Annotated in this window: 100 protein-coding genes and 1 tRNA gene (1 of these 101 running past the window's edge); 58 read left to right on the top strand and 43 right to left on the bottom strand. The window is 70.3% G+C overall.

Going from position 1 to position 115,343, the window contains the following annotated elements; translation table 11 throughout:
* The 3 genes from ABTZ59_RS25460 to ABTZ59_RS25450 all read right to left on the bottom strand — a co-directional run.
* Positions 1-530 carry the start of an alpha/beta fold hydrolase gene (locus ABTZ59_RS25460; protein ID WP_351415963.1) on the bottom strand. Its footprint begins 1,351 nt before the window's first position, so 530 of the gene's 1,881 nt are visible here — the first part of the coding sequence; the start codon lies at positions 528-530; its stop codon lies beyond the left edge, outside the window.
* Between the two features lie 264 nt (positions 531-794).
* Positions 795-941 (bottom strand): hypothetical protein, encoded by a 147-nt coding sequence (locus tag ABTZ59_RS25455; protein ID WP_351415958.1) that lies wholly within the window; start codon positions 939-941, stop codon positions 795-797.
* 23 nt (positions 942-964) lie between these two features.
* Positions 965-1,114 (bottom strand): hypothetical protein, encoded by a 150-nt coding sequence (locus ABTZ59_RS25450; RefSeq protein ID WP_351415954.1) that lies wholly within the window; start codon positions 1,112-1,114, stop codon positions 965-967.
* Positions 1,115-1,494: 380 nt separating this feature from the next.
* Here ABTZ59_RS25450 and ABTZ59_RS25445 point away from each other — a divergent pair, with 380 nt between their 5' ends.
* The 8 genes from ABTZ59_RS25445 to ABTZ59_RS25410 all read left to right on the top strand — a co-directional run bounded on the left by ABTZ59_RS25445 (position 1,495) and on the right by ABTZ59_RS25410 (position 10,871).
* Entirely contained in the window at positions 1,495-2,373 is an 879-nt protein-coding gene (locus tag ABTZ59_RS25445; RefSeq protein ID WP_503003620.1) for an ABC transporter ATP-binding protein, read from the top strand.
* Positions 2,370-3,170, top strand: coding sequence for an ABC transporter permease (locus tag ABTZ59_RS25440; RefSeq protein WP_351415946.1), 801 nt, complete (start codon positions 2,370-2,372; stop codon positions 3,168-3,170). Before ABTZ59_RS25445 ends, ABTZ59_RS25440 begins: the two co-directional genes overlap by 4 nt.
* Positions 3,167-4,300, top strand: coding sequence for a sensor histidine kinase (locus ABTZ59_RS25435; protein WP_351415942.1), 1,134 nt, complete (start codon positions 3,167-3,169; stop codon positions 4,298-4,300). The genes ABTZ59_RS25440 and ABTZ59_RS25435 overlap by 4 nt, the downstream gene beginning before the upstream one ends.
* Before the next feature lie 3 nt (positions 4,301-4,303).
* Positions 4,304-4,912: a response regulator gene (locus ABTZ59_RS25430; RefSeq protein ID WP_351415935.1), complete on the top strand. Its 609-nt coding sequence runs from the start codon at positions 4,304-4,306 to the stop codon at positions 4,910-4,912.
* Between the two features lie 170 nt (positions 4,913-5,082).
* Entirely contained in the window at positions 5,083-5,904 is an 822-nt protein-coding gene (locus ABTZ59_RS25425; RefSeq protein WP_351415931.1) for a trypsin-like serine peptidase, read from the top strand.
* Positions 5,905-6,303: 399 nt separating this feature from the next.
* A complete protein-coding gene (locus tag ABTZ59_RS25420; RefSeq protein WP_249952601.1) occupies positions 6,304-7,689 on the top strand; it encodes an NAD(P)/FAD-dependent oxidoreductase in 1,386 nt (461 codons plus the stop codon).
* 259 nt (positions 7,690-7,948) lie between these two features.
* Positions 7,949-9,259, top strand: a complete 1,311-nt coding sequence (locus ABTZ59_RS25415; RefSeq protein WP_351415926.1) for a class I SAM-dependent methyltransferase — start codon at positions 7,949-7,951, stop codon at positions 9,257-9,259.
* Between the two features lie 214 nt (positions 9,260-9,473).
* A complete protein-coding gene (locus tag ABTZ59_RS25410) occupies positions 9,474-10,871 on the top strand; it encodes a phospholipase D-like domain-containing protein (RefSeq protein WP_351415919.1) in 1,398 nt (465 codons plus the stop codon).
* 104 nt (positions 10,872-10,975) lie between these two features.
* On the opposite strand, the gene ABTZ59_RS25405 is transcribed toward ABTZ59_RS25410, so the two are convergent.
* Positions 10,976-13,519 carry an ABC transporter permease gene (locus ABTZ59_RS25405; RefSeq protein ID WP_351415916.1) on the bottom strand — a complete coding sequence of 848 codons (2,544 nt, stop codon included), beginning with the start codon at positions 13,517-13,519 and terminating at the stop codon, positions 10,976-10,978.
* Between the two features lie 308 nt (positions 13,520-13,827).
* Positions 13,828-14,598 (bottom strand): ABC transporter ATP-binding protein, encoded by a 771-nt coding sequence (locus tag ABTZ59_RS25400; protein WP_351415911.1) that lies wholly within the window; start codon positions 14,596-14,598, stop codon positions 13,828-13,830.
* Positions 14,599-15,030: 432 nt separating this feature from the next.
* Between ABTZ59_RS25400 and ABTZ59_RS25395 the strand changes: the two genes are divergently transcribed.
* Positions 15,031-15,113 (top strand) — tRNA-Leu (locus ABTZ59_RS25395).
* A 229-nt stretch (positions 15,114-15,342) separates the two neighbouring features.
* On the top strand, positions 15,343-16,221 hold the full coding sequence (locus ABTZ59_RS25390; RefSeq protein WP_351415905.1) for a Bax inhibitor-1/YccA family protein: 879 nt from the start codon (positions 15,343-15,345) through the stop codon (positions 16,219-16,221).
* Positions 16,222-16,331: 110 nt separating this feature from the next.
* Here the strand turns inward: ABTZ59_RS25390 and ABTZ59_RS25385 are convergent, their stop codons facing one another.
* Positions 16,332-16,562, bottom strand: a complete 231-nt coding sequence (locus ABTZ59_RS25385; protein WP_249952595.1) for a DUF4287 domain-containing protein — start codon at positions 16,560-16,562, stop codon at positions 16,332-16,334.
* A 111-nt stretch (positions 16,563-16,673) separates the two neighbouring features.
* Here ABTZ59_RS25385 and ABTZ59_RS25380 point away from each other — a divergent pair, with 111 nt between their 5' ends.
* On the top strand, positions 16,674-16,994 hold the full coding sequence (locus tag ABTZ59_RS25380; protein ID WP_351415900.1) for a hypothetical protein: 321 nt from the start codon (positions 16,674-16,676) through the stop codon (positions 16,992-16,994).
* A 24-nt stretch (positions 16,995-17,018) separates the two neighbouring features.
* On the opposite strand, the gene ABTZ59_RS25375 is transcribed toward ABTZ59_RS25380, so the two are convergent.
* The 3 genes from ABTZ59_RS25375 to ABTZ59_RS25365 all read right to left on the bottom strand — a co-directional run bounded on the left by ABTZ59_RS25375 (position 17,019) and on the right by ABTZ59_RS25365 (position 20,661).
* A complete protein-coding gene (locus ABTZ59_RS25375) occupies positions 17,019-17,876 on the bottom strand; it encodes a hypothetical protein (RefSeq protein WP_351416015.1) in 858 nt (285 codons plus the stop codon).
* Positions 17,877-18,155: 279 nt separating this feature from the next.
* A complete protein-coding gene (locus ABTZ59_RS25370) occupies positions 18,156-19,376 on the bottom strand; it encodes an acetyl-CoA C-acetyltransferase (RefSeq protein WP_351415897.1) in 1,221 nt (406 codons plus the stop codon).
* A 208-nt stretch (positions 19,377-19,584) separates the two neighbouring features.
* Complete coding sequence (locus tag ABTZ59_RS25365) at positions 19,585-20,661, bottom strand: SGNH/GDSL hydrolase family protein (RefSeq protein ID WP_351416011.1); 1,077 nt, start codon at positions 20,659-20,661, stop codon at positions 19,585-19,587.
* A gap of 156 nt (positions 20,662-20,817) precedes the next feature.
* Between ABTZ59_RS25365 and ABTZ59_RS25360 the strand changes: the two genes are divergently transcribed.
* A complete protein-coding gene (locus tag ABTZ59_RS25360) occupies positions 20,818-22,212 on the top strand; it encodes a cystathionine beta-synthase (protein ID WP_351415892.1) in 1,395 nt (464 codons plus the stop codon).
* Positions 22,213-22,637: 425 nt separating this feature from the next.
* Here ABTZ59_RS25360 and ABTZ59_RS25355 read toward each other — a convergent pair whose 3' ends face one another.
* From ABTZ59_RS25355 to ABTZ59_RS25335, 5 genes are all read right to left on the bottom strand, one after another.
* Complete coding sequence (locus ABTZ59_RS25355; protein ID WP_351415887.1) at positions 22,638-23,060, bottom strand: hypothetical protein; 423 nt, start codon at positions 23,058-23,060, stop codon at positions 22,638-22,640.
* A gap of 42 nt (positions 23,061-23,102) precedes the next feature.
* Positions 23,103-24,056: an ABC transporter substrate-binding protein gene (locus ABTZ59_RS25350; RefSeq protein WP_351415883.1), complete on the bottom strand. Its 954-nt coding sequence runs from the start codon at positions 24,054-24,056 to the stop codon at positions 23,103-23,105.
* A 163-nt stretch (positions 24,057-24,219) separates the two neighbouring features.
* The gene (locus ABTZ59_RS25345) at positions 24,220-24,885 is read right to left on the bottom strand and encodes an ABC transporter permease (RefSeq protein WP_351415879.1); all 666 of its coding nucleotides are present in this window, start codon (positions 24,883-24,885) and stop codon (positions 24,220-24,222) included.
* 6 nt (positions 24,886-24,891) lie between these two features.
* The gene (locus tag ABTZ59_RS25340) at positions 24,892-25,551 is read right to left on the bottom strand and encodes an ABC transporter permease (protein WP_351415874.1); all 660 of its coding nucleotides are present in this window, start codon (positions 25,549-25,551) and stop codon (positions 24,892-24,894) included.
* Entirely contained in the window at positions 25,548-26,753 is a 1,206-nt protein-coding gene (locus tag ABTZ59_RS25335; protein WP_351415867.1) for an ABC transporter ATP-binding protein, read from the bottom strand. The genes ABTZ59_RS25340 and ABTZ59_RS25335 overlap by 4 nt, the downstream gene beginning before the upstream one ends.
* A 154-nt stretch (positions 26,754-26,907) precedes the next feature.
* Between ABTZ59_RS25335 and ABTZ59_RS25330 the strand changes: the two genes are divergently transcribed.
* The gene (locus ABTZ59_RS25330; RefSeq protein WP_351416008.1) at positions 26,908-28,515 is read left to right on the top strand and encodes an aromatic amino acid ammonia-lyase; all 1,608 of its coding nucleotides are present in this window, start codon (positions 26,908-26,910) and stop codon (positions 28,513-28,515) included.
* A 91-nt stretch (positions 28,516-28,606) separates the two neighbouring features.
* A complete protein-coding gene (locus ABTZ59_RS25325; RefSeq protein ID WP_351415860.1) occupies positions 28,607-29,443 on the top strand; it encodes a MurR/RpiR family transcriptional regulator in 837 nt (278 codons plus the stop codon).
* A gap of 104 nt (positions 29,444-29,547) precedes the next feature.
* Here the strand turns inward: ABTZ59_RS25325 and ABTZ59_RS25320 are convergent, their stop codons facing one another.
* On the bottom strand, positions 29,548-30,087 hold the full coding sequence (locus ABTZ59_RS25320; RefSeq protein ID WP_351415853.1) for an NUDIX hydrolase: 540 nt from the start codon (positions 30,085-30,087) through the stop codon (positions 29,548-29,550).
* Positions 30,088-30,089: 2 nt separating this feature from the next.
* Positions 30,090-30,530 carry an ATP-binding protein gene (locus tag ABTZ59_RS25315; RefSeq protein ID WP_351415849.1) on the bottom strand — a complete coding sequence of 147 codons (441 nt, stop codon included), beginning with the start codon at positions 30,528-30,530 and terminating at the stop codon, positions 30,090-30,092.
* A gap of 202 nt (positions 30,531-30,732) precedes the next feature.
* On the opposite strand from ABTZ59_RS25315, the gene ABTZ59_RS25310 reads away from it, so the two are divergent.
* Both ABTZ59_RS25310 and ABTZ59_RS25305 read left to right on the top strand, forming a co-directional pair.
* Complete coding sequence (locus ABTZ59_RS25310) at positions 30,733-31,572, top strand: helix-turn-helix domain-containing protein (protein ID WP_351415844.1); 840 nt, start codon at positions 30,733-30,735, stop codon at positions 31,570-31,572.
* A gap of 11 nt (positions 31,573-31,583) precedes the next feature.
* The gene (locus ABTZ59_RS25305; RefSeq protein WP_351415836.1) at positions 31,584-31,790 is read left to right on the top strand and encodes a DUF397 domain-containing protein; all 207 of its coding nucleotides are present in this window, start codon (positions 31,584-31,586) and stop codon (positions 31,788-31,790) included.
* Positions 31,791-31,814: 24 nt separating this feature from the next.
* Here ABTZ59_RS25305 and ABTZ59_RS25300 read toward each other — a convergent pair whose 3' ends face one another.
* Positions 31,815-32,987, bottom strand: coding sequence for an rRNA adenine N-6-methyltransferase family protein (locus tag ABTZ59_RS25300; protein ID WP_351415822.1), 1,173 nt, complete (start codon positions 32,985-32,987; stop codon positions 31,815-31,817).
* Between the two features lie 367 nt (positions 32,988-33,354).
* On the opposite strand from ABTZ59_RS25300, the gene ABTZ59_RS25295 reads away from it, so the two are divergent.
* Entirely contained in the window at positions 33,355-33,921 is a 567-nt protein-coding gene (locus ABTZ59_RS25295) for a hypothetical protein (RefSeq protein ID WP_351415816.1), read from the top strand.
* Between the two features lie 61 nt (positions 33,922-33,982).
* On the opposite strand, the gene ABTZ59_RS25290 is transcribed toward ABTZ59_RS25295, so the two are convergent.
* From ABTZ59_RS25290 to ABTZ59_RS25270, 5 genes are all read right to left on the bottom strand, one after another.
* Positions 33,983-34,357: a hypothetical protein gene (locus ABTZ59_RS25290; protein WP_351415813.1), complete on the bottom strand. Its 375-nt coding sequence runs from the start codon at positions 34,355-34,357 to the stop codon at positions 33,983-33,985.
* 124 nt (positions 34,358-34,481) lie between these two features.
* Positions 34,482-34,874, bottom strand: coding sequence for a roadblock/LC7 domain-containing protein (locus ABTZ59_RS25285; protein ID WP_453766795.1), 393 nt, complete (start codon positions 34,872-34,874; stop codon positions 34,482-34,484).
* Positions 34,875-34,983: 109 nt separating this feature from the next.
* Complete coding sequence (locus tag ABTZ59_RS25280) at positions 34,984-35,778, bottom strand: transcriptional regulator (RefSeq protein WP_351415803.1); 795 nt, start codon at positions 35,776-35,778, stop codon at positions 34,984-34,986.
* Entirely contained in the window at positions 35,775-36,167 is a 393-nt protein-coding gene (locus ABTZ59_RS25275; protein ID WP_351415798.1) for a hypothetical protein, read from the bottom strand. The genes ABTZ59_RS25280 and ABTZ59_RS25275 overlap by 4 nt, the downstream gene beginning before the upstream one ends.
* Positions 36,168-36,418: 251 nt before the next feature.
* Positions 36,419-37,831: a type III PLP-dependent enzyme domain-containing protein gene (locus ABTZ59_RS25270; protein ID WP_351416003.1), complete on the bottom strand. Its 1,413-nt coding sequence runs from the start codon at positions 37,829-37,831 to the stop codon at positions 36,419-36,421.
* A 277-nt stretch (positions 37,832-38,108) separates the two neighbouring features.
* Between ABTZ59_RS25270 and hutU the strand changes: the two genes are divergently transcribed.
* The 4 genes from hutU (at position 38,109) to hutI (ending at position 43,928) form a co-directional block, all read left to right on the top strand.
* Positions 38,109-39,788 carry a urocanate hydratase gene (gene hutU, locus ABTZ59_RS25265; RefSeq protein WP_351415794.1) on the top strand — a complete coding sequence of 560 codons (1,680 nt, stop codon included), beginning with the start codon at positions 38,109-38,111 and terminating at the stop codon, positions 39,786-39,788.
* 77 nt (positions 39,789-39,865) lie between these two features.
* Positions 39,866-41,074: an allantoate amidohydrolase gene (locus ABTZ59_RS25260; protein ID WP_351415999.1), complete on the top strand. Its 1,209-nt coding sequence runs from the start codon at positions 39,866-39,868 to the stop codon at positions 41,072-41,074.
* The gene (locus ABTZ59_RS25255; RefSeq protein WP_351415790.1) at positions 41,071-42,702 is read left to right on the top strand and encodes a formimidoylglutamate deiminase; all 1,632 of its coding nucleotides are present in this window, start codon (positions 41,071-41,073) and stop codon (positions 42,700-42,702) included. Before ABTZ59_RS25260 ends, ABTZ59_RS25255 begins: the two co-directional genes overlap by 4 nt.
* Before the next feature lie 35 nt (positions 42,703-42,737).
* Positions 42,738-43,928 (top strand): imidazolonepropionase, encoded by a 1,191-nt coding sequence (hutI, locus tag ABTZ59_RS25250; RefSeq protein ID WP_351415785.1) that lies wholly within the window; start codon positions 42,738-42,740, stop codon positions 43,926-43,928.
* Positions 43,929-43,945: 17 nt separating this feature from the next.
* Here hutI and ABTZ59_RS25245 read toward each other — a convergent pair whose 3' ends face one another.
* Positions 43,946-45,364 carry an NsdA family TPR-like regulatory protein gene (locus ABTZ59_RS25245; protein ID WP_351415783.1) on the bottom strand — a complete coding sequence of 473 codons (1,419 nt, stop codon included), beginning with the start codon at positions 45,362-45,364 and terminating at the stop codon, positions 43,946-43,948.
* A 188-nt stretch (positions 45,365-45,552) separates the two neighbouring features.
* Here ABTZ59_RS25245 and ABTZ59_RS25240 point away from each other — a divergent pair, with 188 nt between their 5' ends.
* Entirely contained in the window at positions 45,553-45,885 is a 333-nt protein-coding gene (locus ABTZ59_RS25240; protein ID WP_351415780.1) for a DUF6415 family natural product biosynthesis protein, read from the top strand.
* Between the two features lie 126 nt (positions 45,886-46,011).
* Here the strand turns inward: ABTZ59_RS25240 and ABTZ59_RS25235 are convergent, their stop codons facing one another.
* Positions 46,012-47,310, bottom strand: coding sequence for a cytochrome P450 family protein (locus tag ABTZ59_RS25235; RefSeq protein WP_351415994.1), 1,299 nt, complete (start codon positions 47,308-47,310; stop codon positions 46,012-46,014).
* A 348-nt stretch (positions 47,311-47,658) separates the two neighbouring features.
* Between ABTZ59_RS25235 and ABTZ59_RS25230 the strand changes: the two genes are divergently transcribed.
* From ABTZ59_RS25230 to ABTZ59_RS25205, 6 genes are all read left to right on the top strand, one after another.
* Positions 47,659-48,777, top strand: coding sequence for a GNAT family N-acetyltransferase (locus ABTZ59_RS25230; RefSeq protein ID WP_351415776.1), 1,119 nt, complete (start codon positions 47,659-47,661; stop codon positions 48,775-48,777).
* Positions 48,778-48,859: 82 nt separating this feature from the next.
* Positions 48,860-50,329 (top strand): glycosyltransferase family 2 protein, encoded by a 1,470-nt coding sequence (locus ABTZ59_RS25225; protein ID WP_351415772.1) that lies wholly within the window; start codon positions 48,860-48,862, stop codon positions 50,327-50,329.
* Complete coding sequence (locus ABTZ59_RS25220) at positions 50,326-51,186, top strand: polysaccharide deacetylase family protein (protein WP_351415767.1); 861 nt, start codon at positions 50,326-50,328, stop codon at positions 51,184-51,186. The genes ABTZ59_RS25225 and ABTZ59_RS25220 overlap by 4 nt, the downstream gene beginning before the upstream one ends.
* A 119-nt stretch (positions 51,187-51,305) precedes the next feature.
* Positions 51,306-53,108: a hypothetical protein gene (locus ABTZ59_RS25215; RefSeq protein WP_351415758.1), complete on the top strand. Its 1,803-nt coding sequence runs from the start codon at positions 51,306-51,308 to the stop codon at positions 53,106-53,108.
* Positions 53,105-53,770 carry a hypothetical protein gene (locus tag ABTZ59_RS25210; protein ID WP_351415754.1) on the top strand — a complete coding sequence of 222 codons (666 nt, stop codon included), beginning with the start codon at positions 53,105-53,107 and terminating at the stop codon, positions 53,768-53,770. The genes ABTZ59_RS25215 and ABTZ59_RS25210 overlap by 4 nt, the downstream gene beginning before the upstream one ends.
* A complete protein-coding gene (locus ABTZ59_RS25205) occupies positions 53,767-54,867 on the top strand; it encodes a glycoside hydrolase family 26 protein (protein WP_351415750.1) in 1,101 nt (366 codons plus the stop codon). The genes ABTZ59_RS25210 and ABTZ59_RS25205 overlap by 4 nt, the downstream gene beginning before the upstream one ends.
* Here the strand turns inward: ABTZ59_RS25205 and ABTZ59_RS25200 are convergent.
* The 3 genes from ABTZ59_RS25200 to ABTZ59_RS25190 all read right to left on the bottom strand — a co-directional run bounded on the left by ABTZ59_RS25200 (position 54,846) and on the right by ABTZ59_RS25190 (position 59,327).
* Positions 54,846-56,987, bottom strand: coding sequence for a lipopolysaccharide biosynthesis protein (locus ABTZ59_RS25200; protein WP_351415743.1), 2,142 nt, complete (start codon positions 56,985-56,987; stop codon positions 54,846-54,848). The two genes, ABTZ59_RS25205 and ABTZ59_RS25200, sit on opposite strands and share 22 nt — an antisense overlap.
* Positions 56,980-58,260, bottom strand: coding sequence for a DegT/DnrJ/EryC1/StrS family aminotransferase (locus tag ABTZ59_RS25195; RefSeq protein ID WP_503003602.1), 1,281 nt, complete (start codon positions 58,258-58,260; stop codon positions 56,980-56,982). Before ABTZ59_RS25195 ends, ABTZ59_RS25200 begins: the two co-directional genes overlap by 8 nt.
* 92 nt (positions 58,261-58,352) lie before the next feature.
* Entirely contained in the window at positions 58,353-59,327 is a 975-nt protein-coding gene (locus ABTZ59_RS25190; RefSeq protein WP_351415737.1) for an RNA polymerase sigma factor SigF, read from the bottom strand.
* A gap of 286 nt (positions 59,328-59,613) precedes the next feature.
* On the opposite strand from ABTZ59_RS25190, the gene ABTZ59_RS25185 reads away from it, so the two are divergent.
* Positions 59,614-59,982, top strand: coding sequence for an STAS domain-containing protein (locus tag ABTZ59_RS25185; RefSeq protein WP_249952569.1), 369 nt, complete (start codon positions 59,614-59,616; stop codon positions 59,980-59,982).
* Between the two features lie 220 nt (positions 59,983-60,202).
* Entirely contained in the window at positions 60,203-60,688 is a 486-nt protein-coding gene (locus ABTZ59_RS25180) for an ATP-binding protein (protein ID WP_351415730.1), read from the top strand.
* Between the two features lie 138 nt (positions 60,689-60,826).
* Here ABTZ59_RS25180 and ABTZ59_RS25175 read toward each other — a convergent pair whose 3' ends face one another.
* Positions 60,827-62,350 carry a peptide MFS transporter gene (locus tag ABTZ59_RS25175; RefSeq protein WP_351415726.1) on the bottom strand — a complete coding sequence of 508 codons (1,524 nt, stop codon included), beginning with the start codon at positions 62,348-62,350 and terminating at the stop codon, positions 60,827-60,829.
* Between the two features lie 358 nt (positions 62,351-62,708).
* On the opposite strand from ABTZ59_RS25175, the gene ABTZ59_RS25170 reads away from it, so the two are divergent.
* Together ABTZ59_RS25170 and ABTZ59_RS25165 are read left to right on the top strand one after the other, a co-directional pair.
* Complete coding sequence (locus tag ABTZ59_RS25170; RefSeq protein ID WP_030351003.1) at positions 62,709-63,386, top strand: response regulator transcription factor; 678 nt, start codon at positions 62,709-62,711, stop codon at positions 63,384-63,386.
* A gap of 6 nt (positions 63,387-63,392) precedes the next feature.
* The gene (locus ABTZ59_RS25165) at positions 63,393-64,667 is read left to right on the top strand and encodes a sensor histidine kinase (protein ID WP_351415718.1); all 1,275 of its coding nucleotides are present in this window, start codon (positions 63,393-63,395) and stop codon (positions 64,665-64,667) included.
* A gap of 84 nt (positions 64,668-64,751) precedes the next feature.
* Here the strand turns inward: ABTZ59_RS25165 and ABTZ59_RS25160 are convergent, their stop codons facing one another.
* Positions 64,752-65,267, bottom strand: a complete 516-nt coding sequence (locus tag ABTZ59_RS25160) for a GtrA family protein (protein WP_351415713.1) — start codon at positions 65,265-65,267, stop codon at positions 64,752-64,754.
* 191 nt (positions 65,268-65,458) lie between these two features.
* Here ABTZ59_RS25160 and ABTZ59_RS25155 point away from each other — a divergent pair, with 191 nt between their 5' ends.
* From ABTZ59_RS25155 to ABTZ59_RS25140, 4 genes are all read left to right on the top strand, one after another.
* Positions 65,459-66,610 carry a 5-(carboxyamino)imidazole ribonucleotide synthase gene (locus ABTZ59_RS25155; protein ID WP_351415706.1) on the top strand — a complete coding sequence of 384 codons (1,152 nt, stop codon included), beginning with the start codon at positions 65,459-65,461 and terminating at the stop codon, positions 66,608-66,610.
* The gene (gene purE, locus ABTZ59_RS25150) at positions 66,607-67,182 is read left to right on the top strand and encodes a 5-(carboxyamino)imidazole ribonucleotide mutase (protein ID WP_351415698.1); all 576 of its coding nucleotides are present in this window, start codon (positions 66,607-66,609) and stop codon (positions 67,180-67,182) included. The genes ABTZ59_RS25155 and purE overlap by 4 nt, the downstream gene beginning before the upstream one ends.
* A gap of 11 nt (positions 67,183-67,193) precedes the next feature.
* Positions 67,194-68,405, top strand: a complete 1,212-nt coding sequence (locus tag ABTZ59_RS25145; protein ID WP_351415692.1) for a dipeptidase — start codon at positions 67,194-67,196, stop codon at positions 68,403-68,405.
* Between the two features lie 112 nt (positions 68,406-68,517).
* Entirely contained in the window at positions 68,518-69,612 is a 1,095-nt protein-coding gene (locus ABTZ59_RS25140; protein ID WP_351415686.1) for an aldo/keto reductase, read from the top strand.
* A gap of 103 nt (positions 69,613-69,715) precedes the next feature.
* On the opposite strand, the gene ABTZ59_RS25135 is transcribed toward ABTZ59_RS25140, so the two are convergent.
* Complete coding sequence (locus ABTZ59_RS25135) at positions 69,716-71,062, bottom strand: UDP-glucose dehydrogenase family protein (protein ID WP_351415681.1); 1,347 nt, start codon at positions 71,060-71,062, stop codon at positions 69,716-69,718.
* 183 nt (positions 71,063-71,245) lie between these two features.
* Here ABTZ59_RS25135 and ABTZ59_RS25130 point away from each other — a divergent pair, with 183 nt between their 5' ends.
* From ABTZ59_RS25130 to ABTZ59_RS25115, 4 genes are all read left to right on the top strand, one after another.
* Entirely contained in the window at positions 71,246-72,418 is a 1,173-nt protein-coding gene (locus ABTZ59_RS25130) for an acyl-CoA dehydrogenase (protein WP_351415674.1), read from the top strand.
* A 147-nt stretch (positions 72,419-72,565) separates the two neighbouring features.
* Positions 72,566-72,814, top strand: a complete 249-nt coding sequence (locus ABTZ59_RS25125) for a hypothetical protein (protein WP_249952559.1) — start codon at positions 72,566-72,568, stop codon at positions 72,812-72,814.
* Between the two features lie 335 nt (positions 72,815-73,149).
* Positions 73,150-73,443 carry an ArsR/SmtB family transcription factor gene (locus tag ABTZ59_RS25120; protein WP_503003595.1) on the top strand — a complete coding sequence of 98 codons (294 nt, stop codon included), beginning with the start codon at positions 73,150-73,152 and terminating at the stop codon, positions 73,441-73,443.
* Entirely contained in the window at positions 73,440-73,826 is a 387-nt protein-coding gene (locus ABTZ59_RS25115; protein WP_351415662.1) for a VOC family protein, read from the top strand. The genes ABTZ59_RS25120 and ABTZ59_RS25115 overlap by 4 nt, the downstream gene beginning before the upstream one ends.
* A gap of 68 nt (positions 73,827-73,894) precedes the next feature.
* Here ABTZ59_RS25115 and ABTZ59_RS25110 read toward each other — a convergent pair whose 3' ends face one another.
* The 3 genes from ABTZ59_RS25110 to ABTZ59_RS25100 form a co-directional block, all read right to left on the bottom strand.
* Positions 73,895-74,584 carry a class I SAM-dependent methyltransferase gene (locus tag ABTZ59_RS25110; RefSeq protein ID WP_351415657.1) on the bottom strand — a complete coding sequence of 230 codons (690 nt, stop codon included), beginning with the start codon at positions 74,582-74,584 and terminating at the stop codon, positions 73,895-73,897.
* 211 nt (positions 74,585-74,795) lie between these two features.
* The gene (locus ABTZ59_RS25105; protein ID WP_351415649.1) at positions 74,796-76,391 is read right to left on the bottom strand and encodes a hypothetical protein; all 1,596 of its coding nucleotides are present in this window, start codon (positions 76,389-76,391) and stop codon (positions 74,796-74,798) included.
* A gap of 203 nt (positions 76,392-76,594) precedes the next feature.
* Positions 76,595-77,848, bottom strand: a complete 1,254-nt coding sequence (locus ABTZ59_RS25100; RefSeq protein WP_351415646.1) for an LCP family protein — start codon at positions 77,846-77,848, stop codon at positions 76,595-76,597.
* 171 nt (positions 77,849-78,019) lie between these two features.
* Between ABTZ59_RS25100 and ABTZ59_RS25095 the strand changes: the two genes are divergently transcribed.
* Positions 78,020-78,574 carry an acyl-CoA thioesterase gene (locus ABTZ59_RS25095; RefSeq protein ID WP_351415642.1) on the top strand — a complete coding sequence of 185 codons (555 nt, stop codon included), beginning with the start codon at positions 78,020-78,022 and terminating at the stop codon, positions 78,572-78,574.
* Between the two features lie 50 nt (positions 78,575-78,624).
* Here ABTZ59_RS25095 and ABTZ59_RS25090 read toward each other — a convergent pair whose 3' ends face one another.
* Complete coding sequence (locus ABTZ59_RS25090; RefSeq protein ID WP_503003592.1) at positions 78,625-80,238, bottom strand: LCP family protein; 1,614 nt, start codon at positions 80,236-80,238, stop codon at positions 78,625-78,627.
* 179 nt (positions 80,239-80,417) lie between these two features.
* Between ABTZ59_RS25090 and ABTZ59_RS25085 the strand changes: the two genes are divergently transcribed.
* Entirely contained in the window at positions 80,418-81,452 is a 1,035-nt protein-coding gene (locus tag ABTZ59_RS25085; protein ID WP_351415639.1) for a glycosyltransferase family 2 protein, read from the top strand.
* A gap of 115 nt (positions 81,453-81,567) precedes the next feature.
* Here ABTZ59_RS25085 and ABTZ59_RS25080 read toward each other — a convergent pair whose 3' ends face one another.
* From ABTZ59_RS25080 to ABTZ59_RS25065, 4 genes are all read right to left on the bottom strand, one after another.
* Entirely contained in the window at positions 81,568-83,325 is a 1,758-nt protein-coding gene (locus ABTZ59_RS25080) for an LCP family protein (RefSeq protein ID WP_351415634.1), read from the bottom strand.
* A 45-nt stretch (positions 83,326-83,370) separates the two neighbouring features.
* Positions 83,371-85,215 carry an LCP family protein gene (locus tag ABTZ59_RS25075; RefSeq protein ID WP_351415629.1) on the bottom strand — a complete coding sequence of 615 codons (1,845 nt, stop codon included), beginning with the start codon at positions 85,213-85,215 and terminating at the stop codon, positions 83,371-83,373.
* 222 nt (positions 85,216-85,437) lie between these two features.
* Positions 85,438-86,736: an LCP family protein gene (locus ABTZ59_RS25070; RefSeq protein ID WP_351415622.1), complete on the bottom strand. Its 1,299-nt coding sequence runs from the start codon at positions 86,734-86,736 to the stop codon at positions 85,438-85,440.
* 268 nt (positions 86,737-87,004) lie between these two features.
* A complete protein-coding gene (locus tag ABTZ59_RS25065) occupies positions 87,005-87,757 on the bottom strand; it encodes a TIGR03089 family protein (RefSeq protein ID WP_351415615.1) in 753 nt (250 codons plus the stop codon).
* 127 nt (positions 87,758-87,884) lie between these two features.
* Here ABTZ59_RS25065 and ABTZ59_RS25060 point away from each other — a divergent pair, with 127 nt between their 5' ends.
* The 3 genes from ABTZ59_RS25060 (at position 87,885) to ABTZ59_RS25050 (ending at position 91,541) form a co-directional block, all read left to right on the top strand.
* Complete coding sequence (locus ABTZ59_RS25060) at positions 87,885-89,174, top strand: peptidoglycan recognition protein family protein (protein ID WP_351415608.1); 1,290 nt, start codon at positions 87,885-87,887, stop codon at positions 89,172-89,174.
* Between the two features lie 97 nt (positions 89,175-89,271).
* Positions 89,272-90,354 carry a mannose-1-phosphate guanylyltransferase gene (manB, locus tag ABTZ59_RS25055; RefSeq protein WP_351415603.1) on the top strand — a complete coding sequence of 361 codons (1,083 nt, stop codon included), beginning with the start codon at positions 89,272-89,274 and terminating at the stop codon, positions 90,352-90,354.
* A gap of 194 nt (positions 90,355-90,548) precedes the next feature.
* Complete coding sequence (locus ABTZ59_RS25050; RefSeq protein WP_503003588.1) at positions 90,549-91,541, top strand: DNA-3-methyladenine glycosylase family protein; 993 nt, start codon at positions 90,549-90,551, stop codon at positions 91,539-91,541.
* Positions 91,542-91,606: 65 nt separating this feature from the next.
* On the opposite strand, the gene ABTZ59_RS25045 is transcribed toward ABTZ59_RS25050, so the two are convergent.
* From ABTZ59_RS25045 to ABTZ59_RS25035, 3 genes are all read right to left on the bottom strand, one after another.
* Positions 91,607-92,899 carry a coenzyme F420-0:L-glutamate ligase gene (locus tag ABTZ59_RS25045; RefSeq protein ID WP_351415597.1) on the bottom strand — a complete coding sequence of 431 codons (1,293 nt, stop codon included), beginning with the start codon at positions 92,897-92,899 and terminating at the stop codon, positions 91,607-91,609.
* Positions 92,896-93,852, bottom strand: a complete 957-nt coding sequence (cofD, locus tag ABTZ59_RS25040) for a 2-phospho-L-lactate transferase (protein WP_351415588.1) — start codon at positions 93,850-93,852, stop codon at positions 92,896-92,898. Before cofD ends, ABTZ59_RS25045 begins: the two co-directional genes overlap by 4 nt.
* A gap of 126 nt (positions 93,853-93,978) precedes the next feature.
* The gene (locus ABTZ59_RS25035) at positions 93,979-94,479 is read right to left on the bottom strand and encodes a cysteine dioxygenase (RefSeq protein WP_351415584.1); all 501 of its coding nucleotides are present in this window, start codon (positions 94,477-94,479) and stop codon (positions 93,979-93,981) included.
* A gap of 735 nt (positions 94,480-95,214) precedes the next feature.
* Between ABTZ59_RS25035 and ABTZ59_RS25030 the strand changes: the two genes are divergently transcribed.
* The 3 genes from ABTZ59_RS25030 to ABTZ59_RS25020 all read left to right on the top strand — a co-directional run bounded on the left by ABTZ59_RS25030 (position 95,215) and on the right by ABTZ59_RS25020 (position 101,225).
* On the top strand, positions 95,215-95,478 hold the full coding sequence (locus tag ABTZ59_RS25030; protein ID WP_014046372.1) for a WhiB family transcriptional regulator: 264 nt from the start codon (positions 95,215-95,217) through the stop codon (positions 95,476-95,478).
* 240 nt (positions 95,479-95,718) lie between these two features.
* Entirely contained in the window at positions 95,719-99,669 is a 3,951-nt protein-coding gene (locus tag ABTZ59_RS25025; protein WP_351415576.1) for a glycosyltransferase, read from the top strand.
* Entirely contained in the window at positions 99,666-101,225 is a 1,560-nt protein-coding gene (locus ABTZ59_RS25020; RefSeq protein ID WP_351415571.1) for a DUF5719 family protein, read from the top strand. Before ABTZ59_RS25025 ends, ABTZ59_RS25020 begins: the two co-directional genes overlap by 4 nt.
* A 141-nt stretch (positions 101,226-101,366) precedes the next feature.
* On the opposite strand, the gene ABTZ59_RS25015 is transcribed toward ABTZ59_RS25020, so the two are convergent.
* Complete coding sequence (locus ABTZ59_RS25015) at positions 101,367-101,795, bottom strand: metallopeptidase family protein (RefSeq protein ID WP_249952721.1); 429 nt, start codon at positions 101,793-101,795, stop codon at positions 101,367-101,369.
* Between the two features lie 275 nt (positions 101,796-102,070).
* Between ABTZ59_RS25015 and ABTZ59_RS25010 the strand changes: the two genes are divergently transcribed.
* The 9 genes from ABTZ59_RS25010 (at position 102,071) to ABTZ59_RS24970 (ending at position 112,755) form a co-directional block, all read left to right on the top strand.
* Positions 102,071-102,496: a DUF3499 domain-containing protein gene (locus ABTZ59_RS25010; protein ID WP_351415566.1), complete on the top strand. Its 426-nt coding sequence runs from the start codon at positions 102,071-102,073 to the stop codon at positions 102,494-102,496.
* Positions 102,497-102,775: 279 nt separating this feature from the next.
* The gene (locus tag ABTZ59_RS25005) at positions 102,776-104,392 is read left to right on the top strand and encodes an L-lactate permease (protein ID WP_351415561.1); all 1,617 of its coding nucleotides are present in this window, start codon (positions 102,776-102,778) and stop codon (positions 104,390-104,392) included.
* 194 nt (positions 104,393-104,586) lie between these two features.
* Complete coding sequence (locus ABTZ59_RS25000) at positions 104,587-105,951, top strand: phosphomannomutase/phosphoglucomutase (protein ID WP_503003584.1); 1,365 nt, start codon at positions 104,587-104,589, stop codon at positions 105,949-105,951.
* 290 nt (positions 105,952-106,241) lie between these two features.
* Entirely contained in the window at positions 106,242-106,424 is a 183-nt protein-coding gene (locus tag ABTZ59_RS24995; protein WP_351415551.1) for a Trm112 family protein, read from the top strand.
* Positions 106,425-106,499: 75 nt separating this feature from the next.
* Entirely contained in the window at positions 106,500-107,768 is a 1,269-nt protein-coding gene (locus tag ABTZ59_RS24990; RefSeq protein WP_351415544.1) for an SIS domain-containing protein, read from the top strand.
* Between the two features lie 227 nt (positions 107,769-107,995).
* Complete coding sequence (gene manA, locus ABTZ59_RS24985; protein WP_351415539.1) at positions 107,996-109,165, top strand: mannose-6-phosphate isomerase, class I; 1,170 nt, start codon at positions 107,996-107,998, stop codon at positions 109,163-109,165.
* 88 nt (positions 109,166-109,253) lie between these two features.
* Positions 109,254-110,231, top strand: a complete 978-nt coding sequence (locus ABTZ59_RS24980) for a cation diffusion facilitator family transporter (protein WP_351415535.1) — start codon at positions 109,254-109,256, stop codon at positions 110,229-110,231.
* 294 nt (positions 110,232-110,525) lie between these two features.
* The gene (gene ahcY, locus ABTZ59_RS24975) at positions 110,526-111,983 is read left to right on the top strand and encodes an adenosylhomocysteinase (RefSeq protein ID WP_351415529.1); all 1,458 of its coding nucleotides are present in this window, start codon (positions 110,526-110,528) and stop codon (positions 111,981-111,983) included.
* A 157-nt stretch (positions 111,984-112,140) separates the two neighbouring features.
* Positions 112,141-112,755 (top strand): hypothetical protein, encoded by a 615-nt coding sequence (locus tag ABTZ59_RS24970; RefSeq protein WP_351415522.1) that lies wholly within the window; start codon positions 112,141-112,143, stop codon positions 112,753-112,755.
* A 19-nt stretch (positions 112,756-112,774) separates the two neighbouring features.
* Here the strand turns inward: ABTZ59_RS24970 and ABTZ59_RS24965 are convergent, their stop codons facing one another.
* Positions 112,775-113,779, bottom strand: coding sequence for an RDD family protein (locus ABTZ59_RS24965; protein ID WP_351415517.1), 1,005 nt, complete (start codon positions 113,777-113,779; stop codon positions 112,775-112,777).
* Positions 113,780-113,937: 158 nt separating this feature from the next.
* Between ABTZ59_RS24965 and ABTZ59_RS24960 the strand changes: the two genes are divergently transcribed.
* Positions 113,938-114,945, top strand: coding sequence for a stage II sporulation protein M (locus ABTZ59_RS24960; RefSeq protein WP_351415512.1), 1,008 nt, complete (start codon positions 113,938-113,940; stop codon positions 114,943-114,945).
* Positions 114,946-115,343: the final 398 nt, after the last annotated feature.

Here is a 115,343-nt window from a genome sequence, read left to right as displayed (position 1 = left end):
CCCGAGATGGCGTAGGAAAGGTTGGCCTGCGCCGCGATGTACCAGACCAGGGCGTCCTTGGCGGGCTCCGACGGGACGAGCCGCGCGGCGCCGGTCGCCCCCTGCACGATGACCGACACCTGATCCGAACCGTCGGTGCCGTAGAGGTGCCGGGAATAGACGAGCAGTCCGCTCGCGGCGAGGTAGAGGCTGACGGCGCCACGCCACTTCTGGTTGCCCGGCGCCATCAGGACTGTGGCACCGAGGGCACGGCTGACATGGAGCGCCTTGGTGGTACGACGCCCTGAAACGCTCTCCAGTACCTTCCGCAGCAGCGGGCCGGATTCGCGCTTCAGGTCACGGGTGACATTCCAGTCGCTCAGCCCGCCGGCGTCCGTCTGCTTCGTCTGCGTCAGGTATTCCAGGGACGAGTTGAGGATGGTCAGCGCACCCAGGCGCTCGGAGATGCCCAGGGCCCGGTCGCGGGAGAGGCTTGGGGGGTTCAGTACGGTCTGGGTGAGCCGGCGCAGATGATGCCCGGGTCGTCGCATGGTGCACTTCCCCTGGTGATGATGAAGAAGGCGGATGAGGTGGGGTGACGGGTCCGTGGGGATGTCACACGGACCGTGGGACCGCTTCGCCCGGAGCGAGGGATACCGGCTCGGAGCCAGGAACGGGGATTGATGGCACTCCGCGGCTCATGCGACGGTATTCTCCGGTGGGCAGAGGTCTGCGTGCACTTCCACTGCACGCAGACCTCTGCTTGTCAGACCGTTACCCGCGTTGCCTGTCGGCGAGTTGGGCGCGGTGGGGTGTTACTTGCCGAAGACCTTGGCAACGGTGTAGCCGGCGACGAACGCGGCGGCGACGGGGGTTGCCAGGACCGGGGCCTGCTGCACGTTGATCTGCCCCTTGTCCGTCTCGGAGAGCTTCGGCTCGGTCTTCACAGTGATCTCGCGCATGGCGATTTCTCCTTGGTTGTCGGTCATCCTCTGACAGCGGCAGTCGCCACGACACAGCCGGCCAGGGCCACGACGGCGGCGGGAGTGGCCAGGACCGGTGGCTGGGCCACACACACCTGACCCTTGTCCGTCTCGGACAGCGTCGCTTCGGCCCTCTCGGTGATCTCGCGCATGGCTACTACTCCCTAGTCGCTGCTACTTGTCACGAAGGGAACTGCCGCTCCTCATGTGCACGAGGGGTCTCGTGCACCGAGCGCTTCCGGCGTATCGCCCGTCCCGCCTGACCCGGGAGGCCGGTCACGCATTGCATACAAGCAGCACCCGAGAGGCGTGAATATGACGCAGGTCACATCGGTAACCTGAAGTGATCATTCCAATACTTGACAAATGTCATAGCCCGTCTATGGCATTTGCCAGAACAATCCATGACTCAACCAACGTCTTGACCTGTGAATTCACTGCCAGGCTTGAGAATGTGAACATCACTAAGACGGAAAATGTGATCGAGGCCACAGACCTATGGCGGCGATACGGCACCGGATCCGACGGCTATATGGCGGTGCGCGGCATCGATCTCGCCGTACCCGCCGGCCGGGTCTTCGCCCTCTTGGGCACCAATGGCGCGGGCAAGACGTCGACCCTGGAGCTCCTGGAGGGACTCGCTCCTCCCACCAAGGGCCGCATCCGCCTCTTCGGCGGCGAGGACCCGTACCGGCAACGCCGTACCACCCGCCGCCGGATGGGCATCATGCTTCAACAGGGCGGATTCTCCCGTGATCTGACGATCACCGAGACCCTCCGCATGTGGTCCGCGTGCACCACGAACCCTCGCCCCATCGACGAGGCCCTGTCCATGGTCGGCCTCGGCCATCGCGCCGCCGTCACCGTCAAGAACCTCTCCGGCGGCGAGAGGCGCCGCCTCGACCTCGCGTTGACCACGCTTTCCCGCCCCGAACTGATCTTCCTCGACGAACCCACCACCGGCATGGACCCGGAGGGCCGCCACGACACCTGGAAGATCATCAAGGAGCTCAACCAGCAGGGTGCCACCGTGGTGGTCACGACGCATTATCTGGAGGAGGCCGAGCAACTCGCCGACCGACTCGCGATCATGCACCAGGGGCGGATCGCGACAACCGGAACGGTCGGCAGCATCGTGGCCGCGCACCCCTCCACGCTCAGCTTCCGCCTGCCCCAAGGGGTCCCCGCGCACCAGTTGCCGACCGCGGAGGCGCTCCGGGCGACCGCGGTGGACGACAGCGGTTCCCGGGTGCAGTTACAGACGCAGGACCTACAGGCCACCACCTTCCAGCTGCTCGCCTGGGCGGACGCACAGCGCATCCGGCTCGAAGAGTTCAACGCCCGCTCCGCCTCCCTGGAAGAGGCATTCCTGCACATCGCCCGCGCCTCGGAAACGGAACCCCAGCTGTGACCACTCCCGCTGCCCCCGCGCCCTCCTACGCCGCCGAAGCCGTACAGCAGCTCAAGGGCCTGAGCCGCGCCGAGCTCGCGATGTTCGCCCGCTCGCGGATGAACCTGTTCAACGTCCTGGTCGTCCCCGCGATGATCATCTGCGGAATGCTGGCCACGGTGAGCCAGTTCTCCATCAGCGAGGAGACCGGCCGGAGCCTCGGGCAGATGATGGTCTCCACCTCCCTCGCCGTCGTCCTCATCCTCGTCGTCTACTCGCCCCTGACGGCCGTCTATGTGGTGCGCCGCGAAGAGGCGGTGCTCAAGCGGCTGCGCACGGGTGAGGTCACCGATCCGATCATCCTGATCGGCTGCGCCATCCCTTATCTGGCCGTCGCTGTCGCGCAGTTCGCCATCATCGCGGTCGCGCTCTCGGTCATCTCGACAGGCGCACCCGGGCTGCCGCACCTCGCCGTCCTCGCGCTGTTGCTCTCCCTGCCGATCTGTATCGGACTCGCGGCCTTCTCCAGTGTCGCCTGCCGCACGTCGGAGGCGGCGCAGGGCGTGGCGACGCTCGGACTGCTGGTGCTGCTGCTGACATCCGGGGCGGCCGTGCCGCTCGAACTGTTCCCCGATCCGGTGGCAGCGGTGCTCCGCTTCTTCCCGCTCACCCCCGCCGTCGATCTCGCCAACTCCGCCTGGACCGGGGAAGGTGGTTCCGTCGGATCGGTGCTGGTGAAATGCGCCACCCTGCTGGCGTGGTCAGCGATCACGGCAGCCGCGACACGCCGCGTCTTCCGCTGGGACCCGCGCGAATGAACACCACACGACGCGACGCCGCGAAGGTCGCGAGACAGGCACGCCAGGCATTGGCCGTCTGTCTGGCGGCGCCCCCTCTCGTGTTCCTTCTCATCGCCGAACTGCCCTCGCCTCACCCCGCGTTGGTTCTCGTATCGCTGCTCTACGCCAGTCACCTGGGAGCGCTGATCCGGTCCGTGTGGACCGGTCGTCCCGTCGGGGTGTCGCCTCTCGTCCTCGTGGCACCCACCCTGTTGTGGCTGGCCTGTTTATGGGTGCTTCCCCTGGCAGGGCTGTTCGAGAAGGCACACATCGCACCGCTCGCCGGCGTGGCCGTGGTGCCCGCGGCCGTGGCGGTGGCCGATCTGACACCGCGCGTGCGGCTGCTTACGGGAGTCGCGTGCGTCGCCGCGGCGGCTGTCTTCGCTCTTCCCGGTCCGCTGCCCGCGGCGCTGGCCGCCGCGGTCGTCTTCGCCACCGTCATCCTCGCCATCCATTCGACGCTCTGGCCCGTGTCGGTCATGGCGCGTCTGGAAGCGGCGGCGGAGGTGACGGCACTGCTCGCGGTGGCCGAGGAACGGCTGCGGATGTCCCGCGATCTGCACGACACCCTCGGCCGGAATCTGGCCGTCATCGCCCTCAAGTCGGAACTCGCCACCCGCACGGGCAGGGTGGAGGAACTGGCGGAGGTGGAGGCGCTGGCGCGGAAGGCGCAGAGCGAGATCCGGGCGGTGGTCAACGCCGCTCGTACCCCTTCTCTCCATGACGAACTGGACGGTGCGCGATCACTGCTGCATGCCTCGGGCGTCCAGTGCACCGTGGCCCACGACAACGGCGGTCCGCCGCTGCCTGACGAGGTGCGCGAGGTGCTGGGCTGGGCCGTACGAGAGGCGGCCACGAACGTCATGCGGCACGCGCCCAAGGCGACCGCCTGCACCTTCACCCTCACCCCGTCACGTGCGGGGGAAGTGACCCTTCAAGTGGTCAACGACGGCGTGCACTCCCTGCCCGAGCAGTCCGCGAAACAGGGGACGGGACTGGTCGGCCTGGAACAGCGCGTCACCCCGCTGGGAGGGCGACTGGAGCACGGGCTGCTGACCCGCGGCGTCTATCAGCTCCTCATCACCCTTCCACTCCTGGGAAAGGAATGAGTTGTGACCATTCGAGTCCTATTGGCCGACGACGAGAAGCTGATCCTCGGAGCACTCTCCGCGCTGCTGGCGACGGAGGAGGATCTGGAAGTGGTCGCAGAGGCTGAGAACGGCCTCAAAGCGGCCGCACTCGCCAGAAAGCTGATTCCTGACATCTGCGTACTGGATCTCCAGATGCCGGGAAAGGATGGCATCGCCGTCATACGCGATTTACAGCAGACTCATCCTTCCATCGGTTGCCTGGTGGTCACCTCGCACGCGGCGCCCGGATATCTGAAGCCGGCGCTTCTGGCGGGAGCCCGCGGGTTCGTACCGAAGACGACATCGGCGAGGGAGCTGGCGGACATCATCAGAATGGTCCACCAGGGCATCCGGTACATCGATCCGGAGATGGCGGCCGACGCGATCTCGGCGGGCGAATCGCCGCTGACCAAACGAGAGGCGGACATCCTCTCCCTGGCGGCGGACGGGGCACCTATCGAGGAGGTGGCGCAACGCGCGGTCCTGGCACCCGGGACGACCCGCAACTACCTGTCGAACATCACGGTCAAGCTGAAGGTGGCCAACCGGCACGAGGCCGCCCGTGTCGCGCGGCAGTGCGGGTGGATCTGACTCCACCGCTCGACCGGCCAACGATCGTGCCGGGGGTTCGGGCGGAGGGGCGGTCGGGGTGGGCCGCCCCTGCGTAACCCCTGTGCACCCCCTGCGTATCCCCTGTGCATCCCCTGCGACAGCGCCCCAGTCGCGGGCCCCGTCAGCCGTGCCCAGACTGGGAGTAACGGGTGATCCGGGAAGGAGCGCGCCATGGCCAGCCCGTCCGGTACCGGCCGACGCGCCTGCGCCCGGTCGAGGGCCGACCGGTCCGGCCACTGAACGTGTACCAGCCCGACCGGCGGGTCGAGATGGACAGCCTCGCCTACCCCTTCAGCACGGTCGGCCGGGTCACGGTCCCGGTCGCCCCCGGTTCGGCCGAGGTGAAGGTCGGGACGGGCACGCTGATCGGTCCCCGCCATGTGCTGACCGCCAGTCACGTCATGAACTGGCACTGGCCGGGCCCCAACCTCAGCCCGGTCGCGTTCACCCCGTCGTTCAACCGAGGAGCGGCACCCTTCGGGGTCGCGAACGCCACCCGCACCTACTGGTTCAGGGAGGTGGACAACCCGGACGACGAGATCAGCGTCTCGCTGGACTACATCGTCTTCGTGCTCGACCGGCCGCTCGGCGACCAGCTGGGCTTCATGGGAACGCGGGCGTACAGCAACGACTGGGACGACAAGCCGTTCTGGTTCAACGTGTCGTACCCGCACGACCTCGGGAACGACGAAGTGCCGTTCTTCCAGGACCAGGTGTCGTTCGAGGACGCCGACAACCCGGGAATCGTCGGGCAGGAAGGCGACGGCCTCTACATGGACACCGAGACGGCGAGCGTCGACCATGGTGCCTCGGGCAGTGCGTTCTTCGCGTTCTGGGCCAATGAGGACTTCCCCCGCGTCGTATCGGTGACCAGTGCCGAAGGCACGCTCAACTTCGACGACGACAACTGGGCGGCCGGCGGCCCGCCCCTGAACCGCCTGGTCAACAAGGCCCGTGCCGATTTCCCCTAGGCATCGGCCGCCCCGTCGCCCCGAGGGCTCCCGGAGGCGCTGCGAGCCCTCCCCGAGGCCGCCGCGAGAAAGTTCGTGAACTTCTTCACAAGGAAATCGGCCCCGGGGAGTGGTGGGGCTGTTCCCGATGGCGGTCTGTTAGCCCCAAGGGGCCCCCGCGCCCTTATACCGGGCGGTTCCGGGCACGTTACGCGCGTATGAACAAGGCGGCGCGGTTCACCCCCGTCCGAGCGCTGAGGGCCAGCTCACGAGGGGTGGGCAACGACTAAACCCGCCATCTGGTTCCCCCGCTGGACCATGATGTCGATCACGCGGGCCGCGCAGTGTAGCACTAGGGGGCCTCTACCTTGTGAAGGGGCTCACGAGCACCCCCTCCGAGGGGGGTGGATACTCGATGGCATGAGCACCACGGAGCGTCCCAGGATCCTCGTTGTAGGCGGTGGGTACGTAGGCCTGTACGCAGCTCGTCGCATTCTGAAGAAGATGCGCTACGGGGAGGCGACCGTCACGGTTGTCGACCCTCGCTCGTACATGACGTACCAACCCTTCCTCCCCGAAGCCGCCGCCGGCAGCATTTCGCCTCGGCATGTCGTCGTCCCGCTGCGACGCGTGCTGCCCAAGGCTGAGGTGCTCACCGGCCGGGTCACGACCATCGACCAGGATCGCAAGGTCGCCACGGTCGCGCCGCTCGTCGGCGAGGCCTATGAGCTGCCCTTCGACTACCTCGTCGTCGCGCTCGGCGCCGTCTCCCGTACCTTCCCGATCCCCGGCCTCGCCGAGCAGGGCATCGGCATGAAGGGCATCGAGGAGGCCATCGGGCTGCGCAACCACGTCCTTGAGCAGCTCGACAAGGCCGACTCGACCGCCGACGAGGAGGTCCGCCGCAAGGCGTTGACCTTCGTCTTCGTGGGCGGCGGCTTCGCCGGCGCGGAGACCATCGGTGAGGTCGAGGACCTGGCGCGCGACGCGGCCAAGTACTACACGAACGTGAAGCGCGAGGACATGCGCTTCCTCCTCGTCGACGTCGCCGACAAGATCCTTCCCGAGGTCGGCCCGAAGCTGGGCGCCTGGGGCAAGGAGCACCTGGAGAGCCGTGGTGTCGAGGTCTATCTGAAGACCGGCATGGACTCCTGCGTGGACGGCCACGTCGTGCTCAACAACGGCCTTGAGGTCGACTCCAACACCATCGTCTGGACGGCCGGTGTCAAGCCGAACCCGGCGCTCGCGCGCTACGGTCTGCCGCTCGGCCCCCGGGGCCATGTGGACACCAGCGAGAAGCTTCAGGTGCAGGGCACCGACTACATCTGGGCCGCCGGCGACAACGCCCAGGTCCCGGACGTCATCGGCCGCAAGGCCGGCAACCCGAACGCCTGGTGCCCGCCGAACGCGCAGCACGCGCTGCGGCAGGCGAAGGTCCTCGGCGACAACGTGATCTCCGGTATGCGGGGCTTCCCGCAGAAGGAGTACAGCCACGCCAACAAGGGTGCGGTCGCCGGACTCGGCCTGCACAAGGGCGTCGCGATGGTCGTCATGGGCAAGATGAAGATCAAGCTCAAGGGCCGGCTGGCCTGGTACATGCACCGCAGCTACCACGGCATGGCCATGCCGACCTGGAACCGCAAGATCCGGGTCTTCGCCGACTGGACGCTCGCGATGTTCCTCAAGCGCGAGGTCGTCTCGCTCGGTGCCATGGAGACGCCGCGCGAGGAGTTCTACGAGGCCGCCAAGCCGACCCCGGCGGCAGCCGTGGCGCCGTCCGCGCCGGAGAAGGCGAAGGCTTCCTGACGCCGCCGCGCCGAACCCCGAAAGGGCCGTCCGCCATCCGTGGTGCGGGCGGCCCTTTCGCGTGCCCCGGGCTCGGTGGGCCGCCCAGGGGTGGGCCGCCCAGGGGTGGGGTGCAAAGGGCGCACATCCATCCCAAAGTGCGTGGTAGATGCAGGTATTTTGCCGTCTCATTGCGCGTCGCCGGGACTGCGACCACACCCGACCGGTGTTTACGTGGTGTTGAGCGTTTCCGGTATTCCTCATGACGGAGGTGTACGCAATGGCCGACGCCGCACTGCGGCTGACCACTCTTGCCGAAGAGTTGCTGGGGGCCCCGCTCCCGGTCCGTATCCGTGCCTGGGACGGCAGCGAATCGGGTCCCCCGGACGCTCCGACCCTGATCATCCGTAACCGTCGTGCCCTCCGCCGCCTCCTGTGGAAACCCGGCGAACTGGGGCTCGCGCGCGCCTGGGTGGCCGGGGAGATCGATGTGAAGGGCGATCTCTTCGAGGCCCTGGGGCTGCTCGCCGGGCTCATCTGGGAGCGCGGCGCCGCCACCAAGGACGAGCCGCACCCCGTACTCGACCCCCGTATGCGGGCCGTCGCGCGCGGGCTCGTACAGATCGCGGGACCCTGGCCGCCGCCCGCCCCGCCCGCCGAGGAGATCCGGCGGCGGCACGGATCGCTGCACACCAAGCGCCGCGACAGGGCGGCGATCAGCCACCACTACGACGTGGGCAATGACTTCTACGAGCTGGTGCTCGGCCCCTCGATGGTCTACTCGTGCGCCTACTGGGGCGGCGGCGACGGCCACGGCGACGGCTTCACCCTTGAGGACGCACAGCGCGACAAGCTCGATCTGATCTGCCGCAAGCTCGCCCTCAAGGAGGGCGACCGGCTGCTCGACGTCGGCTGCGGCTGGGGCTCGATGGCCATCCACGCCGCCCGCGAGTACGGCGTTCGCGTCACCGGCGTCACCCTCTCGCGGGAGCAGGCCGCCTACGCGCGCAAGCGCGTCGCCGAGGAGGGCCTCACCGACCGGATCGAGCTGCGGGTCCAGGACTACCGGGACGTCAGGGACGGACCGTACGACGCGATCTCGTCCATCGGGATGGCCGAGCACGTGGGCTCGGTCAAGTACCGCGAATACGCGGACGATCTGTACGCCCTGCTCAAGCCGGGCGGCCGGCTGCTCAACCACCAGATCGCCCGCCGGCCGGAGCAGGACGAGAGCAAGTACCGCATCGACGAGTTCATCGACGCGTACGTCTTCCCGGACGGCGAACTCGCGCCGCTCGGCAGGACGGTCGCCACGCTGGAGGAGGCGGGCTTCGAGGTCCGCGACGTCGAGTCGATCCGGGAGCACTACGCCCTGACCCTGCGCCGCTGGGTGGCCAACCTGGAGGACCACTGGGCAGAGGCCGTACGCAGCACCTCCGCCGGACGCGCCCGCGTCTGGCGCCTCTACATGGCGGCGTCCGCGCTCTCCTTCGAGCGGAACAAGATCGGCGTCAACCAGATCCTGGCCGTGAAGACCCCGGAGAGCGGCGCCTCCGGGATGCCGGCGCGAGCGCGTGTGTGGGGCGGCTGACGCGGGACATCGTGCGGGTGACAAAGAGGTGAGTGGGCCCGGATGAGGGCGGGGGAATTGGTACGTTCTGCCGTCCGGGCCTGGATCACGGAGCCGCTGGGCACACCCCTGCCCGGCGGCTCCGTTTTCTGTGTCCCGGTAGGTGTTTCCGACACGCGCTCCCTCACGCGCCCTCTCACGCGCTCCCTGAGCCGAAACCGAACAGGAGGCAGGTGTGCACCACCACCGCCATCGCCGTCGCCGGCGCGGAATCCAGCTGTTGGGCCTGGCCGTCGCCCTGATGTCCGTCGTGGCCGTTCCCGGCGCCGCGCGGGCCGACGGGGACAACCGGGCGGGCGGGGACAGCGGCGACAACGGGTCCGAGTTCCACGCCCCGTCCGAGGCCGAGCCCGCCGAGGCGCTGTCCAAGGCCGAGCCCGAAGCCTCGTCGCCGTCCCCCTTACCGGCCGGGGCCCCCGCCGCCCCGGTCACCACCGGCGCGATCTTCAACGACCCCGCGGGCACCCCTGCCGAGCGGGACAGGATCAGGAACCATGTCGTCTCGCTGGTCGACGGCGCCGCCGCGGGCAGTTCGATCACCGTATCCCTGTACACCTTCACCGACGACCGCGTCCGCACCGCCCTGATCGCCGCCAAGGAACGAGGCGTCGCCGTCCGGGCGATCCTGGACTACAAATCGCACGAGACGGTCACCGCCGGGGGTGAGTACGAGAACCTCGCGGCGGGCCTCGGTACCGACCGGACCAGGCCGTCCTGGGTGATGTCCTGCCCCTCGACCCGCTCGTGCGTCGGCAACCGTACGATCGGCAGCCGGGCGATCAACCACAACAAGTTCTTCCTCTTCTCCCGCACCGGAGGAGCGGAGAAGGTCGTCGTGCAGACCTCGGCCAATATGACCGGCGTCCAGCGCACGGACCTGTTCAACAACGCCGTGACGATCGCCGATCCCGGTCTCTACGACAACTACGCGGCGTACTTCTCCGACCAGCTGAGGTACGGCGCCTCGGGCGCGGGTCTCGCGACGTACTTCCGGACGCCGTCCAGCGCGACCGATCCCGCGTACAAGACGTACTTCTTCCCGCGCCGGGAGACCTCCGGCACGGACTACCGGAAGGACCCGGCCACCGACACCGTCAAGCTCGTCCTCGACAAGGTCGCCTGCTCGTCGACGCACCGCTCCGAGGTGCGGATGGCGGCGAACCTCTTCTACCGCGACCAGATCGCGAGCAAGCTCGTGGCCATGAAGAACGCGGGCTGTCTGGTGTATCTGGCGGGCGACGGCAATCCGAACGGCGGAGGCGTCGGCGTACCGTCGCTCGGCAGGACCGTCACCTCCATCGTCTCGGGCAAGCTCACCCAGCGCGTGGAGTGCTGGGAGGACCCGCCCACGAGCGGGGCGCCGAAGATCGGGCTGCACTCCAAGTACCTGCTGGTGAACGGTACATACGACGGTGTCGCCAACCAGAAGATCGTCTGGACCGGCAGCCACAACTACTCGTGGCAGGCGCTCCGTTCCAATGACGAGACCCTGCTGAAGATCGACAATGACGCGATTCACGACCAGTACAGGGCCGACCACGATCATCTGATGCGCTACTGCGCCGGCACCTGAGTACGCGGGAGAGGGCGGGCCCCCGCCCTGGGGTCCCGCCCTCTCCCGCCTTCTCCCGCTCCGTCCCGTGAGCGGCGCTGTCCCGTGCGCCGCCCGGTCCCGTGCTACTCGGTCTTGATGGCCGTCAGCATGTTCAGCTTCGCGGCGCTGCGCGCCGGCCACAGCGCGGCCAGGACACCCACCACACCGGCCAGCACCAGGAAGAGCCCGACCCGGTCCCACGGAATGACCAGCGCGTAACCAGGGATCTGGTCCTTGACGGTCTCACCGATCGCCCAGGCGACGAAGGATCCGAGACCCACCCCGATCAACGCGCCGAAGAGCGAGATCACCACGGCCTCCAGCCGGATCATCCGCTTGACCTTGGTCCGGTCGAGGCCGATGGCCCGCAGCATGCCGATCTCCTGCTGACGCTCGAAGACGGACATCGCCAGCGTGTTGACGACCCCCAGGATCGCGATGACCAGGGCCATGGCCAGCAGGCCGTACATGATGTTCAGCGCGGTGTTGATGAGGCCGCCGAACTGGTTCCTGATGTCCTGCTGATCCATGATGGTGATCGCCGGGTTCTTGCCCAGCGAGTCCACCAGCGCCTGCTCGTGCGCGTCGCTCGCGCCGCCCTCCATCTTCACCCACACCTCGGGGATGTACATCCGGGACTCGTGCGCCGCGGCCAGTTCGGTCGACATCAGCACCGGTGAGAGGAATTCGTTCTTCGCGAAGGTGGCGCCGACCTTCAGCTTGCCGGTCTTGCCGTCGCTGTAGGTGACCGACAGGGTGTCACCGACCTTCCAGCCGTTGGACTTGGCGGTGTCCTCGGCCACCGCGATCCCGCCCTGGGCGAGGGTGTCCAGCGAGCCGGAGACCGAGGCGATGTTGATGACCTTCTCGATGTCCCCGGGGGTGACCGCGGAGGCGGAGTGGAAGCGGTCCTTGACCTCCACCGAGGCGACCATCTGAGGGGAGACCGCGCTCACGCCGGGCGCCTTCTCCAGCGCGGTGAGCGTGGACTCGTCCATCCGTCCGCCGCCCGCCATCGTCACCATGTAGTCGGCCTTGATGTTGTCTGTGGTCATCTTGTCCACGGCCTGGCTGACGGTGACCCCGAGCACCGTCAGCCCGGTGACCAGCGTGAGTCCGATGGCCAGCGCGGAGGCGGTGGCGCCGGTACGCCGCGGATTACGGACGGCGTTCAGCCCGGCCAGCTTGCCCGACACCCCGAAGACCCCGAGCAGCAGCGGCCGTACCAGCGCGATGACCGGCCGCGACAGCAGCGGGATCAGCACGATCACACCGACCATCGTCAGGAACGCGCCGGCACCGATGAGCAGCCGGCCGTCGGAACCGGCTCCGGCGCCCGCGACGATCACAGCGGCGCCGAGCAGGGCCAGCGCGCCGCCGATGGAGTTGCGTACGACGAGCGACTTGGTGGTGGCCACGCCGTGCACGCTGCTCATCGCGGCCACCGGCGGGATCTTCGCGGCCCGGCGGGCGGGCAGCCAGGCGGCGAGCAGCGTGATCAGGATCCCGACACCGAAGGCGGCGCCGACGGCGGTCGGCGAGATCACCAGCGGTCCCGCGGGCATCTTCGCGCCCGCCATGTTCATCGCCGAGCGCAGCGCCACGGCGAGCCCGATGCCGAGGACGAATCCGATCGTGGAGGCGATCGCGCCGACCACCGCGGCCTCGGCCAGCACCGAGCGCTTGACCTGGCGGCGGGTGGCGCCGACGGCGCGCAGCAGCGCCAGTTCCTTGGTGCGCTGGGCGACCAGCATGGTGAAGGTGTTGGAGATCAGGAAGACGCCGACGAAGAGCGCGATGGCGGCGAAGGCCAGCAGCATCTGGTTGATGCCGCTCAGGTTCGACTCGATCTGATCGGCCTGGTCGGAGGCGAGCCGCTCACCGGTCTTCGCCGTGGCGTTCTCCGGCAGCAGGGGCTCGACCTGGTCGAGGATCGCGCTCTCGGCGGCGCCGGCCTTGGCGGTGATGGTGAGATCGCTGTAGAAGCCGGGTTCCAGATAGAGCTTCTGCGCCACGGCGGTGTCGAAGAGGACCAGGCTGCCGCCCGCGTTGACCTCTCCGTCGTCCGTGGTGAAGACACCCGTGAGGGTGAACTCCTTCACCGGCCCGTTGGAGGCGACCCGTACCGGCTCGCCGACCGTGTACTTCCCCTCGGTCGCGGTCGCCTTGTCGAGCGCGATCTCAGTGTCCTTGGTGGGCCCCGAGCCTTCGACGAAGGTGTAGGCGGGGTCCTTGCCGTTCTTGCCCGGCGCGAAGTTGGAGCCGTTGTTGGCCCAGCCGTCGCCGATCAGCTTGCCGTCGGGATCGGGGACCCCGGCGAAGCCGTTGACCCGCCCGGTGACGGAGTCGACCCCGTCCAGGGCCCCGATCTTGCCGACGGTCTCCTGGCTGACCCCGGGGTCGGACTTGGCGTCCTCGGGGTTGCCGGTGTCGCGATGGTCGTACGCGGTGACGCCGACGGCGACGTCCTTGTAGCTCTTGGCCGACTGGTTCTGGAAGGCGTTGCCGAGGGTGTCGGTGAAGACCAGGGTGCCGGAGACGAAGGCGACGCCGAGCATGACGGCGAGGACCGTCATCAGCAGCCTGGCCTTGTGCGCGAGCACGGTGCGCAAAGCGGTACGGAACATGGTGGAAGTCCTGGTGAGGTGGGCGGAGAGGGCAGGCCGAACAGACGGGCCGACACGACGGACCGGACCGAGGGGGCGGATGTGGGGGCCGACTGCCGGAGCGTCAGCACGAGCGGGCCACGTACGGGTGAACGGCCGGGTGAACGGTCGCGTCAAGGGGCCGGGTCAAGGGCCACGCACGGGAGAAGCGCCCCGTACGGGTTAACGCTCACGCGGGTTGACGCTCACGCACGGGTCCGTACGGTCGTGCCGGTCGGACGGTGACGGCCCAGGGGCCGGCGTACGGGCGGAACGGAGTTGGCGGAGCGTCAGCTCGTACGGCCCTTGGCGTCGAACGCCTTCATCCGGTCGAGCACCCCGTCGGCGCTCGGGTGCAGCATCTCGTCGACGATCCTGCCGTCGGCGAGGAAGATGACACGGTCCGCGTAGGAGGCGGCCGCCGGGTCGTGCGTCACCATGACGACGGTCTGGCCCAGTTCCCGAACGGAGTTGCGCAGGAAGCCGAGCACCTCGGCGCCGGAGCGCGAGTCCAGGTTCCCGGTCGGCTCGTCACCGAAGATGATCTCGGGCTGGGAGGCCAGCGCGCGGGCGACGGCCACGCGCTGCTGCTGCCCGCCGGAGAGCTGGGTGGGCCGGTGGCCGAGCCGGTCGGCGAGCCCGATCATCGAGATCACCTTGTCCAGCCACGCCTTGTCGGGCTTGCGGCCCGCGATGTCCATCGGGAGCGTGATGTTCTCCAGGGCGGTCAGGGTCGGCAGCAGGTTGAACGCCTGGAAGATGAAGCCGATCTTGTCCCGGCGCAACTGCGTGAGCTGCTTGTCCTTGAGGGTCGACAGCTCGGTCTCACCGATCCGTACGGAACCGCTGCTGAAACTGTCGAGGCCGGCCACGCAGTGCATCAGCGTGGACTTGCCGGAGCCGGACGGGCCCATGATCGCGGTGAACTCTCCCTGCTGGAAGTCCACGGAGACATGGTCGAGGGCGACCACCTGGGTCTCGCCCAGGCCGTAGACCTTCGACAGATCGGAGGCGCGGGCGGCCACGGCGGTGGCGCGGTGGGCGAGCGAGGTGGTGGTCACGGGAGGACTCTCCTGTCGGTGCGCTGTGAGGACTTCTCCATCCTCATGGCGGGCGGGGCGCGAATCGTCCGCCGTGGTAACCGTTCCCGGGGCCGTCTTGGGTCTGACCGCCGAGTCGTGCCCTCCTCCTCGGGGATGACACGACCCCTGACACGGATCCGCCGTAAGTCGCTTCGCGGTCGTGTTCGAGGCAGTCTCCGTGCCGCGCGTCCGCGGCGACGATGCCAAATGCGTGACCGGGCGGCGACTTTTCGTCATTCCTGCACGCCCCGGTCGGGGATGACCACCCGCGCCGGGCATGTGCCGACGACTCGTTACGTGGTCTGACGCACCCTCAGACGTCAATAAAATAAGACAACATCGGGTAGCCGCTCGGCTGTTCGAGTGGTGTGCCCCGATAGGCTCCTGTGCCAACGCGGCGTCGCGCGCCTTGCCCGGATGGTGGAATGCAGACACGGCGAGCTTAAACCTCGCTGCCCCTCGGGGGCGTGCCGGTTCAAGTCCGGCTCCGGGCACATCACCGGCGAAGGCCGGCCGGCCGGCGCCGGTGGACGCGCCGGGCCGGAAGCGCTCCGATGATCCGGGAGCGCCCAGGAGTGGCCGCCGGGATGACAGCCGGTGTGACGAGATGCACCCAGCGGACGTCACGATCCTGGAAAGATCCTCCCCGAGCACTAGGGCGTACGCTTTGCGCTCCCATTACTCTTGTCCCAAGGCCGCGCAGGGCGGCCATGGAGGAGTGAGATGAGGAGCAGTAACCCGGTCTTCTCGCGACGGGGCTTCAGCCGCGACAACGGCCACGCGGGCTTCAACGCGGCGCCGCAGGCCGGGGGCCCCGCTGTAGGAACCAACCCGTACGCGACCAACCCGTACGCCACCAACCCCTATGCCCCGCAGCAGGGCACCCAGCTCGGCGGCCCGCAGGCGCCCGCGCGCCCCGACGTCATGACGATCGACGACGTCGTGAGCCGTACCGGCATGACGCTGGGCACGGTCGTGCTCACCGCCGTCCTGTCGTGGGTCCTGCTGCCGGTGGACCCCGCCAACCTCGGTAAGTCGTACGGCATCGCCATCGGTGCCGCGCTCGTGGCGCTGGTCCTCTCGTTGATCCAGTCCTTCAAGCGCAAGCCGGCTCCCGCGCTGATCCTCGCGTACGCCGCCTTCGAGGGTGTCTTCCTCGGTGTGATCAGCTCCACGGTGAGCACGTACCTCTCGCCCGGCGTGGTTGTCCAGGCGGTCATGGGCACGATGGCGGTCTTCGTCGGCGTCCTGGTCGCCTACAAGATGCGCTGGATCCGGGTCACCCGGCGCTTCTACGGTTTCGTGATGGCCGCCGCCATGGGCTTCGTGCTCCTGATGGTCGCCAACCTGCTCTTCAGCGTCTTCGGTGGCGGTGACGGCCTCGGCTTCCGCAGCGGCGGTCTGGGCATCATCTTCGGCATCGTCGGCATCATCCTCGGCGCCTGCTTCCTCGCGCTCGACTTCAAGCAGGTCGAGGACGGCGTCGCGTACGGCGCTCCGCGCGAGGAGTCCTGGCTCGCGGCCTTCGGTCTCACACTGACCCTGGTGTGGATCTACCTGGAGATGCTGCGGCTGTTCTCCATCCTGCAAGGCAACGACTGACGCCACACGGCCTGAGCGGTAGGCCGAGCAGCGCGAAGGGGTCCGTGGGCACTGTGCCCGCGGACCCCTTCGCGCTGTGCCGTGCGGTGGATGACGTCTCTGGTGTCGGATCAGAGCAGGCGGCGGGCCGCCCGCCGCAGGTCGTACTCGTGGATGATCGCCTTCGCGTGTCCGTACGCGAGATTGTGCTCGCCCCTCAGCCAGCTGACCTTCTCCTCGAAACGGAGGAGGGCCGGACCTTCCTCGACCGTGCGAAGCCAGTCGGAGATCTCTCTGCCGGTGCAATGAGGGATGCGGGAGAGCATGTTGCGATGGGTCTCTTCGGAGAAGACAAGGGACATCGGCGCCTCCGGACGCTTGCGCGTACTGGTCCTTCACGCCACCGTGCCTGAGCGTTCGCCTGTTGGCAACAGTCCTGGAGGGGCCCTTGTCCGTTCGCGTAAGGTCGCGGCGTGCTCGATACGACGACTCTGACGGCCGCAGTGGACCGATTCGCCGACCGGTTGCGGGCCGCCCCGCAGAGCCGGCTCCAGCGCGGAGCCGCCGCCGAGGCGCTGGCTCTGGCCAGGGAACTCTCGGTACGGGCCCAGCGGCTCGACGACCCTGGCGAGGAACCCCGGATCATGCCGGACTCCGGCGTCTTCGTGGTCGCGGACCAGCTCACGGTCGCGGCCGGGGATCTGGCGGAGGCATTGCGAACGGCCCCGTCCGTGGCGGAACTGGACGAGGCCGTGAGATCGGTGGAGCGGGCGGCGGTGCGTGCCGGGCTCTGAGGCCCTTGTCCGAGGCCGAGGCCCTCAGAGGGACGCGATGACGCGGTCCGCGAGGATGTAGACGTGCTCGCCGCCGCAGGAGAAGGTCAGGGCGTACGCGCCGGAGACTCCGGAACCCCCCAGCAGGAACGGGGCCTCGCCCTCCCGCAGCGCCCCGGCGAGCCGCTCGGCGGTCTCGCGGTGGCCCGGGGTCATGCAGAGCGTCGTACCGTCGGCGAAGACATAGACGTCGAGGGTGCCCAGCGGGCCGGGACGTACGTCCGCGAGCGCCGTACCGGTCTCGGCGAGTTCGTCGAGCCGTGACACCGTGCGCTCATGGTCGGTGACGACGGGGGCCTGCACCGGCACGAAGTCGGGGTGCGAGGGGTGCCTGCGGCGGGCGGCGGCCAGCTCGGCGGAGTCCTCCGCGTACTCACCGGCCTCGCCCACCCCGCTCACCTCGCTGACCTCGGTCAGCTCCGGGTAGTCCGCGAAGTCTTCGAGTGCGTCGGCGGCGTCGAGGTCCAGCGCCTCCAGCCCGGTGAAATCCACCTGGCGGGGCACGTAGTACGGGCTCTCCTCGGTGCCGAAGCCGGGCAGCCCGCCCAGCAGCGAGGGGGTGTCGGCGGCGTCCCGGGCCTCCTGGGCGGCCCAGAAGGCGCGCGCCTCGGCGAGCTCGCGCTCGCGCTCCTCGGCGAGAGCCTCGGCGACGGCGGTCCGTATGTCGTCGGCGTGGGTGGCGCTCCTGGCCTGGGGTACGGCGGCGGTGAAGTCGCCCTGGGTCGACGCGGACAGTTCGGCGCGCAGCGCGCTGACCTGCTTGCGCAGCCCGTGGGCGGCGTGCAGGGCGGCGACGCCCACGGCCGTGGCGGTGGCTGTGGTCAGCAGCAGGGCAAAAGACATGGCGCTCACTGACTACTCCCGATTCCGATCGATACCCCCGACTTCCTACCTCAGCTTGTCGTGGGCGAGCGCCGCCCGTCAGTGCATTACGTCACGAATTGGACAGGTCTTTGGGCCTTATGTTTACCGCGGATGAGGCTCTGACCTGGGCGAATGAACCTCCCCCGGGTGCAGGTCACATCCTGGGGGAGATTCAGTCACAACTGGGGATCGTCGGGGTTGAGGTGCGCTTATCCGACTCGCACGACTACTCTCCGCTACGAACCAGCCCGGTCCCGCTCAGCTCAGACGCTCGATGACCATGGCCATGCCCTGGCCGCCGCCCACGCACATCGTCTCCAGACCGAACTGCTTGTCGTGGAACTGAAGGCTGTTGATCAGCGTGCCGGTGATCCGCGCGCCGGTCATGCCGAACGGGTGGCCGACCGCGATGGCGCCGCCGTTGACGTTCAGCTTCTCCAGCGGCACACCCAGATCCCGGTAGGACGGGATGACCTGGGCGGCGAACGCCTCGTTGATCTCGACCAGATCGATGTCGTCGATGCTCAGCCCGGCGCGCGAGAGCGCCTGGCGGGACGCCTCGACCGGGCCGTATCCCATGATCTCGGGCGACAGGCCGGTGACACCGGTGGAGACGATCCGGGCCAGCGGAGTCAGGCCCAGCTCGCGCGCCTTGGTGTCGGACATGATCACGAGTGCCGCCGCGCCGTCGTTGAGCGGGCAGCAGTTGCCGGCCGTCACCAGGCCGTCGGGACGGAAGACGGGCTTGAGGCCCTGGACGCCCTCCATCGTGACGCCCGCGCGCGGGCCGTCGTCCTTCGCCACGACCGTGCCGTCCGGGGTCGTCACGGGCGTGATCTCGCGCTCCCAGAAGCCGTTCTTGATGGCTTCCTCGGCGAGGTTCTGGGACCGTACGCCGAACTCGTCCATGTCCTGGCGGGTGATGCCCTTGAGACGGGCCAGGTTCTCCGCGGTCTGGCCCATCGCGATATAGGCGTCCGGGACCAGACCGTCCTCGCGCGGGTCGTGCCAGCCGGCACCCGTGCTCTGCGCGACCTCGGCGGTGCGGGCCTCGGCGTCCGCGAAGAGCGGGTTGTGGGTACCCGGCATGCCGTCCGAGGAGCCGTTCACCGAGCGCGAGACCATCTCGACCCCGGCCGAGATGAAGACATCGCCCTCGCCCGCCTTGATGGCGTGCAGCGCCATCCGGGAGGTCTGGAGGGACGAGGAGCAGTAGCGGGTGATGGTGCAGCCGGGGAGGTGGTCCATGCCCAGCTGTACGGCGACGATCCGGCCGAGGTTGTGGCCCTGCTCGCCGCCGGGCAGGCCGCAGCCGAGCATCAGGTCGTCGATGTCGCGGGGGTCGAGCTCCGGGACCTTGGCCAGCGCGGCCTCGATGATCGTGGCGGTCAGGTCGTCGGGCCGCAGTTCCTTGAGCGAGCCCTTGAAGGCCCGGCCGATGGGGGAACGGGCGGCAGAGACGATCACGGCTTCGGGCATCACGGCTCCATGGGGCTGGGAGTGGGCACGGGGGAGATGACGGGGGTGAGCGGGCGGGAGTGGGCGGTGGGAGAGGGCGGAGGGGAATGAGCTGGGGGTGAGCCGGCGGAGAGGGAGCGTCCTCCTGGGAAGTTACCCGTACGTAGTGTCGCGGGCACCGGGCGGGACATGTGATGCGGACCTCTTTTCCAAGCGCTTGCTCAGGCGCTTATGCCTCCCGGCCCACGTGCTGGGACTCCTCGGCGTCCGGGGGCACGTCCGGAGGGGTCGCTCCCGGCGGGACGGCTCCCGCCGGTGTCGCTCCTGGCGGGACGGCTCCCGCCGGTGTCGCTTCCGCCGCTGTCGGCAGACGACGACGCCGACGGTGCTTCAGCAGGGCCCACGGGGCACGGGCGCCGGTGACCTCCGTACCCGCCTGGGACGCCGCGGCCGAGGCAGCCTTCGCCACCGGCAGCATGTCCTCGTCGCGGGTCGCGTCGAGCCGGTCCGTCTCCGGCCACAGATTGAGGACCGCGCACAGCGTGGGCAGGACCGCCATCGCGGCCGTCGCGTACCCCTCGGCCGACGGGTGGTAGTTGTCCGGGCCGAACAGCTCCCGCGGATTCGCCGCGAACTCCGGGCCCAGCAGATCCCCCAGCGAGACCGTACGGGCGCCCTGCTCGACCGCCACGATCGTCTGGGCGGCGGCCAGCTGGCGGCTCACCCGGCGGGCCAGCCAGCGCAGCGGCTGGTACACCGGCTCGATCGTGCCGAGATCCGGGCAGGTGCCGACGACCACCTCCGCCCCGGCCGTACGCAGCCGCCGTACCGCCGCCGCCAGACACCGCACCGACTGGGTCGCGGGCAGCCGATGGGTGACGTCATTGGCGCCGATCATGATCACGCAGACATCCGGGACCCGGGCCGTGTCCGACAGCAGCAGGGTCACCTGCCGGTCCAGATCGTCCGACCTGGCCCCGGGCAGCGCCACGTTCCACAGATCCACGGGGCGCTCGGCGACCGCCGCGAGCCCCGAGGCGAGCAGCGCCCCCGGCGTCTGCCCCGCCCGCCGTACGCCCTGTCCCGCGGCCGTGGAGTCGCCGAGCATGCCCATGCGCAGCGGCTCCGTCTGCCCGTAGGCCAGTCCGTACCAGCCGTCGCCGCTGGGCGGTACGGGGGCGCTTCCGCCGCCGACCGACCGCTTCGCCAACTGGACCTCCGCCAGCAGCAGCCCCACGCCCGCCGCTCCCAGCAGACCGATGCCGCCGCCTCCGTAGGCCGCACCCGCGGCGATCCGCCGCGCCACCCTCGCCCTCGACACAGTCCGAGCCACCTCCTCCAAGCCGCCGTACGCACGAGTATGGGTGCGCACACCAGCTAACTGCCCCGTAAGGACTGTCACCCAATCTCACGCGTGTGCGCATACGCTGGCCGCACCATCACGGAGACCCCGGAGACTACGGTGCAATTCCACGACTCGATGATCAGTCTGGTTGGCAATACCCCGCTGCTTAAGCTGACCAGCGTGACCGAAGGCATTCAGGCGACAGTCCTGGCCAAGGTCGAGTACTTCAACCCCGGCGGTTCGGTGAAGGACCGCATCGCCCTGCGCATGATCGAGGCCGCCGAGGAGAGCGGGGAGCTCAAGCCCGGCGGCACGATCGTCGAACCGACGAGCGGCAACACTGGCGTCGGCCTCGCCATCGTGGCCCAGCGCAAGGGCTACAAGTGCGTCTTCGTCTGCCCCGACAAGGTCTCCACGGACAAGATCAATGTGCTCCGGGCCTACGGCGCCGAGGTCGTCGTCTGCCCGACGGCCGTCGATCCCGATCACCCCGACTCCTACTACAACGTCTCCGACCGGCTGGTCCGTGAGACGCCCGGGGCCTGGAAGCCGGACCAGTACAGCAACCCGAACAACCCGCGCTCGCACTACGAGACGACCGGTCCCGAGCTGTGGAAGCAGACGGACGGGAAGATCACCCATTTCGTCGCGGGCGTCGGCACGGGCGGCACCATCAGCGGGACCGGCCGCTTCCTCAAGGAGGCGAGCGACGGGCGCGTACGGATCGTGGGCGCGGACCCCGAGGGGTCGGTCTACTCGGGCGGCTCCGGCCGGCCCTATCTGGTCGAGGGCGTCGGCGAGGACTTCTGGCCGACGGCGTACGACCGTACGGTCACGGACGAGATCGTCGCCGTGTCCGACAAGGACTCCTTCCAGATGACCCGGCGCCTTGCCAAGGAGGAGGGCCTGCTCGTCGGCGGCTCCTGCGGCATGGCGGTCGTGGCCGCGCTCAAGGTCGCCGAGGGGCTCGGCCCGGACGATGTCGTGGTTGTCCTGCTGCCGGACAGCGGCCGGGGCTATCTCAGCAAGATCTTCAACGACGAGTGGATGAACGACTACGGCTTCCTGGAGCAGGGCGGTGACGCGGCGAGCGTCGGTGACGTCCTGCGGCACAAGGAGGGCGCCATCCCGACGCTCGTCCATATGCACCCGGAGGAGACGGTCGGCGAGGCCATCGAGGTGCTGCGGGAGTACGGCGTCTCGCAGATGCCGATCGTGAAGCCGGGCGCCGGCCACCCGGACGTGATGGCCGCGGAGGTCATCGGCTCGGTCGTGGAGCGGGAGCTGCTGGACGCGCTGTTCACCCGGCGCGCCTCGCTCGGTGACCCGCTGGAGAAGCACATGTCCTCCCCGCTGCCGCAGGTGGGTTCCGGCGAGCCGGTGGCCGATCTGATGGCGGCGCTGAGCGGTTCGAATGGGTCCGACGCCGCGATCGTGCTGGTGGAGGGCAAGCCGACAGGCGTCGTGAGCAGGCAGGATCTGCTGGCGTACCTCTCGAAGGACGTGAAGTAAGGGCGTGAAGCGGGGACCCGGGCCGACGCCGGGGGCCGTCCGGCGGGGCGGCGCCGGACGGCGAAGGCGCGGGTTCGCGAAAGTGGTACGAGCGCGACACGTCAGCGCAGCACCGGCTTAACACGGGTCCGGCACAGTGGCTGTTGTCGGCGTCAAGGACTTCCGGAGCGGCTCCCGGACCTCCATGGACGCCCGGACACGAGACCGGCCCTGACCCGGAACGTGTCCCTCGCGGGGACCGCCGTCGTCCCGCCCCCCGGTAACGGGGGTGCGGCGGTCCCCGCGACATACTTCTTTCGCGTGGCTCGGCCCCGGCGGGACCGCCCCCGGCTTTGTCCAGCGGTCGGCGGCGTCCCCCCGGTCATGTCGACCGGCCGGAGGCCTCGTCCCCGGTCATGTCCAACGGCCGGAGGCCTCGCCCCCGGTCATTCCTCCCAGTCGGAGGCTTCGCGCCGCTTCCGGTCCGGCCAGGGCCAGCCCCGGGCGGCGTGCACCGCGTTCACCGCGACGATGCCCAGCCAGCAGACGACCAGCCCCTCGAAGCCCGCGTTCACCACGGCTATGGCGGTCAGTGGAATGGCGAGGACCAGCGAGACCACACCGAACCCGAAGCGCTCGCCGAACCCCGACCCGGAGGCAGCGGGCCGCCGGCCACCGCCGCGGGCGGCCACCATCTGCTGCTCGGCGAGTCGCCGCCGGACATGGCGGTCGGTCATCCCGTCCATGCGCTGCTCCACCTTTTCGAGGAACGATTCGATCAGTGCGGGCTCGTAGTCCGCCCCCAGCTCGTTACGGGCCTGAAGGGTGGCGTCGAGCTCCTTCTTGAGCTCAGGGTCGCGGGCTTCCATGACGGCCACGGTACGGAGCGGGACATCCTCCGCGCATTGGGGTTAGCCCCCGTTTTTCCCTGAGGAGTTCTTCAGGCCGTGGTCCGCCGCCCAGGCGTTCGCGACGTCCTCCGGATCCTTCTTGTCCTTGTCCACCTGGCGGTTGAGCTCCGTCAGGGCCTCGGTCGTCAGGGCGTTGCCCAGCCGCGCCAGCGCCTTGCGCACGGTGGAGTCGGCCTTGCGGTCGGCGATCAGCGGGACGATGTGCTGGCCGGGGACGAGGTTCTTGGGGTCGGTCAGGACCACCCAGCCCTCGGCGGCGATGTCCGTGTCCGTGGTGAAGAGATTGGCGACATCCACATCGCCCTTCTTCAACGCGCCCTTGACGAGCGGTCCCGAGGAGTCCAGCGACTTGAACTCCTTGAACTCGACCCCGTACACGTCCTTGAGCCCGACGACGCCCACGACCCGCTTCTTCACCTCGGGCGCCGCGCCGATGACCAGCTTGCCGTTCTGCTTCTTCAGGTCCGCCAGCGTCCTGAGGCCGTACCTGTCGGCGGTCTCGCGGGTGACGGCGAAGGCGTCGGAGTCCTCGGCCTTCCCGTACGGGAGGATCTGGAGGCCCGTGGGGAGGACGACGGCGAGGGCGTTCTGCATCTCGCCCTCCTCCGTTGCGGTCGCCTCGGGGTCGAGGTAGTGCAGCAGCGCGCCCTGGTACTCGGGGAGCAGATCGATGTCGCCGCCCTTGAGCGCCGGGATGAGGATCTCGCGGGTGCCGAGGTTGGCGCGGACCGTCGTCTTCACCCCGGCGGCGCCGAGCACGGCGGCGTAGAGGTGGCCGAGGATCTGGTTCTCGGTGAAGTTGGCGGTGCCGATGGTGATGCCGTCAGCGCTGGAGCCGCCGCCGCTCCCGCCGCCGCCTTGGCCGTCGAGGGAGGTGATGCCGCTGCTGCACGCGGCGAGCGCGGGGACGGAGGCCGCGGCGAAGAGCCCGCCGAGGACCTTCCGCCGGTTCATGGTGGTCTTCGCAGCCCGTTTCGCAGCCGTGTTCGCAGGCGTGTTGGTAGCCATGTTCGTAGGCGTGTTCGTAGGCGGGTTCGCAGGCGGGTTCGTGCGCCGGTTCGTGCGCCGGTTCGTGTCCGGGTTCACGGGTGGGTTCGAGGTCACTGGAGTGGTCTCCCTAGGCGGCGGTGCGGTGGCGGAAGAGGACGCGCTGAAGCCCGGACAGCGCCAGATCGAGGGCCACGGCGACGAGCGCGACCAGCACGGCTCCGCCCAGGACCTGGACCAGGTCGCGCTGGGCCAGACCGTCGAAGACGTACCGGCCGAGCCCGCCGAAACTGACGTACGCGGCGATGGTCGCCGTCGCCACCACCTGGATCAGCGCGAGCCGCAGCCCGGTCATGATCAGCGGCAGCGCGAGCGGGATCTCGACCTGGAGCAGCACCTGACGGCCGCGCATGCCCTGGCCCTTGGCCGCGTCCTTCACCTCCGGGTCGACCGCGGTCATCCCGGCGTACGTGTTGGTCACGATGGACGGAATGGCGAGGGCCACCAACGCCACGTACACCGGCGTCATGGACAGCCCGCTGGCCAGGAAGACCAGCACGACGAGCCCGACCGTGGGCAGGGCGCGGCCGAACGAGGCGAGGTTGATGGCGAGAAACGCGCCCCGGCCGGTGTGCCCGATGAGCAGCCCGAGGGGCAGCGCGATCAGCGCTGCGATGACCGTCGCGATCAGCGAGTACTGGAGGTGTTCGGCGAGACGGTGCCCGATACCGTCCGGGCCCGTCCACTGCTCGCTCGACACCAGCCAGGAGCCGAGGTCCTTGAAGAGTTCGTACATGTCGGGTCAGGCCTTCCCACTCTTCGGTCGCGGCTGCCTCGTCCAGGGGGTGAGCACGTACTGCACGGCCACCAGCAGCGCATCGGCGACCAGCGCGAGCAGCAGGGTCAGCACGACTCCGACGACCACCGGGGTGGGGAAGTTGCGCTGGAAGCCGTCGGTGAAGAGCTGGCCGAGGCCGCCGTCGCCGATATAGGTCGCGACGCTGACCAGCGAGATCGACATGACGGTGGCGATCCGTACGCCCGCCATGATCACGGGGAGCGCGAGGGGCAGCTCGACGGTGAGGAGCGTACGCAGCGGGCGCGTGCCCATGGCGACGGCGGCCTCGCGCGCCTTGGCAGGGACGGAGTCCAGCCCTTCGACGGTGTTCCGCAGCAGGACGACCAGCGTGTAGATCGTCAGGCCGATGACGGTGGTGGTCCTGGTCAGCCCGGAGACGGGCAGCAGCAGCACGAACACCGCGATGGAGGGGATCGTGAACAGGACGTTGGAGAGCCCGAGGAGGAAGCCGCGAAGCGGCCGGACGCGATGGGCGAGCACCGCCAGCGGGAGCGAGATCAGCAACCCGAGGAGCACGGCGGTCAGGGCGGCCTGGAGATGGGAGAGGGTGAGGGTGGTGAGATCGCCCGCGTGGTCGGATATCCACGCCCACTCGATGGTCATGCGGCCCCGCCCGGGGTCTCCGACAGGGCCGTGGTCTCCGACAGGGCCGTGGTCTTCGTCGGCGCCGGGGCCGTCGTCAGGGCCGTGGACTCGGCCAGGCGTACGGCCGCCCGCGCCGCTTCCTGGTGCCTGCGGCCCGCGTGCTCATGGATCGCCTCGCGCGAGGTGACCCCGGTCAGTACACCGTCGGCGTCGACCCGGGCTATCAGACCGGACGGGGAGGCGATCGACTCGTTCAGCGCGGCGAGCAGGGAGTCGGTGTCGCGCAGCGGCCGTACGGGCGTGAGCGGGGCGCCGGGGGCGGCGGCATCCGGGCCGGACGGGCTGTCCGGGGCGAGCCAGCCCAGTGGCTCGTTCCGCGCCGAGACGACCAGACGCGGTTCAGGACCGGGCGGGGGCGCCGGCGCGTCCTCCCGTACCGTCGTGGCCCGCTGGAGCGGTACCTCGGCGAGCGTCGTCAGCGAGAGCAGCTTCAGCTCGCGCTCCGCGCCGAGGAAGTCCGCGACGAAGTCGTCGGCCGGGCGGGCCAGCAGTTCGGCGGGGGCGGCGCACTGCACCAGATGGCCGCCGGTCCGGAAGACCGCGATCCGGTCGCCGAGCCGTACCGCCTCGTCGATGTCGTGGGTGACGAACGCGATGGTCTTGTTCAGCTCGCGCTGGAGACGGATCAGCTCGTCCTGGAGCTGGGTCCGTACGACCGGGTCGACCGCGCCGAACGGCTCGTCCATCAGAAGCACCGGCGGATCGGCCGCCAGCGCCCTGGCCACCCCCACGCGCTGCTGCTGGCCGCCCGAGAGCTGGTGCGGGTAGCGCTTGCCCGCCTCGGCGGCCAGCCCGACCGTCTCCAGCAGTTCCGCGGCCCGTGCGCGGGCCTTCTTGCGTCCCCAGCCCAGCAGCAGGGGCACGGTCGCGATGTTGTCGAGGACCGTACGGTGTGGAAAGAGGCCCGACTGCTGGATGACATAGCCGATACCACGCCGCAGCTCGGCGGCGTCCTGTTCGAGCACATCCCGGCCGCCGAGCCGGATGGTCCCGGACGTCGGGTCGACCATCCGGTTGATCATGCGAAGGGTGGTGGTCTTGCCGCAGCCCGAGGAGCCGACCAGGACGGTGATCCCGCCCTCCGGCATCTCCAGTGTGAGGTCGTGAACCGCCGTGGTGCCGTTGGGGAAGCGTTTGTTCACCGCGTCGAATTTGATCATCAGTCGTCCCTTGCCCCGCGTCCCTTGCCCGGCTGCATATAGTCATGCAGAGTTCTCGTTGTCTGAATAGATTGTCAATGCCCCCGGGTAAATCAGTCGTTACGGATGGCCGCAGGGCAAGACAAAGCGTCCGTTAAGGAGGCGTTCGCGCATGATGTCGTCCCACATGATGGACTCGTCGGGCTCACGCACCACCCCGAGCACGGCCATCGTCGTACTGGACGGACAGAGCCTCCCGGTGACCGATGTCGTACGCCTGGCCGATGGCGCCGCTCGTCCGGTACCCGGAACCGACGCGATGAAGCGTGTCGAACAGAGTTGGCATGTCGCGCGCGAGCTGGCCGCCTCCGGCCGGGTGTACGGGCGCTCCACCGGCGTCGGCGCCAACCGCACCGAGGCCGTGCCCACCGAGGCCGCCGCCGACCACGGCCTGCGGCTGCTGCGCAGCCACGCCGGTGCCATCGGTGACCCCCTGCCCGCCCGCGAAGTCCGCGCCATGCTCGCCATACGGGCCAACCAACTCCTCGCGGGCGGCGCCGGACTGCGGCCGACCGTCGTCACCGCCCTCTGCGAGGCGCTGGAGTCCGGCGCGTACCCCGTGGTCAACGAGTTCGGCTCGGTCGGTACGGGCGACATCGCGGCCCTCGCCCAGATGGGGCTGGCCCTCGCCGGTGAACACCCCTGGCAGGGCGGCCGGGCGCCCGAGGCGCAGCCCCTCGACAACAACGACGCCCTCGCCCTGATCAGCAGCAACGCCCTCACCCTCGGGCAGTCCGCGCTCGCCCTCCACGAACTGCGCCGGCTGTGCGCCGCCACCGAACTGGTCGCCGCGCTCTCGCTGCTGGCCGTCGACGGCTCGTACGAGGCGTACGCGGAGCCCGTGCACGCCGCGCGCCCGCACCCCGGCTCGTACGCCGTCGCCGCGAACATGCGGGCGATCCTCGGTGCCCCCGAACGGCCGGGACCGCCGCTCGGCCGGATCCAGGACCCGTACGGCTTCCGCTGTGTCCCGCAGATACACGGCCCGGCGCGCGACGCCGCCGACGCGCTGGAGCACGCCCTCGCCGTCGAGATCAACGCCGCCGCCGAGAACCCGCTGATCCGCCCCGGCACGGAGGCGGACCCGATCCCCGCCGCGTACCACCACGGCGGCTTCTATCTGGCCCAGGTCGCCCTGGCGCTCGACCACCTGAGGCTCTCGCTGGTGCAGACGGCGCGGCTCTCCACCTCCCGGCTCTCCGCGCTCAACGAGCCCGCCTTCACCCGGCTGCGGCCCTTCCTCGCCGACGCCGAGCCCGCGAGCTCGGGGGTGATGATCCTGGAGTACGCGGCCGGGGCGGCCCTCGGCGATCTGCGGGCGTTCTCGGCGCCGGCCTCGCTCGGGCACGCGGTACTGTCCCGTGGCGTGGAGGAGCAGGCGAGCTTCGCCTCGCTCGCCGCGCGCCAGACCCTGCGCCTGGGGAGCGCGTACCGGCTGGTCGTCGGCTGTGAACTGGTCGCCGCCGTACGGGCCCTGCGCCAGCGCGCGCTACGGCCGGATCCGGGGCTTCCGGTCGGCAGGGCCTTCGAACTGGCCGAGACCGTACTCCAGGACGAGGCCGCGGACCGGCCGTTGACCGATGATGTGACAGCCGCCGCCGCGCTGCTCGACCGATTCACGGACCTGGTGCCGGACCGGGTGGGGGATCCGGCGAACGACGCGGCCACGAAGGCTCCGACCGGCCGGACAACGACGGGCGGACCGTGGCCGACCAGGCCATGACCGAGCAGGCCATGACCGACGCGACTGACCTGACGGACCCGACTGACGTGACCGACCTGACCGACCCGACCGAACAGACAAGGGGGATCGCATGAGCGACAGCCCTGCCGCCCGACTCCAGCAGCTCTTCGAGGGCCACCGGCTGACCCCCACTCAGCGGCGCATCGCGCACAGCATGGTGCGGCGGCCCGCGGACGCGCCCTTCCTGTCGAGCGTCGAGCTGGCGGAGCTGGCGGGAGTCAGCCAGCCGTCCGTCACCCGCTTCGCGGTCGCGCTCGGCTTCGACGGCTATCCGGCGCTGCGCAGACATCTCCGCGATGTCGCGCCCGTCGGCCCGGAGGAGGGCGAGTCGACGTACAACGAGTACCAGCAGGCCGTACGCGGCGAGATCGAGAACCTGCGCCAGCTGGCCGAACTCCTCGCCGATCCGGCCCCGGTCGAACAGGCCGGCCGACTGCTCGCCGCCTCCCGTCCGCTCCCGGTCCTCGGCCTGCGCGCCGCCTCCTCACAGGCGCGCGGCTTCGCCTACTTCGCGGCCAAGGTTCATCCGGACGTACGGCTGCTCGACGAGGGCGGCACGATGCTCGCCGACCGGATCGACGCGGCCGGGACCGCGGGCGCGAGCGCGCTGCTCTGCTTCGCGCTGCCGCGCCACCCGAAGGAGGTCGTGGACGCGCTGGCGTACGCCCGGTCGAACGGGCTGACGGTGGTGACGGTCGCCGACTCGGCGTTCGCGCCGGTCGCCAAACACAGCGACCTGCTGATTCCGGCGGCGGTCGGCACGGGTCTCGCCTTCGACACGGCGTGCGCGCCGATGCTGCTGGGGCGGGTGCTGCTGGAAGCGATGTGCGACGGGCTGCCGGACGCGCAGGCGCGGCTGGAGGACTTCGACGCGCGGGCGGCGGCGCGGGGGCTGTTCGTCGAGTAGGACAGGGCGCGGACAGGACGGTCACCCTCGCCAGACGGCGAGGGCGAGGGAGGCTCCGACGGTCAGCACCGCGATGACGTAAGCGACCTGTTGGGCGCGCGGGCTCATGTCGTGACCGCCAGCCGTTCTTTGAGGCGCGCGCTGAGAAGCGGCGGTCCGACGGCGTCGAGCGAGATCCAGCGCGCCTGGCCCAACTGTGTCAAGGTGCGCAGGAGGACGCCGGAACGCACTCGGAACAGGTAGCGGAAGCCGTACCGCGTACGCGGAACGTCCACGTGCGCGGCGCGCGAGACGTCGATGACGACCGGGCCCTCGGCGCTGGGCACGGGCCATAGGTCGAGGGCCCCAGCACACTCGGCCAGCACGCGGCTGGCGGTCTGACGGAGTGTGAGATCCGCGATCTCGGGCGTGCCCTCGGCGAAACCCCATCCGGCATCGTGCCGCAGGGCCAGCGCCCGCCCGCGTTCATTCACCAGAACCGCTCCGGACCTGATGACAGGGCAGCGGCCCCGGTGTGCGCAGGTCCCCTGGCGCGCGTGGTCGAGCATCGAGTCGAACAGCGGCATGAGGGCCGCGGTTTCGTCGGGATGACGGTGCAGATAGCCGTTCAGTTCTTTGAAGACGGCCCGCTCGTCGACAGTCATGGTCAGCCCTTCGCGGACGAGGTCGATGTCGTGGCCGTTGCGGTCATCGTCTTGACGGCGGGCGGTAGATAAATCGAGCACCTGATGGCCTTGCCCGACGCGGTGAGGACGGTTTCCCAGTGCTCCGTCAGTTCATCGATCAGAACCAGCCCCCGCCCGTCCTCCGCACCGGCGGGCACCTCGCGCCTGGCCGGTACGGCCCAGACGGCATCACTGACCGTGATGAGGAGGCGCGGTTCGACGGGGACGACGAGAAGGTCGCACCGGCCGCCGGCGTGCTGGTAGACGTTCGTCAGCAGCTCTATGACGACGAGTACGGCGGTGTCGGAGACGGCCTCGTACCCCCATGAATCCAGGCGGGTGACCAGGTCGCGGCGGATATGTCTCAGCTCCTCGGGCCGCACGGTGAGGCTGAGTCGCAGTTCCCGTTCGATACCGGCCACGTTCACCAGGCTCCTCCTGGGCGCTGCCGGGAGGGCAGCACGGTGGACGACGGCGAGTCACCAAGTCGGTGCGCCGCGTTACGGAATGATGATGGCTGGTGAAGTCATGCTGGGGCAAGACATTCCCCGGCGGTCGGTCCTTGAGGGTGAATGTGTTGCGTAGGGGCTGCGCGTCGAGTGACGGCCGCGCCACCATGTCGCCATGGCTCACAGCGATATGCCCACGATGCGCAGCAAGCGGCTCGGCAACGAGTTGAGGCGGCTCCGTGTCGAACGGGATTACAAAGTCCAGGACATCGCCGACAAGTTGCAGTGCGGGCAGCCGAAGATCTCGCAGATCGAGAACGGCAAGCGGGGGATAAGGCCGCTGGATCTGACGGTCCTGCTGGAGTTCTACGGGATCGAGGACGAGGCGTACATCGCGAGCATCAGGCGGCTCGCCAAGGAGATCCACAAGGTCGACTGGTGGAGCAGCCAAGGCCCCTTGCTGCACGACACACTTCGGGACTACTTGACGCTGGAGGCCGACTCGGAGTTGGTCCGTGAGTACGATCCGTCGGTGATCCCGGGACAGCTCCAGACCGAGGCGTACATGAGGGAGATCTTCCAGGCCCGTCACCCGGCGGAGAAGGTCGGCCCGCTCGTCGAAACCCGCATGAAGCGGAAGGAACTCCTGAAGTCCCACCTGGACTTCCGACTGCGTACGATCATCGAGGCGCCTGTACTCCACCGCATCAGCAGGTCCAAGGCGCTGGTGCGGGAGCAGCTTGAGTATCTGCTCGAAATGAGTGGGCGAAACAACGTCAACATCCAGATTCTGCCGCTCGACGCGTCGATCCCGGCCGAGCAGTACGCACCGTTCACCCTCTTCTCGCTCCGGGGCGAGCCCTCGATCGACGTCGCATGGTTGGAGCACGTCACCGGTGGTACGTTGTTGGAACAGCGGACTGACGTTCAGGTGTATACGCGCGTGTGGGACGAGTTCACAGCCGCGGCCCTCTCGCCATCCGCGTCCGAGAAGTACATCCGGGATCTCATCTAGGGCAGTGGATCGTGACCTCCGACGAGTTCGATGGTGCGGCCTGGCACAAGAGCACATACAGCGGCAGCGACAACGGCTGCGTCGAGCGCGGTCGGCTGCGTACCGGCCGTCAGGCTGTCCGTGACACCAAGGACCGCGCACGTGGCGCCGTCGTCTTCGCGCCGGCGCCCTGGCAGACGTTCGTCAACGCCGTACGCTCGGGCGCCCTGTCTCTCTGACGCCTGTTGAGGGCTCGCGGTCCCTCAGGCCACCAGGTTGTCCGGGCGGTCCAACCAGACGTGCTGCGCATCGGCGGTGACGGTCAGTCCGTAACGGTCGACGCTCGGCCGCCCCGCCCGGAGCCAGTGTTCATGTGCCGCGGCGACCTCGTCCCAGAGATCGCGTGGGCCGTGCTGGGTGACGGTGAATGTCTCCGCTTGTCGGCCGTCGTAGTCGACGCGCGCCCAACTGGTCGCCGCGTCATTGGCGAGCCAGAGCCGGGTGTGGGCACCTTCCGGTTCGGTGTCCCAGGAATGCCAGACGCCGGGGACCGTCAGTCCGATGTGGAAGTCCAGCGCCGGATCGGCGCCGGCGACGGACCACGGGGAGAGGGAGGTCGTGTCTTCGCGCGTGACCTGCCCCGGGCGCAGCACATCACGGAACAGCTCGACATCCGTCCGCTGGCCGCTGATCAGCATGTAGGAGCCGTACGGCGCGAAGTTTCCCTCCGCGCCCCTGTCACCATGCTTCGTCAGCCGCAAAGTTCCGTAGCAGCACCAGGCGCTGTCCCACGGGGTGAGGATGTGCCCGCCCGGTGCCGTCTGGTCCAGCCACGCGAGGGGGACCGAACGGACCGAGCAGGTCGCCAGGATTCGGTCGTACGGTGCGGCGGCGTCCCAGCCGTGAGCCCCGTCCGTGTGGGCGACGGTCGGGGCGTACGAGAGCGTCTCCAGGCTGGCGCGGGCGCGGGCGGTCAGGCCGGCGTCCACTTCGACAGAGGTGACGGCGTCGGCTCCGAGCCGGGCGCAGAGAAGGGCTGTGTTGTAACCCGTGCCGGTGCCGATCTCCAGAACCTGGTCGTGGTCCGTGAGCCGGGCATCTTCCAACAGCCTCAGTACTGTGCTGGGTTGGGACGCGGACGACGACGGTGAGCGGGTGCCGTCGGACTCCGTCACGAACTGGGTGACGAGGGGCGTGTCGGAGTACGCGGCGGTCAGCCAGCCGTCAGGGTCCTGGTCGCGGTCGCACGGGCGGTAGCCGCCATCGCCGTCGCGGAGCCACAGGAGGTCCGGGAGGAACGCGTCCCGGGGGACGGCCCGCAGCGCCTCGTGCCAGTGGGGCGGGATGGGGTCGGTGCGTGTCCGCTGGATCTCGGCGAGCAGGCGCGCGGCCCCCGCCGTGCGGTCGGAAGCGCTGGTGGTGGGGGCCTTTGTCATGGTCGCTTCCCTACTTCGGCTGGGGCCTGGGTTTCGGCTCGGGTTCCGGCGGCTTCGGCGGAATCGGCCGACCGGGCTGTGCGCCGTCATCCCCGATGGGTGAGCGGTGCTTCTGGGCCATACGTATGCCTCCATCGCGTCGAGGAAGACAGAAAACATCCTTACGCTACGTATCGTTCCAGTTGTGCCTTGTTATCGGCAAGGTCGGCGACCGCGTTGTCGGCCCCGGTCGGCCGGGGCGGTGGCGGTCGCGGTGAGCGGCGGCTGTTGCCCTGAGACCGCCTGCCCCGTGATCGCCGGTTCTCAGGAAATGTTCAGAGAACCTCATTAGTCTGCCCGCCACAACACAGGCTTGAGGAGGCGGATCGTGGGGCGCGGAGGGCAGTCTCTGGCACGGGTGGCCGTGATCGTACGGGCCGGTGCGGTACCGATGTGGTGGCTGGGGGTTCTCGCCACCGGGATCGGTGTCCTGCTCCCCGGACTGACCGGGCGCAGGATCGGCGGCTATACCGGAGCGGCGCTGTTCGTGGTGTGCGTCGCGGTTGTCGCGCTCGTACGCCGGCGCCGGTACACCGAGTGGGCGGACCGTGCCGAGCGGGCCGGGAAGTTCGACTTCCTTCAGGACCGTACCGTGACGCTGCGCCACTGGCGCCGGGCGAACCGCTGGTGGCTGCTGGCCGCTTTCCTTGTCGCCGTGGGGAGTTCGTTCGCGCTGCCCGGTGCCGGGGGCCCTGCTCTGGCGGGCGTGGGTGTCGGGCTGTGGCTCAAGGCCGGCTGGCTGGGGCGGCGGGAGCGCCGGGACGATGTGCTGTTGTGGGTACGTACCGACTGGGTCGGCACCGGGCACCCCGTGGGCAAGAAGGTCAAGGGCTACCGGACCACGGGGACGGCCGCCGGGGACGCCGTGCCCGGCGGGGCACGGCGCCGCCGCTGAACAGCGGCGCGGCCGGTCGGCGGCGCGGGCCGCGCGTGACGCGGTGCCGCGCGCGGGCCTCTCAGACTTCCAGCTCGGCTTCGATTCTCATCAGCTGATGACGGGCCATCGCCAGATTCGCCCGTGACTTGTCCAGCGCCAGATAGAGGAACAGACCGCTGTTGCCACGCCCCTTGAGCAGCCGTATCAGGTGGTACTGGTTGCCGAGGGTGATCAGGATGTCCTCTATCTCGTCCTTCATGCCGAGCATCTCCATGGTGCGGACCTTGGCCCGGACCACATCGGTGTTGCCGGCCGCGGCCACCGTCAGATCGAGGTCCTTGCCGCCGCCGACCGTGCCGAGGGCCATTCCGCTGGAGTAGTCGACGAGGGCGGCTCCCAGGGCGCCGTCGATCACGGTGGTGGCCTGCTTGAGGGCGGCCTCGGTGTTGGCCATGAGTGTCGCACTTCCTTTCCGTCCGGTACGGGTGGTCCGGGAGGTCCCCGGGGCCCGGGTGAGGCGTGTTCCGCGTGAGGTGGGGGGTGGGGGGCTGAGGTGGGGGGCTGGGGGCTGGTATGGGTCAGGCGTTCTCCAGGCGTTCCAGGGCGCCGTCGACCAGTTCGCCGATCCGGGTGCTGGACCGCCGCGCCTCCAGATGGAGCCGGCCCACATTGATCGTGGGCTCCGCCAGGAGCGTCAGCACCGCCGAGGCGCCCGCCGCGTAGGTCGCGACGTACCCCAGCTCGCCCCGGATCAACAGCTCCCGGAATCCGCCCTGGCCGGTGGTGTCCGTGAGGCGCAGCGCGACGCCCAGCGCAGCGGCGGTGAGCGCGGCCACCCCCTCCGCCTCCACCTCGGCGGTGTCCTGGGCCAGCACCAGACCGTCGGTACTGGCCGCGAGCGCGCCGGTGAGCTGCGGGAGGCGGGCCCGCAGGCGCCTCAGCTCGCCCAGTACCTCGGCTTCCGCCGTCATCAGCTGTCTCCTCTCGGCACGTGCCCGCAGCGCGCGCCTCATGACGGCGTGGCGTGGTCCGGCACGACATCGGACGCGCGCGTCCTGGCCCGGTGGATGGAACGGGGAGTCACAGGCTTGCCTCCAGGGCGTCGCGGAGTCGGCGTAACAGGTCGATGTCCGGATCGGCCACGCCCACGGCCGTGCCCACCCAGGAGGGGACCGCCGAGGGCGTGGCCGCCGCCGGTTCGGCGGGTGTCTCGACCAGTCCGGCCGCGGCCAGCCGGCGGATGTCCAGCAGGGTGTGGAACGCGGGTCTGCCCAGGGCCCAGGCGATGGCCGGCGGTGTCCGTACCCCGTCCGCCAGCTCCAGCAGCGCCCGCCCGCGGCGGGTGACCGCCTGGCCGGGCGCCGCCTCGCGGGGCCGTACGGGCGCGGTGTCCACGGCCGCGTACGGCCAGACCCGGTCGAGGAGTTCGCGTCTGCGCCGGGTCTCGCGCTCGACGGCGGAGGCGGAGACGGGCCGTACGGGACCGATCCAGTGCGCCACGCCGTAACGGAATCGGGTGGGACCGCTGCCGGGGGCGAGCGCGAAGTAGGCGGCGTCGAACAGCGCGCCCAGATGGCAGATCTCCAGCTCCCCGCCGCCGATGCGACCGCTGTCGACCAGGAAACGGCCCACCTCGCGGCGGGCGCCCGCCCGGTCCACCGCCTCCTCCCAGCCCGCGCGCGGCAGTCGGCCGCCGGCGGTGAGCAGGACGTCGATCCCGGGGGCGGCGGGGCTCTCCGCGTGTACGACACGGCCGTCGGCGAGATAGAGCGTGCCGTGGTCGCGCAGGAGCGCTCCGGTGGCGCGTTCGCCGGCCAGCCGGACGAGCATCGGGGAGACCGAGGAGTGTGGGGAGTGCGTGGACGCCGCCGTCATCCCAGTACCAGCCGCTGCGCCAACTGCCCCAGCCGTAACCGGGCCAGGGCGAGGTTTCCGGTGTCGCGGTCGAGCCAGAGATGGAGGAAGACGCTGCTGTCGAACGTCGTCTCGACGAAGCTCAGCAGGTGATAGCCGGTGCGGGTGGTGACGATGAGGTCTTCGACGGGCGGGCCCTTGTCGCCGGCCGCGGCTGCGGGGGCGAAGGCCGTGTACTCCGCGGCGGCTCTGGCCAGTTCGGCCGTCTCGGCGGCCGTCGCCTCATGGTCGCCGTTGGGTGATTCGCCCGCCGTGCCGAGCGCGAGACCGCTCGTCCAGTCCACGATCGCGGCGCCGCGCGCTCCCGGCAGGTTCATGGCCTCCTGTAGGCACGCGTCGATTCCGGGCACGCGGACTCCCCTCCCAGCCGGGCGTGCGGGCGCACTGTCGTGCGGCAGTGACCGTGAGATTACGCAACGTCGGTGCGAGGGGAGGAGGTTCTGGCATTTTCCATCGGAACATGCGTGCCGGGCCGCCGGGGACCGGTCACTTCCGGCCGTCCCGGCCGCCGCCGGTCGCCGCCGGTCGCCTTCCGCCGTCTCCAGCCGACTTCGGTCGTCCTCGGCCGTCGTACGGATTCCCCGGCTGTCCCGGCGGTGGCTCAGTCGTCGAGGAGGAGCGCGTCGGCGTGGCCGCCGCCCGACTCGCCGACGATCTCCGCGACCGTCTGCGCGGCCCGTACGGTCGCGAAGCGCACCCCGCCACCGGCCGCGCCGGGAGCCGTCACGAAACCGTGAACGCCCGGCCTGGCCAGGCTGTTGTACGCGTAGTGGTTGGAGAAGTAGTACGCGCCGGTGTCGAGGGCGGCCACCAGATCACCCTGCTCAAGCAGGGGCACCGGGCGGTTCTCGGCGAGCAGATCGCCCGCGAAACAGGCCGGGCCCGCGATGTCCTGGGCCACGGCGGGGCCCGTCCTGGGCCGTCCCCCGGCGTCGTACGCGGCGATGCGCAGCGGCCAGGAGGCGGGGTCGTAGACGGTACGGGTGGCGACCTGCGCGCCCGCGTGCGTCACCGCGATCGGGCGGCCACCGGCGGACTTGGCGTATTCGACGCGTGCGAGGACCGTGCCGTGCTTGGCGAGCAGAGAACGGCCGAATTCGGTGACCAGTCCGTAGCGGCCGTCCAGCAGTCCGGGGACGGTCTCGCTCAGCAGCCGGGCGTAGTCCGCGTACGACGGTGTCTCCTCGTCCGAGCCGAAGTTGACCGGGAGGCCGCCGCCGATGTCGAGGGTGTCGATCTGCCGGCGGCCGGCCGCCGCGTTGATCTCCTCGGCCAGTTCGTACACCGTCCGTACGCCCTCGGTCATGCGCTCCAGCGGGACGCCCTGCGAGCCGGAGTGGGTGTGCAGCCGGGTCAGCCAGGGGCGGTCCAGATATGCCTGGACGACCCAGGCGCGGGCGCCCTCGTCGCGCAGCGCGATCCCGAACTTGGAAGTGGCGGTGGCCGTGGACAGGGCACCGATGGATCCGCCGCCGACCTGCGCGTTGATCCGCAACCCGAGGGGAGAGGCGACGGGGTCCGAGCCAGGTCCGGTGGCAGGGCCGGAGCCCGGACCGGGGCCCCGGCCCGCGCCGGAGCCGATCAGGGCGTCGATCCGCGCCAGCTCCTGGGGGTTGTCGGCGTTGACCGCGATGCCGAGCGCCAGGGCTTCGCGCAGCTCGGCGGTGGTCTTGGCGGGGGAGTCGAGGACGGTGCGCCCGGGCCGTATCCCCGCCGCCCGGGCGATGGCCAGCTCGCCGGGGCTGGCGACCTCGGCGCCGATGCCCTCCTCACCGAGCAGGCGCACCACGGCCACCAGGGGCGCGGCCTTCACCGCGAAGGCGTGCAGGACGGCGGTACCGGGGGCGGTGACCTCGTCGAAGGCGGTACGGAGAGCGGCGGCGGAGGCGCGGATTCCGGCCACGTCGAGCAGAGCGACGACGGGCTCGGCCTCGCTGATGAGACCCTGCGTCACGGCGGCCCGTACGGCGAGGTCCCGGCGGGCCGCCGCGCTGAGGGGCGCGTCGGAGGCCATGCGGGGGGCCGCCCCCGAGGCCACGCGGGGGGCCACCCCGGAAGCCGCGCGAGGGGCGGCGTCCGTACCGCCGTCCGCGGAGCCATGGGTGCCGTCCGTGCCGTGCGGGGTAGTGCCACCGTTGTGCTGAACCGAAGCCATGAGTGCCAGCCAATCATCCGCCGCCCGCACCCGCAGCTGTTGACTACAAGTATTCATCCGGCGAGGATGTGAATAGATTAGCCAACAGATCGGTCGGCGGACCAGCCGACGGATTCACCACGGAGGAGGCATCGCCATGTCAGGACCCCGACCCGTACGGGCTCCGCGCGGTACGGAACTGAGCGCCCTGGGATGGCAGCAGGAAGCCGCCCTCCGCATGCTCCAGAACAACCTGGACCCCGAGGTCGCCGAACACCCTGACAAGCTCGTCGTCTACGGCGGCACCGGCAAGGCCGCCCGCGACTGGCGCTCCTTCGACGCGATGGTGCGTACGCTGCGCACCCTCAAGCAGGACGAGACGATGCTCGTCCAGTCCGGCCGCCCGGTCGGGGTGATGCAGACCCATGAGTGGGCGCCGCGCGTCCTGCTCGCCAACTCCAACCTGGTCGGCGACTGGGCGAACTGGGAGGAGTTCCGGCGCCTGGAGGCCCTCGGGCTCACCATGTACGGGCAGATGACGGCCGGATCCTGGATCTATATCGGCACGCAGGGCATCCTCCAGGGCACCTACGAGACGTTCGCCGCCGTCGCCGCCAAGCTGCACGCGATGGGTAGGGGAGGGGTCGACGGGACGCTCGCCGGGACCATCACCCTCACCGCGGGACTGGGCGGCATGGGCGGCGCCCAGCCGCTGGCCGTCACCATGAACGGCGGCGTCGCGATCTGTATCGACTGCGACCCGCGCGCCATCGAGCGCCGCATCGAGCACCGCTATCTCGATGTACGGGCCGAGAGCCTGGAACATGCGCTCCAACTGGCGACCGAGGCCCGCGACGCGCGCCGTCCGCTCTCCATCGGTCTGCTCGGCAACGCGGCGGAGCTGCTGCCCCGGATGCTCGCCGAGGGCGCCCCCATCGACATCGTCACGGACCAGACCTCCGCCCATGACCCGCTGGCCTATCTGCCGCTCGGCGTCGACTTCGACGAGATGGCCTCGTACGCCGCCGAGAAGCCCGCCGACTTCACCCAGCGCGCCCGAGAGTCCATGGCCCGGCACGTCGAGGCGATGGTCGGCTTCATGGACGCGGGCGCCGAGGTCTTCGACTACGGCAACTCCATCCGCGGTGAGGCCCAACTGGCCGGATACGACAGGGCCTTCGCCTTCCCCGGCTTCGTGCCCGCCTATATCCGGCCGCTGTTCTGCGAGGGCAAGGGGCCGTTCCGCTGGGCCGCGCTCTCCGGCGAGGCGTCCGACATCCACAAGACGGACAAGGCGATCCTCGACCTCTTCCCGGAGAACGAATCCCTGCACCGCTGGATCAAGATGGCGGGCGAGCGCGTCCACTTCCAGGGGCTGCCGGCCCGGATCTGCTGGCTCGGCTACGGCGAGCGCGACAAGGCGGGCGAGCGCTTCAACGACATGGTCGCCTCCGGTGAACTGGCCGCCCCGCTGGTCATCGGGCGCGACCATCTGGACTGCGGCTCGGTCGCCTCCCCGTACCGCGAGACCGAGGCCATGCTCGACGGCTCCGACGCCATCGCCGACTGGCCGCTCCTCAACGCCATGGTCAATGTCGCCTCCGGTGCCTCCTGGGTCTCCCTCCACCACGGCGGCGGCGTCGGCATGGGCCGCTCCATCCACGCCGGCCAGGTCTCGGTGGCCGACGGCACCAAGCTCGCGGGCGAGAAGATCCGCCGTGTCCTGACCAACGACCCGGGCATGGGCGTCATCCGCCATGTCGACGCGGGCTACGACCTCGCGGAAGAGGTCGCCGACGAGCGTCACGTCCGCGTCCCGATGCGGGAGGGCGAGTGACCGCGTCGCTCCCTCCCGAGCCGGGGCACGCCGAGCGCGCCCCGGGTGACGCCCGCCGGCATCCCTCCTTCCAGGAGATGTGGCGCGACCTCGCGCCGCTCGGACGTGACTCCGGCAGCGGTGGCTACCGGCGCTACGCCTGGACCGGCGCCGATGCCGAGTGCCGCGCCTGGTTCCGCGCGCAGGCCGAGGCCCGGGGGCTGGCCTACGAACTCGACCGCAACGGCAACCAGTGGGCCTGGCTCGGCGATCCGCTCGCCGGGGACGCCGTCGTGACGGGGTCGCATCTGGACTCCGTACCCGACGGCGGCGCCTTCGACGGGCCGCTCGGTGTGGTCTCCTCCTTCGCCGCACTCGATGAACTCCGTGCCAGGGGCGCGCGCTTCGGCAGACCCCTCGCCATCACCAACTTCGGTGACGAGGAAGGCGCCCGCTTCGGTCTCGCCTGCGTCGGCTCCCGGCTCACCGCCGGACAGCTCACCGCCGAGCAGGCCCATGAGCTGCGCGACGGGGACGGCATCACGCTGCCCCGGGCGATGGAGGCCGCCGGCTACGACCCGGCCACCCTCGGGCCCGATCCCGAACGCCTGGCCCGGATCGGCGCGTTCATCGAGCTGCATGTCGAGCAGGGCCGCGCCCTCGACCTCTCCGGCGACCCCGTCGGGATCGCCTCGGCGATCTGGCCGCACGGCCGCTGGCGCTTCGACTTCCGGGGAGAGGCCAACCACGCGGGCACCACCCGTCTCGCCGACCGCCGTGACCCGATGCTGACCTACGCCGAGACGGTGCTCGCCGCCCGCCGCGAGGCCGAACTCGCCGGGGCCCTCGCCACCTTCGGCAAGGTCTCCGTCGAGCCCAACGGTGTCAACGCCATCCCCTCCCTCGTCCGTGGCTGGCTGGATTCCCGCGCCGCCGACCAGTCCGCACTGGACACCGTGGTCGCCGGTATCGAGGCCGCCGCCCGCGCGTGCGCGGACCGGGCCGGTATCGAGCTGTCTGTCGTGCGGGAGTCCTTCACCCCCGTGGTCGAGTTCGAGCACGCCCTGCGGGACGAGCTGGGCAAGATCCTCGGGCAGCGCCCAGGCGGCGCCGCACCCGTACCCGTCCTCGGCACCGGTGCCGGGCATGACGCGGGTATTCTGTCCGGCTCCATCCCTACCGCCATGCTGTTCGTACGCAACCCCACCGGGGTCTCGCACTCCCCGGCCGAATCCGCGGCCGAGGACGACTGCGTGGCCGGGGTCCTGGCACTCGCCGACGTACTGGAAGGACTCCTGTGCGCATGACGCACGCCACAGCGGCACCGGGCAGGACGCGGGTCACGGAGACAGGGCAGACCACCGGGCCCGGCGTGGACACCGATCCCCCAGCGGGCACCCAGCCCGGAGCGGGCACCGAGCACCCGGCGGGCATCCAGTCCGGGGCGGGCACCGACCCGGGGACGGAGAGTGAGCACCGGGCGGGCACCGAGCACCGGCCGGACACCGATCCCGGAGCGGACACCGAGCACTGGCCGGACACCGCGCCGAGCCGGGTCGTGCCGGGCGCGCCCGCCGAACTCGTCTATTGGCTGGAGCACGCCTGGCTCGGCACGTATGTCGAGCCAGGGGTCGCCGTCGGCGTCACGGACGGCCGGATCACCGACGTCCGTACCGGCGTCATGACCCCGCCGCCCGGGGCCACGGTCCTGCGCGGACTGACCCTCCCCGGGCTGGCCAACGCCCACTCCCACGCCTTCCACCGCGCCCTGCGCGGCACCGTCCAGGTCGGCTCCGGCACCTTCTGGACCTGGCGCGAGATCATGTACGCGATCGCCGCCAAGCTCACCCCCGACTCGTATTACGCGCTCGCCCGCGCCGTGTACGCCGAGATGGCGCTCGCCGGGATCACCGCCGTCGGCGAATTCCACTACCTCCACCACACCCCGGACGGCACTCCGTACGACCGGCCGAACGCGATGGGGGAGGCGCTGATCGCGGCGGCGGCCGAGGCCGGGATCCGGATCACGCTGCTGGACACCGCCTATCTCTCCTCCGGCATCACGAAGCGGCCCGGCGGCGCGCCCCTCGACGACCATCAGCTCCGCTTCTCCGACGGAACGGCCACCGCGTGGGCCGAGCGCGCCTCGGACCTCGCCTCGGCCCACAAGGACAGCGCCCACGCCCGGATCGGCGCGGCGATCCACTCCGTACGCGCCGTCCCCGCGGAACAGCTCTCCACCGTCGCCGACTGGGCCGAGGCCCATCGGGCCCCGCTGCATGTGCATCTCTCCGAGCAGACCGCGGAGAACGACGCCTGCCTCGATGTGCACGGCCGCACCCCCACCCGTCTGCTCGCCGATCACGGAGTCCTCGGCGCCCGTACCACCGGCGTGCACAACACGCATCTCACCGACGAGGACATCGCCCTGCTGGGCGGCGCCCGCACCGGCACCTGTATGTGCCCCACCACGGAACGCGATCTGGCCGACGGCATCGGGCCCGCCGCCCGCCTCCAGCGCGCGGGCTCGCCGCTGTCGCTCGGCAGCGACAGCCACGCCGTCATCGACATCCTCGAAGAGGCCCGCGCGATGGAACTCGACGAACGGCTGCGCACCCGCACCCGCGGTCACTGGACTGCCGCCGCCCTCCTGCGCGCCGCGACCGCGGACGGCCACGCGGCCCTCGGCTGGCACGAGGCGGGCAGGATCGAGCGAGGCGCGCTCGCCGATCTCACCACCATCGCCCTGGACTCGGTCAGAACAGCCGGCACGCTCACCCGGCTCGGAGCGGAGACAGCCGTATTCGCCGCCTCCGCGGCGGATGTACGCCACACCGTGGTCGGCGGCCGCCGGATCGTACGGGACGGTGTCCACGCTCTCGTCCCGGATGTGCCCAAGGCCCTCGCCGATTCGATCGCGGCTCTGCGCGGCTGACGCCGCGGACGCCGCCGAAGGAGAACAGCGTCACGATGACGACCACCACCACGGCGGGCACCACCGCCCTCACCAACATCGCCAGTCTGGTCACCAACGACCCCTCCCTCGGTGACGGAACCCCCATCGGTCTGATCCAGGACGCGGCCGTCGTCATCGACGGCGACCACGTGGTCTGGGTCGGTGAATCAAGCAAAGCACCCGCCACTGACAATGCCGTCGACGCCGGTGGCAGGGCCGTGATCCCGGGCTTCGTGGACTCCCACTCCCATCTCGTCTTCGCCGGCGACCGCACCCAGGAGTTCAACGCCCGGATGTCCGGCCGCGCGTACTCGGCCGGCGGCATCCGCACCACCGTCGCCGCGACCCGCGCGGCCACCGACACCGAGCTGAGCGCCAACGTCGCGCGCTATCTGGCCGAGGCGCTGCGCCAGGGCACCACCACCCAGGAGACCAAGTCCGGTTACGGACTGACCGTCGAGGACGAGGCCCGCGCCCTCCGTATCGCCCGCGCGCAGACCGACGAGGTCACCTACCTCGGCGCGCACATCGTCCCGCCCGACCACGCCGACGATCCCGCCGCGTATGTCGCCCTCGTCACCGGCGAGATGCTCGACGCCTGTGCTCCGTACGCCCGTTGGATCGATGTCTTCTGCGAGAAGGGCGCCTTCGACGGCGACCAGGCCCGCGCGATCCTCACCGCCGGAGCCGCGAAGGGCCTGCACCCGCGCGTCCACGCCAACCAGCTCTCGTACGGTCCCGGCGTCCAGCTCGCCGTCGAACTCGACGCCGCGTCCGCCGACCACTGCACGCATCTGACCGACGCGGACGTGGACGCCCTCGCCCAGGGCGCGACCGTGGCCACGCTGCTCCCCGGCGCCGAGTTCTCCACCCGCGCCGCCTGGCCCGACGCCCGCCGCCTCCTCGACGCGGGCGCGACCGTCGCCCTCTCCACCGACTGCAATCCCGGCTCGTCGTTCACCTCGTCCATGCCGTTCTGTATCGCCCTCGCCGTACGCGACATGGGCATGACCCCGGACGAGGCGGTCTGGTCGGCCACGGCGGGCGGTGCGGCGGCCCTGCGCCGCCAGGACATCGGCCGCCTCACCCCGGGCGCCCGCGCCGACCTCGCCCTCCTCGACGCCCCGAGCCATGTGCATCTGGCCTACCGGCCGGGGGTGCCCCTGGTCACGGGGGTCTGGCGGGCCGGGGAGCGGGTCCACTGAGCCGGCCCGCCGCGCCGCTACCCCTTCAGCACAGCGACCTCGTCGATCTTCGCCCGCAGCCTCCGTACCGCCTGCGTCTTCGCGTACGGCTTCAGCCTGCGCCGCATCGTCTCGAAGTGCTCGTCACCCCGTGCCGACGAGACATGCTCGTAGTCCTCCAGGAACTGCCACCAACTCCCGCACGCGGCCTCCAGATGCCCCAGCTCCAGCTGACGCTGCGCCAGCACCGCGAGGAAGTGGACCCTGCCCTGCCGCTCGTTCTTCTGCTGCGCCTTCAGGGACTGCTGGAGCGCTGATATGGACCCCGGCAGATCCTTGAACTCGTACAGCACATGCGACGTGTGGAACAGATACGCCGTCGTGTCGTAGCCGCCGACCGACTCACGCCGGTTGTCCGCCTTCGTCAGCGCCGTCTCGGTCTCCCGGAGCCGGGTGAACGCCTGCCGCTTGTCGCCGACCATCGCCGCCGAGTGTGCCTGCTGCCCGGAGAGGAAGGCCCGCAGCCGCGGCCCGGCCTTCGGGGACGCCTCGGCGGCCGAGTCGGCCAGCTCCAGCGCGCGCTTGCCGTACCCGAGATTGGACGCCTGGAGGGACATACCGCGCAGCGTGCGGCAGTAGGTCGTGTGGTCCTCGGCGGCGCCCGCCAGCTCCAGTGCCCTGAGGTAGTACTGCTGGCCGAGTCCGTGCGCCCGCTCGTACATCGCCATCCATCCGGTCAGATAGACCAGATCGGAGGCAGCCGACAGCATGTCGCTCCGCACGCCCTCCGGGGCCTCGGCCTTGAGCCATGGCATGACCGTGTTCACCAGAAACGCGGCCGCCATCGGACGCGCGTGCCCCCCGCCGAGCTCATCGAGAATGTCCGCTATTCGATCGGTCATCGTACGTACGGCCTGTACTTGCGGCGCGCCGATCCGAGCCGTCCGTTTGCCGGGGGGCGCCGACGGCGCGGAAGCGGCGTGCGCCAAATCCGGGAACAGCGGCACCACGATCGCGGCCGAGAACAGTCCTGCGGCAATCAAACTGCGACGCGACGGGTCCATGTCGGCCCTCCCCATGTCGACCAGTTCTTCGAACGTGTTGACGCCGGAAGTGCCGGAAGTGCCGTTCGGGCCGTAACCGTAGGAGCCGGGCAGGCCGGAGCCCGCCGGGAGGTGCGCGGAGGCGGCGACCGGCAGACCGGCCTCCGCATGGGTGACCGGACGTCCGAGCTTACGCGCGAACGCCTCCACGATCAGTGGTCTGACCTGCTCCTTCGGGGTGGTGCCCGCGACCCAGTGGGAGACCGCGGACTGGTCGTAGCGCAGCTGGAGTCCGGCTTCCGCGCCGATGCGATTGACTATCTGCGCGAACTGCGCACGGGACCATTTCGCCTGCTCAAGCAGGGAGGCCAACCCTGCATTGGGTGTGCGTGAGTGACGTGAGTTACTCGCCATGCCTTTAACTCCCCCAAGCGTTCATGGCTTTCATTCTCGGACCTACCCTCCACGGTACCCGGGGAGGGTAATAACGCGGTTTTCTCTTCAAGTAGACGCCGAACACACGAAGAGAGCGGGGGGCCAAGGTGACCACAGTGACAGACCGCAGAGCCGGAGGCACAGAGGAAAACGCTCATAGGAAGGCATTGGCATATGACGATATCGCCTTCGATGTCATAGCCTTGAACATCGACCGAGCGCTCGCCCCGCATCGTCTGATGCCGCCGCCGGTGGAGATCACCGATCTCACCAACCGGCTGATCACCCATGGGGCGTTGCTCGTCGGGTTCGTGGAGCGGATCCCCGAGACCGAGCACACGGTCCGGGCGAAGGGCGCGCTGAAGGACTGGTACGACCTGACCGGCAGCGGGCCCGGCGACGGCGCCATGGCGAACTGGGTCCACATGCGAGCCCTGGCCCGTATGTGCCGCACGTTCATGGACTACTTGCACGAACGTGAAGGGCGACACCGAACATGACTCCGGAAGCGAAGCACCAGGCGTGGTTCGTCGTCGCGGTCTGCACGCTGGGGATCACCATCGCCCTGGCCGTCGGGCTGCGCCTATAAGGCGTCTCGTCGCCGATCACGGCTGCGGCGGGCTCAACTACCTCAGCACCACCGGCAGTTCCCGCACGCTGTTGCCCACAAAGCTCCGATGACGCGGAAGCTCTTCCTCCGGGACCGCGACCCTCAGGTCCGGGAAGCGACTGAACAACCGCCGCAGCGCGATCGTCGTCTCCATCCTCGCCAGCGGTGCGCCCAGACAGTAGTGCGCACCGTGGCCCAGCGAGAGATGTCGCGTGGTGGAGCGCGTACGGCGCCTGATATCGAAGCGGTCCGCGTCCGGGCCGTGGGCGGCGGGATCACGGCCGGCGGCCGAGAAGCCGGCCAGCACCGGAATGCCCGCCCGGATCAGCGTGCCATCCACCGTCAGATCCCGGGTCGGATAACGGAACGGGAAGAAACTGACCGGACTGTCCCAGCGCAGCGTCTCCTCGACCGCGTCCGTCCAGTCGGCGCCACCGGCCCTGATCAGCTCCAACTGGTCCCGGTGGGCGCAGAGCGCGCGCACCGCGTTGGTGATCAGATTGAGGGTGGTCTCATGACCGGCGATGATCATCACGATCATCGTGCCGATGAGTTCGTCCTCACCGAGCCGGTCGCCGTCCTCCTCGCGCGCGGCGATCAGGGCGCTGGTGAGGTCATCCCCCGGACGGGCCTCGCGGGAAGCCGCCACGGCGGACAGCACCGCCACCATCTCGCGGTTCGCGGCCACCGCTTCCTCGGGGCCGATGTCGGTCGCGACCACCTGGTTCGAGAGCACATGCAGCCGGTCCCGGAACTCCTCGTCCACACCGAGCAGTTCACTGATGACGCGCATGGGCAGCGGCAGCGCGAAGAGCGCCCGCAGATCCACCACGCCGTCACCCGCACGATCACTTACGCCGCCGTCATCCGCACCGCCGTCATCCGCGCCGGAGCCATGTGTACCGCCGCCGTGCGCACCGCCGCGGTCCGCTCCCGCCGCCGCGGCCTCCACACCGTCCAGCAGTTCGTCGGTCAGCCGCTCGATGCCGGGGCGCAGCGCCTCCACCCGCCGGGCCGTGAACGCCTTGCCCACCAGTGAACGCAGCCGCCGGTGGTCGTCGCCGTCCGAGGTGACCATGCCCTGAACGGTCGCGAAGGTCCGCAGCGGCCAGCCGTCCGGAATGCGCCCCTCGCGCAGCGCGGTGAAGTGCCGGGCGTTCTTGGCGACATCCGGATGGCCGATGAATTCCTTGAGCGCCTCGTGCCCGAGCACCGCCGCCGCCGGTACGTCCCCGGGGAGCAGCACCTCGGCCGCGGCACCCTTCGCCAGCAGCGCGGCGTTGGCGGCGTGCGGACAGCCGCCGGACGAGTCCATCCGGTGGGGCGTGGAGTGTGTGGAGTGCACGGAGTGTGTGGAGTGCGACGCGGGCTGCGGCGTATTTGACGCGGTCATCGGACACTCCCTCCCGGCACGGGTCGATCCGATCCTATGAGGGAGCGGGCGCCCCGGCACAGGAGCTGTTCCGGCCTCTTCCGATGTCTTCCGGCCTGTTTCGGCCGCTTCCGGTCGCTTCCGGTCGCTTCCGGGTTCCTTCGGTCGTGGTTGAGCGTGTTCCGGCCCGACAGGACCTAGGGACCGCTACAGCCCGTTCCCGCCCGTTGTCCCGGAGTGATTTGGGCGGGTACCGTCCTATCGGGGCGGGGACGCGACCGGGGGGTCGAATTGAGCGATCTACGCGATGCCGCGCACGCGCGCGTCGAGATCGAGGTGGTGGCGCCGGGGGAGTTGGCCGAGCCGGACATCGGGGCCTGGCGTGCGTTACGGGCCGCGTCCGGCGCGCCCGCCAACCCGTTCATGGAACCGGAGTTCACCCGCGCGGTGGGCCTCGTGCGACCGGCGTCGCGCGTGGCGGTCCTGCGGGAGCGGCAGGGGGACGGCGGGCCCGTCGGCTTCTTCCCTTACGAGAAGGGCCCGTTGGGATACGGGCGGGCGATCGGTCTCGGGGTCTCCGACTGCCAGGGCGCGGTGCTCCGTACCGGTCTGCCGCTGACCGCGCGCGAACTGCTCGGCGGCTGCTCGCTGGCGGCCTGGGAGTTCGACAACCTGGAAGCGGGACAGGGGCTGTTCGTGCCCTCGGCGGCCGAGGGGTTCGAGTCGCCGGTGATCGAGGTCGGGGACGGGTACGCCGCGTACGAGTCGGGTCTGCGCGCGCGGTCGCCAAAGTTTCTCCGTACAACCACCGCGAAGGAGCGCAGGCTCGGCCGGCAGGCGGGCGAGGTCCGCTTCGTCTTCGACGAACGCGATCCGGCCGCCCTGCGCGCGCTCATGACGTGGAAGTCGGCGCAGTACCGCAGGACCGGCCGTCGCGACCGGTTCGCCCAGGAGTGGATCAGCGGGCTGGTACGGCTGCTCGCGGACACCCGTACGCCCGGCTGCTCCGGGCTGCTCTCCGTGCTGTACGCCGCGGGCCGGCCCGTCGCCGCGCACTTCGGACTGCGCTCGCGCACGGTGCTGTCCTGCTGGTTCCCGGCCTACGACCCAGAGTTCGCCAGGTTCTCGCCGGGGCTGATCCTGCATCTGCGCATGGCCGAGGCCGCCGCGGCAGCGGGCATCGGCATGCTGGATCTGGGGCGTGGCGCGGCGGAGTACAAGGACGCGCTGAAGACGGGCGGGCTACGGGTGTACGAGGGTTCCGCGGCGCGCCCGGGCGCGCGGGCGGCGCTCTCCTGGCTGGGCAGGGAGCCCTCCCGCAGGGCGCACAGCTTCGTACGGAGCAGGCCGAGGCTGGCGGGATACGCGCAGCGGACGCTGAAGCGGCTGGGCCGGCTGCGGGCCGGATGACAGGCCGGGGGACAGGCCGGATGACGGGGTGGAGGACGGGCCGGGGCGACCGGCGGGGCGGGCAGGACCTACGGGGGAGCAGATGACGTATCCATCCACAGCCGCGTGCGCGTCAGCCGCGTTCGCGTCCGTCGCCGTCGCCGAACTCGATCTCGACGGCCCCGACGGCCCGGTCCTCTCCCTGGCCCCCGCGCCCGGCGGGTCGCCCCTCGGCGAGGGGTACGTCTACGCGCTCGTACGACTCAGGGGCCGCCCCGCCGCCATCGTGCTCGGCCGGGTCGGGTCGGGGGAGGACCCCGCCGAGGTGCTTACGGCCGCATTCCGCGCGCGGAAGGGCCAGAGGGGCCGGAAGGGCCAGAGGGGCAGGGGTGACGAGAGAGACCGTACGGACCGGAGTGACGAGAGAGTCCGGACCGACCGGACCGACCGGAGAGACCGGACCGACCGGAAGGACCCGGGCCGATACGAGCCGGCACCCGCCGACGAGCCGTACGCCCCGCCCCGCACCACCGTCGTCGTCGCGACCCGTGAGCGCGCGGGACAGCTCGCCCGCGCCCTCGACTCGCTCCTCGCACAGGACCACCCGGACTTCCGCGTCCTCGTCGTCGACAACGCACCCGTCACGTCCGCCACCCGTGACCTCGTGACCTCCCGGTACGCGGGCCGCGTCGACTACGTACACGAATCGCGCCCCGGGCTGGCCCTCGCCCACAACCGCGGTCTGGACGACACGGACGGCGCGGTCGTCGCTTTCACCGATGACGACGTGATCGCCGACCCGCACTGGCTCACCGCGCTCACGACGCCCTTCGCGGCGGACCCCGGCCTCGGGTGTGTCACCGGCCTGATCCTGCCCGCCCGGCTCACCACCCCCGCCCAGATCCTGCTGGAGAGCCACGGAGGCTTCGCCAAGGGTTTCGAGCCGCGTGTGTATGACCCGGCCTGGCCGCCCGCCGGCGAACCGCTCTTCCCGTTCACCGCCGGCAGTTTCGGCTCCGGCGCCAATATGGCCTTCCGCGCCGACGCGCTGCGGGCCGTCGGTGGATTCGACCCGGCCACCGGCACCGGCACCCCGGCCCGGGGCGGCGACGACCTCTACGCCTTCGTCCGGATCCTGTCCGCGGGCCACCGGCTGCGCTACACGCCAACGGCGCTCGTCTGGCACCACCACCGCGAGACCTGGCGGGACCTGGAGAACCAGGCGTACGGATACGGCGCCGGCCTCACCGCGTATCTGACCGCGATCGTCATGCGCCGTCCCGCGCTGCTGCCCGCCCTGCTGGCGAGGCTGCCGCGCGGCCTGGCCCATGCCCGGGCGATCACCGCCCAGCGCTCGCGAGAAGAGGCGTCCGCGTCAGAAGTGACCGGCGTACCCGGAGTGACCGGCGTACCCGGAGTGCCCGGCGTACCCGGCGTGCCCGGCACGCACGGCGCCCAGCACCACCCCTGGCCGCGCTCCCTCTCCCGGCTGGAGCGCCGAGGCATGCTCTACGGCCCCCTCGGCTACGCGAAGGCCCGCAGACGGATAGCCAGGGACGGGGGCCAGGCGTGAAGGTCCTGCCCGCCGCCGCCCGTGTCCCGGTCCTGCTCTACCACGCCGTCACGGACGACCCGCCCGACTGGATCGCCGAATTCACCGTTACCCCAAGGGACTTCGCGGCCCAGCTGGACGCGGTCGTCGCCTGCGGCCGTACGCCGGTCCCGGTCAGCGTGCTGGCCGGCCATCTCGTCTGCCGCACGCCCCTGCCGCCCCGGCCCGTCGTCCTCACCTTCGACGACGGCTTCGCCGATCTGCCCGGCCCCACGGCCGAGGCGCTCGCCGCCCGCGCGCTGCCCGCCACCGCCTATCTGACCACCGGCGCCCTCATCCGCACGCACGCGCACACACGCACACGAGTCTCCGGATCCGACTCCGGCTGCCTGCTGCCGCCCGCCCCGATGATGACGCTCGCCCAGGCGAGCGCGCTGGAGGGATACGGCATCGAGGTGGGCGCCCACACCGTCACCCATCCCCAGCTGGACACTCTCCGCGCCCCCGCGCTCCACCGTGAACTGCGCGAATCCAAAAGCGCGTTGGAGGACGCCCTCGGCCACGAGGTGGCGCATCTGGCCTATCCGCACGGTTACAACAGCCGCGCGGTCCGGCGGGCCGCCGAGGCCGCCGGGTACGCCTCCGCCGTCGCCGTCCGCCACGCGCTCAGTTCGTCGCGCGACGAGCCGTACCGCATCGCCCGGCTCATCGTCCGCCGTACCCACACCGTGGCGGACATCGAGTCCTGGATGGCGGACGAGGGAGCGCGCGGCGGGCGGGTCAGGGTCGCTCCCTTCCCGGACTCGACGGCCACGCTGGGCTGGCGGCTGTACCGAACCGCGCGCGCCCGTGTGCGCGGGCCCGAGTTCGCCGGATAGGCGGGGACATGCCACGAGAGCCCCGCCCGTCCACCGCCCCGTCTCGCCCGTCCGCCGCGCCCTCCCGCCCATCCACCGCCCCGTCCCGCCCGTCCGCCGCTCCCTCCCGCCCATCGGCCGTGCTCCGGCCCCGGCGGCTGCCGCCCTGGCTTCCGTTGGCGGTCGCGGCGGCGCTGTGGACCTGGTCGTTACCGAGGATCGGGTTCCGGGACATCGGGGACTTCGGTCTCCTCGACCGTTTCCCCATCGCGTTCTACGCCTCGCTGGTCATGCTCTCGATCGGCTTTCCGCTGAGCCTGCGCCGGGCGGGCACCGCCCCCTGGTGGCCGCTCGCCCACTGTGTCGCGATGCTGGTGGCGCTCAAGGCGCCGCCCGCTCTCCTCTACGACTCCGTCCGCTACGCCTGGGCGTCCAAGCACGACGCCGTGATCGCCAGGCTGCTGGCCGAGGGGACGGTATACCCGCACGCCGAACTGTCCGGCGGCATGTCCGCGTACGACCAGTGGCCGGGCTTCTTCTCGCTCAACGCGGCCCTGATCCGGGCCTTCGGGGTGCCGGGCGCCGCCTCGTTCATCAACTGGGCGCCGGTCCTGTTCGGGCTGCTGACGCTGCCGGTCCTGATACTGATCTACCGCACCTTCACCGACGACTGGCGGCTGGTGTGGACCGCCGTCTGGATCTTCCAGCTCGCCAACTGGGTGGGCCAGGACTATCTGTCCCCGCAGGCCTTCGCCTATCTGCTCTTCCTGACCGTGTTCGCCGTGGTCGTACGGCATTTCGTGCGGCCGGGATCCGCCGGGCGGCTGCGCGACCGGTCCCTGCTCGACCCGGCCGCCGCGTCCGTACCGCCGCCCACCACCACGCGCCAGCGGGCGGCCGGCGTGGCGATACTGGCGCCGCTCATCGCGGCGGTCAACGCCGCGCACCAGCTGACCCCGGTGATGCTCTGCATGACCCTGCTGGCCCTCTGTCTGACCCGCCGTTACCGCAATCTCGGGCTGCTCGTGGTCACCGGTGTGCTGATGCTCGTCTGGGATCTGACGATGGGACGGGTGCTGTTCCTGGACACCCTGAGCACCCTGCGCGACTCGGCGGGCGATCTGCTGAACAACTCCCGCGCGGGATTCGCGGGTGAACCGAGCGGCCCGGGACCGGAGTTGGTGGGGCGTGCCAACATCCTGATGGTGCTGATCCTGGCCGTGCTCGCGGGCGCGGCCGTGCTGCTGAGACGCCGGCTCGTACGGAGCGCCCTGCCGCTGCTGCTGGCCGCGGCGGCGCCCGTCCCGCTGTTCGCCGTCAATGACTATGGCGGCGAAATGCTGTTCCGCGTCTATCTGTTCGGGCTGCCGGGGACGGCCTTCTTCGCCGCCGCCGCGCTCGTCCCCACCGTCGCCGGTACCGGCAGGGCCCGGAGGGTGGCGCGGGGCGTCGCGGTGGTCGCGCTGCCCGTGGCGCTGGTCGCCCTGCTGGCGGGCTTCCTGCCGTCGTACTACGGCAAGGAGGGCATGCAGTACGCGCCGCCCGCCGAGACCGCGTTCGTGAAACGGGCCTACGACCGCGCGCCGGACGGGGCACTGATCCTCGCCACCACCGGGTCGTTCCCCGGCGCGTACTACCGCTACGACCACTACGAGCGCTGGTTCTTCACCGAACAGGAAGTGCCGGAGAACCTGAAGATGCTCCGGGACCCGGCCGGGTACCTCGACGCGGGCATCCCGGACGGTCGCCCCGCGTTCGTGATCCTCACCCCCTCCCAGGAGAAGGCCACCACCGGCGAGGGCTATCTGCCGCCCGGCGGCTACGACCGGATGAGCGAGGCACTGAAGCGCTCGCCGTACTTCCGGGTCGTGGAGGAGAGCGAGCACGGGCTCGAACTGGAACACGTACCGCGAGACACGCGCACGGAGGAGAAGCCACGGTGAGCGGCAGCGCAGTGAACGACAGCGCGATGAACGACAGCGCGATGAACGACAGCGCGGTGAATGGCGGCGCGGTGAACGACAGCAGGGTGCACCACGCCAAGGCACCGGCCCAACCCTGGCTCAGAGGCGCCCTCGCGCTCTCCGGCTGGCTCGCGCTCGCCGCGACGGAGCTGCCCGACGGCGTGCCGCCGCGCTGGATACCCGTCCTGCTCTTCGTCCTCCTCGGCCCCGGCTGCGCGCTGCTCCTCCCGCTGCCCCGTGATCTGCGGCCCGCCGCCCGGCTGGAGGCGCTGGCGCTGGCCGCGCCGCTGAGCCTGTCCCTCGCGACCCTGACCGCCACCGCGCTCTTTCTGGTGCGGGGATTCTCGGCCACGGTGTTTCTGATGTCGCTCGCGGCCTTCTGCACGGTCGTGGCACCGCTGCCCGCCCTGCCGCTGCCCGCCGCGACCCGTGGGGCGGTGGAGCGTCGTCCCAAACGAACCAAACGAACCAAACGAACCACGCGCGCACGACACGCGGCGCGCACCGAGCACATCGAACGCGCCGAGCGCACCGAACGTGCCGAGCGCACCGAACGTGCCGAGCGCACCGAACGTGCCGAACGCACCGAACGTGCCGAACGCACCGAACGTGCCGAACGCAGCGCCGGTAACGACCGATGACCGGCAGGGAGGGCGCCCGGCGGCGCACGCCCGGGGCCGGCGGGACGGCATATCTGGCCCTCGTCCTGGCCGCCGTGGGGGCCTTGCTCGCCGGGATCGGCGTATGGCACTCCCGGGACGGCACGGGGGACGCGGACCAGGACGCGGTGAACGGCTCGTGCGCGCCGACCGCGGCACTGGAACCCCCGTGCGGGGCCTGGTGGGGCGCGTACATCCCCTACGCGCGCGACGGCTCGCTCAAGGACGCGGTGTACGCCTTCGAGAAGAAGATCGGTCGCGAACTCGACCTCGTCTACAACTACCACGACATGTCCAACACCGAGCGGGACGGAGTGCTGCTCACCCCCGACGAACGCGAGCTGGGCCGGGACCGGTTGCTGATGCTGGCCTGGGAGTCCACCGTATGGATCGAGCCGCACCACGAGAACTGGACCGAGACCCAGCTCGGCTGGCGGGCCGTCGCGGACGGGACGTTCGACGAGGAGATCATCGACCCGGGGGCCCGGCGCCTCAAGGCGTACGGCAAGCGCGTCTTCCTCTCCTTCGACCAGGAGACCGACTTCCGTACGCCGGACGCGGGCACGCCCGAGGAGTTCATCGCCGCCCACCGCCATCTCCACGACCGCTTCGAGGAGCTCGGCGTGGACAACGTGGTGTGGGTGTGGACCGTCTCCGGCTATCTGGGCAACGCCGCGCTGATGAAATCCCTCTACCCGGGTGACGACTACGTCGACTGGATCGGGATGGACCAGTACAACTACTTCGGCTGCCACGACTCGGAGAACTGGCTGGACTTCGAGCGCAGCCAGCGGCCGTCCTACGAGTGGCTGCGCGCGAACGTGTCCGCCACGAAACCCGTCATGCTCGCCGAGTTCAGCACGGCACCCGACCCGGACCGGCCCGACCGCCAGCGCGACTGGTACCGGGAGATCCCGGCGGTGGCGCCGACGCTCCCGGGGGTGCGGGCGCTGGTGCACTGGAACCGGCCGGTACCGGGCGAGGGCTGCGATCTGACGGTCAACGAGGGCCCGGCGCTGGAGGGTTACCGCGAGGCGGGGCGCGCCCCGTACTTCCGTCAGCCGGTTCCGGCGCGGTGACGCCGCCGTACGACCAGCACCACCAGCGCGATCGCCGCCGCCGCGCACACCCCCAGGGACACGGGCAGCGCGATCGCCGCGAACTGCTTCTGTGCCGCCCAGCCCGCCACCGCGAGCACCCACACCGCCCCCGCCGTGACCCGTCCGTCCGTCCCCAGGGCCCACAGGGTGACGGCGGCGAGCCCCAGCCCGAGCAGTTGCAGGGCCACGGGCAGCGTCCGCAGAACCCCGTCCGTGTCCGAGACGCCGCCCGAGACGCCGCCCGACAGGCCGCCCAGGAGGTCGGTGAGCAGGCCGGCGACCGGCTCGTGCCAGGGCCCGGACATCCGGTCGGGCCATACGCCCAGCAGCACGGGCGCGCTGTGCAGCGCGGCGAAGATCGCCAGCGGCCCGAGCGTGAGCAGCGCCGGGCCCGGCCGTACGAGGGAGACGGCGGCGCACTGCACGACGATCAGCACCATGCCCGAGACAAGCGTCAGCGGGGGTATTACGGAGAGGAGCTGGCCGCCGGTGAGCTGATCGCGGCCGATGTCCCCGAGGCGGACGAGCGGCGGCCAGAACAGCCCGACCGCCAGTCCGAGAAGCAGCCAGAGCACGGTGATGACCCGGCTCTCGTCCACGGTGGAGGCGGCTGAGGCCGGGGAGTCCGCGGACCAGGGCGGGTGATGCGCCGGGGCGGCGGCGGCCTCCGCGCGCAGCCGCGCGGCCTCCCGGGCCCAGCTGGTTCCATACGCGTCGGCGCCCTTCGTACGTGTCGCCTGTTTCCGTGGTGCCTGTTTCCGTGCTGCCTGTTTCCGTGGTGTCCGTTCCCCTGGTGCCTGTTTCCGCGGCGCGCGCTTGCGCAGGGCCGCGCGCAGCCCCGGCGCCGCGATCAGCGCCATCACCGTCATGGACAGCAGCATCGCCAGACCCGCGCCGGAGATGCCCGCCGGACCGAGCAGGAACAGGGCGCTGCCGAGTACGAGCACACACATGGCGCCCTGGAACGCGGCCAGCATGCCCGTACGCCCCTGGACCCGCAGCACCCCGATGTACAGCTCCACGACGACCCGGGGGAGCGCGGCGGCGGCCAGCAGCCGCAGGACCGTGGAGCCGTGCCGGGCGTAGTCCGCGCCGAACGGCGCGAGGACCTGCGGTGCGAAGACCACCAGCACCAGCACCACCGGCACGAGCAGCACCGTCATCCGGCGCAGCGCCCCGCGCACCCCTTCGGCGAGCCGGTCCGGGCTGTGCGAGGCGTGCGCGGTGAGCGAGGAGGCCATGTTGATGGCCATGAACTCCATCGTGCCGCCGACGGTGTAGGCGGTGTAGAAGAAGGCGTTGTGCGCGGCGCCGAAGCGGACCGCGACCAGCACCGGCAGCAGATTGATCATCGCCAGACTGAACAGCGCCCCGATCGAGTCCCCGGCCAGGAACCGCCCGATGTCCCGCGCCCTGGGCGGCTCCCGGTCGTGGTCGGCGGCGACCTGACGCGGGATCAGCCTGCGGAAGACCAGCCAGCCGAGCGGCAGAACGGACAGCGCGATGGCCGCCGCCCAGGACACGAAGACCCCGAGGACCGGCATCGCCGTGGCGAACGCGGCGAGCAGCAGCAGCTTGCCGAGGGAGAACGCGGCGTTGCCGACAGGCACCCAGAACGCCCTGCGCAGCCCGGTCAGCACCCCGTCCTGGAGGGTGAGCAGCGCCCAGGCGACACAGGCCGAGGTGAACACGACTCCGGCCGTGACCCCGTCGAGCGGCGCGTACGAGGGACCCCACAGATCGAGCGTCGCGAGGAACACCACGCAGGCGGCGCAGACCACCAGCGAACTGACCGCGTACGCGCGCCACACCAGCGCGCCGGTGGCGCGGCCCGCGCGCGGTACGTAACGCACCACCGCGCCGATCATGGTGGTGGCGGTGAGCGAGGCGAGCAGCCGCATCGCGGCGATGGCGGCCGAGCCCTGGCCGACCGCCTCCTCGGTGTAGTAGCGCGCGGCGACCAGCCAGAAGCCCAGGCCCAGGGCGGCGGAGACACCGGTGGAGAGCATCAGGGCATAGGCGTTACGGAACATGGAGTCGCCGTCGGCCTTGTCGGGGCCGGTGGTGGCGGGCCCGCGCAACCGCGCGGTGTCAGCCACCGCCGCCATGCCCTACGCCGCTTTCCGCCCGGCGCGCGGGCCGGGCGCCCAGCGCGTCGAGTACGGCGATCACCTGATCCGCCCGGCACGGGTCGACGGGCAGGGCGTGCCGCGCGAACCAGGCGGCCGGTTCCGGCGCGGGCGACGGATCGGTGAAGACCTCGCCCGCGTAGTCGTCGAGCGGCGGATCGTAGAGATAGCCGGTGGTGATGTGGTGCGCGGCGAGCGCGGCGATCGCCGCGTCACGGTCCTCCACCAGCAGCGGCACCCGGAAGAGCGGCTGTGCCCCGGCCGCGCCTCCGGTGCCCGGTGCCCGGGCCGCGCCTCCCGAGCCCGGTGCCACGGCCATGTGACCGGGCTCGCCCCATGGACTGGCCAGTAGCCGCATTGTCCCCGCGCGGTGCAGATCGAGCCGCTGGTCGAGACCGCCGAGCAGCCGCTCCGTACGGCGCAGCCGGGACCGGCCCGAGCGGAGCCGGTAGTCGTGCATGTCGACCCGGATCCAGGAGTGGAAGCCGCCGAGCCCCGGCGCTCCGGTGAGGGCCTTCCGTAACTCCGCACCGCGCAACGGCATCCGGATCTCCGCGCGCTCCTCCCGCCCGAGCAGCCGCAGCGCGGCGCGCGCGGCCCGCACCAGCCGCAGCCCCCGGACACCGGCCTCGGCGTACGGGCGCAGCGCGTAGGCGAGTTCGGCGGTGAGCCGGGAGGGTTCGAGCAGCGCGTCACGGGCCCGCGCCAGTTCCGTACGCAGCCCCGGATCCGCGAGCGCGAGAAAACCGCCGCTCTTGGCCCCCACATGTTTGGAGAGACTGAACACGGACGCGTCCCCGAAGCCGCCGACCGGCCGCCCCGCCACCTCGCTGCCGATGGCGTGCGCGGCGTCCTCGATGAGCGGGATCCCCAACGCGTCGCAGCGGGCGCGCAGTTCGGGCGCCGGGTCGGGGTTCCCGTACAGATTGGTGGTCAGCACGGCCGACAGCCCGCGCCAGCCGGACTCCGGGAGGCCGGCCGGGTCGATGGACCCGTCCCTGGCGCGCAACGGCGCCTGTACGGGACGCAGTCCGGCGGCGAGCACCACGAAGAAGATCACGTCGTCGTTGACCGGCGACATCAGCACGCGCCCGCCGGGCCGGCACCAGTGGCGCAGCGCCACATACAGCCCCAGCCGGCACGACGGCACATACAGACATTCCCTGCCGAGGCGACGGCGCATCAGCGTCTCCAACGCCGCGTGCGCGGAGTGCTCCGCCGGGCAGCCCTCCCCAAGAGCCATCGCGTCTCCCCACGCTCCCCCCTGCCCGGCTCAATGTGGCCCATAACGGACGAGCCGTCAATAAGGCCGCCGGGGCGGGGAGCGCGGGTGCCTCACTCCTCCAGCGTCAGACCCTTTCTGAGTCTCTTGAGGGTGCGGGAGAGCAGCCGGGACACATGCATCTGGGAGATATTGAGCTCCTCGCCGATCTCCGACTGCGTCATATTGGCGACGAAGCGCAGGGAGAGGATCTTGCGGTCCCGCGACGGCAGGCTCGCGATCAGCGGCTTCAGGGACTCGACGTACTCGATGCCTTCGAGCCCATGGTCCTCGTAGCCGATCCGGTCCGCGAGCGCGCCCTCGGAGTCGTCGTCCTCGGGCTGGGCGTCCAGCGAGCTCGCGGTGTACGCGTTGCTCGCCGCCATGCCCTCGACGACCTCCTCGTTGGTGATGTCGAGGCGGTGGGCGAGTTCGGCGACGGTGGGTGCCCGGTCGAGCTGCTGGGCCAGTTCGTCGCCCGCCTTGGCGAGGTCGAGGCGGAGTTCCTGGAGTCTGCGCGGTACGCGTACCGACCACGACGTGTCGCGGAAGAAACGCTTGATCTCGCCGACGATGGTCGGCATCGCGAAGGTGGGGAACTCGACGCCGCGGCTCAGCTCGAAGCGGTCGATGGCCTTGATCAGACCGATCGTGCCGACCTGCACGATGTCCTCCAACGGTTCGCTGCGGGAGCGGAACCGGGCGGCCGCGAACTTCACCAGGGCGAGATTCAGCTCGACCAGGGTGTTGCGGACATACGCGTGCTCGTGCGTGCCCTCTTCGAGGGCTTCCAGCCGGGCGAAGAGCGTCTTCGAGAGGGCTCGGGCATCCACCGCGCCCACCTCGTCGAAGGGCGGGATCTCGGGCAGGTCCTCAAGGCCCTCGACGCCGGTCCGCGAGGCGACGCGGGCCCGCGAGGCGGTGCCGGTCTGTGAGGCGGTGCCGGTCTGTGAGGCTATGCCGGCCGACGTGATGTCGGTCTCGTGGGGGGCGGACGGAGTTGTCGACGGCGCGTGCTGGGTACGCGTGTCGTCGAGCGGGGGTGACATGGGTCTCCTCCATACGTTCTCGGCATATGGCTGCCGATGCCAATGCGCGCTGCTGCGGTGTGCGGCGCCTCCAAAGCCGGCCGTGGTCGGATGTGTCCCTACAAGCCCTACCCGTTAGGCACGGACAGTTGCAAGTGTTAATTGTTTCATATGTCCTTATTGTGGGGGACTTTGGGTACCGGTCGGCGTGTGAAAGGCGTAATGTTCGAGTGGCGTCATCGGGATCAGATGGCGCCGAGACGGCAGAATCTGACGACGGCGCACGACACGGCGAAGAGGGACGGGCATGGACCGCCAGACGGTCGGCAGCACGAACCGGGGCCGGCTTCGGGTCGGGGTTCGGACCGAGGGCCGGAGCGAAGTGGTGACGGTGGCCGGTGAGTTGGATCACCACACGGCCGATCTGTTGCGGACACCTCTGGACGAAGCACTCGAACAGGGCCGGTCACGCCTTGTGATCGACTGTTCGCAACTGGAATTCTGCGATTCCACCGGACTCAATGTTCTGCTGGGCGCCCGCCTCAAGGCGGATGCCGCCGGCGGCGGGGTCCATCTCGCCGCGATGCTGCCCGTGGTGGCCCGGGTCTTCGAGATCACCGGCGCGGACGCGGTCTTCACCGTCCACGACTCCCTCGAAGAGGCCCTGGCCGACTGACTCCGGCCGCTACTCTGCACCCCGGGCCACAACCCGGACCCTCGCCCTGCCCTGTCTTGTTGCGCTCCTCACCATTTCCGGATCGGTGAAGTGGGTGTTGTCACGATTCGGAGGGGCAGAAGACACCCGGCGGACCCAGCGGGAGCCCGCCCTCCGGGAACCCGCACTCTCTGTAGATCAAGAACTGGATTATTCGGTGAATCGGTGAGGTGAAGCGCTGATGAGCACCACCCGGCAGCCTCCGCCGGGCGACCTCGGCCCCGAGCCGGACGGTGCGGGAACCGCCGCCGCGTCCGGCGCGCGGGTACGGTCGCTCGCCTTGGTCGGCGCCAGCGGTGTCGTACCGCTCGCGCGCGACTTCACCCGCCAGGCGCTCTACGACTGGGGCTGGCTCCCCGCGTCGACCGCGGACCAGCGGGCGGCGGCGGAGGACGTACTGCTGGTCGTCTCCGAGCTGGTCACCAACGCGTGTCTGCACGCGGAGGGTCCCGAAGGGCTGCGGGTCGCGCACACCGCCAAGGTGCTGCGTCTTGAGGTCACGGACCGCGGTGCGGGCCAGCCGGCCCCCCGCACCCCGCATCGCGCGGGACGCCCCGGCGGCCACGGCATGTTCATCGTCCAGCGGCTCTGCCTCGACTGGGGCGTGGTCCGGGCACCCGGCGCGGCCGGCAAAACGGTCTGGGCGGAGCTGGCCGCTCCGTCGTGACGCGCGTAGCTGACGCGACGGGGCCGCCGCGACCGTTACCCGGCGCGGCGGCCCTCTCACATCTCGTGGGCGCTCCTTCGAAGACCCGCCTGAAGGCCCGCCTGAAGAGACGCTTGAAGAGACGCCTGAAGAGACGCCCTAGTGGATGTCGCCCATCAGCGCCCGGACCTTCCTGCGGTACATGAAGACCGCGAAGCCGGCCAGGGACGCGAGCAGTGCCTCCAGGGCCACCACACCCGTCTTGCCCAGATCGACCCCGCCGATGGAGAGCAGGCCGGTCACGGAGTCGCCCGCGGTGACCGCCAGGAACCAGATTCCCATCATCTGGCTCGCGTACTTCGCCGGCGCCATCTTCGTCGTCACCGACAGCCCCACCGGGGAGACGCACAGCTCGCCCACGGTCTGGATCAGATAGATGCCCACCAGCCACAGCGGGCTGACCAGCGTGCCGTCCGCCGCCATCGCCAGCGGGACCAGGAAGAAGAAGAACGAGACGCCGACGAAGAACAGCCCGGCGGCGAACTTCACGACCGTGCTCGGCTCCTGGCCGCGGCGGTTCAGCCAGAGCCAGAACCAGGCGAAGACCGGCGCGAGCGCCATGATGAACACCGGGTTCAGCGACTGGTACCAGGAGGACGGGAAGCCCAGTCCGAACAGCTCGCCCGAGGCCTTCGTCGTACCGAACGCCTGGACCGTGGAGCCGCCCTGGTCGTAGATCATCCAGAACACGGCCGCGGCCACGAAGAACCAGATGTACCCGGACATCCTGGTCTGCTCGGTCTCCGACAGCTCCTTGTCGCGCTTGATCCGGATCAGTACGGCGGCCGGGATCGCGATGCCCGCGAGCGTCAGCGGGACCATCGCCCAGTTGAGCGTGAAGTTGCCGCTGAGGCCGACGACGCCGTAGAAGACGGCGGCGATCAGCAGCCAGGTCATGCCCTTGCGCAGCCAGCCGGCGCGCTCCTCGCGGGAGAGCGGGGTCGGGACACGGCTGCTCTCCGGGCTCAGATGCTTCGTACCGAGCAGGAACATGATCAGGCCGATGCCCATGCCGAGCGCCGCGAGGGCGAAGCCCAGATGCCAGTTGTAGGTCTCGCCGACGGTGCCGATGATCAGGGGGGCGAAGAAGGCACCGATGTTGATGCCCATGTAGAAGATGGTGAACCCGCCGTCACGGCGCGGGTCGTTGGGGCCGTCGTAGAGATGGCCGACCATCGTGGAGATATTGGCCTTCAGCAGACCCGAACCGAGCGCCACCAGCGCCAGACCGGCGAAGAAGCTCCCCGTCCCCGGCAGGGCCAGGGTGAGATGGCCCAGCATGATCGTGCAGGCCGCGATCGTGACGGTCTTGCGCGGCCCCCAGACCCGGTCGCCCAGCCAGCCACCGGGCATCGCCAGCAGATAGACCATGGACAGGTAGATGGAGTAGATGGCCGTCGTGGTGGCCAGATCCATGCCGAGCCCGCCGCCCTGAAGCCCCTTCGAGGCATCGGGGCCACCGGAGATCAGATAGATGGTGAGCAGGGCTCTCATGCCGTAGAAGCTGAAGCGCTCCCACATCTCGGTCATGAAGAGCGTGGCCAGTCCGCGGGGGTGGCCGAAGAAGGTCTTCTCGGGTCCGGCGGGAGCGCTGGGCGAGTCCTTCGTCAGGCTGGAGGCCATGGGTCGATCCTTGTTCGCTCGGGACGCGGCGCTCGGTCAGCGGTGACGCGCCCGGTGTGGGGGGCCGTGGGGGGCCGTGTGGGGGTGGGCCGGAGAGCGGGACACGCCGTCCCCGGCACGGAGACGCGAAGAGGAGACCCTCGGCGCTCAGCAGGCCAAAGGTCTCCTGGTGGTACTACAGGCGTCTCGCCACCATACGACATGACAGAGACCCCTATGGAAGGAGTTGAGAGATGAATCACAGGTTCTGATGGAACTAGACTCTTATATTCGAAGGTAGATCATCGGATCGCACATGAACTCGAAGGCGTTGCCGCGCAGGGCCCAAGCGCCGCCCCGTGCGGTCTACCATCACCCCATGACCCGTGTACTGCTCGCCGAGGACGACGCTTCCATCTCGGAGCCGCTGGCCCGCGCCCTGCGTCGGGAGGGTTACGAGGTCGAGGTCCGCGAAGACGGTCCGACCGCGCTGGACGCCGGCCTCCAGGGCGGTGTCGATCTGGTCGTACTCGACCTGGGCCTGCCAGGGATGGACGGCCTCGAAGTCGCCCGCCGACTGCGCGCCGAGGGCCACGCCGTGCCGATCCTGGTGCTGACCGCCCGCGCCGACGAGGTGGACACCGTGGTCGGCCTGGACGCCGGCGCCGACGACTATGTGACCAAACCCTTCCGGCTCGCGGAGCTGCTGGCACGCGTACGGGCGCTGCTCCGGCGCGGCGCCTCGGACCCCGTGCCCGCCCCCGCCACCCATGGCGTACGGATCGACGTCGAGTCGCACCGCGCCTGGATGGGCGACGAGGAACTCCAGCTCACCGCCAAGGAGTTCGACCTGCTGCGCGTCCTCGTCCGGGACGCGGGCCGGGTCGTCACCCGCGACCAGCTGATGCGCGAGGTCTGGGACACCACCTGGTGGTCGTCGACCAAGACCCTCGACATGCATATCTCCTGGCTGCGCAAGAAGCTCGGGGACGACGCCGCCAACCCGCGCTATATCGCCACCGTGCGCGGGGTCGGCTTCCGGTTCGAGAAGAGCTAGGGCACCTTGCGCCGGCGTCTGATCAACTCCACGCTCGCCGTGGTGCTCGTCGTCATCGCCGTCTTCGGGGTGTCGCTCGTCATCGTCGAGACCCGCACGATCAGCAGCAGCGCGCAGGAGAGCGTGGACTCCGAGGCGGTGCGGCTGGTGAGCATCGTCGACAGCCGCCTCCTCGCCGACGACCACATCAGTGCCAAGGTGCTGGCCGAACAGATCAACCAGACGCGGTACGCCCGGATCGAGATCCCGGGCCGTCCCGTCGTCGAGCTCGGCGAGCGGCCGACCGGCAGCGTCATCCGGGGCAAGGCGAAGGGGGAGGAGGGCGAGACCGTCATCGTCGAGGAGCCCCGCTCCTCCGTGACCCGTGAGGTCGGCCGCACCCTCCTGATCATCGGCGCGGTGGCGCTGCTCGCGGTCATCGCCGCCGTACTGCTCGCCGTACGCCAGGCCAACAAGCTGGCCTCGCCGCTCACCGATCTCGCGGAGACCGCGGAGCGCCTGGGCTCCGGCGACCCGCGCCCCCGGCACAAGAGGTACGCGGTGCCCGAGCTCGACCGGGTCGCCGATGTCCTCGACTCCAGCGCCGAGCGCATCGCCCGGATGCTCACCGCCGAGCGGCGGCTCGCCGCGGACGCCTCGCATCAGCTCCGTACGCCGCTGACCGCCCTCTCGATGCGGCTGGAGGAGATCTCCGCCACCGACGACCTGGAGACGGTGAAGGAGGAGGCGATGGTCGCGCTGGCACAGGTCGAGCGGCTGACCGATGTGGTGGAGCGGCTGCTCACCAACGCGCGGGACCCGCGTACCGGCTCCGCCGTCGCCTTCGATCTCGACGAGGTCGTCAAACAGCAGATCGAGGAGTGGCGCCCGGCCTACCGCAGCGCCGGGCGGGCCATCGTCTGCTCGGGCCGGCAGGGGATGCGGGCCGTCGGCACACCGGGCGCGGTCGCGCAGGTGCTGGCCGCGCTGATCGAGAACTCACTCATGCACGGGGGCGGTACGGTCGCCCTGCGCACCCGTGTCACCGGCAACCAGTCCGTCATCGAGGTGACCGACGAGGGCCCGGGCGTTCCGGCGGACCTCGGGGCGCGGATCTTCGAGCGCACCATCAGTGGCCGCAACTCCACCGGGATCGGCCTCGCCGTGGCGCGCGACCTGGCGGAGGCGGACGGCGGCCGGCTGGAGCTGCTCCAGCAGCAGCCGCCGGTCTTCGCGCTCTTCCTGAGCCGGGAGGCCGGTACCCGCAAGGCGCCGAAATCCCCGGAGCGGCCGGTCCGCTGACCAGGGTGGCGTGACCCGCCCTCGGGGCCTGCCTCCACAAGGGCCCTCCACGAGGGCTTCCACAGGGGCTTCCCCAGGGCTTCCTCAGCCGCGGACGCGATGGGGCCGCGGGCGCTGCGGGTCCCGCTCCAGGAACGATTCCTCCGGCAGTCCCACGGCCGCGGCGGCGGGCTGGGCACGGAACACCCAGGTGCGGTACGACCAGAAGCGGAAGAGCGTCGCGATCCCGATGCCGAGGAACTTGAAGACATTGCTCTGGAGCGGGCTGTCCCAGCCGAAGCCGTACGTCGCCGTGTAGAGCACCCCGTTCTCGATGACCAGGCCGACCACGCTGAACAACAGGAAGAGCGTCAGCTCCTTCGTGCGGCGGCTCTTGTCCCGGTCCCGGTAGGTGAAGTAGCGGAAGCCCACATAGTTGAAGGCGATCGCGACGACGGTGGCCAGGATGCTGGCCCGTACCACGGGGAGCGTGGTGGTGTGCCGTACGAGATTGAAGACCAGCAGGTTGACCAGCAGCCCCGCGCCGCCCACCGCGCCGAACTTGACCACCTCGCGGACGAGCCGGTCCAGTCGCACGCGGAGTGCGCCCCGTTCGCTCATATGCCCGTTCAGCCCCGTCCGGTCGATGTCAGTTCCGAACCATGCTAACCAGCGGCCCCTTCCGCCGCCTGGGGGACCGTATGTCACGTTCGGTCACCGTGGGTGGCGGCCGTACGGGGGACGCCCGTACGGGAGGGGGCCCCGGCCGTGCTCGGGGGCAGGCCCCGCCGGGCGGCGGATACCCTGGGGGCGTGACGTTCCCGGTAGTCGGCATGGTCGGCGGCGGTCAGCTCGCCCGTATGACCCACGAGGCGGGCATCCCCCTCGGCCTCAGATTCAAGCTCCTCAGTGACACCCCGCAGGACTCGGCGGCCCAGGTGGTCAGCGATGTCGTCGTCGGCGACTACCGCGACCTGGACACGCTGCGTGACTTCGCGCGTGGCTGCGATGTGATCACGTTCGATCACGAGCATGTGCCGATCGAGCATCTGCGCGCCCTGGAGGCGGACGGAATCCCCGTCAGGCCCGGACCCGACGCGCTGGTGCACGCTCAGGACAAGGGCGTCATGCGCGCCAGGCTGACCGAGCTGGGCGCGCCCTGCCCGCGCCACCGCATCGTCACCGGCCCGGCCGACGTGGCGGCCTTCGCCGCCGAGGTGGACGGCTTCCCGGTCATCCTCAAGACGGTGCGCGGCGGCTACGACGGCAAGGGCGTCTGGGTCGTACGGTCCGAGAAGGACGCCGAGCAGCCCTTCCGCGCCGGGGTCCCCGTACTCGCCGAGGAGAAGGTCGACTTCGTACGCGAGCTGGCCGCGAACATCGTCCGCTCCCCGCACGGCCAGGCCGTCGCGTATCCCGTGGTCGAGTCCCGGCAGGTCGACGGCGTCTGTGACACCGTCATCGCCCCCGCGCCCGGACTGTCGGACGAACTGGCCGGCGAGGCCCAGCGGCTCGCGCTGCGGATAGCCGCCGAGCTGGGGGTCGTGGGCCATCTCGCGGTGGAACTCTTCGAGACCCGGGCCGACGACGGGACCCCCGGCATCCTCGTCAACGAACTGGCGATGCGCCCGCACAACTCCGGGCACTGGACCCAGGACGGCGCGATCACCTCGCAGTTCGCCAACCATGTGCGTGCCGTGCTCGATCTGCCGCTCGGCGACCCGCGCCCGCGTGCGCCCTGGACGGTCATGTGCAATGTGCTGGGCGGCGACTATCCGGACATGTACGCGGCCTATCTGCATTGCATGGCCCGGGACCCACGGCTGAAGATCCACATGTATGGCAAGGACGTGAAACCCGGCCGCAAGGTGGGGCATGTCAACACCTACGGCGACGACCTGGACGACGTGCTGGAGCGCGCCCGCCACGCCGCCGGCTACCTCCGAGGAACGATCACCGAATGACTGCCCACCCGTCACCCGGCCACCGCCCCTCATCGAGCGCTGACGCGCGCGCCACGCCCCTGGTCGGCGTCGTCATGGGCTCGGATTCCGACTGGCCCGTCATGGAGGCCGCCGCGAAGGCCCTCCACGAGTTCGAGATCCCGTACGAGGTCGATGTCGTCTCCGCGCACCGCATGCCGCGCGAGATGATCGCGTACGGCGAGGAGGCCGCCGGGCGCGGGCTCAAGGCGGTCATCGCGGGCGCGGGCGGCGCGGCGCATCTGCCGGGCATGCTCGCCTCGGTGACCCCGCTGCCGGTGATCGGTGTCCCCGTACCGCTGAAGTATCTCGACGGCATGGACTCGCTGCTGTCCATCGTCCAGATGCCCGCCGGTGTGCCGGTCGCCACGGTCTCGGTCGGCGGCGCCCGTAACGCGGGGCTGCTCGCCGCCCGAATCCTCGCCGCCCACGACCCCGAACTCCGGGCCAGGATGCGGGAGTTCCAGCAGGAGCTGAACGAACAGGCGACGGCGAAGGGCAAGCGGCTGCGGGCGAAGGCCGAAGGCGCGGACCACTTCGGATTCGGAAAGTGACGGTCACGGCCATGGACTCCACGCCCGCCACCCCCTCCACGCCTTTCCTCGACGAGGCCCGTGCCCTGCTGGCCGACTTCCCGGTGGTCGACGGACACAACGACCTGCCATGGGCGCTGCGCGAGCATGTGCGCTACGACCTGGACCGGCTCGACATCGCGGACGATCTGTCGGGCAAGCTGCACACCGACATCCCCCGGCTGCGGCGGGGCGGCGTCGGCGGCCAGTTCTGGTCCGTGTACGTACGGTCCGACATGGCCGGCGACGACGCGGTCAGCGCGACGCTGGAGCAGATCGACGTGGTCGGCCGGCTGCTGGCCCGCTACCCGGCCGATCTGTCCCGCGCCCTGACGGCGGACGACATGGAGACGGCGCGGCGCCACGGCAAGATCGCCTCCCTGATGGGCGCCGAGGGCGGCCACTCCATCAACAACTCCCTCGCCACACTGCGGGCCCTCCATACCCTGGGCGTTCGCTATATGACGCTCACCCACAACGACAACCTCGCGTGGGCGGACTCGGCGACGGACGTCCCGGGCGTCGGCGGGCTCTCGGCCTTCGGCCGCGAGGTGGTCCGCGAAATGAACCGGACCGGCATGCTGGTCGACCTCTCGCACGTGGCCGCCACGACGATGCGCGACGCGCTCGCCACCACCGGCGCGCCGGTGATCTTCTCGCACTCCTCGGCACGGGCCGTCTGTGACCACCCGCGCAATATCCCCGACGACGTGCTGGAGAAGCTGCCCGCGAACGGCGGCGTGGCGATGGCCACGTTCGTACCGAAGTTCATCCTCCCCGCGGCGGTGGCCTGGACCCAGGCGGCGGACGAGAACATGCGGGCGCACGGTCTGCACCCGCTCGACACCACCGCGCGCGCGATGGAGATCCACCAGGCGTTCGAGGTCTCCCACCCCCGCCCGACCGCCACGGCGGCGACGGTCGCGGACCATCTGGACCATATGCGCGAGACCGCCGGCATCGACCACATCGGCATCGGCGGCGACTTCGACGGCACGGCCTTCACCCCGGCCGGCCTGGACGATGTCTCGGGCTACCCGAACCTGATCGCGGAGCTCCTGGCCCGTAACTGGTCCGCCGGGGACCTGGCGAAGCTGACCTGGCGCAATGCCGTACGGGTGCTGCGCGCGGCGGAGGACGTGGCACGGGGCCTGCGGGACGAACGCGGTCCTTCGTCGGCGACGATCGAGGAACTGGACGGCTGAGATCCGCGCTCTCCCGCGGCGCGCGAGGAGGGCGCCCCGGTGGTTCGCTGAAAGAGAGCGCCGCGGCGCCACCCGCGGCGCGACCTGAGACGTCCGACGTCAGGGAGCGGACATGCCACTCGATTCCTATGTCACCCTCGGCCGCTCGGGACTGCGGGTCAGCCCCTTCTGCCTGGGGGCCATGACCTTCGGCGAGGACCACGGCTGGGGCGCCACCGAGGCCGCGTCCGCGGCGATGATGAACGAATATCTCGATCGCGGCGGAAACTTCATCGACACGGCCAATATCTATACCAATGGCCATTCGGAGAAGATCATCGGTGATTTCTTCGCGCAGAAGAGCACCCGACGCGATCGCACGGTCATCGGCACGAAGTTCTTCTGCAATCTCCATGAGGGAGATCCGAACGGAGGCGGCGCGGGGCGCAAGGCCATGGTCGACCAGTGCGAGGATTCCCTCCGCCGGCTGCGGATGGATTACATCGACATCTACTGGCTCCACAACTGGGACCGCACCGTGCCCGTCGAGGAGACCCTGCGCTGTCTCGACGATCTTGTGACGGCGGGCAAGATCCGGTATATCGGCTTCTCCGACATTCCGGCCTGGAAAGCCGCCGAGGCCCAGACCATCGCGCGTTTCCGGGGCTGGTCCCCGGTGGTCGCCACCCAGCTCGAATACTCACTGCTGGAACGGACGGCCGAGGGCGAGCTGATTCCCATGGCGCGCGAATGCGGTATGGGCGTGATGCCATGGTCCCCGCTCAGGAGCGGATTCCTCTCGGGGAAGTACTCACGCGAGAACGCCCGCTCCGGCCCCGGCTCCATCGACACCAGACGTACGGGGCTCATGGGCGTGCCGCGTGAAGCGGACTACGACGTCATCGAGGCGGTGGACACCGTCGCCAGGGACCTGGGCGTGACCCCGGCGGCGGTGGCGCTCGCCTGGGTGCGGGGCCGTCCCGGGGTCACCTCGACGATCATCGGCGCGCGCCGGCTGGATCAGTTCCGGGAGAACCTGTCCGCGCTGGACGTCACGCTCGGCAAGGAACAGATGGACGCGCTGAACGAGGTCTCGAAGCCCACGCTCGACTTCCCCGCCGACATCAACCGGGACCTCGTCCCCATGCTCGCGTTCGCGGGAGCGACCGTGGACGGGGTGCGGACGGAGGTCTCGCCGATGCTCGCGTCGAGCCCGGTCAGATACTGACGCCCCGGCTCAGACGGATTACGGCCCCGGGCTCGGGCGGACGGCCGGTCCGGCCGGGCGGACGGCCGGGGCCGGTCGGGCTCGGGCGGACGGCCGGTCGGGTTCAGGCGCGCGGGCGCCCCATCGCGCGGTACGTCCAGCCCGCCGCGCGCCACCGCGCCGGGTCCAGCGCGTTACGTCCGTCCAGGATCAGCCGGCGCGACGCCGCCTCGCCCAGGGCCGCCGGGTCCAGCTCGCGGAACTCACGCCACTCCGTCAGATGCAGCACCACATCGGCGCCACGCACCGCGTCCAGCGCGGACGGCGCGTACCCCAGCGTCGGGAAGAGCCGCTTGGCGTTCTCCATGCCCTTGGGGTCGTACACCGTCACCTGGCCGCCCTGGAGGTGGATCTGCCCCGCGACATTGAGCGCGGGGGAGTCCCGTACGTCGTCCGAGTCCGGCTTGAAGGTCGCGCCGAGCACCGCGACACGCTTGCCGAGGAACGACGAGTCGCCGCCCACGGCCTCGCGCGCCAGCTCCACCATGTGCCCGCGGCGCCGCATATTGATCGAGTCGACCTCGCGCAGGAACGTCAGCGCCTGGTCCGCGCCCAGCTCGCCCGCCCGCGCCATGAAGGCCCGGATGTCCTTCGGCAGACAGCCGCCGCCGAAGCCGATCCCGGCGCGCAGGAACTTCTTCCCGATCCGCTCGTCGTACCCGAGCGCCTCCGCCAGCTTCGCCACATCGCCGCCGGCCGCCTCGCAGACCTCCGCCATGGCGTTGATGAACGAGATCTTGGTGGCCAGGAAGGAGTTCGCGGAGGTCTTCACCAGCTCCGCGGTCGGGAAGTCCGTCACCACGAACGGCGACCCTTCGCCCACCGGCGTCGCGTACACCTCGCGCAGCACCCGCTCGGCGTGCTCGCTGCGTACGCCCACCACGATCCGGTCGGGGTGCAGCGTGTCCTGTACGGCGAAGCCCTCGCGCAGGAACTCCGGGTTCCAGGCCAGCTCCACCTCGCCGCCCGCGGGCGCCAGTTCGACGATGCGGGCCGCGAGCCGCTCCGCGCTGCCCACGGGCACGGTCGACTTGCCGACGACCAGCGCGGGCCTGCCCAGATGCTTGGCGAGGCTCTCGATCGCGGAGTCGACGTACGACATGTCGCAGGCGTACTCGCCGTGCTTCTGCGGGGTGTTCACACAGACGAAGTGCACATCGCCGAACTCCGCGATCTCCGCCCAGTCCATGGTGAACCGCAGCCGCCCGGTCGATCCCTCGATCCCGGCGACATGCTTGCGCAGCAACTCTTCGAGCCCGGGCTCGTACATCGGGACCCGGCCCGTGGAGAGCAGCTCGATCTTCTCCGGGACCACGTCGAGGCCGAGGACCTCGAAGCCCAGTTCCGCCATGGCCGCGGCGTGTGTGGCGCCGAGATAGCCGGTGCCGATCACGGTGATCTTGAGGGCCATGTGAGTGCTCCAGGGGGATGCGGGCAGGTGCGGGCCCGAGCATAGCCGCGCGTACCGAGGGCTCCGTAGGGGCACTTCTCCCGTAGGGATTCGCTGTCGGCAAACTCACCTATCCCGGCGGCGCCCTTGCCCCCTAAAATTGTGTTACTTAACGGTAGTTAGCATCCTGGGGAGTGAAAGACCGTGGCCGGATCGGCTGATTTCGACCTGTACCGCCCCTCCGAAGAGCACGACATGCTCCGCGAGACCGTGCGCGCGCTCGCGGAGGCGAAGATCGCCCCGTTCGCCGCGGCGGTGGACGAGGAGGCGCGCTTCCCGCAGGAGGCCCTGGACGCGCTGGTCGCCTCCGATCTGCACGCGGTCCATGTCCCCGAGGAGTACGGCGGCGCCGGCGCCGATGCCCTCGCCACCGTGATCGTCATCGAGGAGATCGCGCGTGTCTGTGCCTCCTCCTCGCTGATCCCGGCCGTGAACAAGCTGGGCTCGCTGCCGGTGATCCTCTCCGGCTCCGAGAACCTCAAGAAGACCTATCTGGGGCCGCTGGCCAAGGGCGACGCGATGTTCTCGTACTGCCTCTCCGAGCCGGACGCGGGCTCCGACGCGGGCGGTATGAAGACCAAGGCGGTGAGGGACGGCGACCACTACGTCCTCAATGGCGTGAAGCGCTGGATCACCAACGCCGGCGTCTCCGAGTACTACACGGTCATGGCCGTCACCGACCCGGACAAGCGCACCAAGGGCATCAGCGCGTTCGTGGTCGAGAAGGGCGACGAGGGCGTCTCCTTCGGCGCCCCGGAGAAGAAGCTGGGCATCAAGGGCTCCCCGACGCGCGAGGTCTACCTCGACCATGTCCGTATCCCCGCCGACCGGCTGATCGGCGAGGAGGGTACGGGCTTCGCCACCGCGATGAAGACCCTGGACCACACCCGCATCACGATCGCGGCCCAGGCACTCGGCATCGCGCAGGGCGCGCTCGACTACGCCAAGGGCTATGTCCAGGAGCGCAAGCAGTTCGGCAAGCCGATCGGCGACTTCCAGGGCGTGCAGTTCATGCTCGCCGACATGGCCATGAAGCTGGAGGCTGCCCGCCAGCTCACCTACTCCGCCGCCGCCAGGTCGGAGCGCGTCACCGCCGGCAGCGCCAAGGAGGACCTCACCTTCTTCGGCGCGGCGGCCAAGTGCTTCGCCTCCGACGCGGCCATGGAGATCACCACGGACGCGGTGCAACTCCTCGGCGGATACGGCTACACGCGCGACTACCCGGTCGAGCGAATGATGCGCGACGCCAAGATCACCCAGATCTATGAAGGCACGAATCAGGTCCAGCGGATCGTCATGGCCCGCAACCTGCCGTAAGCGCGCCGGGGTACCTGTCCCGGCCTCGGCCGGGGCAGGCGCGTACTTCGGGGGACGCCCCGGATCCGTCTCCGCGGCTTCGGCCGTTCTCGTGACCCTGCGGCTGGGCTGCCGATCTCGCGTCCGGGTGGCGGATAGCGTGACTGGATGAGAGAGGAAAGCCTTGAGCTGCGTGTGACGTACCGGCCCATCCCGCAGGACTCCGACGGGCCGGTGGATGACGAACGCGAGGAACTCTTCGCGTTCCCGGCCGGCCTCTGCGCACAGCGGACCGACCCGGATGGCAGGGACCACCTGGTCGCGCCGCCCGTCGAGTATCTGAAAGCCGCGATCCGGGAACGGCACGGCTACGACGCCGTGGTCCTCTGGGCGCATCCGCCAGGACAGCTTGGTTAGGTCCTGTCCGGCGGATCTTCGCGGGCCCGCGACGCCTGGCACCGCACCTCGCCGCGTTGTCGTCAGTCGCCCAAGTACGTCCAGTACATGGGCGATCCTCCGCCTTGCGATGCACGGCACCAGACGCCGCGGGCTGATCCACGAAGATCCGCCGGACAGGACCTAGCCGCGAGGCGCGGCCGGGCGCGCTCTCCCGGTGCCGGCCTGCGGCGGCGGAACTCCGCGCCCAGCGCCGCCGTGCCGAAGCTCCACATGCCGTCGGCGGCGAGAGTCCGGGGGTAATTCTGGCGGCCCGGCCTTGATAGGCAAGTGGTGACTTGCCTATGGTGTGGTTCGTGGCAGATGATGTTTTCAAGGCGCTGGCCGACCCCACTCGTCGGCGCATTCTTGATGAGCTGGCGGAACGAGACGGGCAGTCCCTCTTCGAGATCTGCGCACGGTTGACGACCAAGCACGGACTGGGGCTGTCCCGCCAGGCGATCAGCCAGCACCTCGCCGTGCTGGAGTCCGTCGGACTGGTCCGGACCCGGCGCGAGGGCCGCTACAAATTCCACGATCTGAACACCGAACCGCTTGAGCGCATCGCTACCCGATGGCTCAGGCCGACATCCCCGGAGAACAGCCCATGAGGATCCACCTGTCCAGCGTTTTCGTCGATGACCAGGACAAGGCCCTGCGTTTCTACACGGACGTACTGGGCTTCGTGAAGAAGACCGAGGTCCCCCTCGGCAAGGATCGTTGGCTCACCGTGGTCTCGCCCCAGGACCCCGAGGGCACGCAACTGCTGCTCGAACCCGATGGCCATCCGGCCGTCAAGCCGTACAAGACCGCGCTGGTCGAGGACGGCATTCCGGCCACATCCTTCGCCGTGGACGACGTACAGGCCGAGTTCAGGCGGCTGAGCGGGCTGGGGGTGCGGTTCACCCAGGACCCGGTGGAGATGGGCCCGGTCATCACCGCGGTACTGGACGACACCTGCGGAAACCTCATCCAGATCGCCCAGCAGATCTAGGACCCGACGCGCGGCCCGCCGCTTGTCCCGCCCGGGCCTCAGTGACCGGCCATCCCCCCTGTCCCGGCTCAGGCCGGGACAGGGGACCTTCGCGGAGGGCGCCGGGCCCAGAGATAGAGACCGGTCTCGGGTTGTCCTTCGGCTCCCTGCTCGGGGCAGATGTTCAACTCGTCCACCCACAGCCCCGCTTGGCGGGCCCAGTCACCGAGATCTTCACGCCGGCACAGCGCGGGACGGTAGGTCGTCTTCATGAACCGCACCTCCTCGTCGGTGCGCCGCTCCGAGACGGCGACCAGCAGCGTGCCGCCCGTGACCGTGAGATCCCGCAGTCTCTCCAGCGCCGCGATGAACTTGTCCGCACTCAGGTCGACGAGGGCGTAGAAGCTCACCACGGCGTCGAACGGCCCGAAGTCCACGTCCGGGTCGAAGAGATCGGCCCTGACGAAGCGCGCTCCCGGAACCTGGCGGCGCGCGTGGGCGAGCAGACCCTCGGAGACATCGATCCCGGTGACGTCCATGCCGCCCTCACACAACTGCCCGGCCGTGGGCAGGCCCGTGCCGCACCCCACATCCAGCACCCGGTCACCGGGATCGAGCCGTCCCATCAGGCGCTCGGCCGCCCGGATCTGAGATGTCTTCCTGCCGTCGAACGCTTTCTGATACCCGAGCCCCAGGGAGTCGAAGTACGCCGCCGCCCTCGCCGCCTGCGGCGCCAGGTGGACGATGTCCTCGGAACCTCTGTCCTGTGTCTGCCCCACGGCCCCTCCCCTCTCGTCGGCCGACCGCCGGTCGTTCCTGCTCTACCCGGCTTCCCCGAGGCCGCATTCCGCCCGATCGGCACGATCACCTGAACGAGGGGCGGGGCCCCGCGTATCCCGAGGCCCCGCCCGTCCCGAGGCCCGCCCGGCCCGAGGCCCCCCCGTCCCAAGGCCCGTCCCAAGGCCCGTCCCGGTTCGCGTCCGGGCGGCCTCAGCGGACGTCGACGTAGTCCTCGCGACCGCTGGACGCGTAGTGCGTCTTCACCGTGTCGACGTAGCGCATCTGCCACGTGCCGTCCTGCTGCGCGGTGAACTGCTTGCTGAACGTCCCGTTGGTGAGGGTCGTGGCGGTGCCCAGCTCCTTCCAGGCCGCCCCGCTCGTGGCGGGCTTGAAGTAGACGCGGACCTTCTGACCCGCGTACGCCTTCCAGGTGGAGCCGGACTTCTGCCTGAGCGTGCCCTTGGCCGTCAGCTTCGTGCCCTTGCGCACGCCTTCGGGCGTGACGTCGTCATCGCGGATCTCGGTGTACTGACGGCCGAGCTTGTGGACACGGCTCTCCACGCCCGTGGCGCCCAGGTGACGCAGGCGCCAGTAGCTGCCGGTCGTGCCCTGCAAGGGAGCGGTCCGCGTGAACGCGGTCCCGTACGTGGCCGTGAACTGGCCCACGCTCGACCAGTTCTGGCCGTCCGAGGAGTGGTCGATGGAGACGCGCCCCGTCGTCCCGGCGGGGTACGAGCCCGAGGTGACGCCCAGCTTGCCGCTGAAGGTGACCTTCCGGTACTTGTCCACAGCGGCTTCGATCGCCGAGAACGTGCTGGTGGCGGCCGTCTTGACCGAGAAGTCGTACGGGGACACCGCCTTCTCGAACCATGGCTCCTGGCCCAGCTCAAGGCGCGTGGCCCCGTTCCGTGTGGCCGGGAAGGCACCGGCGAACGTGCCGTCGGCCTTGGTGCTGGTGAGGTGCCGGCCGTCGACCACGACGCCGACGCCGCCCGCCGGCTTCTCAGTGCCGTCGTCCGCCGTACGGGTCACCTTGCCGCGCGCGGGGACATCGCTGCCGTACGGGGCCGTGACCGAGCGGGCGGGGGTGTCCACCGCCAGTTTCAGCGGCTGCTTGCGCACCGCCACCGGGAACGACGCGTCGTTCCCCTGGAACGAGACGTCGAGCCGCGCGCCGGTCTCGTACCCGCTGAACTCGAAGGGCACGGAGAAGCGTCCCGTCTTGTCGACGGTCACCGTCCTGAAGTCCGGGGAGGTGAACCAGGTGTGGACACCGGCTCCCGCGAACGGCTTGACCTCGCGCGTGTTCGGGTCCTGCGCGAAGAGCGTGCCGTTCACCGTGACGACGCGGTGGTCGTACGACACCGACTGACGGTCGGCGGTCGCGGTCAGCTTCGGGGCGAGGCCGTAGTTGACCTCACCGTTGTCGCGGTCGAGGAGTTCGCCGGCCGTGCCGGCCCGGACCACGAGGTCCACGGTGTACACACCCAGTGCGGGCAGTTGGACCGGATCGGTCCAGAACTGCTCCTCCTCGCAGGCGGAAGCGGTGGTGCAGCGCCCGGCGTCATTGAGGCCCAGCGTGGCGAGTACCGCGTCACTGCCCTTCGCTCGGATCCGGACGGTGACGTCGGACGGGAGCGAGTTCCGGTCCCAGTGCTCGTAGAGCACATGGATCTTGCCGTCCTTCTCGGCGCTCCACACGAACGACCGCAGGTTGACCTCGGCGGCCCGGGCGGCCGGCGCGGCGACCAGTGTGGATGCGGAGAGCGCGATGGCCGTGGTCATCACGGCCGTGATCTTTCTCAAGGGTCCCCCATCGGAACACGCACGCGTTGATCTACGGCACATTCGACCCTTGGGCCAGGGGGAAGGTTGTACGCGATGTCCGCCTGTGACGGACTACTGGTGGTCCGCCCGGACACAGGTCTTCAGGCGGTGGTCCGTCCGGACACAGGTTTTCGGGCCCCGCGGCGGCCATCGTGTGACGGTCGCCGCGGAGGAGGCGGACATCAGTTGCCGGTGACCGTGACCTTCTCGTCGTTGTTCAGCTGGTTCACCAGCTCCTTGACCTTGGCCTTGTCCCAGACCAGATTGCCGCCCACGCTGCCCGAGATCGGCATGTTCATGGACGTTCCGTCGCCGCCCGTGACGCCCTTCATCGCGAAGAACATCTGGCCCAGCGACCACAGCGACATGTCCTTGTCCACGATCAGCGTGTCCAGCCCGGCGCCCATCGTCGGATAGAACGCGAACGGGTTGAGGATCGTGCCGGGCGTCGCCGTCTGCGCGGCCAGGGCCGCGAGGAACTTCTGCTGGTTCTTCGTACGGTCCAGGTCGCTGTTGGCGAAGGCGTACCGCGTCCGTACGAAGGCGAGGGCCTGCTCGCCGTCCAGGGTCTGCTTGCCCGCCTGGAAGTCGGCGCCGGACTTCTTGTCCTTGAACGCCTTCGGGATGTCCAGCTCCACCCCGCCGATCGCGTCCACGATATTGGCGAAGCCCGCGAAGCCGATCTCGACGTAGTGGTCGATGTGCAGGCCGGTGTTGAACTCGACGGTACGGACGAGCAGTTCGGGGCCGTCCTCGGCGTACGCCGCGTTGAGCTTGGTCTGCCGGCCCGTGGCCGGGAACATCTTGCCCGACTCGGAGCCGCGGAACGACGGGATCGTCACGTTCGAGTCGCGCGGCAGCGAGATCAGCGTCGGACCGTTCGACCCGTCGTGCAGGATCATCATCGAGTCGGTGCGCTTGCCCTCGGCGGAGCCCGTGTGGAGCTTCTTCTTCTCCTCTTCGGACATGCCCTCGCGGCTGTCCGAGCCGACGATCAGATAGTTCGTGCCGTCGCCCGGCTCCGGCCGGTCGATGACCTTGGAGAGATCGACCTCGCGCCTGAGCTTCCCGTCCGCCCAGAAGTACGTGCCGATGGAGACGGCGAGGATCACCACGACCAGCGCCAGCGCGCCGACCTTGATACGGCGGCGCCAGTCGGGCGCGTGCCCCGGGCCGCGCGGGGCGCCCGGCGGCGGACCGCCGTAGCCGCCCTGTCCGCCGCCGGGGGGCGAGCCGTAGACCTGGCCCGTGTTGTACCCGCTGTCGTACCCGGGCTCATGGCCCCGGTCGTACCCCTGCGACTGCTGAGGGACACCGCGCGGCTGCACATGCGGCATCACACGCGCGCCCTCGGGCTGCGCGCCCGCGCTGCCGCGCCCGTAGCGGTTGCTCCGCTCGCGGCTGTCGCCGGTCCATCCATCGGGCCAATCATTCATGCGGAACAGTGTGCCGGTCCGGGCCCCGCGCCAGACAGGGGAGGTGGGAAATCGGGTCGGTGCTGTTGCCAAGCTGATGCAATGCGGACCACGCCGGGGTACTGGCGTCGCCCTGGGTGACCAGCCGGGCGCCCCCAGGGGCCGGGGGAGCGCCCGCATAGGGTGGAGGACATGACAGCTCAGGTCCCACCCCCGGAAAGCGATCTTCCGGGTAAGCCCACCTCCGCCTCACGCACCACGCTCAGCCACATCATGACCGTCAGCGACACCAACCTCCTCGGTACGGTGCACGGCGGCGTGATCATGAAGCTGGTCGACGACGCGGCGGGCGCCGTCGCGGGACGCCACTCCGGTGGTCCCGCGGTCACCGCCTCGATGGACGAGATGGTCTTCCTCGTGCCGGTGCGGGTCGGGGACCTCGTCCATGTCCGCGCCCAGGTCAACTGGACCGGGCGGTCCTCGATGGAGGTCGGCGTACGGGTCATGGCCGAGCGCTGGAACGAGTCCACCCCGGCGACCCAGGTCGGCAGCGCCTATCTGGTCTTCGCCGCCGTGGACGCGGACGGCAGACCCCGGACCGTACCCCCGGTGATCCCGGAGACGGAGCGGGACAAGCGCCGCCACCAGGAAGCGCAGATCCGGCGTACGCACCGGCTCGCCCGGCGACAGGCGATCAAGGAGCTCCGGGCGAAGCGTGCGGCGGAGGGCATCGACGACCATCGCTGATCAGCGGCGCAGGCCCGGTCGCCGGGCAGCCGGCTCCCCGACGGCCCTGGTCAGCGGCACACCACCTGGTCGCCGGTCGTCGCCCCGAACCGGCCCTTGGGGGCGTCCTGCGCGCGTACCGGCCGCACCGCCGTGAAGTCCGTCCCCGCCATCACCTTGAGCGTCGCGCCCTGCTGGCTCACCGCGCGCAGTTCGCTGCCGGGCAGCGCCGCCGCGAGGGACTTCGCCGAGAGGTCCCAGCGCGGGTCGTACATCACGACCGTGCGCCGCAGATCCGGTCCGTCGGAGTTGAGCGGCGTACGGGTCGTGTTGAAGCCGGTGGCGTGCAGCGCGTCGTCGATCCGCTTGCCGAGGCCCTCCGTTCGCGTGCCGTTGTAGACCTGCACCCGGATGTCCTGCGGTCTCACAGCGACCGGCTCGGCGGAGACGGCCGGCGTGGCCGACGCGTCCTTCCTGGCCTGCTCCCCCCGCTTCGCCGATTCCCCTTGTCCGGCCGACTCCTGACCCGAGCCCGACTCCCGTCCCGGCTCGGGCCCCGCCGCGGCCGACTGCGGGGCCGCCGCCTCCGAGGCCGCCGGCGAGGCGGCCGGCCGCGGGGCCGCGGGCCCGTGCGCCGATGTCAGCGGTCTGTCCTCGCGCAGCGCGCGGAACAGCTCCCGCGACTTCACCGGATCCCACTTCACCGTGGCACCGACCCCCTTGACCGAGACGCCGTCGCCGACCAGCGGCACCGAAGTGAACTCCGACGAGGAGGGCGAGAAGCCGCGCATCGCCTCGTTGAGGGCGAGCAACTGCTCCGTACCGAAGCCCGCGTCGGCCCGCACCGAGGCGAGCATGGTCGAGGAGACCTCCTTGAACCGCACCGGGTTCAACAGGACGCCGCTGCTGGTGGCCCGGTCGATCAGAGCGGCCAGGAAGCGCTGCTGGCGCTGCATCCGCCCGAGGTCGGCGGCGCCGTCGATATGCCGTGACCGTACGTACTGGAGCGCCTGGCCGCCGTTCATGCTGTGGGTGCCGGGGGCCAGATCGAGCCCGGTGTACGAGTCCTTCAGCGCCCGGGGCGTACAGATCTCGACGCCGCCCAGGGCGTCCACCGTCTTCATGAAGCTGGTGAAGTCGACCTCCAGATAGTGGCTGATCTTCACCCCCGTCATGCGTTCGACGGTGCTGACCGTCAGATGCGGCCCGCCCTCCGCGTACGCCGCGTTGAGCTTCACCGCGTGCGGCTCATGACGCTTGCCGGTGGCCGCGTCGGTGTGCTCGGGAAGCTCCGCGTAACTGTCGCGCGGCACGCTCACGACGCTGGCGCGGTCACCGTCCGCGGAGAGATGCACCAGCATGACCGTGTCGGTGCAGTTGCAGGGCTCGCCACCGAGCCGGTACTTCTGCCGCTCCTCCTCCGTGATCTTGTCGCGGCGGTCCGTGCCGACCAGCAGGAGGTTGAGACCGTGACCCGCGGACGGGCGGTTCTTCATGTCCTTGAACGGATCGACCCGGTCGATGCCGGTGTCGAGGCTGGTCATCACCGCGTGGCCGATCCCGCCGGCCCCCAGAACCAGTACGGACAGGGTCGTCGCCATCCGCATTCCCCAGCGCGGTCGCCGGGGCGTCCCCGGCCGCCGGGAAGGGGCCGGACGGTGGGTGGTGCGGGGCGGCGTGGGCACGGGGAAACACCTCCGCGTGAACAGGAACCGTGCGTGAAGGGGGGTGGTGAGGGGACCGTGTGCACGGTAGGCCCATACGATCAGCGACGCCGGGCCGCAACTGGGCGGCGCGCGTCGCTGTCCCCCGTTCGCGGTAACGTGGGCGGTCATACCGCCGCCGAAGGACCTTGAAGGACCACATGCCTGCCCTGCCGCCCGCGGTCTCCGTGATCATGCCGGTGCTCAATGAGGAACGCCATCTGAGGAACTCCGTCCGGCACATCCTGGAGCAGGAGTACGACGGCGAGATGGAGGTGGTGATCGCGCTCGGCCCGTCCACGGACCGTACGGACGAGATCGCCGCGGAGCTGGTACGGGAGACCGCGTCCCATGAGCGCGCCCGCGTCACGACGGTGCCCAACCCGACAGGCCGCACCCCTGCCGCGCTGAACGCCGCGATCAAGGCGTCCAGGCACCCCGTCGTGGTACGGGTCGACGGGCACGGCATGCTCTCGCCGAACTACATCGCGACCGCCGTCCGGCTCCTGGAGGAGACGGGCGCGCAGAACGTCGGCGGCATCATGCACGCCGAGGGCGAGAACGACTGGGAGAACGCGGTCGCCGCCGCCATGACCTCGAAGATCGGCGTCGGCAACGCGGCGTTCCACACCGGAGGCGAGGCAGGGCCCGCCGAAACCGTGTATCTGGGTGTCTTCCGGCGCGAGGCGCTGGAGCGGCAGGGCGGTTACAACGAGGAGTTCATCCGCGCGCAGGACTGGGAACTGAACTTCCGTATCCGTGAGTCGGGCGGCGCCATCTGGTTCTCGCCCGAGCTGCGCGTCCAGTACCGCCCGCGGCCCTCGGTCCGGGCGCTCGCCAAGCAGTACAAGGACTACGGGCGCTGGCGCCATGTCGTCGCCCGCTACCACTCCGGCTCGATCAATCTGCGGTATCTCGCCCCGCCGACGGCCGTCTGCGCCATCGCCGCGGGCATCCTGGTCGGCGCCGTGCTGACGCCCTGGGGCCTGCTCGTACCGGCCGGCTATCTCGCCGCGATCGTGGCGGGCTCCGTACCGGCGGGCAAGGGGCTGTCGCCGAAGGCCCGGCTACAGATCCCGGTCGCGCTGGCCACCATGCACATGTCGTGGGGGTACGGCTTCCTGACCAGCCCGCGGTCGCTGGCGAGGAAGGTCATCGCGAGCCGCCGCCCGGCAGCGCGGCCGGTCGAGGCGTAACTCCCCGGCATGGACCTGAGCGCCGTCCGGCGGATCACCGGACGGCGCTCACCTCTTCGCGGAGCCCGCCGTCTTCGCGGAGCCCGCCGTCTTCGTAGATCTTTCCGGACAGGACCTAGAAGCGGTACGGCGCGTAGACGTCCATGCAGGCGTCCTTCTTCGCGCCGTTGATCGCGTCCGCCGTGTCCGGGACGCCGCCCGCCTCCGGTTCGGCCTCCTTCGGGAACGACGAGCCGCTGCGCCAGTCGGCGCCCACGACCACCGTGACCCCCGAGACGTCCGTCGACTTCGTCACCGACGTCAGCGGAATACCGAGAGCCTTGGCCACCGCCTGGGCGTCGCCCTCCATGTCCGCGCTCGGATAGTTGACCGTGCTGGTCTCCTGCGGGGTCTGCCGCGAGTCGGCCTTGGCCAGGGTGTAGCCCTTGCCGTTGAGCGTGCTCGCGATATCGGTCGCGCGGCGCGGCACCGCGGTCTGCGTGCCGCCGGTGCCGTTGCGCACGATCACGCCGGTGTCGGCGGGCGCCGAGGCCGGGTCCTTCGTGGCCGGCCCGGACGGCTTCTTCGCGGTGGTCTCCGCCTTGTCGCCGTTGCTGTCGAAGGCCACGTCGTCGCGGAGCATCGCCCACAACTTGCGGGAATCCGTCTCGGCCGCGACCAGATGGTTGGCGTCCTGCGGATCCTGCACGGTCGGCATCGTCGTCATGGTGAGGCGGTTCGTCGGCACGCTCTTGAGCTGCATGGCCAGATCGAAGAGCTTCTTGACAGTACTGATCTCCTCGGAGACCTCAAGCGAATCCGTGGCCGCCTCCGCGAGACCGGTCAGCCGGGCGGTGTCGGTGAAGACACTCTGCGACTTGAGCTCGCGGATCATCGAGTTCATATACATGTGCTGGGCCTTGGCGCGGCCGAGGTCGCTCTCGAAGGCGTGCCGCGTACGCAGCCATTGGAGCGCCTGCTCACCCTGGATCTGATGCGTACCCGCCGTGAGCTTCAGCCCCGAGCCTCCCGGAACCCCGGGCAGCGGCCGGTCCCAGACGTTGTTCCTGACACAGACATCGACACCGCCTATCGCGTCGGCCATCTTCACGACGCCCGCGAAGTCGATCGTCATCCAGTGGTCGATATAGACGCCGGTCAGCTTCTCCCAGGTGGCCAGGGTGCAGCCGGGGCCGCCGCGGGCCAGCGTCTCGTTGATGATGGCGTTGGTCTGCGGATAGGTCTTGCCGGTGTCGGCGTCCTTGCACTCCGGGATGTCGACCCGGGTGTCGCGCGGGATGCTCACGACCGAGGCGTTCTTCCGGTCGGCGGAGACATGGACGAGCATCTGTACGTCGCCGAGCGGCGGGTTGCCCGCGGTGTCCTTGCTGCCGCCCAGTTTGACGTTCTCGGGGTCGGCCCGGCTGTCGGAGCCGATCAGCAGGATGTTCAGCGGGGTCTGGCCCGCGGAGTTGGCCGCGGGCTTGTCCAGCCCGCTGGTGCCGTTGTTGCGCTCGCCGCTGCGGATATTGCCGTTGAGATGGCGGTAGTAGAGATAGCCGGCGCCGGCCGTCCCGAGCAGCAGCAGTGCCAGCCCGGCGGCGACCCAGCGAAGTATTCGCCAGGGGCCGCGTTTCGAGCGTCCGCGCGGCCTGCCACCGCGCCCGCCCTTGCCGCGTCCCTTCTCAGCGAGCCGGCCCGTGCCGGTGCTGTCGCCGCCGTTGCCGTCGTCGATGCCGTCGCCGGCGTGTCCGCCGTCGCGGGGTCCGCCCCCGGCGGGCGCGCCGTCCGGCCGTGCTCGCTCACCGTCGTACAGGCTGTCGTCCCAGCCCAACTCCCCGGCATGCGAGACGTCTTGGCGCGTCCCCTCCCGTCGTACGCTGCTCTGACCCATCCAGACTCCCTCTTCAGGCCGTCCGAATGGGCCGGCGCTCCGGTCTCACTTGGCGCAGACCTGCTTGTCCGCTTCCACTTTCTGCACACCTTCCGGCGCCTTCGCCGCTCCGGTGATGGGCACTCCCGCGCCCTTGAAGTCCTTGCCGAGGGTCAGCGTCATCGCCTCAAGCCCCACGGCGTCCTCGGTGCCCGGCTTCATGCCCGCTGCGGGCAGCCCCATCATCTCCGCGAGCGCCCGTGCCTGGTCGGCCTGGTTGGGGGCGTACTCCAGGGTCGTCTTGGCCACATCCGCGGGGGCGTTGCCCTTGTTGGTGGACTTCAGTACGCCCTCGGTGTTCTGGAGCCAGTTCAGGGTCTCCTGCGCGGAGCCCTGCGGACCACCGCCGTTGAACACATCGACCCGCACGTCGGACGCGTCGGCCTTGGTCCCCTTGAGGAGCGCTTCCTGCTTGCTCTTGGCGGCCTTCTCCGCCTCCTCCTCCTTCTGCTGCACCTCGGTGAGGGAGACATCGTTCTGCATCATCGAGAACAGCGGGTCGGCCTTGGCCTCATTGACGACCACGGTGGCCTTGACGACCTCCGCCGGGTTGTCGAGCACCGGCAGTGTCATGAAGGTGATGTTCTTCGGGTCGACCTTCGACAGCTCCATGGCCAGATCGCTCAGCTTCTGGATGCTGCCGATGCCGGTGTCGACGGTCAGCGCGTCGGTCGCGGCCTCCGCCAGCTTGAACAGCTTGCTGGGGCTGGTGAGCGTGTCGCCCGACTTCATCTTCCGGATCATCGAGCTGAGGAACTGCTGCTGGGTCTCGATCCGGGTCAGGTCGCTCTCGTTGCCGAAGGCGTGCCGGGTACGGACGAAGGCGAGCGCCTGCTCGCCCTCGATGGTGTGGGTGCCCTTGCTCAGCTTGAGGTGGGACTTCGGGTCGTCGACGTCCTTGGCCACACACACTTCCACACCGCCCACCGCGGTCGACATCGTCTTGACCGCGTTGAAGTCGGCCATCATGAAGTGGTCGACCGTGAGCCCGGTCAGCTCCTTGACCGTGAGCATCGTGCAGCCCGGGTCCCGCTCGTCCTGGCCGAGGCTGGTGTTGAAGCGCGCCTGCGAGGTGCCGGGGATGACCTTCTTGCCCTCGGACGTGTTGGTCTCGCAGTCGGGGATGTCGGTGATCAGGTCACGCGGGATGGAGAGCACCGTCGCGTTCGTACGGTCCTTGGAGACATGGAACAGCAGGGTCGTGTCGGCGTGGCCGACGCTCCCCGCGTCGCCGTACCCCTCGTTGCCCGCGCCGGTCCGCTTGTCCGTGCCGATCAGCAGGATGTTGACGGGCTGGTCCTTCTTGAAGCCGCCACTGCCCGCGCCCTGCACGTCGATCGTGTCGATGTTGCCGTTGAAGTGCTGGTAGACGAAGTACCCGCCGACGGTGAGGCCCACGAGGAGGAAGGCCATCACACCGCCGGTCCACACCAGCGCCTTCTTCTTGCGTGACTTCTGGGGTTTGCGCTTGCGGCGGCCGACGGCGGCGGCGGCGTTCGCGGCTTCGGTCTGGCCCTTTCCCGCGCGACGGCTGCGCTGGCCCGGAACGTTGGCGCGCGTCCCACCACGACCGCGCGCCCCGGAACGGGATTCCGTACGTGTCTCCGTACGCGAATCCGCGCGGGATTCCACGCGCGGTTCTTCTCGCGTCCGCGGTCCCTCGTCGGTGGAGGGACGCGCGGGCTCCTTTCGCGGGGCGCCCGCTCTTCTGGAGCCACGAGGCTGGGGGGCGGCGGGCGGCTGCCCTGTGGAGTGGTCCAGTCGCAGTTCGTAGTTACCGGTCTGCGGGTTGAGGACCCACTGGTCGGCGGGGTCGAAATCGTCCGCCTGCCCACGGCTATGCGCATCCACGGTTGCTTGAATCCTCCGTCGGTGCCACGCGAGGCGTCTTCCCCCGAAGACGCTCGGTCTTTCGATCCTGTAGTGCGCGACCTGGCGGCCGGATGCACCGGATCGCGTCACACTATCCGTCCCGTTCGACGTCGAGCGACGCCAGTGACAAATTCCTCATCCCTTACAAGCGGGCAATCTGCCCAATCTTCATGGACTGAAGAGCTGCCTTTGGGTCCGGCTTTACCCGCACATGCCCACCGCGGCGTTTGTCCCCTGGAAAGTGGGGGCCGGGGAAGGGCTCCCCGGTGCGGGGGAGCCGCTGTCGCTCTCGCTGCCGTTCCCCGAATTCTTCACGGAGTCGTCACTCTTCTCCTCGTTCTTCTCGTCCTGTGTGTCCGTCTCGTCCGGAGAGACCGAAACGGGGCTGTCCTCGCGCAGCTGCTCGAAGAGGGTCGTCGCGGCGGGCTGAACGAGTTCATCGCGATTCCGGTCCTGGGCGTACGGCTGTCGCGGCACGGTCAGGAATTGCACCTTTTCCATCGGTACGCTCCGCATGGAGCGTGCCAGTTCGTAAAGGTCGCTGAGAGAGTTCAGCCCCGGGTCGGTGGTGAGGGACTTCGTCGCGGCGTCCAGCACCGGATAGAGCCGGGCCGGATTGAGCAGCACCCCATTGCTCTGCACCTTCTTGAAGAGCGCCCCCAGGAATCGCTGCTGGCGATCCATGCGCTGGGTGTCACTGCCGTCGCCGATGCCATGGCGGGCGCGTACGAAGCCGAGGGCCTGCTCGCCGTCGAGGGTCTGCCGGCCCGCGGGCAGTTCGAGCAGCGCCTGGACGTCCTTGACCGGCTCGTCGAGGCAGACCTCGACCCCGTCCACCGCGTTCACCATCTCCGTGAAGCCGCTGAAGTCGACCACCATGTGGTGATCGACGCGGATGTCGGTGAGCTTCTCGACCGTACGGATCGTGCAGGCGGCGCCGCCGGCCTCGAACGCCCAGTTGAACTGCGCGAACTGGGCCTGGCTCCGGGTGCCGTCGGGCCTGGCGCAGCTGGGTATCTCCACCATCAGGTCGCGGGGCAGGGACATGGCCGTCGCGCTCTTCCGGTCCGCCGCGAGATGCAGCAGGATCGTGGTGTCGGAGCGTTGTGAACCGCCGTCGTCCCGCCCGTACTTGCCGTTTCCGTCGCCGGAGCGGCTGTCGGAGCCGATGAGCAGGATGTTCTGCGCGTCGAGGGCGACCGGGGTGGGGCGTTCCTTCTCGTACGTGTGCAACTCGGCGGCGGCGGAGGTGTCGGTGGTGATGTTCCCATCGAGCTTCCGGTAGAACCACCAGCCGGCCGCGGCGGTGGCCAGGATGGCGACGGAGGTGCCCAGCGCGACCCAACGCAGCCAGTGGTGCTTGGGGTTGGGGCCGGCGGGCGGGGCGGCGGCTTCGGTGTCCTCGCCCACGAGCCCGGGCGCTCCGGTCGACGGCTGTCTGCCGGACTCGGTGTCCGGTTCGGTCGCCGTGCCAGCACTGTCGGTCACGTCTGCGTCCATCCTTCAGGGCGTCGGCGGCGCACTGGGCCGCCGGTTGCAGGGGTAGACGGGCGAGCGCCGCGCTTGGTTGTGCCACGGGTCGCAGGTATCGCCGATCACGTAACCGAGGTTGGGCGACAACCCTGGAAACAGGGTCCGTTATGTAACGGATAATATGTTTTACGGAGGTTTTTTCTCAGCGGATTCTCAGATGGGAGGACCCCCACTCCCGTACGTCCTTCGGGGCGGGCGGGTTTGACCGGTGGCGGCCTTGCCCGCCCGCCGCGCGTCACATCGCCCGGTCGGTCACGCGTTCGCTCGTGACGCGCTGTTCGAGCGCCTGTGCAGACAGTTTCCCGGGATTGCGGCAGAGCACGACGGATCCGCCCGCCGCCAGCGGGGCGTACAGCCCGGCCGAGAGTCCGTCCCAACTGTCGTACGCCAGCCCCGACAGCAGCCGTGAGCCGGGCGTGAGACCGCGCTCCACGGCGTCCGCGCCCGCCCGCGCGACGAGTTGGGCCCCGGACAGCTCCGTACCATCGACGATCAGCGCGGATTCGTCCGGATCCACCGGCGCGAACGGCGCGAACCGGTCGCCCTGTCCCGGCACCTCGACCGCGTAATCCACGAAGCCCTCGGGCGGCCGCGGAAAACGGCCGCCCAGCGGACGCAGCGCGAGCGCCACCCGCTCGCCGTGGCACGCGCGCGCCGCGTCCAGCGTGTCGGGGCCGCTGACCACCAGATCCGCGCCGGCCGGATCACCACCGATCTCGACCGTCACACCGACCGAGGAGCAGGCGAGCAGCCACACCGCGCTCTGCCAGTGCGCGGGAAGCAGCAGCGCGAGCCGGTCGCCGGGCGCGGCGGCGAGATCGCCCTGAAGCAGATTCGCGGTCTTGGACACCCAATTGGCGAAGGTGGCCACGGACAATTCGACGCGCTCACCGGTGGCATCGTCGTAGAACGTGACCAAGGGGCGGGCCGGGTCTGTGGCGAGAGCGGATCGCAGCAGGTCGGCGGGGGTACGGTCGCTGGAGTTCACCCGGGAAAGGGTACGCCGGAGCGCCGGAGTGCCACCGCCGTACCGGTGACGGGGTACACCGGTTGGACCGACGGGCCGTCAGTTTTCCCGACCTGCGTGGTGGTCGGGTCGCGCCCAGGATCGGCACATGCGTGCCTCACTTGCAACCTCGATCGGCGTCGCGTGCACCGCCGCCCTGGTCCTCCCGCTGTCCCCGTCGGGCGCGAGCGCCGCCCCACAAGTCCCACAGGCCACACAGCACACGGGGACGCCCGCCGAACCGGGCTCCACCCAGTCGCTTCCCCTGAGCACGGTCGGCTCGAACCGGTCCATGGGCGCCGCGGAACAGGGCGTGACGCGACGCGACGTCAGTCCCTTCTCGCTGCTCGGAGTCGTCTGGGACGACGCCGACGCCGAACTCCACGGCACGGTCCAGGTCCGTACCCGCGCGACCGGTTCACACCTCTGGTCCGACTGGCAGGACCTGGAGACGCACAATCAGGAACACGGCGCGGACCCCGGTACGACGGAGCGGGACTCGGGACACACGCGCGGCTCCACCGCCCCGCTCTGGGTCGGTGGCTCGGACGGCGTGGAACTACGCGTACGGGCCGCCGAGGAGGACGGGAGCGGACCGACACACACGCCGCTGCCGCACGGGCTACGGCTCGAACTGATCGACCCGGGAGAGGACCCCCAGGACGACGGCCGGCCCCTGCCCGACACCGCCATCTCCCCCGAGGGCAGCGGCGATTGGCCCGCACCCGAGGACGCGCCCCCGACCCTGCCCAGGGCCGGGACACCGCCCGTGCTCCCCGACTCCGCGAGGTCGTACGCCGCACCGCGCCCGCGGATCATCCCGCGCAAGAGATGGGGCGCGGACGAGAGGCTCCGCGAGAAACAACTCGGCTACTCAAGGACCGTCAAGGTCGCCTTCGTCCACCACAGCGCCACGGGCAACAACTACAGCTGCAAGCAGGCGCCCTCCGTCCTGCGCGGTATCTACCGCTACCACGTCAAGAGCAGTGGCTGGCGCGACATCGGCTACAACTTCGCCATCGACAAGTGCGGAAACATCTACGAAGGCCGCGCCGGGGGAGTGACGAGGCCCGTACGGGGCGCCCACACACTCGGTTTCAACACCAACAGCGTGGGCATCGCCGTCCTCGGCACCTACGGCGGCACCAATCCGCGCGCCGCCGCGACAACCGCCGTCGCCAAGCTCTCCGCGTGGAAGCTCGGGCTGCACGGCATCCACGCACGGGGGAAGGTCACGCTGACATCCGGCGGCAGCGGAAAGTACGGCAAGGGCAGAAAGGTCAGGCTCAACGCCATCTCCGGGCACCGGGACGGATTCTCCACGGACTGCCCGGGAAACCGGCTCTACGGGAAGCTCAGCGCCGTACGCAAGTCGGCGGGCACATACCAGCGCCGCTGACGCGAGCGGTCGCGAACACTGGTCGGTTCTCTGTGCGCGTACGTGTATGCATGTACGGACGGAAGCGCCGACCCCAGCAGGAAGCGGAGACGACACGGTGACAGAAGCGATCCTCCTGGTCGGCGGCAAGGGCACCCGGCTACGGCCGCTCACCGCCCGCACCCCCAAGCCGATGGTGCCGGCGGCCGGTGTCCCCTTCCTCACACACCAGCTGGCACGGGCACGCGCGGCGGGCGTCGAACACATCGTCCTCGCCACGTCCTATCTCGCCGAGGTCTTCGAGCCCTACTTCGGCGACGGCTCCTCCCTCGGTCTGAGCCTGGAGTACGTGACCGAGCGGGAACCCCTCGGTACGGGAGGCGCCATCCGGAACGTCGCCTCCCGGCTGGACTCCGGGCCCGACGACCCGGTGCTGATCTTCAACGGCGACATCCTGACGGGCCTCGACATCAGGGCGCTCGTGCGGACCCACGCGTCGTCCGGCGCGGAGGTCTCCCTCCACCTGACACGCGTCGAGGACCCGCGCGCCTACGGTCTGGTCCCCACCGACGCCAACGGGCGGGTGACGGCCTTCCTGGAGAAGCCGCAGACACCCGAGGAGATCGTCACCGACCAGATCAACGCGGGCGCCTACGTGTTCCGGCGCTCGGCGATCGACTCCATCCCGGAGGGCCGGCCGGTCTCGGTGGAACGGGAGACCTTCCCCGGCCTGCTGGCCGCCGGCGCGCATCTCCAGGGCATGGTCGACTCCACGTACTGGCTCGATCTGGGCACCCCCCAGGCCTTCGTACGCGGCTCGGCGGACCTCGTCCTCGGCCGCGCCCCGTCCCCGGCGGTCCCGGGCCGGTGCGGCGAACGCCTGATCCTGCCCACGGCCACGGTCGCCCCCGACGCGAAGCTCACCGGCGGCACGGTGATCGGCCCGGCGGCCCTGATCGGCGACGGCGCGCGCGTCGCGGGCAGCGCGATCCTGGACGGCGCGATCGTGGAACCGGGCGCGGTCATCACGAACTCGCTGATAGGCACGGGGGCGCGGGTGGGGGCGCGGGCGGTGCTGTCGGACGTGGTGGTGGGGGACGGGGCGGTGGTGGGTGCGGACAACGAACTGAGGCAGGGGGTACGGGTGTGGTGCGACGCGGTGCTGCCGGCGGGGGCGGTGCGGTTCTCCTCCGACGCATAGGGGTGCTGCGCCCCCCGGCGGGGTGCGTGGTGCGGTGCGCCTCCGGCGGCGTGCGGGTGCGTGGTCGGGTGCGGGGTGCGGTGTGGCTCCCGCTGACCACCGGCAGCCGCCGAAACGCACAACGACCCCCCGCCCCCGCCAACGAGCGCAGCGCCTAGCCTCGGGGGTGACCCCGACCTCCGAGGACCGCAACCGTGGCTGGACGCTTCGCACAACGACCCGTACCCGCGCCCCGCCGCGCGCCCGCGCCCCGCACCGGGCAGGGCCCCGGGCTGCGGCGCCAGTGGACGCCCCCCGACCCCTACGACCTCGGGCTCGTGCTCGGGCCGCTCAGGCGCGGGCCCGCCGATCCGACCTTTCGCGCCTACCCGGACGGTTCCGTGTGGCGGGCCTCCCGGACGCCCGCCGGGCCCGGCACGCTGCGGGTCGTGCGGCGCGGTGGCGTCGTGGAGGCCGAGGCGTGGGGCGAGGGCGCCGCGTGGATGCTGGAGCAGTTTCCGGAACTGCTCGGCGCGGGCGACGACCCGGACGCGTTCGTCCCCCGGCACCGCCTCGTCGTCGAGGCCCAGCGGCGCCGGCCGGGACTGCGGCTCTGCCGCACCGGGCTGGTGCTGGAGTCGCTGATCCCGTCCGTGCTGGAGCAGAAGGTCACCACCGTCGAGGCGTACCGCGCCTGGCGGATCCTGGTGCGCGGGCACGGCGAGCCCGCCCCTGGCCCGACCCCGGGACTCGCGCACGAGCGGCTGTACGTCATGCCCGACGCCCGGACCTGGGCGATGATCCCGTCCTGGGAGTGGCACAAGGCCGGTGTCGACGCCAAGCGCTCCTCGACGATCCTGCGCGCCGTCCGGGTCGCGCGCCGGATGGAGGAGGCCGCGGCGATGGAACCGGAGCGCGCCGCCGCCCGGCTGGAGCTGATCCCCGGGATCGGCCCGTGGACCGCCGCCGAGGTCGTGCAGCGCTCCAACGGCGCCCCCGACGCCGTCACCGTCGGCGATCTGCATCTCCCCGGCATCATCGGCCACGCGCTCGCGGACGACCGGGACGCCGACGACGCGGCGATGCTCGAACTCCTCGCCCCGTACGCCGGTCAGCGGCACCGCGCGACCCGGCTGATCCTGCTCAGCGGCCGGACCCCGGCCCGCAGGGCGCCCCGGATGGAGGTCCGGAACATCGCCCGGCTGTGAGTACCGAGCGGTGAGAACCCGGCTGTGAGCACCGGGCGCCGAGAACCGGGCGGTGAGAAGACCGGCTACCGCACCGTGAGGAAGGACTCCGGCGACCGCGCCGGGCGTTCCCTCGGCGGAGCCGCCGCGTGGCCCACCGCCACCGCGCCCATCGGGTCCCAGTCCGCGGGCAGGTCCAGCACGTCCCGTACGACATCCCGGCAGAACATCGTCGAGGAGACCCACGCGGAACCGAGCCGCTCACCGGCCAGCGCCACCAGGAAGTTCTGCACGCCCGCGCCCATGGCGACCACGAACATCTCGCGCTCCGCGCCGTCGCGCCGGGCGTCGCCGTAGGTGTGCGAGCCGTCGGTGACCAGGCACGGCACCACCAGATACGGCGCCTTGCGCAGGAGGTCGCCGCGGCGGACCCGGTTGGCGATGGACTCCTCCGACTTGCCGTCACGGCGCAGGTCCGCGACCCAGGCGTCACGCATGGCGTCGAGGAGGCGCAGCCGCGATCCGGGTGACTCCAGGAGGACGAACCGCCACGGTGTCGTGTGATGCGGCGCCGGGGCGGTGACGGCGGCCGTGATCGCGCGCCGTACCGCTCCCGGGTCGACCGGCTCGTCCGTGAACTCCCGGACCGTACGGCGCTGGGTGACCGCTTCGCGCACCGCCTCGGACGTGCCGAGCCGGAACATGTCGTCCGCGGCGACCCGCACCATCGCCCGCGCGTCCGTGTCCGTGTCGCCCACGAGGTGGCCCAGGCCGCTCACGACGGCGACCGGCAGCCCCTCGGCCTTGCCCTTCACCAGATCACCGGCGGCGGCCAGTTCGTCGGCGAGGGCGATGACGGTCGCGTTCAGCGGATTGCCCTGGACGTCGGTCCCGCCGCGCAGATCCTCCAGGACGCGCACGCCGGCGGCCCCGATCGCCACATCGGTGAGGCCGTTGCGCCAGGGCCGTCCGAAGGTGTCGGTGACGATCACCCCGACGTCCACGCCGAGCGCGTCCCGCAGCCCCTCCCGTATCGCCCGGGCGGAGGCGTCGGAGTCCTCGGGCAGCAACAGCACTGTTCCGGCGGCGGTGTTGGAGGCGTCGACGCCGGCCGCCGCCATGACCAGACCCTGCTTGTTCTCGACAATGCGGAGGGGTCCGCGCCGTGCGACGACCCGTACGGTCTCCGCCTCGATGGCCGCCTCACGATCATTGGCCGCGAGTATCCGGCCCTCCGCCTTGGAGACGATCTTGGAGGTGACCAGCAGGACATCGCCGTCGACGAGCCCGGGACCGGCGGCCACGATCAGCTTGGCGAGATCGTCGCCGGGCCGGACCTCGGGAAGTCCGGGCAGGGCGCGGACGCGGTACGACGTCATGCCCGTACCTCCTCGGCCAGCGCCAGCGCCTCACGGGCCATCGCGGCGGTCGCGGCCGGGTCCGTCATCATCAGGGGGACGGCGCGGCTGCGGATCCCCGCGCTCTCGATCCCGGCCACGGCCGCGGCGTCCACGGTGTCGACCAGCCAGCCGTCGAGCAGCCCCGAGCCGTAGTGCAGGGCGACGGCCTGGGCCGTCGACTCGACGCCGATCGCGGCGAGCACCTTGTTGGCCATGCCGCGCACCGGCGCGTTCCCGACGATGGGGGAGAGGCCGACGACCGGGACACCCGCCTCGGCGATGGCCTCCCGGATACCGGGCACGGCCAGGATCGTGCCGATGCTGACCACGGGGTTGGACGGCGGGAAGAGGATGACGTCGGCCGCGGCGATCGCCTCCAGCACCCCCGGCGCGGGCTTGGCCTGGTCGGCGCCGACCGGGACGACCGCCTGGGCCTCCACGGACGCCCGCATCTTCACCCAGTACTCCTGGAAGTGGACGGCCTTGCGCTCGCCGTCCACATCGACGGCGACATGCGTCTCGACGCGGTCGTCGGACATCGGCAGCAGCCGTACGCCGGGCTTCCAGCGGGCACAGAGCGCCTCGGTGACGGCGCTCAGCGGATAGCCCGCGCCGAGCATCTGCGTGCGGACGATATGGGTGGCGAAGTCGCGGTCGCCGAGGCCGAACCACTCGGGCCCCACGCCGTACGCCGCCAGCTCGGTCTTGACCTGGAACGTCTCGTCCGTACGCCCCCAGCCCTGTTCTTCATCGATGCCACCGCCGAGGGTGTACATCACCGTGTCGAGGTCGGGGCAGACCTTCAGCCCGAACAGATGGATGTCGTCACCGGTGTTGCCGATCACCGTGACGTCCGCGTCCGGCGCGGCCTGCTTGAGGCCGCGGAGAAAGCGGGCGCCGCCGATACCGCCGGCCAGAACCACAATGCGCATAGAGACAGTGTGTCAGCCGAAGGCTGATCGTTGGGGGGTGGTGGTCGGGCGACGGGAGGGCCAGTGTGTCAGCCGAAGGCTGATCGTTGGGGGGCGGTGGTCGGGCGACGGGAGGGCTCCGGGTGGTCAGGCGGGGACGACATCCTGCGCCGCCGGGGCGCAGCGCGCGGAGTGCATGGGCATCTCGGTCAGACCCGGGTAGTAGATGTGCAGACTCACGGCCGGTTCGATCGCGTCATTGACCACCTCATGGACATAGCCCGGCGCGAAAACCCGCTGCGCGCCCGGCGCGAGAGTGCGGCTCCCACTCTCCGAACGCTCCGTCAGCTCGCCCGCGAGCACGGTCAGTACCCCCGAGGACCGGCCGTGGTCGTGTGATCCGCTGCTCTGGCCGGGCACCCAGGAGAGCAGCCACACCTCATAACCGGGTCCCGTGCGCAGCCGGTGATACCAGCGGCTGGTGGCGTCGTACTGGACGAGCGGGGCCCACTGCGCGCGGTCGGCGGCGAGGGCGCGCGCGAGGCCCGCGAACTCGGCCACTGTCGCCGGGTGCTCCCGGGCGGGCTGGAGAAGGTGCGGGACCTCAAGGAGGTCGCCGGCGATCTGGAGGTCGCTGTCGCTGTTCATGGGGCGGTGGTTCCTCGGCGGAAGGAGCAGGAAGAAAGGAAGGAGCAGGAAGAAAAGGGGGGCCCGCGGCGGGGACGCGACGGGTGCGCGGAATCGCACGGGCGACGCGCGGAAAGACGCGTGGGAGATCACACGAGGGTGATCAGCGGGAGTGGAGCGGACGGCCGGAGCCCGGAGGCGTCAACAGCAGGCGGAGCTGGAACAGCGACAGCGGGCCCGGAGAGCGCTGCGGTGTCCACGGAGGTGGGTCGCGGTGGGCGCGGGGTTCGCTGACATGGAACCAAAGGTTGCGAATCCGGTGACGGATGTCAACTCAATGGGCGATTTGGCCGCAATGTTTCACCTCATCCGGTTGATCCAGTCGCGGAGTGGTTTGCATGGCAGTGGACGCGGACACATCGGGCAGCGACTGTGCTCGTAAACACCTTCACGCCCCTCGTGATCAGACTGTGATCCGGATCGCTTCCGGGGGGTGATCCGCAACAAGGTTGCGGTTTTCGGCGTCTCTCTTGTCGAGAAGGGGGTGGATGCGAACAGGCCAGTGGCATGTGTCAGGTTTTTGGTGATTTGAACACTTTCCGCATAGCCTTGGTTCCGCAGAGTGAATACCGGGCCCAATAGCAGATCTCGGCTTGACCTGGCCGGAGCCACGCACTTGTAATTTCACTCGTGTCGTTCGGCCGAAATCGATAGCGGCCACATCACGGGGACGCAAAAGACAGACGAGGGGCGCACATGACCGAGCTGTTCCAGCAACTGCTGGTCGAGGACGCGGACGAGGAACTCGGCTGGCAGGAGCGCGCCTTGTGCGCCCAGACAGATCCCGAGTCCTTCTTCCCCGAGAAGGGCGGTTCCACGCGTGAGGCCAAGAAGGTCTGTCTCGCCTGTGAGGTCCGATCCGAATGCCTTGAGTATGCCCTCGCCAATGACGAGCGATTCGGTATCTGGGGCGGCTTGTCGGAACGTGAACGGCGCCGACTGAAGAAGGCCGCGATCTGACCGCCGCCTTGCCGGTCCCCTCGCGGTGGCCGGGGCCGAAGACCGGCCGGTCGACCGGAACGACCAGCACCACTCCCCATGTATGGCACGGTCCGCAGTCTGCACCTCCCCGCAGACGGCGGACCGTTGTGTTTCCCGCCCGTCCGCCGCCCCTCCCCCCTACCGTTAGTGTGGGGCCCCGTCCGAGACGCTCCCACGCCCCTTCGGGGCGACCCCCCGGCCGGAGGGCCCGCTACCTCAATGTCCCCCACCACCGCCGCGTTCGTTTCCGCCACCGCCAGCGCCCCCGAGTTCCCGCGGCACGTCGTGACCGCGGTGCTCGTCGCCCACGACGGTGCGCGCTGGCTGCCCGACGCCCTCGCCGGGCTGCTGGGCCAGGAACGACCCGTACAGAACGTCATGGCAGCCGACACCGGCAGCGCCGACGACTCCGCCCGGCTGCTCACCGAAGCGCTCGGCCCGGAGCGCGTCCTGCATCTCGCGCGCCGGTCCGGCTTCGGTACGGCCGTGGAGGAGGCGGTACGCACCGCCGGGGTGCTCACGCCCGACGATCTGCCCTATCTCAAGCGGCCCAGCGGCTGGGATCCGGTGACCCGGAGCTGGCGCGACGACACGTACGACATGCCCGAACTGCCGCACGGCGAACCGGTGCAGTGGCTCTGGCTCCTCCACGACGACTGCGCACCCGCCCCCGACGCACTCGCCGAACTGCTGCGCGTCGCCGACTCCGACCAGTACGCGGCGGTCGTCGGGCCCAAACTCCGCGGCTGGTACGACCGCAAGCAACTCCTCGAAGTCGGCGTCTCCATCGCCAACAGCGGACGCCGCTGGACCGGACTCGACCGGCGCGAACAGGACCAGGGCCAGCACGACCAGGTCCGTACCGTCCTGTCCGTCTCCAGCGCCGGCATGCTCATCCGGCGCGACGTCTGGGACGAACTCGGCGGCTTCGACCGCCGGCTCCCCCTGATGCGTGACGACGTGGACCTGTGCTGGCGCGCGCACGCCGCAGGACACCGGGTGCTCGTCGCCCCCGACGCCGTCCTGCGGCACGCCGAGGCCGCCGCACGGGAGCGCCGTACGGTCGACTGCGCGGGCCGCTCCGTCGTCAACCCGCACCGCGTCGACAAGGCCGGCGCCGTCTACACCATGCTCGTCAACGCGCGGGCCACCGTCCTGCCCTACGTACTGCTCCGTCTTGTCGTCGGCACGCTGCTGCGCACCCTCGCCTATCTCGTGGGCAAGGTGCCGGGCCAGGCCGTCGACGAGGTGATGGGGCTCTTCGGCACCCTGCTGCGGCCCGGCCGGATCATCAGCGCGCGGCGGCAGCGCGGCAAGGGCGTCGTCGAAGCGGCCGAGCTGCGCCCGCTCTTCCCGCCGCCCGGCGCCACGGTCCGGGCCACCGTCGAACAGATCGCCGGCAGCCTCGGCGGCGACTCGGACGCCGACGCGGGCGGCTCACGGCACGGCGCCGTCGAGTCGGGGCCGGGCGGTGACGAAGCCGACTTCATGGAGATCGAGCAGTTCGCCCGGCTGAAGAAGCTCGCGCACAAGCCCGGCCCCGTCCTCTTCGGAATCCTGCTGCTCGTCTCGCTCGTCGCCTGCCGCGGACTCTTCGGCGGCGGCGCGCTCGCGGGCGGGGCGCTGCTGCCCGCGCCCGCCGATGTCGGCGAGCTCTGGTCGCGCTACGCCGACGGCTGGCATCCCGTCGGTACGGGCGTCACCGAGACCGCGCCCCCCTATCTCGCCGTACTCGCCGCGCTCTCCGCGCTGTTCCTCGGTTCCACCGGCTTCGCGCTGACCCTCCTGCTGGTCTGCTCGGTCCCGCTGGCCGGAGTCACCGCCTACTTCGCCTCACGGCCACTGGTCGAATCCCGGCTGCTGCGCGCCTGGGCGAGCATCGCGTACGCCTTCCTGCCCGCCGCGACCGGCGCGCTGGCCACCGGACGGCTCGGTACGGCCGTACTCGCCATCCTGCTGCCGCTGATCGCCCGGTCCGCCGTCGCCGCCTACGGGATGCGCGGCGGGGCGGGCGGCGTCGCGAGCGGGGAGAGCCGCGGCAGCTGGCGGGCCACCTGGGCGTATGCCTTCCTGCTGACGTTCGCGATGGCCTTCACCCCGGTCGTATGGCCGGTGGCGCTGCTGCTCGGCCTCGGTGTCCTGGCGCTGCGCCGCGACGACCTCGCCGCGTACGGGCCGCGGGTGCTCGGCGGGCTCGGCACACCGCTGCTGCTGCTCGCGCCCTGGTCGCTCTCGCTGCTCACCTCGCCGTCCGCCTTCTTCCAGGAGGCGGGGCTTGAGTTCGGTACGGGCACGGCCTCCGCGCTCGATCTGCTCGGCATCAGCCCCGGCGGTCCCAAGGCCGCCGGCGGCGTCCTGCTGATGGGGATCGTGTTCGCCGCGCTGGCGGCGCTGCTGCGCGGTGAGCGGCAGTTCGCGATCCGCACGGCCTGGGCCGTCGCGATCCTCGCGCTGGTCTTCGCCGTACTCACCAACAACTCCGGCTGGGCCGGACCCGCCACGCTGCTCTACGGACTCGCGCTGATCGCGGCGGCGGTGCTCGGCGCGGACGGCGCACGGGAACGTGTCGCCGCGGAGAGCTTCGGCTGGCGCCAGCCCGTCGCCGTACTCATCGCCGTCGCGGCGGGCCTCGCCCCGCTGCTCGCCGCGTTCGGCTGGATGATCAGCGGCGCGTCAGGACCGCTGGAGCGCCGCGACCCTGTGCAGGTCCCCGCGTTCGTCGCGGAGGAGAGCATCACCCGCGACCAGCCGCGCACGCTCGTTCTCGGCGGTACGTCGGCGGCCGAGGTCTCGTACTCGCTGGTGCGCGGCTCGGGCGGGCGGCTCGGTGACGCCGAGCTGACCGCGGCGGGCGGCGGCGATCCGCGGCTCGACAAGGTCGTCGCCAATCTGGTCGCGGGCTCCGGCGCCGACCAGACCGACCAGCTCAGTGGCTTCGCGATCCGCTACGTACTCGTACGGGACGGTGTGCCGCGGCAGACCAGCCGGGTGCTGGACGCCACCCCGGGGCTGACCCGGCTGAGCCAGCTGGACGGCAGCGCGCTGTGGCGCGTCGACCGGCAGATCTCGCGGGCCACGATCGTCGACGGCAAGGGCGAGGGCGAGCCGCTGGCCGTGGCGTCCGAGCCGGTCGAGGCACACACGAAGATCCCGGCCGGTGCTTCCGGCCGGGTGCTGCGCATCGCCGACCGGGCCGCCGACGGCTGGCAGGCCACGCTCGACGGCAAGGTGCTGACGAAGAAGACCGTCGACGACTGGGCCCAGGGCTTCGAACTGCCCGCCGAGGGCGGCCGTCTCGACCTCACCTACGAGGACCCGATCACGCACACCGCGTGGATCTGGGCGCAGGGCGCGCTCGCCGTCGTCCTGCTGGTGCTCGCCCTGCCGGGGCGCCGCCGGGAGATCGACGACGATCTGCCCGACGAGGACATCGACATCCCGGCACAGGCGTTGGCGGGCGACGGCCGGCGCGCGCGCAGGCTGCGCGCGGCGGCGGAGGGCGAGGCGGAGGGACCGGGCCCGGAGTCCGATCCGGGCGCCGGGGCACCTGGGAAGGGTGAGGCGGGGGAGCACGCGACCGCGCGGCAGCCGGCCGTTCCGCCGGCGCCCTCCGGACCCGGGGCGCCCGTCGAGGAGCAGTACGGCGGCGGGCAGGGTCACGTCGGTCAGGGCCAAGTCGACCAGGGTGAGCGGCAGTCGGCCTACGGGACGGTGCCGGAGCAGGCCGCGTACGGCGACTGGGACGCCGGCACCTACTCGGGCGCGGGGTACGCGCAGGCCCAGTACCCGAACGAGCGGCAGTACGGCGAACAGTACGGCGAAGGCCAGTACCAGCAGCCGTATCAGCAGTACCCGGCGGACCCGTACCAGGAGGGCCAGTACCCCGCGGGCCAGTATCAGGAGGGGCAGTACCAGGGCGGGCAGTACCCCGCCGGTCAGTTCCAGGGGGAAGGCCAGTTCCAAGGCGAAAGGCAGTTCCAGGGGGAAGGCCAGTTCCAAGGGGAGGGGCAGTACGACCCGTCGCAGTACGACCCGTACGGCTACGGGCAGCAGCCCCAGCAGCCCCAGCAGTCCCCCGGGCCTCAGCAGCCCCCCGGGGCCCAGCGGCCCTACGCCGACGGCACGGAGAACGAACAGCGCCAGCGCCCCGACGGGAGCAGTAACCAGTGAACCGTACGACCCTCTCCCTGATCGCGGCCGCCACCGCTCTCGCCGCCGTCACCGGCTTCGCCGCCCTGACCGCGCCCGACGCGGGTGGCGCGGCCGCCGACGGGACCCCGGCCCGGCTGCCCGTGGAGCGCACCAGCCAGCTCTGTCCGGCGCCGAGCGTCTCGGACGTCGCGGAGACGACGTACACCTCCATCACACCGGCGGGCACGGCGGACAGTGGTTCGGCCGGCTCGGCCGAACTGGCGGAGTCCGTCGTCACCTTGGTCGACGGCGCCGACACGGGTGCCTCCGACGACAAGGCGAAGGACGGGACGGACGCGGAGGGCGCGACGAAGGATCCGGCGAAGGACAAGCCCTTCATCAGCCTGAAGGAGCCCGGCAAACCCGTGTCCGTGGAGGCGAGCGGCGCGGAGGCACCCGCTCTCGTCGGCATGGCCACCGGCCGGTTCGCGCCCGGCTGGACCACCCAGCAGACCACCACGGTCGGCGTCGGCGACGCGCGCGGAGTGCTCGGCCTGAGCTGCACGGCCCCGGACACGGACTTCTGGTTCCCCGGCGCGAGCACGGAGAGGTCGCGCCAGGACTACGTCCATCTCACCAACCCCGACGACACCGCGGCCGTCGCCGACATCGAGCTGTACGGGAAGGACGGCGCGGTCAAGTCGGAGGTGGGCGAGGGTATTCCGGTGCCCGCCAGGTCCAGTGTGCCGGTGCTGCTCTCCACCCTGACCACCGCGGCCGAGACCGATGTGACCGTCCATGTCACCACCCGCTCCGGCCGGGTGGGCGCGGCGGTGCGCGTCGCGGACTCCGCGGGGGGCACCGACTGGCTGGCCGCCGCCGCGGATCCGGCGGCCCGACTGGTGCTGCCCGGAATCCCGGCGGACGCCACGGATGTACGGCTCGTGGCGTTCGCGACGGGCTCCGACGACGCCGATCTGAAGGTGCAACTGGCGGGCGCCGAGAGCACGATCACCCCGGCGGGCAACGAGAGCCTGCACATCAAGTCGCAGATGACGGCGAGCCTCGAACTGGCGGACATCACCAAGGGCCAGGCAGGTTCGCTGATCCTCTCCCCGGCGGAGGGCGGGCGCCCGGCCCCGGTGGTCGCGGCGCTGCGTGTGGTGCGCGGAAAGGGCGAGAAGCGGGAGATCGCGTTCATCCCGGCGACCGCGGCGATCGCGTCGCGGTCGACCGTCGCCGACAACCGGGACAAGGGCTCGACGCTTTCGCTGACCGCGCCTGGCGCGACCGCGAAGGTCAAGGTCACGGCCTCGGCGGGCACCGAGGGCGGCGAGCCGGCGGAGAAGACGTACACGGTCAAGGGCGGTACGACCCTGGCGGTCACGCCGCCGGTGCCCGGCGGGCTGAAGGGTTCGTACGCGCTGACGGTCGAGCCGGAGCCGGGGGGCGGTCCGGTCCACGCCGCGCGCACGCTGGCGCTGCCTGAGGACGATGTCCCGATGTTCACGGTCCAGACGCTGCCGGACGACCGGGGGACCGTCTCCGTACCGAAGGCCAGGGAGGACCTGTCGATCCTGGACGACGGCAGCTAGAGAGTCTTCTCGGAGCGGCGTGGTGCGGAGCGGCGTGGTCCGCCCGGTGTGCGGTCTGGTGGGCGGGCTCGGTGGTGCGCTCCGAGGGGCGGGCCCGGTGGTGTGGTCCGAGGGCAGGCCCGGCGGTGTCCGGGCCCGCCCTCACTCCTGTCCGTACCGGGGATCGACGGACTCGGGCGCCAGCCCCAGCAGTTCCGCGACCTGCTCGACCACGACCTCGTGCACCAGCAGCGCGCGGTCGTCGCGGTTCTTGGTACGGATCTCCACGGGCCGCCGGTAGATCAGGATCCGCGCCGGGTGGTCCTTCCCGGCCGGGACCGAGCTGCCGAGCGGCACGGTGTCGTCCTGCGGGGTCGGCACCTCCATGACCAGGAAATCCACCTCGGCCAGCTGGGGCCAGCGCCGCTCCAGCCGGTCCACCGAGTCCCGCACGAGATCGCGGAAGGACTCGGAGCGGCTGGTCGAGAGCGGCACCTGGGGCGGGGCGACGGGCCCACGCATACCGCGGCCGTGACGGTCGCGGCGGCGCGGCCGTGGCTCGGTCGGGCGGGGCGGTACAGGACTGTCCATCACTGACGCAGGGTAGCCCTCCCCGCGCCGCCGATATCGCGGCTGCCGCCCGCCTCGTACGGCATGTCGCATATTGAGCATTCCGGCCAAGCTTGCGCTCGATTCCAGGCGTCCCCGCGATCAGTGCCCTCGCCGTCATTGACGGCTTTTGTCCCAAGTCGTGACCGTGTAACGGAGTGTCGCCGTTCGGTCACTCCTCTTTCCATGCAGGTCAGGGCAGTTACTTCCGGCCAAGTTGAGTGGGATATCGCGCCGCGACACGGGGGAGTGACCTGGTGGAGAGTCGTCGCGGCCCGCTCAAGAGTGCGGTACCGTCCAACATCGTGAGCCCTGTACGTCGCTGTTCGCGCACCGCGTGCGGCCGCCCTGCTGTCGCGACACTGACGTACGTCTATGCCGATTCGACCGCGGTCCTCGGCCCGCTCGCCACCTACGCCGAGCCCCATTGCTACGACCTGTGTGCGGAACACAGCGAGCGGCTGACCGCTCCGCGTGGCTGGGAGGTCGTCCGTCTGACGGACGGCTCGGCCCCTGCGCGCCCCAGCGGTGACGATCTGGAGGCGCTCGCGAACGCCGTACGCGAAGCCGCACGTCCGCAGGAGCGCGCGGCGGGGGGCGGTGGCAACGGTGCGCGCGGGGCGGATCCGACCGAGGCCGGGCGCCGGGGGCATCTGCGGGTGCTGCGCTCTCCTGAGCCCTGAGCCCTGAGTTCTGCGCCCTGAGCTCTGCGCCTGCTGGGTTCCGGCCCCGCTGACCCTCTGGTCCTGGGTCTCGGGGCCCGAGTCTCGGGTCCTGGTTGAGTCCCCCGTGGTGAGTCCCGGGCCCTGAGTCCTGAGTCCTGAGTTTCGGGCTCGTCGTCTCATCGACATCTTTTCCGGTACAGATCCTGTACGGACCATTGACCTCGCCTTGGCATGGACACGAGCATTCCCCCACCCGTGAGAGATCAGTTTCCGTATCGCGGAATCCGGAGGACTGTCGTGTACGTACAGCAACTGGAACCCGTCGCCGACTCGCTCGCCCTCTCCGCCCTCGTCGCCGCCCTCCCGCTGGCCACCGTACTGATCCTGCTCGGTGCCGTCCGCATGAAAGCCCACCGCGCGGGGGTCATCGGTCTCGCCGTCGCCGTGCTGGTGGGCTGGATCGTCTTCGGTATGCCCCTCGGCCAGACCCTCTCGGCCGGTGCCCAGGGAGCGCTCTTCGGGCTCTTCCCGATCATGTGGATCGTCGTCAACGCCCTCTGGGTGTACCGGATGACGGTCCGTACGCAGCACTTCGACATCCTGCGGCGGTCCTTCGGGCGGCTCTCCGACGACCCCCGTATCCAGGCACTCGTCATCGCCTTCTGCTTCGGCGCGCTGCTCGAAGCGCTCGCGGGCTTCGGGGCGCCGGTGGCCATCTGTTCGGTGATGCTGGTGGCGCTCGGCTTCTCGCCGGTCAAGGCCGCCGTCGTCTCGCTCGTCGCCAACACCGCGCCCGTGGCGTTCGGCGCGATGGGCACCCCCGTGGTGACGCTCGCGCAGGTCACCGATCTGCCGCTGGACACCGTCGCGTCGGTCGTCGGCCGGCAGACCCCGCTGCTCGCGCTCGTCGTACCGCTCGTACTGGTCTGGCTCGTCGACGGCCGACGGGGGCTGCGCGAGACCTGGTTGCCCGCGCTGGCGTGCGGAATCGCCTTTGCCGTCGCGCAGTTCGCCGCCGCCAACTACGTCTCCGCCCAACTCGCCGACATCGGCGCCGCGCTGGCCGGAGCGGCGGCGCTGGTGGCCGTACCCTCGGCCCGCAGGCCCGCGGCGGAGCCGGTGCGTGCCGCGGTGCTCACGGGCGTACGGAGCGAGGACCTGGACCGCGAGGACCCGCGCCCCGAAGTGCTGCGCGCCTACGCTCCCTACGCACTGATCGTGCTGATCTTCTCCGTCGCCCAGATCCCGCCGGTCAAGGAGGCGCTGGCGAAGGCGACGAGGGTGTTCGACTGGCCGTTCCTCGATGCCGCGGACCCGGACGGGAACCGCGTGGGCGCCAACCTCTTCTCCCTGCCACTCGTCGCGACCGGGGGCACGCTCGTACTGCTCGCGGGACTCTTCACGGCCATTGTGCTCGGCGTACGCGCGGGGGACGCGGCGCGGGAGTGGGCCGCGACCGTGTACGAACTTCGGTACGCGATCCTCACCGTCACCTCCGTACTGGCCCTCGCGTACGTCATGAATCTCTCCGGACAGGCGGGCACCATCGGCCACTTCGTCGCCGCGGCGGGCGCGGGACTCGCGTTCCTCTCGCCGATTCTGGGGTGGTTCGGCGTCGCGGTCTCGGGCTCGGACACGTCGGCCAACGCTCTCTTCGGCGCGCTCCAGGTGACGGCGGCGGCCCAGTCCGGCCTGTCGCCCGAACTGCTCGCCGCGGCGAACAGTTCCGGGGGCGTTCTCGGCAAGATGATCTCGCCACAGAACCTGACGATCGCGTGCGCGGCGGTCGGACTCGCGGGCAAGGAAGGGGATCTGCTGCGGAAGGTACTGCCCTGGAGCCTGGTGCTGTTGCTGGTGATGTGTCTCATCGTGCTGGGGCAGAGCACCGCGGTGCTGGGGTGGATGCTTCCCTGAGGTGCTGACGGCCTTGCACCTTGGGCCGTGGGCCGTGAGGTCCTTGGGCGCGTCGCCGACGTTTGTCGCCGAGGTTTAGTGACTTACGACTGTCCGCCGGACCGCCGACAGGTCGTCGGCGGGTAGTTTGAACCGACCGCATCGGATCGCGGCGCGGGCCCCGGGGACCGCGGTGACAGGAACTTCTGGAGGCGTTGGCCGTGGCCGATTTGTCGCAACTCGTGAAGGCGTACGACGTGCGAGGGGTGTACCCGGATCAACTGGACGACCGTCTCGCGGAACTCTTCGGCGCCGCCTTCGTCGAGGTCACCGGCGCCGAGGCGATCGTGATCGGCCATGACATGCGGCCCTCCTCGCCCGGTCTGGCGTCGAGCTTCGCCCGGGGCGCCGTCTCGCGCGGAGCCGACGCCACAATCATCGGGCTGTGCTCAACCGACCAGCTGTACTACGCGTCGGGGGACATGGACCTGCCGGGCGCGATGTTCACCGCCTCGCACAACCCCGCCCAGTACAACGGCATCAAGATGTGCCGGGCCGGCGCGGCGCCCGTCGGCCAGGACACGGGGCTCGCGGAGATCCGCGCGCTGGTCGAGGGCTGGCTGACGGACGGCGCCCCGGCCTCGGTCACCAAGCCGGGACACCTCGGGCAGCGGGACACACTCACCGACTACGCCGCGTATCTGCTGTCCCTGGTCGATGTCTCGGCGATCCGCCCGCTGAAGGTCGTCGTGGACGCGGGCAACGGCATGGGCGGGCACACCGTCCCGACGGTCTTCGCGGATCTGCCGCTCGATGTGGTGCCGATGTACTTCGAGCTCGACGGCACGTTCCCGAACCACGAGGCCAACCCGCTGGACCCGAAGAACATCGTGGACCTCCAGGCCCGTGTCCTGGCCGAGGGCGCCGACCTGGGACTCGCCTTCGACGGCGACGCCGACCGCTGCTTCGTCGTCGACGAGCGGGGCCACGGCGTCTCCCCGTCGGCGATCACCGCCCTGGTCGCGGCGCGCGAGCTGGCCAAGTACCCCGGCGGCACGATCATCCACAACCTGATCACCTCCTGGTCGGTCCCCGAAGTCGTCAGGGAACACGGCGGCACGCCCGTGCGCACCCGCGTCGGACACTCCTTCATCAAGCAGGAGATGGCCGCCAGGGGAGCGGTCTTCGGGGGCGAGCACTCCGCGCACTACTACTTCCGCGACTTCTGGAACGCCGACACGGGCATGCTCGCCGCGCTCCATGTCCTGGCGGCGCTCGGCGGCCAGCAAGGGCCGCTGTCCGAACTGGTCGCCTCGTACGACCGCTACGCGGGCTCCGGCGAGATCAACTCCACGGTCGACGACCAGGCTGCCCGTACGGCGGCGGTACGCGCGGCCTTCGCCTCCCGCGAGGGCGTCACGTTCGACGAACTCGACGGGCTGACGGTGACGGCGGCGGACTGGTGGTTCAACCTGCGTGCCTCCAACACGGAGCCGCTGCTGCGTCTGAACGTCGAGGCGCGCGACGAGGCGACGATGGAGCGGGTGAGGGACGAGGCGCTGGCGCTGATCCGCGCGTAGGCCGCCGCCCGCCCGACCGCGTGTCCCCGGCGGTCAGTCCTTCAGTCCTTGGCGGTCAGTCCCCGTCGGCGCGTCCTCAGGCGTCGGACTTCTGCGGTCTGCGGTCTGCGGCCTGCCGTTTGCGGTCTGCGGTCTGCCGTCCGCCGTCGGGCTCGGTCTTGGGGGAGGGGGGCGCGTCCGTTTCCCCCGTCCCGGATCGCGCCGGGCGCACGCCGGGCGGTCCCCGCCGGACAGCACCCGGCGGTACGCTGACATGGCCCGATCCACCCGCACGAAGGGACCTCCTCCCCATGCCGCTCGAAGCCGGCCTTCTACAGATCCTCGCCTGTCCGGCCTGTCACGCGCCGCTCAGCGACCGCACCGCGGCCGAGACCCCCGAGCTGATCTGCACCGGCGAGGACTGCGGCCTGGCCTATCCGGTACGGGACGACATCCCGGTCCTCCTCGTCGACGAGGCACGCCGCCCCGCCTGACCAAGCAAGCGCTGCCCACAACGCCCCGCGCCCCGTGCCCGCGAGGCCCGCGCCCGGCGATCGGAGGCCCATCCCATGCTCGACGAGTCGTTGCTCGACGCTCCCGACGCCCTGGCGCGAGCCGACCGCGACGGTCTGCTGCGCGGCGCCGCGGAGGCCGGAGCGCGCGTGCGCACCGCTCTCCGGCACACCGCGGAGGCCGGTATCGCCGGACTCGCACCGGAAGGCCGCCCGCGTGCCGTGCTGATCGCCGGTTCCGGCGCCGCCGCGACCGGCGTCGCCGATCTGATCACCGCGCTCACCGCGAACGCCGCGCCTGTCACCCGGCTCCGCCCCACCGGCGTCGCCGCCGCGGCGGGTGCGTTGCGCTGGGCGCTCCCGGGGTGGGCGGGCCCCGTGGACCTGCTGCTGATCACCACCACGGAGGGCAGCGAGCCCGGCCTCTCCCTGCTCGCCGAGCAGGCGTACCGCCGCGGCTGTACGGTCGTCGCCGTCGCCCCGCGCCAGTCGCCCCTGAGCGAGATCGTCGGCGGGACGCACGGACTGATGGTCCCGATGGCGACAGCACCGAACGGCCAGTACGGACAGGAAGGCCAGTACGGACAGGACGGCCAGAACGGGCAGGACGGCTCGTACGGACAGTACGGCGCGTACGGACAGTCCGTTGAGCCCGGCCCGTACGGACGCGACGGCTCCGATGAGTGGTCCGAACCCGAAGGGACGCCGGCAACAGACCCCGGCGCGCTCTGGGCCCTGCTCGTCCCGCTGCTCGCGCTGCTGGACCGCGTCGGGCTGCTCACCGCGCCGGCCGAGACCCTTCAACTGGTCGCCGACCGGCTGGACCGTACCGCCGAACGCTGCGGCCCGGCCATCGCGACGTACAGCAACCCGGCCAAGACCCTCGCCGCGGAGTTGGCCGACAGCCTCCCGCTGATCTGGACGGAGGGCCCGGCCGCCGCCCCCACGGGGCGCCGCTTCGCCGCCGTACTGGCCGAACTGACCGGCCGCCCCGCCCTCGCCGCAGAGCTGCCCGAAGCCCTCACGGCACACGGCGCGCTGCTGGCCGGTCACTTCGCGGGCGGCGCCGCCGACCCCGACGACTTCTTCCGCGACCGGGTCGAGGAGCCCCAGGCATGGCGCGCCCGTGTCATCCTGCTCCGGGACCGGCCGGCCGGCGGACTGACCGCGGCCCCCGCAGCCCGCGAACTCGCGCTCGGCCATGACACTGCCATCAGCGAGCTGGAGCCCGAGGAGGGCAGCGAGCTGGAGAGCATGGCCGAGCTGCTCGCCGTCACCGACTTCGCCACGGTCTATCTCGCCCTCGCCGGGGCCGCCCCCGAGTAAGCCGAACCCGGCCCCGCGCAACCCTGACCCGAACCTGGTCCCGGATCCGGAACCGAACTCGAACCCGAACCTGGTCCCGGACCAGGGCCAGGACCAGGACCCGAGCCCGGAACCGGACCCCACCCGGACCTGGATCCGCCCTCGCCTTCACCACACCTTCACCGTCGCCACATCTGTGCGCCACCGCGTGTCGTCGCTCCGTCACCCCGTACAAGAAAGCTCACCCCATGGACCGCCTCTCCAACACTGTGCGCCCCTACGCCTGGGGCTCGACGACCGCCATCCCGGAGCTGCTCGGCACCGCTCCCACGGGCGAGCCCCAGGCCGAGATGTGGATGGGCGCCCACCCCGGAGCCCCGTCCCGTCTCGATCGAGGGCATGACTCCGGTGAACAGGCGCTCTCCGCCGTCATCGACGCCGACCCCGAGGCGGAACTAGGCGCGGCCACGGTCCGGAAGTTCGGCCCCCGACTGCCGTTCCTGCTCAAGCTTCTGGCCGCCGGCTCCCCTCTCTCCCTCCAGGTCCACCCCAACCTCGCCCAGGCGAAGGAGGGGTACGAGGTGGAGGAGCGGCGCGGTGTCCCGATCGACGCGCCCCACCGCAACTACAAGGACGCCAACCACAAGCCCGAACTGATCTGCGCGCTCACCCCCTTCGACGGCATGTGCGGCTTCCGCGCCCCGGAGGCGAGCGCCGAACTGCTCGCGCGGCTGGACGTCGACTCACTCAAGCCGTACGTCGACCTCCTGCGCGCCCACCCCGAAGAGGCCGCGCTGCGCGAGGTGCTGACCGCCGTCCTCACCGCCGATCCGGACGAGATGGCCGCCACTGTCACCGAGGTCGCCGCGGCGGCGGACCGGCTCGGCGGGGACTACGCCCCGTACGCGTCGATCGCCCACCACTACCCGGGCGACCCCGGGGTCATCGCCGCCATGCTGCTCAACTACGTACAGCTCCAGCCGGGCGAGGCGCTTTTCCTCGGGGCGGGCGTCCCGCACGCCTATCTCAATGGTCTCGGCGTCGAGATCATGGCCAACTCCGACAACGTCCTGCGCTGCGGACTCACCCCCAAGCACGTGGACGTGCCCGAGCTGCTCCGTATCGTCCGCTTCGAGGCGACCGACTCCGGCGTCCTGCGCCCGGAGGCGTCGCCCTCGGGCGAGGAGCTGTACGAGACGCCCATCGACGAGTTCAGGCTCTCCCGCTACACCCTCGCGCCCGGTGCCGAGCCGCGCGACCTGACCGCCGCGACGCCCCAGATCCTGCTCTGCACGGCGGGCACGCCGCAGGCGAACGACATCGAGCTCGCTCCCGGCGGTTCAGTCTTCGTCGCGGCGGGCGAGAAGGCCGAACTGTCCGGTACGGGCACGGTGTTCCGGGCCACAGTGGCGGTCTGATGTACCGGCCGTCCCGGCGGCTGCAACAATGTCCCGCCGTACCGCGGCGCCAGGGCCGCGCCACCGATGAAGGGACACCTCGCACCCAATGAGCGCGTCAGGCGGAACCAAGGCGATCGTGGCGGCGCTCAGCGCCAACTTCGCGATCGCAGTAGCCAAGTTCGTGGCGTTCCTCTTCAGTGGTTCGTCCTCGATGCTCGCGGAGAGCGTGCACTCCGTCGCGGACGCGGGCAACCAGGGGCTACTGCTTCTCGGCGGCAAGAAGGCGAAGCGCGAGGCGACCCCGCAGCACCCCTTCGGCTATGGCCGTGAGCGCTACATCTATGCCTTCCTCGTCTCCATCGTGCTGTTCTCGGTCGGTGGCATGTTCGCCATCTACGAGGGCTACGAGAAGATCAAGCACCCCCACGAGATCGAGGCCTGGTACTGGCCGGTGGGCGTGCTCGTCTTCGCGATCATCGCGGAGGCGTTCTCGTTCCGTACGGCCATCAAGGAGTCCAACCTCACGCGCGGCTCGCTCTCCTGGACGCAGTTCGTCCGCCGCTCCAAGGCCCCCGAACTCCCCGTCGTGCTCCTGGAAGACCTCGGCGCGCTCGTCGGTCTTGTTCTCGCCCTGGCCGGTGTGGGGCTCGCCCTGGGGACGGGCAACGGCGTCTGGGACGGCGTCGGCACCCTCTGCATCGGTGTCCTCCTCATTCTCATCGCGCTGGTACTGGCGGTCGAGACGAAGTCCCTCCTCCTCGGCGAGGCCGCGGGCACCGAAGAGGTCGAGAAGATCAAGAACGCCATCGTCGACGGTGATGTGGTGACCGGCATCATCCACATGCGCACGCTTCACCTCGGCCCCGAGGAGCTGCTGGTCGCCGCCAAGATCGCGGTCGAGCACAACGACACGGCCGGCGAGGTCGCCCAGGCGATCAACGCCGCCGAGGCCCGGATCCGCGAGGCGGTCCCGATCGCCCGGGTGATCTATCTGGAGCCGGACATCTACAGCGAGTCGGCCGCCGCAGCGGGCACCAACCCCGCCAAGGACCACGGCGATCCGACCGCCAGTACCACCCACTGAGTCAAGACCCTCTTTCCTCCTTACCCTCCTTGTCTCACCTCTCTCCCTCCTGCTGATCCCTTCATGATCCATTTTCCGTTCGGCTGTGGGCCCGTGGGCCGGTCGGTGTAGATTCGTCTGAAGAGCCAGACGTCGCTGCTGATGGCGGTCGGGCGGCCCGCGGATGCGGACCGGCCGAGGGAGAGAGGGCCTCCGACGGACTGGGCTGCGGGGCCCCGGGCATTCGTATGCCCGCCGCCGCAGAGCCAGCCGCATGTACTCACCCTCGACCCGATTTACGAGGAGCAGCTCGTTATGACGACTGTCGCCAACCGACAGGACTTCAAGGTCGCCGATCTCTCGCTCGCCGAGTTCGGCCGCAAGGAGATCACCCTCGCCGAGCACGAGATGCCCGGCCTGATGTCGATCCGCAAGGAGTACGCGGACGCCCAGCCGCTGGCCGGCGCCCGTATCACCGGCTCCCTGCACATGACCGTCCAGACCGCGGTGCTCATCGAGACCCTGACGGCCCTCGGTGCCGAGGTCCGCTGGGCCTCCTGCAACATCTTCTCCACCCAGGACCACGCCGCGGCCGCCATCGCGGTCGGCCCCGAGGGCACCGTCGACAACCCCCAGGGTGTCCCGGTCTTCGCCTGGAAGGGCGAGACGCTGGAGGAGTACTGGTGGTGCACGGAGCAGGCTCTGACGTGGCCGAACACGCCCACCGGCGGCCCGAACATGATCCTCGACGACGGTGGTGACGCCACCCTCCTGGTGCACAAGGGCGTCGAGTTCGAGAAGGCCGGCGCGGCCCCCGACCCGGCCACCGCGGACAGCGAGGAGTACAGCTACATCCTCCGTCTGCTGAACCGCACCCTCTCCGAGAACCCGCAGAAGTGGACCCGTCTGGCGTCCGAGATCCGCGGTGTCACGGAAGAGACCACCACCGGCGTGCACCGGCTGTACGAGATGCACCGCGACGGCAGCCTCCTCTTCCCGGCGATCAACGTCAACGACGCGGTCACCAAGTCCAAGTTCGACAACAAGTACGGCTGCCGCCACTCTCTGATCGACGGCATCAACCGCGCCACCGACGTCCTCATCGGCGGCAAGGTCGCGGTCGTCTTCGGCTACGGCGACGTCGGCAAGGGCTGCGCGGAGTCGCTGCGCGGCCAGGGCGCCCGCGTGATCATCACGGAGATCGACCCGATCTGCGCCCTCCAGGCGGCGATGGACGGCTACCAGGTCTCCACGCTCCACGATGTCGTCGGGATCGCCGACATCTTCGTGACCACCACGGGCAACAAGGACATCATCATGGCCTCGGACATGGCCAAGATGAAGCACCAGGCGATCGTCGGCAACATCGGTCACTTCGACAACGAGATCGACATGGCCGGCCTCGCCAAGATCGACGGCATCGTCAAGGACGAGGTCAAGCCGCAGGTCCACACCTGGACCTTCCCGGACGGCAAGACGCTCATCGTCCTGTCCGAGGGCCGCCTGCTGAACCTGGGCAACGCGACCGGCCACCCGTCCTTCGTGATGTCCAACTCGTTCGCGGACCAGACGCTGGCCCAGATCGAGCTGTTCACCAAGCCGGAGGAGTACCCCACCGATGTCTATGTGCTCCCCAAGCACCTGGACGAGAAGGTCGCCCGCCTCCACCTCGACGCGCTCGGTGTGAAGCTGACGACGCTCCGCCCGGAGCAGGCCGCCTACATCGGCGTCAAGGTCGAGGGCCCGTACAAGCCCGACCACTACCGCTACTGACACACCTCTGTAGCTGCCTGTAGCTGCCTGTAGGTATCTCCGCGGTAGTACCCCGTTGTAACGGAACAGGCCCCCGCACCCCCGTGTCGGGGGCCTGTTCCGTACGCGGCGAGGAAGAGTGTCAGACGCCGAGGCTCCGAAGGACCGGAAAGACCCCATGCCCCGCGGCCGTTATTCGCTCCATGATCCGCACGATCACACTCCTCTCGGTGACGAACACTTCCACTGCGCGCCCGGCCCCTCCGGCTGGCGCTATGTCTCCCAGATCACCACTCCCTCCGGCGAGCATTCCGGCTCCGTCGATCTGGCCCTCGACGAGCTCGGCCGCCCCATCCGTCTTCAACTCCACGCCGCGAGCTGGCAGATCCGTGGCGCCGCACTCGACGGCGTCACGTGGGTCCGCACCGACCCCACCGGCACCCATGCCACCGAAGGCAACGTCCGTGCCCACGCCTTCACCGGCACCTCCCCCGCGTTCCTCGTCGCGACCGCGCGACTTCTGCGTCTCACCCCCGGCTCCCCCGCGACCCGCGTACGTCTTGTCGCCTTCACGGATCCCGTTCTCGCTCCCCGTACTCTCGATCAGTCCTGGGCCCTGGTGAACAGTGAAGCGCACGGCACTGACAACGGACCCCTGACGGTGGACGAGTACCAGGTCAGCGCCCTGGACACGGGTGAGCAGCACACGATCCACCTCGCTGGCGACGTGGTGCTCTCGGCCCCCGGCATCGAGCTCGAAGACCTGGAAGCCCCGCCGTCCGTCCTGCCCTGACGCGGGCCCTGCCCGATGCCTAAGCCGGCGGGGCGAACCCGGTGGCCGGATGCGCCCCGGCTTCGGACGGCGCGGATGCGGGGGACGGAACCGGTGCGGGGGCCGGGGTCGGTGCGGGCGACGCGGCCTGGAAAGACGGAGCCTGGAAAAAAGACGGGGCCTGGAAGGGGGCGGGTGCGGTGCCCTCGTCCGGGACCGGAAACGCCACCGGAAGGGCGACAGGGGCCGGGCCCTGGGCGGAAAGCGGGATCGGGCCGGAAGAGGCACCGAAGGCCCGTCGGGCGTCCCGTGCCTGCCGCTCATGCACGACGGCGGCCAGATAGGCGCCGGCGGGGATCCCTTGCGGTACCGGAGCTCCGGTGCGCGCCGCCAGCTCACCCGCGAGCCGCTCGGCCATCGACCGGCCCACCTCGGCGTCGAGCTGCCCCATCCGCGTCAGGTACTGGCGTATGGCGAGCCACAGATCGTCCGGCACGGCGGACAGGTCCAGCTCCGCGAACCGTCCCACGAGCCACGGCGGAGGCGGCGGGGCCATGGCCGGGTGCGTCACCGGCACCCGTTCCCGTACGACAAGGGTCCCGGCGAAGACATCCCCGACCCGCCGGCCCCGCGCCGAGACCAGCGACGCGATACAGGCGATGACGCCGAACGACAGCAGGATCTCCACGACCCCGATCGCCCCGCGCACGAGCGCGTGCCGGAACCGGACCGGCCCGCCGTCGTCCCGTACCACGCGCAGTCCGCAGGCCAGCTTCCCCAGAGAACGCCCATGGCTGAGGGTCTCCACGGCGATCGGACCGCCCACCAGGACCAGCAGAAACGTCGCGATGGACAGGGCCATGACCGCCGCCTCGTCCAGGGAGCCGGCCGCGAGAGCGATTCCGACCGACACCAGCAGATAGGCCGTCCAGGCGACCACCATGTCGATCGCAAGCGCCAGCGCCCGGCTCGGCAGCCTCGCCGGGCGCACCCCGAGTACGACCGCGTCGCCCGTCACAAGCTCATTCACCGGTTCCCCACCCATCGCCGGACCTTCTCTGCCCCTGAAGTCCTCAGTCTGCCAAGCTGGCCCGCAGCGCGTCGCGGCAGAGGCAGTGGTAGTGGCAATGGCCGTGGCTGCGGTGCGCTGGCCGCGCAGTAGTACGGACCGTACGCACCCAGTGCCTGGAGCAGTAGCCGACCATGGACCTCGATGTCTTCGTGACAGCCCACCGCGCCGAGTGGGACCGCCTGGATCATCTCCTGCACCGCGGGCGCCGCCTCACCGGAGCAGAGGCCGATGAACTCGTCGCCCTCTACCAGCGCACCGCCACCCATCTCTCGCTGATCCAGTCCACCGCCCCGGACCCGGCGCTCACCACGCGCCTCACCCAGCTCGTGGCCCGAGCCCGGGCCACGGTCACCGGAGCCCGCCGGGCCACCTGGCGCGACGCCGCGCGCTTCCTCACGGCCGGCTTTCCCGCGGCCGTCTACCGTTCCCGCCACTGGTGGATCCCGACGGCGATCCTCTCCACTCTCCTGGCGGCCCTCATCGGCTGGTGGATCGGAGCCCACCCCGAGGTCCAGTCCGCGATCGCCGCCCCGGACGAACTGCGCCGGATGACCCGGCCCGGCGGCGAGTACGAGACGTACTACTCAAGCCATCCGGCGGCGTCCTTCGCGGCCCAGGTCTGGACGAACAACGCCCAGGCAGCGGCCATGTGCCTCGTCCTGGGCGCCTTCCTCTGTCTCCCGGTCATCTGGGTTCTCTTCGTCAACGTCCTCAACCTGGGAGTGGGCGTCGGCCTGATGTCCTCGGCCGGCCGCCTCGACATCTTCCTGGGGCTGGTCCTCCCGCACGGCCTGCTCGAACTCACAGCGGTCTTCGTCGCCGCGGGCACGGGTCTCCGGCTCGGCTGGACACTGATCGATCCGGGCCCGTTCAGCCGTCGCACCGCCATGGCCCAGCAAGGCCGCGCCGCACTCGGCATGGCCATCGGCCTGGCACTCGTCCTCTTCGTGTCAGGCCTGATAGAGGGCTTCGTGACCCCGTCCGGCCTGCCCACTTGGGCCCGGATCGCCATCGGCGTGGCGGCTGAGGTGGCCTTCCTCGCCTACGTCTACATCCTTGGCGGACGGGCCGTACGGTCGGGGCAGACGGGTGACGTGGAAGCCGCGGACCGCAGCGCCGAGCTTCCAGTCGCGGCCTGATGTGCGTATCGCGCCCGACACCTGTTAGTCTCCTCTTCGCCCCACAACAACCGTTGACACGGTTGACGTGGGGAGGTAGATTTGAACGGTTGCCTCGAAGTAGGACATACGTCGAGAGCAGTTGATCATTTCTATGTGGCTCGCGATGGGAATCGAATTCCTGCGCAGCTCTTTCGATTCGACATCCAGATCACCAGGGCCGATCAGATCGGCCTGAATGCTTCTGCTAAAGTCGGGTCAGCCGAAAGGCATAAGGCCAGTCCGCAGGCCATCGGAATTCACGGTGCAGAACACGCCGAATGAATCTGATAGAGTCGGAATCGCTGGAAAGGGAAACGCGAAAGCGGGAACCTGGAAAGCGGCCCCGCTCCGACGGGGAATCGGACACGAAAGAGTCT

This window comes from Streptomyces sp. NPDC094034 (assembly GCF_040303865.1).
Classification (GTDB): Bacteria; Actinomycetota; Actinomycetes; order Streptomycetales; family Streptomycetaceae; genus Streptomyces.
Note: the sequence above shows the minus strand (reverse complement) of the source record. Positions and strands in the feature narration are given on the sequence as shown.

Bases quoted from the DNA above. Each gene is read 5' to 3' on its own strand.
- ABTZ59_RS25340 (WP_351415874.1), bottom strand. From the start codon at position 25,551: ATGACCATCGAGTGGGCGTGGATATCCGACCACGCGGGCGATCTCACC.
- ABTZ59_RS25385 (WP_249952595.1), bottom strand. From the start codon at position 16,562: ATGTCCCTTGTCTTCTCCGAAGAGACCCATCGCAACATGCTCTCCCGC.
- ABTZ59_RS24960 (WP_351415512.1), top strand. From the start codon at position 113,938: ATGGACCTCGATGTCTTCGTGACAGCCCACCGCGCCGAGTGGGACCGC.
- ABTZ59_RS25160 (WP_351415713.1), bottom strand. From the start codon at position 65,267: ATGAGCGAACGGGGCGCACTCCGCGTGCGACTGGACCGGCTCGTCCGC.
- ABTZ59_RS25135 (WP_351415681.1), bottom strand. From the start codon at position 71,062: ATGGCCCTCAAGATCACCGTGATCGGCACCGGCTATCTCGGCGCCACA.
- ABTZ59_RS25435 (WP_351415942.1), top strand. From the start codon at position 3,167: ATGAACACCACACGACGCGACGCCGCGAAGGTCGCGAGACAGGCACGC.
- ABTZ59_RS25145 (WP_351415692.1), top strand. From the start codon at position 67,194: ATGGACTCCACGCCCGCCACCCCCTCCACGCCTTTCCTCGACGAGGCC.
- ABTZ59_RS25370 (WP_351415897.1), bottom strand. From the start codon at position 19,376: ATGCCCGAAGCCGTGATCGTCTCTGCCGCCCGTTCCCCCATCGGCCGG.
- hutU (WP_351415794.1), top strand. From the start codon at position 38,109: ATGTCAGGACCCCGACCCGTACGGGCTCCGCGCGGTACGGAACTGAGC.
- manA (WP_351415539.1), top strand. From the start codon at position 107,996: ATGGACCGCCTCTCCAACACTGTGCGCCCCTACGCCTGGGGCTCGACG.
- ABTZ59_RS25375 (WP_351416015.1), bottom strand. From the start codon at position 17,876: ATGTCTTTTGCCCTGCTGCTGACCACAGCCACCGCCACGGCCGTGGGC.
- ABTZ59_RS25035 (WP_351415584.1), bottom strand. From the start codon at position 94,479: ATGAACAGCGACAGCGACCTCCAGATCGCCGGCGACCTCCTTGAGGTC.
- ABTZ59_RS25190 (WP_351415737.1), bottom strand. From the start codon at position 59,327: ATGTCACCCCCGCTCGACGACACGCGTACCCAGCACGCGCCGTCGACA.
- ABTZ59_RS25270 (WP_351416003.1), bottom strand. From the start codon at position 37,831: ATGGCCTCCGACGCGCCCCTCAGCGCGGCGGCCCGCCGGGACCTCGCC.
- ABTZ59_RS25450 (WP_351415954.1), bottom strand. From the start codon at position 1,114: ATGCGCGAGATCACCGAGAGGGCCGAAGCGACGCTGTCCGAGACGGAC.
- ABTZ59_RS25300 (WP_351415822.1), bottom strand. From the start codon at position 32,987: ATGACAAAGGCCCCCACCACCAGCGCTTCCGACCGCACGGCGGGGGCC.
- ABTZ59_RS25140 (WP_351415686.1), top strand. From the start codon at position 68,518: ATGCCACTCGATTCCTATGTCACCCTCGGCCGCTCGGGACTGCGGGTC.
- ABTZ59_RS25350 (WP_351415883.1), bottom strand. From the start codon at position 24,056: ATGAACCGGCGGAAGGTCCTCGGCGGGCTCTTCGCCGCGGCCTCCGTC.
- ABTZ59_RS25125 (WP_249952559.1), top strand. From the start codon at position 72,566: ATGAGAGAGGAAAGCCTTGAGCTGCGTGTGACGTACCGGCCCATCCCG.
- ABTZ59_RS24980 (WP_351415535.1), top strand. From the start codon at position 109,254: ATGAGCGCGTCAGGCGGAACCAAGGCGATCGTGGCGGCGCTCAGCGCC.
- ABTZ59_RS25310 (WP_351415844.1), top strand. From the start codon at position 30,733: ATGGCTCACAGCGATATGCCCACGATGCGCAGCAAGCGGCTCGGCAAC.
- ABTZ59_RS25455 (WP_351415958.1), bottom strand. From the start codon at position 941: ATGCGCGAGATCACTGTGAAGACCGAGCCGAAGCTCTCCGAGACGGAC.
- ABTZ59_RS25080 (WP_351415634.1), bottom strand. From the start codon at position 83,325: ATGGGTCAGAGCAGCGTACGACGGGAGGGGACGCGCCAAGACGTCTCG.
- ABTZ59_RS25095 (WP_351415642.1), top strand. From the start codon at position 78,020: ATGACAGCTCAGGTCCCACCCCCGGAAAGCGATCTTCCGGGTAAGCCC.
- ABTZ59_RS25045 (WP_351415597.1), bottom strand. From the start codon at position 92,899: ATGACGTCGTACCGCGTCCGCGCCCTGCCCGGACTTCCCGAGGTCCGG.
- ABTZ59_RS25345 (WP_351415879.1), bottom strand. From the start codon at position 24,885: ATGTACGAACTCTTCAAGGACCTCGGCTCCTGGCTGGTGTCGAGCGAG.
- ABTZ59_RS25115 (WP_351415662.1), top strand. From the start codon at position 73,440: ATGAGGATCCACCTGTCCAGCGTTTTCGTCGATGACCAGGACAAGGCC.
- ABTZ59_RS24970 (WP_351415522.1), top strand. From the start codon at position 112,141: ATGCCCCGCGGCCGTTATTCGCTCCATGATCCGCACGATCACACTCCT.
- ABTZ59_RS25335 (WP_351415867.1), bottom strand. From the start codon at position 26,753: ATGATCAAATTCGACGCGGTGAACAAACGCTTCCCCAACGGCACCACG.
- ABTZ59_RS25025 (WP_351415576.1), top strand. From the start codon at position 95,719: ATGTCCCCCACCACCGCCGCGTTCGTTTCCGCCACCGCCAGCGCCCCC.
- ABTZ59_RS25180 (WP_351415730.1), top strand. From the start codon at position 60,203: ATGAGCACCACCCGGCAGCCTCCGCCGGGCGACCTCGGCCCCGAGCCG.
- ABTZ59_RS25030 (WP_014046372.1), top strand. From the start codon at position 95,215: ATGACCGAGCTGTTCCAGCAACTGCTGGTCGAGGACGCGGACGAGGAA.
- ABTZ59_RS25235 (WP_351415994.1), bottom strand. From the start codon at position 47,310: ATGGACTCGTCCGGCGGCTGTCCGCACGCCGCCAACGCCGCGCTGCTG.
- ABTZ59_RS25355 (WP_351415887.1), bottom strand. From the start codon at position 23,060: ATGGAAGCCCGCGACCCTGAGCTCAAGAAGGAGCTCGACGCCACCCTT.
- ABTZ59_RS25290 (WP_351415813.1), bottom strand. From the start codon at position 34,357: ATGGCCAACACCGAGGCCGCCCTCAAGCAGGCCACCACCGTGATCGAC.
- ABTZ59_RS25100 (WP_351415646.1), bottom strand. From the start codon at position 77,848: ATGAATGATTGGCCCGATGGATGGACCGGCGACAGCCGCGAGCGGAGC.
- ABTZ59_RS25280 (WP_351415803.1), bottom strand. From the start codon at position 35,778: ATGACGGCGGCGTCCACGCACTCCCCACACTCCTCGGTCTCCCCGATG.
- ABTZ59_RS25175 (WP_351415726.1), bottom strand. From the start codon at position 62,350: ATGGCCTCCAGCCTGACGAAGGACTCGCCCAGCGCTCCCGCCGGACCC.
- ABTZ59_RS25255 (WP_351415790.1), top strand. From the start codon at position 41,071: ATGACGCACGCCACAGCGGCACCGGGCAGGACGCGGGTCACGGAGACA.
- hutI (WP_351415785.1), top strand. From the start codon at position 42,738: ATGACGACCACCACCACGGCGGGCACCACCGCCCTCACCAACATCGCC.
- ABTZ59_RS25015 (WP_249952721.1), bottom strand. From the start codon at position 101,795: ATGGACAGTCCTGTACCGCCCCGCCCGACCGAGCCACGGCCGCGCCGC.
- cofD (WP_351415588.1), bottom strand. From the start codon at position 93,852: ATGCGCATTGTGGTTCTGGCCGGCGGTATCGGCGGCGCCCGCTTTCTC.
- ABTZ59_RS25390 (WP_351415905.1), top strand. From the start codon at position 15,343: ATGAGGAGCAGTAACCCGGTCTTCTCGCGACGGGGCTTCAGCCGCGAC.
- ABTZ59_RS25205 (WP_351415750.1), top strand. From the start codon at position 53,767: ATGACCGGCAGGGAGGGCGCCCGGCGGCGCACGCCCGGGGCCGGCGGG.
- ABTZ59_RS24995 (WP_351415551.1), top strand. From the start codon at position 106,242: ATGCCGCTCGAAGCCGGCCTTCTACAGATCCTCGCCTGTCCGGCCTGT.
- ABTZ59_RS25330 (WP_351416008.1), top strand. From the start codon at position 26,908: ATGTCGTCCCACATGATGGACTCGTCGGGCTCACGCACCACCCCGAGC.
- ABTZ59_RS25070 (WP_351415622.1), bottom strand. From the start codon at position 86,736: ATGGACGCAGACGTGACCGACAGTGCTGGCACGGCGACCGAACCGGAC.
- ABTZ59_RS25245 (WP_351415783.1), bottom strand. From the start codon at position 45,364: ATGGCGAGTAACTCACGTCACTCACGCACACCCAATGCAGGGTTGGCC.
- ABTZ59_RS25415 (WP_351415926.1), top strand. From the start codon at position 7,949: ATGGCCGACGCCGCACTGCGGCTGACCACTCTTGCCGAAGAGTTGCTG.
- ABTZ59_RS25420 (WP_249952601.1), top strand. From the start codon at position 6,304: ATGAGCACCACGGAGCGTCCCAGGATCCTCGTTGTAGGCGGTGGGTAC.
- ABTZ59_RS25185 (WP_249952569.1), top strand. From the start codon at position 59,614: ATGGACCGCCAGACGGTCGGCAGCACGAACCGGGGCCGGCTTCGGGTC.
- ABTZ59_RS25260 (WP_351415999.1), top strand. From the start codon at position 39,866: ATGTGGCGCGACCTCGCGCCGCTCGGACGTGACTCCGGCAGCGGTGGC.
- ABTZ59_RS25325 (WP_351415860.1), top strand. From the start codon at position 28,607: ATGAGCGACAGCCCTGCCGCCCGACTCCAGCAGCTCTTCGAGGGCCAC.
- ABTZ59_RS25405 (WP_351415916.1), bottom strand. From the start codon at position 13,519: ATGTTCCGTACCGCTTTGCGCACCGTGCTCGCGCACAAGGCCAGGCTG.
- ABTZ59_RS25225 (WP_351415772.1), top strand. From the start codon at position 48,860: ATGACGTATCCATCCACAGCCGCGTGCGCGTCAGCCGCGTTCGCGTCC.
- ABTZ59_RS25170 (WP_030351003.1), top strand. From the start codon at position 62,709: ATGACCCGTGTACTGCTCGCCGAGGACGACGCTTCCATCTCGGAGCCG.
- ABTZ59_RS25085 (WP_351415639.1), top strand. From the start codon at position 80,418: ATGCCTGCCCTGCCGCCCGCGGTCTCCGTGATCATGCCGGTGCTCAAT.
- ABTZ59_RS24990 (WP_351415544.1), top strand. From the start codon at position 106,500: ATGCTCGACGAGTCGTTGCTCGACGCTCCCGACGCCCTGGCGCGAGCC.
- ABTZ59_RS25445 (WP_503003620.1), top strand. From the start codon at position 1,495: ATGGCGGTGCGCGGCATCGATCTCGCCGTACCCGCCGGCCGGGTCTTC.
- ahcY (WP_351415529.1), top strand. From the start codon at position 110,526: ATGACGACTGTCGCCAACCGACAGGACTTCAAGGTCGCCGATCTCTCG.
- ABTZ59_RS25195 (WP_503003602.1), bottom strand. From the start codon at position 58,260: ATGGCTCTTGGGGAGGGCTGCCCGGCGGAGCACTCCGCGCACGCGGCG.
- ABTZ59_RS25060 (WP_351415608.1), top strand. From the start codon at position 87,885: ATGCGTGCCTCACTTGCAACCTCGATCGGCGTCGCGTGCACCGCCGCC.
- ABTZ59_RS24965 (WP_351415517.1), bottom strand. From the start codon at position 113,779: ATGGGTGGGGAACCGGTGAATGAGCTTGTGACGGGCGACGCGGTCGTA.
- ABTZ59_RS25320 (WP_351415853.1), bottom strand. From the start codon at position 30,087: ATGACTGTCGACGAGCGGGCCGTCTTCAAAGAACTGAACGGCTATCTG.
- purE (WP_351415698.1), top strand. From the start codon at position 66,607: ATGACTGCCCACCCGTCACCCGGCCACCGCCCCTCATCGAGCGCTGAC.
- ABTZ59_RS25285 (WP_453766795.1), bottom strand. From the start codon at position 34,874: ATGACGGCGGAAGCCGAGGTACTGGGCGAGCTGAGGCGCCTGCGGGCC.